This is a genomic window from Rodentibacter genomosp. 1 (assembly GCF_001999285.1).
GTDB lineage: Bacteria > Pseudomonadota > Gammaproteobacteria > Enterobacterales > Pasteurellaceae > Rodentibacter.
The window spans coordinates 1-115,343 of sequence record NZ_MLHN01000002.1 but is presented as its reverse complement, the minus strand read 5'-3'; the positions used below and the strand labels follow the sequence as shown (position 1 = coordinate 115,343).

The 115,343-nt window shown below is 39.4% G+C and carries 125 protein-coding genes, 2 tRNA genes and 4 pseudogenes; 77 read left to right on the top strand and 54 right to left on the bottom strand.

Annotated features, from left to right (window positions below; genetic code table 11):
- Positions 1–25: 25 nt before the first annotated feature.
- The 13 genes from ftnA (BKK54_RS01280) to trpA all read left to right on the top strand — a co-directional run bounded on the left by ftnA (BKK54_RS01280) (position 26) and on the right by trpA (position 11,679).
- Entirely contained in the window at positions 26–514 is a 489-nt protein-coding gene (gene ftnA / locus BKK54_RS01280) for a non-heme ferritin (RefSeq protein WP_077540744.1), read from the top strand.
- Between the two features lie 15 nt (positions 515–529).
- Positions 530–1,030, top strand: coding sequence for a non-heme ferritin (gene ftnA, locus BKK54_RS01275; RefSeq protein WP_077540742.1), 501 nt, complete (start codon positions 530–532; stop codon positions 1,028–1,030).
- A gap of 170 nt (positions 1,031–1,200) precedes the next feature.
- Positions 1,201–2,034 carry a DUF4198 domain-containing protein gene (locus BKK54_RS01270; RefSeq protein WP_077540740.1) on the top strand — a complete coding sequence of 278 codons (834 nt, stop codon included), beginning with the start codon at positions 1,201–1,203 and terminating at the stop codon, positions 2,032–2,034.
- Positions 2,035–2,228: 194 nt separating this feature from the next.
- On the top strand, positions 2,229–2,552 hold the full coding sequence (locus tag BKK54_RS01265; RefSeq protein ID WP_077540738.1) for an HI1450 family dsDNA-mimic protein: 324 nt from the start codon (positions 2,229–2,231) through the stop codon (positions 2,550–2,552).
- Positions 2,553–2,974: 422 nt separating this feature from the next.
- Positions 2,975–3,559, top strand: coding sequence for an FMN-dependent NADH-azoreductase (locus BKK54_RS01260; RefSeq protein WP_077540736.1), 585 nt, complete (start codon positions 2,975–2,977; stop codon positions 3,557–3,559).
- A 147-nt stretch (positions 3,560–3,706) separates the two neighbouring features.
- Positions 3,707–5,254, top strand: a complete 1,548-nt coding sequence (gene trpE, locus BKK54_RS01255) for an anthranilate synthase component I (protein ID WP_077540734.1) — start codon at positions 3,707–3,709, stop codon at positions 5,252–5,254.
- A 10-nt stretch (positions 5,255–5,264) separates the two neighbouring features.
- Positions 5,265–5,846: an aminodeoxychorismate/anthranilate synthase component II gene (locus BKK54_RS01250; RefSeq protein WP_077540732.1), complete on the top strand. Its 582-nt coding sequence runs from the start codon at positions 5,265–5,267 to the stop codon at positions 5,844–5,846.
- 46 nt (positions 5,847–5,892) lie between these two features.
- Complete coding sequence (locus BKK54_RS01245; protein WP_077494646.1) at positions 5,893–6,279, top strand: tautomerase family protein; 387 nt, start codon at positions 5,893–5,895, stop codon at positions 6,277–6,279.
- A 79-nt stretch (positions 6,280–6,358) separates the two neighbouring features.
- The gene (trpD, locus tag BKK54_RS01240) at positions 6,359–7,360 is read left to right on the top strand and encodes an anthranilate phosphoribosyltransferase (RefSeq protein ID WP_077540730.1); all 1,002 of its coding nucleotides are present in this window, start codon (positions 6,359–6,361) and stop codon (positions 7,358–7,360) included.
- 26 nt (positions 7,361–7,386) lie between these two features.
- Positions 7,387–8,835, top strand: coding sequence for a bifunctional indole-3-glycerol-phosphate synthase TrpC/phosphoribosylanthranilate isomerase TrpF (trpCF, locus tag BKK54_RS01235; protein ID WP_077540728.1), 1,449 nt, complete (start codon positions 7,387–7,389; stop codon positions 8,833–8,835).
- Positions 8,836–8,890: 55 nt separating this feature from the next.
- Positions 8,891–9,652 carry an SDR family oxidoreductase gene (locus tag BKK54_RS01230; protein ID WP_077540727.1) on the top strand — a complete coding sequence of 254 codons (762 nt, stop codon included), beginning with the start codon at positions 8,891–8,893 and terminating at the stop codon, positions 9,650–9,652.
- Positions 9,653–9,667: 15 nt separating this feature from the next.
- Positions 9,668–10,867 (top strand): tryptophan synthase subunit beta, encoded by a 1,200-nt coding sequence (gene trpB / locus BKK54_RS01225; protein ID WP_077540725.1) that lies wholly within the window; start codon positions 9,668–9,670, stop codon positions 10,865–10,867.
- Positions 10,864–11,679 (top strand): tryptophan synthase subunit alpha, encoded by an 816-nt coding sequence (gene trpA, locus BKK54_RS01220; RefSeq protein WP_077540723.1) that lies wholly within the window; start codon positions 10,864–10,866, stop codon positions 11,677–11,679. Before trpB ends, trpA begins: the two co-directional genes overlap by 4 nt.
- Before the next feature lie 166 nt (positions 11,680–11,845).
- Here trpA and BKK54_RS01215 read toward each other — a convergent pair whose 3' ends face one another.
- The 4 genes from BKK54_RS01215 to pheS are packed head-to-tail and all read right to left on the bottom strand — an operon-like array spanning position 11,846 to position 16,126.
- Complete coding sequence (locus tag BKK54_RS01215) at positions 11,846–12,343, bottom strand: C40 family peptidase (RefSeq protein WP_432213690.1); 498 nt, start codon at positions 12,341–12,343, stop codon at positions 11,846–11,848.
- Between the two features lie 51 nt (positions 12,344–12,394).
- On the bottom strand, positions 12,395–12,691 hold the full coding sequence (locus BKK54_RS01210) for an integration host factor subunit alpha (protein ID WP_077540721.1): 297 nt from the start codon (positions 12,689–12,691) through the stop codon (positions 12,395–12,397).
- A 5-nt stretch (positions 12,692–12,696) separates the two neighbouring features.
- A complete protein-coding gene (gene pheT, locus BKK54_RS01205) occupies positions 12,697–15,084 on the bottom strand; it encodes a phenylalanine--tRNA ligase subunit beta (RefSeq protein ID WP_077540719.1) in 2,388 nt (795 codons plus the stop codon).
- Positions 15,085–15,136: 52 nt separating this feature from the next.
- Positions 15,137–16,126 (bottom strand): phenylalanine--tRNA ligase subunit alpha, encoded by a 990-nt coding sequence (pheS, locus tag BKK54_RS01200; RefSeq protein WP_077540717.1) that lies wholly within the window; start codon positions 16,124–16,126, stop codon positions 15,137–15,139.
- Positions 16,127–16,333: 207 nt separating this feature from the next.
- Between pheS and BKK54_RS01195 the strand changes: the two are divergent.
- Positions 16,334–17,198, top strand: a pseudogene (locus tag BKK54_RS01195) (fructosamine kinase family protein).
- A 53-nt stretch (positions 17,199–17,251) separates the two neighbouring features.
- On the opposite strand, the gene BKK54_RS01190 reads toward BKK54_RS01195, so the two are convergent.
- The 3 genes from BKK54_RS01190 to BKK54_RS11710 all read right to left on the bottom strand — a co-directional run bounded on the left by BKK54_RS01190 (position 17,252) and on the right by BKK54_RS11710 (position 19,692).
- Positions 17,252–18,115, bottom strand: coding sequence for an OmpA family protein (locus tag BKK54_RS01190; protein WP_077540715.1), 864 nt, complete (start codon positions 18,113–18,115; stop codon positions 17,252–17,254).
- A gap of 212 nt (positions 18,116–18,327) precedes the next feature.
- Complete coding sequence (gene sohB, locus BKK54_RS01185; RefSeq protein WP_077540713.1) at positions 18,328–19,386, bottom strand: protease SohB; 1,059 nt, start codon at positions 19,384–19,386, stop codon at positions 18,328–18,330.
- 132 nt (positions 19,387–19,518) lie between these two features.
- Positions 19,519–19,692: a hypothetical protein gene (locus BKK54_RS11710; protein ID WP_158074607.1), complete on the bottom strand. Its 174-nt coding sequence runs from the start codon at positions 19,690–19,692 to the stop codon at positions 19,519–19,521.
- 85 nt (positions 19,693–19,777) lie between these two features.
- Between BKK54_RS11710 and BKK54_RS01180 the strand changes: the two genes are divergently transcribed.
- The 4 genes and pseudogenes from BKK54_RS01180 (at position 19,778) to BKK54_RS01170 (ending at position 21,203) form a co-directional block, all read left to right on the top strand.
- Positions 19,778–20,080: a type II toxin-antitoxin system HigB family toxin gene (locus tag BKK54_RS01180; RefSeq protein ID WP_077540712.1), complete on the top strand. Its 303-nt coding sequence runs from the start codon at positions 19,778–19,780 to the stop codon at positions 20,078–20,080.
- An 8-nt stretch (positions 20,081–20,088) separates the two neighbouring features.
- Positions 20,089–20,448 carry a helix-turn-helix domain-containing protein gene (locus tag BKK54_RS01175; RefSeq protein WP_077540711.1) on the top strand — a complete coding sequence of 120 codons (360 nt, stop codon included), beginning with the start codon at positions 20,089–20,091 and terminating at the stop codon, positions 20,446–20,448.
- A gap of 204 nt (positions 20,449–20,652) precedes the next feature.
- Positions 20,653–20,802 (top strand): annotated as a pseudogene (locus BKK54_RS11590) (helix-turn-helix domain-containing protein); the annotation flags it as partial.
- A 69-nt stretch (positions 20,803–20,871) separates the two neighbouring features.
- A pseudogene (locus BKK54_RS01170) lies at positions 20,872–21,203 on the top strand (GPW/gp25 family protein).
- Positions 21,204–21,865: 662 nt separating this feature from the next.
- Here the strand turns inward: BKK54_RS01170 and BKK54_RS01165 are convergent.
- Together BKK54_RS01165 and BKK54_RS01160 are read right to left on the bottom strand one after the other, a co-directional pair.
- Complete coding sequence (locus tag BKK54_RS01165; protein ID WP_077540710.1) at positions 21,866–22,873, bottom strand: phage portal protein; 1,008 nt, start codon at positions 22,871–22,873, stop codon at positions 21,866–21,868.
- 9 nt (positions 22,874–22,882) lie between these two features.
- A complete protein-coding gene (locus tag BKK54_RS01160; RefSeq protein WP_077540793.1) occupies positions 22,883–24,655 on the bottom strand; it encodes a terminase large subunit domain-containing protein in 1,773 nt (590 codons plus the stop codon).
- Positions 24,656–24,756: 101 nt separating this feature from the next.
- On the opposite strand from BKK54_RS01160, the gene BKK54_RS11585 reads away from it, so the two are divergent.
- The 16 genes from BKK54_RS11585 to BKK54_RS01080 all read left to right on the top strand — a co-directional run bounded on the left by BKK54_RS11585 (position 24,757) and on the right by BKK54_RS01080 (position 33,095).
- The gene (locus BKK54_RS11585; RefSeq protein ID WP_143541393.1) at positions 24,757–24,930 is read left to right on the top strand and encodes an mRNA interferase; all 174 of its coding nucleotides are present in this window, start codon (positions 24,757–24,759) and stop codon (positions 24,928–24,930) included.
- Between the two features lie 62 nt (positions 24,931–24,992).
- Positions 24,993–25,427: a type II toxin-antitoxin system HicB family antitoxin gene (locus tag BKK54_RS01155; protein ID WP_077540709.1), complete on the top strand. Its 435-nt coding sequence runs from the start codon at positions 24,993–24,995 to the stop codon at positions 25,425–25,427.
- Between the two features lie 25 nt (positions 25,428–25,452).
- Positions 25,453–25,893, top strand: coding sequence for a type II toxin-antitoxin system HicB family antitoxin (locus tag BKK54_RS01150; RefSeq protein ID WP_077540708.1), 441 nt, complete (start codon positions 25,453–25,455; stop codon positions 25,891–25,893).
- A 269-nt stretch (positions 25,894–26,162) separates the two neighbouring features.
- Positions 26,163–26,792 (top strand): BRO family protein, encoded by a 630-nt coding sequence (locus BKK54_RS01145; RefSeq protein WP_077540707.1) that lies wholly within the window; start codon positions 26,163–26,165, stop codon positions 26,790–26,792.
- 186 nt (positions 26,793–26,978) lie between these two features.
- Entirely contained in the window at positions 26,979–27,797 is an 819-nt protein-coding gene (locus BKK54_RS01140; RefSeq protein ID WP_077540706.1) for a GPO family capsid scaffolding protein, read from the top strand.
- Between the two features lie 21 nt (positions 27,798–27,818).
- Complete coding sequence (locus BKK54_RS01135) at positions 27,819–28,874, top strand: phage major capsid protein, P2 family (protein WP_077540705.1); 1,056 nt, start codon at positions 27,819–27,821, stop codon at positions 28,872–28,874.
- A gap of 4 nt (positions 28,875–28,878) precedes the next feature.
- Positions 28,879–29,529, top strand: coding sequence for a phage terminase small subunit (gene gpM / locus BKK54_RS01130; RefSeq protein ID WP_077540704.1), 651 nt, complete (start codon positions 28,879–28,881; stop codon positions 29,527–29,529).
- A gap of 435 nt (positions 29,530–29,964) precedes the next feature.
- Positions 29,965–30,474: a head completion/stabilization protein gene (locus tag BKK54_RS01120; RefSeq protein ID WP_077540701.1), complete on the top strand. Its 510-nt coding sequence runs from the start codon at positions 29,965–29,967 to the stop codon at positions 30,472–30,474.
- Positions 30,474–30,683, top strand: a complete 210-nt coding sequence (locus BKK54_RS01115) for a tail protein X (RefSeq protein WP_077540699.1) — start codon at positions 30,474–30,476, stop codon at positions 30,681–30,683. Before BKK54_RS01120 ends, BKK54_RS01115 begins: the two co-directional genes overlap by 1 nt.
- 2 nt (positions 30,684–30,685) lie before the next feature.
- A complete protein-coding gene (locus BKK54_RS01110) occupies positions 30,686–30,913 on the top strand; it encodes a phage holin (protein WP_077540697.1) in 228 nt (75 codons plus the stop codon).
- Positions 30,894–31,412 (top strand): lysozyme, encoded by a 519-nt coding sequence (locus tag BKK54_RS01105; protein WP_077540695.1) that lies wholly within the window; start codon positions 30,894–30,896, stop codon positions 31,410–31,412. The genes BKK54_RS01110 and BKK54_RS01105 overlap by 20 nt, the downstream gene beginning before the upstream one ends.
- Positions 31,397–31,747: a chemotaxis protein gene (locus BKK54_RS01100; protein WP_077540693.1), complete on the top strand. Its 351-nt coding sequence runs from the start codon at positions 31,397–31,399 to the stop codon at positions 31,745–31,747. Before BKK54_RS01105 ends, BKK54_RS01100 begins: the two co-directional genes overlap by 16 nt.
- Entirely contained in the window at positions 31,662–31,931 is a 270-nt protein-coding gene (lysC, locus tag BKK54_RS01095) for an Rz1-like lysis system protein LysC (RefSeq protein WP_077540691.1), read from the top strand. The genes BKK54_RS01100 and lysC overlap by 86 nt, the downstream gene beginning before the upstream one ends.
- Positions 31,924–32,136, top strand: a complete 213-nt coding sequence (locus tag BKK54_RS01090; protein ID WP_077540689.1) for a TraR/DksA C4-type zinc finger protein — start codon at positions 31,924–31,926, stop codon at positions 32,134–32,136. Before lysC ends, BKK54_RS01090 begins: the two co-directional genes overlap by 8 nt.
- 14 nt (positions 32,137–32,150) lie before the next feature.
- The gene (locus BKK54_RS01085; protein WP_077540687.1) at positions 32,151–32,618 is read left to right on the top strand and encodes a phage tail protein; all 468 of its coding nucleotides are present in this window, start codon (positions 32,151–32,153) and stop codon (positions 32,616–32,618) included.
- Between the two features lie 6 nt (positions 32,619–32,624).
- Positions 32,625–33,095: a phage virion morphogenesis protein gene (locus BKK54_RS01080; RefSeq protein WP_077540685.1), complete on the top strand. Its 471-nt coding sequence runs from the start codon at positions 32,625–32,627 to the stop codon at positions 33,093–33,095.
- Here BKK54_RS01080 and BKK54_RS01075 read toward each other — a convergent pair.
- Positions 33,092–33,304 carry a hypothetical protein gene (locus BKK54_RS01075; RefSeq protein ID WP_143541392.1) on the bottom strand — a complete coding sequence of 71 codons (213 nt, stop codon included), beginning with the start codon at positions 33,302–33,304 and terminating at the stop codon, positions 33,092–33,094. The genes BKK54_RS01080 and BKK54_RS01075 overlap by 4 nt on opposite strands.
- Before the next feature lie 34 nt (positions 33,305–33,338).
- Here BKK54_RS01075 and BKK54_RS01070 point away from each other — a divergent pair, with 34 nt between their 5' ends.
- From BKK54_RS01070 to BKK54_RS00995, 17 genes and pseudogenes are all read left to right on the top strand, one after another.
- Complete coding sequence (locus BKK54_RS01070) at positions 33,339–36,038, top strand: phage tail tape measure protein (protein ID WP_077540681.1); 2,700 nt, start codon at positions 33,339–33,341, stop codon at positions 36,036–36,038.
- An 82-nt stretch (positions 36,039–36,120) separates the two neighbouring features.
- Positions 36,121–36,504, top strand: coding sequence for a type II toxin-antitoxin system RelE/ParE family toxin (locus BKK54_RS01065; protein ID WP_077540679.1), 384 nt, complete (start codon positions 36,121–36,123; stop codon positions 36,502–36,504).
- Positions 36,497–36,799 carry a helix-turn-helix domain-containing protein gene (locus BKK54_RS01060; protein ID WP_077496867.1) on the top strand — a complete coding sequence of 101 codons (303 nt, stop codon included), beginning with the start codon at positions 36,497–36,499 and terminating at the stop codon, positions 36,797–36,799. The genes BKK54_RS01065 and BKK54_RS01060 overlap by 8 nt, the downstream gene beginning before the upstream one ends.
- Positions 36,800–36,936: 137 nt before the next feature.
- Positions 36,937–37,530 carry a phage baseplate assembly protein V gene (locus BKK54_RS01055; protein WP_077540677.1) on the top strand — a complete coding sequence of 198 codons (594 nt, stop codon included), beginning with the start codon at positions 36,937–36,939 and terminating at the stop codon, positions 37,528–37,530.
- Between the two features lie 2 nt (positions 37,531–37,532).
- A complete protein-coding gene (locus BKK54_RS01050; RefSeq protein ID WP_077540791.1) occupies positions 37,533–37,871 on the top strand; it encodes a GPW/gp25 family protein in 339 nt (112 codons plus the stop codon).
- Entirely contained in the window at positions 37,868–38,782 is a 915-nt protein-coding gene (locus BKK54_RS01045; protein ID WP_077540675.1) for a baseplate assembly protein, read from the top strand. The genes BKK54_RS01050 and BKK54_RS01045 overlap by 4 nt, the downstream gene beginning before the upstream one ends.
- Positions 38,772–39,311, top strand: coding sequence for a phage tail protein I (locus BKK54_RS01040; protein ID WP_077540673.1), 540 nt, complete (start codon positions 38,772–38,774; stop codon positions 39,309–39,311). The genes BKK54_RS01045 and BKK54_RS01040 overlap by 11 nt, the downstream gene beginning before the upstream one ends.
- Before the next feature lie 2 nt (positions 39,312–39,313).
- Entirely contained in the window at positions 39,314–41,611 is a 2,298-nt protein-coding gene (locus BKK54_RS11955; RefSeq protein ID WP_143541391.1) for a phage tail protein, read from the top strand.
- A gap of 9 nt (positions 41,612–41,620) precedes the next feature.
- Entirely contained in the window at positions 41,621–42,214 is a 594-nt protein-coding gene (locus BKK54_RS01030) for a phage tail protein (RefSeq protein WP_077540672.1), read from the top strand.
- Positions 42,199–42,669, top strand: a complete 471-nt coding sequence (locus BKK54_RS01025) for an enoyl-CoA hydratase (RefSeq protein WP_077540670.1) — start codon at positions 42,199–42,201, stop codon at positions 42,667–42,669. Before BKK54_RS01030 ends, BKK54_RS01025 begins: the two co-directional genes overlap by 16 nt.
- Before the next feature lie 128 nt (positions 42,670–42,797).
- Positions 42,798–43,982, top strand: coding sequence for a phage tail sheath subtilisin-like domain-containing protein (locus BKK54_RS01020; RefSeq protein ID WP_077540668.1), 1,185 nt, complete (start codon positions 42,798–42,800; stop codon positions 43,980–43,982).
- A 3-nt stretch (positions 43,983–43,985) separates the two neighbouring features.
- Positions 43,986–44,492, top strand: coding sequence for a phage major tail tube protein (locus BKK54_RS01015; protein ID WP_077540666.1), 507 nt, complete (start codon positions 43,986–43,988; stop codon positions 44,490–44,492).
- A gap of 90 nt (positions 44,493–44,582) precedes the next feature.
- On the top strand, positions 44,583–44,879 hold the full coding sequence (locus BKK54_RS01010; RefSeq protein WP_077540664.1) for a phage tail assembly protein: 297 nt from the start codon (positions 44,583–44,585) through the stop codon (positions 44,877–44,879).
- 29 nt (positions 44,880–44,908) lie between these two features.
- On the top strand, positions 44,909–45,028 hold the full coding sequence (locus BKK54_RS01005; protein WP_077540662.1) for a GpE family phage tail protein: 120 nt from the start codon (positions 44,909–44,911) through the stop codon (positions 45,026–45,028).
- 220 nt (positions 45,029–45,248) lie between these two features.
- On the top strand, positions 45,249–45,422 hold the full coding sequence (locus BKK54_RS11810) for a hypothetical protein (RefSeq protein WP_167366608.1): 174 nt from the start codon (positions 45,249–45,251) through the stop codon (positions 45,420–45,422).
- Positions 45,423–45,426: 4 nt separating this feature from the next.
- Entirely contained in the window at positions 45,427–45,864 is a 438-nt protein-coding gene (locus BKK54_RS01000) for a phage tail protein (protein ID WP_077540661.1), read from the top strand.
- Positions 45,864–46,926, top strand: a pseudogene (locus BKK54_RS00995) (contractile injection system protein, VgrG/Pvc8 family). The gene BKK54_RS01000 and the pseudogene BKK54_RS00995 overlap by 1 nt, the downstream one beginning before the upstream one ends.
- On the opposite strand, the gene BKK54_RS00990 reads toward BKK54_RS00995, so the two are convergent.
- From BKK54_RS00990 to BKK54_RS00970, 5 genes are all read right to left on the bottom strand, one after another.
- Positions 46,841–47,662 carry a DUF5677 domain-containing protein gene (locus BKK54_RS00990; protein ID WP_077540660.1) on the bottom strand — a complete coding sequence of 274 codons (822 nt, stop codon included), beginning with the start codon at positions 47,660–47,662 and terminating at the stop codon, positions 46,841–46,843. The pseudogene BKK54_RS00995 and the gene BKK54_RS00990 sit on opposite strands and share 86 nt — an antisense overlap.
- Before the next feature lie 2 nt (positions 47,663–47,664).
- Complete coding sequence (locus BKK54_RS12230; RefSeq protein WP_432213691.1) at positions 47,665–47,769, bottom strand: excalibur calcium-binding domain-containing protein; 105 nt, start codon at positions 47,767–47,769, stop codon at positions 47,665–47,667.
- 133 nt (positions 47,770–47,902) lie between these two features.
- A complete protein-coding gene (locus BKK54_RS00980; RefSeq protein ID WP_077540659.1) occupies positions 47,903–49,066 on the bottom strand; it encodes a hypothetical protein in 1,164 nt (387 codons plus the stop codon).
- A gap of 16 nt (positions 49,067–49,082) precedes the next feature.
- Entirely contained in the window at positions 49,083–49,457 is a 375-nt protein-coding gene (locus tag BKK54_RS00975; protein WP_077540658.1) for a PH domain-containing protein, read from the bottom strand.
- A 26-nt stretch (positions 49,458–49,483) separates the two neighbouring features.
- Complete coding sequence (locus BKK54_RS00970; RefSeq protein WP_077540657.1) at positions 49,484–50,164, bottom strand: XRE family transcriptional regulator; 681 nt, start codon at positions 50,162–50,164, stop codon at positions 49,484–49,486.
- A 118-nt stretch (positions 50,165–50,282) separates the two neighbouring features.
- Between BKK54_RS00970 and BKK54_RS00965 the strand changes: the two genes are divergently transcribed.
- Positions 50,283–50,531: a YdaS family helix-turn-helix protein gene (locus BKK54_RS00965; RefSeq protein WP_077540656.1), complete on the top strand. Its 249-nt coding sequence runs from the start codon at positions 50,283–50,285 to the stop codon at positions 50,529–50,531.
- On the opposite strand, the gene BKK54_RS00960 is transcribed toward BKK54_RS00965, so the two are convergent.
- Positions 50,518–50,847: a hypothetical protein gene (locus tag BKK54_RS00960; protein ID WP_158074606.1), complete on the bottom strand. Its 330-nt coding sequence runs from the start codon at positions 50,845–50,847 to the stop codon at positions 50,518–50,520. The two genes, BKK54_RS00965 and BKK54_RS00960, sit on opposite strands and share 14 nt — an antisense overlap.
- A 37-nt stretch (positions 50,848–50,884) precedes the next feature.
- Between BKK54_RS00960 and BKK54_RS00955 the strand changes: the two genes are divergently transcribed.
- The 10 genes from BKK54_RS00955 to BKK54_RS00910 all read left to right on the top strand — a co-directional run bounded on the left by BKK54_RS00955 (position 50,885) and on the right by BKK54_RS00910 (position 56,516).
- Complete coding sequence (locus tag BKK54_RS00955; RefSeq protein WP_077540654.1) at positions 50,885–51,370, top strand: hypothetical protein; 486 nt, start codon at positions 50,885–50,887, stop codon at positions 51,368–51,370.
- 61 nt (positions 51,371–51,431) lie between these two features.
- Positions 51,432–51,677 carry a hypothetical protein gene (locus BKK54_RS00950; protein WP_077540653.1) on the top strand — a complete coding sequence of 82 codons (246 nt, stop codon included), beginning with the start codon at positions 51,432–51,434 and terminating at the stop codon, positions 51,675–51,677.
- Between the two features lie 91 nt (positions 51,678–51,768).
- The gene (locus tag BKK54_RS00945; RefSeq protein ID WP_077540652.1) at positions 51,769–52,038 is read left to right on the top strand and encodes a hypothetical protein; all 270 of its coding nucleotides are present in this window, start codon (positions 51,769–51,771) and stop codon (positions 52,036–52,038) included.
- A 15-nt stretch (positions 52,039–52,053) separates the two neighbouring features.
- Entirely contained in the window at positions 52,054–52,416 is a 363-nt protein-coding gene (locus tag BKK54_RS00940; RefSeq protein ID WP_077540651.1) for a hypothetical protein, read from the top strand.
- Positions 52,417–52,659 carry a hypothetical protein gene (locus tag BKK54_RS00935; RefSeq protein WP_077540649.1) on the top strand — a complete coding sequence of 81 codons (243 nt, stop codon included), beginning with the start codon at positions 52,417–52,419 and terminating at the stop codon, positions 52,657–52,659. It abuts the gene before it with no gap.
- A 118-nt stretch (positions 52,660–52,777) separates the two neighbouring features.
- Complete coding sequence (locus BKK54_RS00930; protein ID WP_077540647.1) at positions 52,778–53,089, top strand: hypothetical protein; 312 nt, start codon at positions 52,778–52,780, stop codon at positions 53,087–53,089.
- Between the two features lie 9 nt (positions 53,090–53,098).
- Entirely contained in the window at positions 53,099–55,318 is a 2,220-nt protein-coding gene (locus BKK54_RS00925; protein ID WP_077540645.1) for a replication endonuclease, read from the top strand.
- Positions 55,319–55,326: 8 nt separating this feature from the next.
- Entirely contained in the window at positions 55,327–55,698 is a 372-nt protein-coding gene (locus BKK54_RS00920; RefSeq protein WP_077540643.1) for a hypothetical protein, read from the top strand.
- 18 nt (positions 55,699–55,716) lie between these two features.
- Positions 55,717–56,226 carry a MazG-like family protein gene (locus BKK54_RS00915; protein ID WP_077540641.1) on the top strand — a complete coding sequence of 170 codons (510 nt, stop codon included), beginning with the start codon at positions 55,717–55,719 and terminating at the stop codon, positions 56,224–56,226.
- Positions 56,226–56,516: a hypothetical protein gene (locus tag BKK54_RS00910; RefSeq protein WP_077540639.1), complete on the top strand. Its 291-nt coding sequence runs from the start codon at positions 56,226–56,228 to the stop codon at positions 56,514–56,516. The genes BKK54_RS00915 and BKK54_RS00910 overlap by 1 nt, the downstream gene beginning before the upstream one ends.
- Here BKK54_RS00910 and BKK54_RS00905 read toward each other — a convergent pair.
- Both BKK54_RS00905 and BKK54_RS00900 read right to left on the bottom strand, forming a co-directional pair.
- Positions 56,513–57,517, bottom strand: coding sequence for a tyrosine-type recombinase/integrase (locus tag BKK54_RS00905; protein ID WP_077540637.1), 1,005 nt, complete (start codon positions 57,515–57,517; stop codon positions 56,513–56,515). The two genes, BKK54_RS00910 and BKK54_RS00905, sit on opposite strands and share 4 nt — an antisense overlap.
- A 223-nt stretch (positions 57,518–57,740) precedes the next feature.
- Positions 57,741–57,826, bottom strand: a tRNA-Leu gene (locus tag BKK54_RS00900).
- A gap of 292 nt (positions 57,827–58,118) precedes the next feature.
- Here BKK54_RS00900 and BKK54_RS00895 point away from each other — a divergent pair.
- Positions 58,119–58,892, top strand: a complete 774-nt coding sequence (locus tag BKK54_RS00895) for an FNR family transcription factor (RefSeq protein WP_077540635.1) — start codon at positions 58,119–58,121, stop codon at positions 58,890–58,892.
- A gap of 133 nt (positions 58,893–59,025) precedes the next feature.
- Positions 59,026–59,955, top strand: coding sequence for a universal stress protein UspE (gene uspE, locus BKK54_RS00890; protein ID WP_077540633.1), 930 nt, complete (start codon positions 59,026–59,028; stop codon positions 59,953–59,955).
- 276 nt (positions 59,956–60,231) lie between these two features.
- Here uspE and BKK54_RS00885 read toward each other — a convergent pair whose 3' ends face one another.
- From BKK54_RS00885 to BKK54_RS00875, 3 genes are read right to left on the bottom strand one after another with little or no spacing between them, the layout of a single operon-like run.
- Positions 60,232–61,584 (bottom strand): anti-phage deoxyguanosine triphosphatase, encoded by a 1,353-nt coding sequence (locus BKK54_RS00885; protein WP_077540631.1) that lies wholly within the window; start codon positions 61,582–61,584, stop codon positions 60,232–60,234.
- Between the two features lie 5 nt (positions 61,585–61,589).
- A complete protein-coding gene (locus tag BKK54_RS00880) occupies positions 61,590–62,285 on the bottom strand; it encodes a CidB/LrgB family autolysis modulator (RefSeq protein ID WP_143541390.1) in 696 nt (231 codons plus the stop codon).
- A 10-nt stretch (positions 62,286–62,295) separates the two neighbouring features.
- A complete protein-coding gene (locus BKK54_RS00875) occupies positions 62,296–62,721 on the bottom strand; it encodes a CidA/LrgA family protein (protein ID WP_077540627.1) in 426 nt (141 codons plus the stop codon).
- Between the two features lie 226 nt (positions 62,722–62,947).
- Between BKK54_RS00875 and BKK54_RS00870 the strand changes: the two genes are divergently transcribed.
- From BKK54_RS00870 to queF, 5 genes are read left to right on the top strand one after another with little or no spacing between them, the layout of a single operon-like run.
- On the top strand, positions 62,948–63,433 hold the full coding sequence (locus BKK54_RS00870) for a thermonuclease family protein (RefSeq protein ID WP_077540625.1): 486 nt from the start codon (positions 62,948–62,950) through the stop codon (positions 63,431–63,433).
- Positions 63,423–64,622 (top strand): cysteine desulfurase, encoded by a 1,200-nt coding sequence (locus BKK54_RS00865; RefSeq protein WP_077540623.1) that lies wholly within the window; start codon positions 63,423–63,425, stop codon positions 64,620–64,622. Before BKK54_RS00870 ends, BKK54_RS00865 begins: the two co-directional genes overlap by 11 nt.
- Positions 64,619–64,999: a SufE family protein gene (locus tag BKK54_RS00860; protein ID WP_077540621.1), complete on the top strand. Its 381-nt coding sequence runs from the start codon at positions 64,619–64,621 to the stop codon at positions 64,997–64,999. Before BKK54_RS00865 ends, BKK54_RS00860 begins: the two co-directional genes overlap by 4 nt.
- A complete protein-coding gene (locus BKK54_RS00855; protein WP_077540619.1) occupies positions 64,990–65,775 on the top strand; it encodes a Zn-ribbon-containing protein in 786 nt (261 codons plus the stop codon). The genes BKK54_RS00860 and BKK54_RS00855 overlap by 10 nt, the downstream gene beginning before the upstream one ends.
- Positions 65,776–65,787: 12 nt before the next feature.
- The gene (queF, locus tag BKK54_RS00850) at positions 65,788–66,627 is read left to right on the top strand and encodes an NADPH-dependent 7-cyano-7-deazaguanine reductase QueF (protein ID WP_077540616.1); all 840 of its coding nucleotides are present in this window, start codon (positions 65,788–65,790) and stop codon (positions 66,625–66,627) included.
- Positions 66,628–66,712: 85 nt separating this feature from the next.
- Here the strand turns inward: queF and tyrA are convergent, their stop codons facing one another.
- From tyrA to BKK54_RS12115, 15 genes are all read right to left on the bottom strand, one after another.
- Positions 66,713–67,837, bottom strand: coding sequence for a bifunctional chorismate mutase/prephenate dehydrogenase (tyrA, locus tag BKK54_RS00845; RefSeq protein ID WP_077540614.1), 1,125 nt, complete (start codon positions 67,835–67,837; stop codon positions 66,713–66,715).
- Between the two features lie 88 nt (positions 67,838–67,925).
- On the bottom strand, positions 67,926–68,846 hold the full coding sequence (gene truB, locus BKK54_RS00840; RefSeq protein WP_077540612.1) for a tRNA pseudouridine(55) synthase TruB: 921 nt from the start codon (positions 68,844–68,846) through the stop codon (positions 67,926–67,928).
- A complete protein-coding gene (gene rbfA, locus BKK54_RS00835; RefSeq protein ID WP_077540610.1) occupies positions 68,846–69,232 on the bottom strand; it encodes a 30S ribosome-binding factor RbfA in 387 nt (128 codons plus the stop codon). Before rbfA ends, truB begins: the two co-directional genes overlap by 1 nt.
- Before the next feature lie 441 nt (positions 69,233–69,673).
- Entirely contained in the window at positions 69,674–69,811 is a 138-nt protein-coding gene (locus tag BKK54_RS11705; protein WP_158074605.1) for a hypothetical protein, read from the bottom strand.
- 33 nt (positions 69,812–69,844) lie between these two features.
- On the bottom strand, positions 69,845–72,298 hold the full coding sequence (locus BKK54_RS00830) for an AAA family ATPase (RefSeq protein ID WP_077540608.1): 2,454 nt from the start codon (positions 72,296–72,298) through the stop codon (positions 69,845–69,847).
- Between the two features lie 51 nt (positions 72,299–72,349).
- Complete coding sequence (locus tag BKK54_RS00825; RefSeq protein ID WP_077540606.1) at positions 72,350–73,657, bottom strand: hypothetical protein; 1,308 nt, start codon at positions 73,655–73,657, stop codon at positions 72,350–72,352.
- 20 nt (positions 73,658–73,677) lie between these two features.
- Positions 73,678–74,391: a hypothetical protein gene (locus tag BKK54_RS00820; RefSeq protein WP_077540594.1), complete on the bottom strand. Its 714-nt coding sequence runs from the start codon at positions 74,389–74,391 to the stop codon at positions 73,678–73,680.
- A gap of 198 nt (positions 74,392–74,589) precedes the next feature.
- A complete protein-coding gene (locus BKK54_RS00815; protein WP_077540592.1) occupies positions 74,590–76,083 on the bottom strand; it encodes a nicotinate phosphoribosyltransferase in 1,494 nt (497 codons plus the stop codon).
- A 226-nt stretch (positions 76,084–76,309) separates the two neighbouring features.
- Positions 76,310–77,443, bottom strand: a complete 1,134-nt coding sequence (locus BKK54_RS00810) for an HlyD family secretion protein (protein ID WP_077540590.1) — start codon at positions 77,441–77,443, stop codon at positions 76,310–76,312.
- 3 nt (positions 77,444–77,446) lie between these two features.
- Positions 77,447–77,857 (bottom strand): DUF3302 domain-containing protein, encoded by a 411-nt coding sequence (locus tag BKK54_RS00805; RefSeq protein WP_077540588.1) that lies wholly within the window; start codon positions 77,855–77,857, stop codon positions 77,447–77,449.
- A gap of 172 nt (positions 77,858–78,029) precedes the next feature.
- Positions 78,030–80,543 (bottom strand): translation initiation factor IF-2, encoded by a 2,514-nt coding sequence (infB, locus tag BKK54_RS00800; RefSeq protein WP_077540586.1) that lies wholly within the window; start codon positions 80,541–80,543, stop codon positions 78,030–78,032.
- 12 nt (positions 80,544–80,555) lie between these two features.
- Positions 80,556–82,043 carry a transcription termination factor NusA gene (gene nusA, locus BKK54_RS00795; protein ID WP_077540584.1) on the bottom strand — a complete coding sequence of 496 codons (1,488 nt, stop codon included), beginning with the start codon at positions 82,041–82,043 and terminating at the stop codon, positions 80,556–80,558.
- Between the two features lie 18 nt (positions 82,044–82,061).
- Positions 82,062–82,517 (bottom strand): ribosome maturation factor RimP, encoded by a 456-nt coding sequence (gene rimP / locus BKK54_RS00790; RefSeq protein ID WP_077540582.1) that lies wholly within the window; start codon positions 82,515–82,517, stop codon positions 82,062–82,064.
- 181 nt (positions 82,518–82,698) lie between these two features.
- Positions 82,699–82,775 (bottom strand) — tRNA-Met (locus BKK54_RS00785).
- Between the two features lie 97 nt (positions 82,776–82,872).
- The gene (locus BKK54_RS12115; RefSeq protein WP_279626074.1) at positions 82,873–83,007 is read right to left on the bottom strand and encodes a hypothetical protein; all 135 of its coding nucleotides are present in this window, start codon (positions 83,005–83,007) and stop codon (positions 82,873–82,875) included.
- Between the two features lie 196 nt (positions 83,008–83,203).
- Between BKK54_RS12115 and BKK54_RS00780 the strand changes: the two genes are divergently transcribed.
- Positions 83,204–83,764: a DUF1439 domain-containing protein gene (locus BKK54_RS00780; protein ID WP_077540579.1), complete on the top strand. Its 561-nt coding sequence runs from the start codon at positions 83,204–83,206 to the stop codon at positions 83,762–83,764.
- A gap of 6 nt (positions 83,765–83,770) precedes the next feature.
- Here the strand turns inward: BKK54_RS00780 and BKK54_RS00775 are convergent, their stop codons facing one another.
- From BKK54_RS00775 to apbC, 6 genes are all read right to left on the bottom strand, one after another.
- On the bottom strand, positions 83,771–84,607 hold the full coding sequence (locus BKK54_RS00775; RefSeq protein ID WP_077540577.1) for a DUF72 domain-containing protein: 837 nt from the start codon (positions 84,605–84,607) through the stop codon (positions 83,771–83,773).
- A gap of 110 nt (positions 84,608–84,717) precedes the next feature.
- Entirely contained in the window at positions 84,718–86,070 is a 1,353-nt protein-coding gene (gene qseC, locus BKK54_RS00770; RefSeq protein ID WP_077540575.1) for a quorum sensing histidine kinase QseC, read from the bottom strand.
- On the bottom strand, positions 86,060–86,728 hold the full coding sequence (locus BKK54_RS00765; protein ID WP_077540573.1) for a response regulator: 669 nt from the start codon (positions 86,726–86,728) through the stop codon (positions 86,060–86,062). The genes qseC and BKK54_RS00765 overlap by 11 nt, the downstream gene beginning before the upstream one ends.
- A 140-nt stretch (positions 86,729–86,868) precedes the next feature.
- Positions 86,869–87,240, bottom strand: coding sequence for a YgiW/YdeI family stress tolerance OB fold protein (locus tag BKK54_RS00760; RefSeq protein WP_077540571.1), 372 nt, complete (start codon positions 87,238–87,240; stop codon positions 86,869–86,871).
- Positions 87,241–87,840: 600 nt separating this feature from the next.
- Entirely contained in the window at positions 87,841–88,881 is a 1,041-nt protein-coding gene (gene add / locus BKK54_RS00755; protein WP_077540569.1) for an adenosine deaminase, read from the bottom strand.
- 98 nt (positions 88,882–88,979) lie between these two features.
- The gene (gene apbC / locus BKK54_RS00750) at positions 88,980–90,092 is read right to left on the bottom strand and encodes an iron-sulfur cluster carrier protein ApbC (protein ID WP_077540566.1); all 1,113 of its coding nucleotides are present in this window, start codon (positions 90,090–90,092) and stop codon (positions 88,980–88,982) included.
- Between the two features lie 153 nt (positions 90,093–90,245).
- Here apbC and metG point away from each other — a divergent pair, with 153 nt between their 5' ends.
- A complete protein-coding gene (gene metG, locus BKK54_RS00745) occupies positions 90,246–92,294 on the top strand; it encodes a methionine--tRNA ligase (protein WP_077540564.1) in 2,049 nt (682 codons plus the stop codon).
- A gap of 112 nt (positions 92,295–92,406) precedes the next feature.
- On the top strand, positions 92,407–93,267 hold the full coding sequence (tehB, locus tag BKK54_RS00740; protein ID WP_077540562.1) for an SAM-dependent methyltransferase TehB: 861 nt from the start codon (positions 92,407–92,409) through the stop codon (positions 93,265–93,267).
- Positions 93,268–93,338: 71 nt separating this feature from the next.
- Here the strand turns inward: tehB and dapD are convergent, their stop codons facing one another.
- The gene (dapD, locus tag BKK54_RS00735) at positions 93,339–94,166 is read right to left on the bottom strand and encodes a 2,3,4,5-tetrahydropyridine-2,6-dicarboxylate N-succinyltransferase (RefSeq protein WP_077540560.1); all 828 of its coding nucleotides are present in this window, start codon (positions 94,164–94,166) and stop codon (positions 93,339–93,341) included.
- Positions 94,167–94,534: 368 nt separating this feature from the next.
- On the opposite strand from dapD, the gene purR reads away from it, so the two are divergent.
- Positions 94,535–95,551, top strand: a complete 1,017-nt coding sequence (gene purR, locus BKK54_RS00730) for an HTH-type transcriptional repressor PurR (protein ID WP_077540558.1) — start codon at positions 94,535–94,537, stop codon at positions 95,549–95,551.
- A 170-nt stretch (positions 95,552–95,721) separates the two neighbouring features.
- Positions 95,722–98,361, top strand: coding sequence for a phosphoenolpyruvate carboxylase (ppc, locus tag BKK54_RS00725; protein WP_077540556.1), 2,640 nt, complete (start codon positions 95,722–95,724; stop codon positions 98,359–98,361).
- A 234-nt stretch (positions 98,362–98,595) separates the two neighbouring features.
- Here ppc and topA read toward each other — a convergent pair whose 3' ends face one another.
- The gene (gene topA / locus BKK54_RS00720) at positions 98,596–101,202 is read right to left on the bottom strand and encodes a type I DNA topoisomerase (RefSeq protein ID WP_077540554.1); all 2,607 of its coding nucleotides are present in this window, start codon (positions 101,200–101,202) and stop codon (positions 98,596–98,598) included.
- A gap of 97 nt (positions 101,203–101,299) precedes the next feature.
- Between topA and BKK54_RS00715 the strand changes: the two genes are divergently transcribed.
- A complete protein-coding gene (locus BKK54_RS00715) occupies positions 101,300–102,193 on the top strand; it encodes a LysR family transcriptional regulator (RefSeq protein ID WP_077540552.1) in 894 nt (297 codons plus the stop codon).
- 145 nt (positions 102,194–102,338) lie between these two features.
- Here the strand turns inward: BKK54_RS00715 and smrB are convergent, their stop codons facing one another.
- On the bottom strand, positions 102,339–102,842 hold the full coding sequence (gene smrB / locus BKK54_RS00710; RefSeq protein ID WP_077540550.1) for an endonuclease SmrB: 504 nt from the start codon (positions 102,840–102,842) through the stop codon (positions 102,339–102,341).
- 95 nt (positions 102,843–102,937) lie between these two features.
- Between smrB and prmB the strand changes: the two genes are divergently transcribed.
- Positions 102,938–103,882 carry a 50S ribosomal protein L3 N(5)-glutamine methyltransferase gene (prmB, locus tag BKK54_RS00705; RefSeq protein ID WP_077540548.1) on the top strand — a complete coding sequence of 315 codons (945 nt, stop codon included), beginning with the start codon at positions 102,938–102,940 and terminating at the stop codon, positions 103,880–103,882.
- Between the two features lie 113 nt (positions 103,883–103,995).
- Positions 103,996–106,110 carry an extracellular solute-binding protein gene (locus BKK54_RS00700; protein WP_077540546.1) on the top strand — a complete coding sequence of 705 codons (2,115 nt, stop codon included), beginning with the start codon at positions 103,996–103,998 and terminating at the stop codon, positions 106,108–106,110.
- A gap of 156 nt (positions 106,111–106,266) precedes the next feature.
- Here BKK54_RS00700 and BKK54_RS00695 read toward each other — a convergent pair whose 3' ends face one another.
- The 9 genes from BKK54_RS00695 to BKK54_RS12095 form a co-directional block, all read right to left on the bottom strand.
- Positions 106,267–107,310: an MFS transporter gene (locus BKK54_RS00695; protein WP_244153071.1), complete on the bottom strand. Its 1,044-nt coding sequence runs from the start codon at positions 107,308–107,310 to the stop codon at positions 106,267–106,269.
- A 33-nt stretch (positions 107,311–107,343) separates the two neighbouring features.
- The gene (locus BKK54_RS00690; RefSeq protein ID WP_077540544.1) at positions 107,344–108,387 is read right to left on the bottom strand and encodes a UDP-glucose--hexose-1-phosphate uridylyltransferase; all 1,044 of its coding nucleotides are present in this window, start codon (positions 108,385–108,387) and stop codon (positions 107,344–107,346) included.
- 72 nt (positions 108,388–108,459) lie between these two features.
- Positions 108,460–109,248 carry an MFS transporter gene (locus BKK54_RS12110; protein WP_279626073.1) on the bottom strand — a complete coding sequence of 263 codons (789 nt, stop codon included), beginning with the start codon at positions 109,246–109,248 and terminating at the stop codon, positions 108,460–108,462.
- Positions 109,221–109,880 (bottom strand): MFS transporter, encoded by a 660-nt coding sequence (locus BKK54_RS12105; protein ID WP_279626072.1) that lies wholly within the window; start codon positions 109,878–109,880, stop codon positions 109,221–109,223. Before BKK54_RS12105 ends, BKK54_RS12110 begins: the two co-directional genes overlap by 28 nt.
- A gap of 66 nt (positions 109,881–109,946) precedes the next feature.
- Positions 109,947–110,732 (bottom strand): glycerophosphodiester phosphodiesterase family protein, encoded by a 786-nt coding sequence (locus BKK54_RS00680; protein WP_244153069.1) that lies wholly within the window; start codon positions 110,730–110,732, stop codon positions 109,947–109,949.
- Between the two features lie 483 nt (positions 110,733–111,215).
- The gene (locus BKK54_RS00675) at positions 111,216–111,698 is read right to left on the bottom strand and encodes a hypothetical protein (RefSeq protein WP_077540542.1); all 483 of its coding nucleotides are present in this window, start codon (positions 111,696–111,698) and stop codon (positions 111,216–111,218) included.
- Positions 111,699–111,726: 28 nt separating this feature from the next.
- Entirely contained in the window at positions 111,727–112,818 is a 1,092-nt protein-coding gene (locus tag BKK54_RS00670; protein ID WP_077540539.1) for an IS1595 family transposase, read from the bottom strand.
- A 220-nt stretch (positions 112,819–113,038) separates the two neighbouring features.
- Entirely contained in the window at positions 113,039–114,178 is a 1,140-nt protein-coding gene (locus BKK54_RS12100; protein ID WP_208605803.1) for a restriction endonuclease subunit S, read from the bottom strand.
- Between the two features lie 35 nt (positions 114,179–114,213).
- Positions 114,214–115,272: an N-6 DNA methylase gene (locus BKK54_RS12095; RefSeq protein WP_208605802.1), complete on the bottom strand. Its 1,059-nt coding sequence runs from the start codon at positions 115,270–115,272 to the stop codon at positions 114,214–114,216.
- Positions 115,273–115,343 lie beyond the last annotated feature (71 nt).

The following is a 115,343-nucleotide window of genomic DNA, read 5'->3' as shown; positions in this document are numbered from 1 at the left end:
TAATCAATAAGGAAAGGAGTTAGTTATGCTTAGCCAAGCAATTACAGACAAATTGAATGAACAGATTAATCTAGAGTTTTACTCTTCCAATGTTTATTTGCAAATGAGCGCATGGTGTTCGAAACATGGTTATGAAGGTGCTGCTGCCTTTTTACTTCGTCATGCCGATGAAGAACTAGAACATATGCAAAAGTTATTCCAATACGTCAATGAGACTAGTGGTATGCCTCTTTTAGGTAGAATTGAGGCGCCTAAAAATGACTATAAATCTTTGAAGGAAGTATTTGAAATTACACTTGAGCATGAAAAATTAGTCACCTCAAAAATTAATGAGCTGGTTGAAGTGACTTTTGAGAACAAGGACTACTCCACTTTTAATTTTTTACAATGGTATGTTGCTGAACAGCATGAAGAAGAAAAATTATTCAGCGGTATTCTTGATAAATTCAATCTTGTTGGTGAAGATGGTAAAGGTTTATATTTCATTGATCGTGATTTAGCGACATTAGAGTAATACAGGAGAAATAAAATGTTATCAGCAAACGTAGTAAAATTGTTAAATGACCAAATGAATTTAGAGTTTTATTCTTCTAATTTATATCTTCAAATGAGTGCATGGTGTGAGCAACAAGGCTTTGAAGGAACAGCAAAATTTTTATCTGCACATGCGGCTGAAGAAATGCAACATATGCGTAAATTATTCACTTATTTAAATGAAACAGGCGCATTGGCAATCATTTCTGCTATAGAAGCACCATCACACGAATATAAATCATTAAAAGAAGTAATTGAGCTTACTTATGAGCATGAAAAGCTCATTACCAGTAAAATCAATGAGTTAGTAGGACTTACTTTTGAAGAAAAAGATTATTCAGCATTCAATTTCTTACAATGGTATGTAGCTGAACAACATGAAGAAGAAAAACTTTTCAGCAGTATCCTGGATAAATTAAACCTTCTTGGTGAAGATGGTAAAGGCTTATTCCTTATAGATAAAGATTTAGGAAATCTTGCCAGCTCCGTCGCTTAGTCTGTAAAATTCTTCCCAAATACAAAAATGCAGTCATTTTACATTATGTTCTATGATTGCATTTTTGTGATCTATTTCACAAATTTAGAAGAAATTGCTCGATCATCCTGCATTTTTCCTTTATATTCCCTCCCATTTTTAATAATCATTTTCATTTAAAGGAGTAAATAATGAAAAAAAACCTGATCTTAGGATTAGCCTTTTTTATCAGTGCTGTCCAAGCTCACGAAGTCTGGGTTTCCGCACCACAGCAACTAAAAGCAGAAAATATTTTAAAAGCAGAGCTTGCTTATGGAGACTACCCTTATGTTGAAAAAATTCCTGATGCCCGCTTACACATTTTTTCACCAATGGAAATTATCAGCCAAGATGGCGAACATCAGACCTTGATACAAAAAGGTGAAAATTATCAATATCAATCTGAAAAACCTTTAAAATCAGGTTCTTATTGGATTACTGCAACCTATAAACCAACGTTTTGGTCACAAAATTCTGAAGGTTGGAAGATGGATAATATGCAAGGGACACCGAATGCCACTTACTGTGAACAAACTCAAATGTTTGGCAAAAGTCTTTTGACTGTGGGAAATCAACCTTTAAATGCAGAAATGGCAATGACCCGTATAGGATTACCTCTTGAAATCGTTCCATTGAAAGACCCAAGTAAAGTAAAATCAGGCGAGGTCTTCCCTATTCAAGTTTTCTATAATGAAATCCCACTAGCAGGAGAAACTGTGATTGCAACGGCGGATACCGTGATTGTGAAAGATTTAGAAGCCGCAACAGGTCATCGTGAACCTCAAGGCTTTTCCGGTAAAACAGATAGTCAGGGGCGAGTTAATATCATTCCGTTAATCGATGGTATTTGGAAAATTAAAGTCGTTCATAAAACGCCATTTGCCGATCAAAATATTTGTCAGCAATCGGCAAATTATTCAACCTTAATTCTTCCGGTTGGAAAAGGATTGGATAAACTTCCTCCAAAACCGGAACACCATCATTAAGCTTGTAGGGACACATTGCATGTGTTCATTATAAAATCAAATCATTTCAATAGGTTAAAATTCAGACACACGTAGTGTGTCCCAACAGGCTAACTAAAAAACAGATTTGTGTAACAGCTACATAATACAGATAAATTTGACCGCTCTTTTTATTTCAGTATCATACCGCCCATAATTGAAAAAGAGGCAAAATTATGACAACTGAACTTCAAAAACTTGATCCTGATGCCGCAATTGACATTGCTTATGATATTTTCTTGGAAATGGCGGGAGAAAATTTAGATCCGGCGGATATTATACTCTTTAACCTTCAATTTGAAGATCGTGGTGCGGTGGAATTTGTGGAAACCTCAGAAGATTGGGAACAGGAAATCGGGGTATTAATCGATCCGGATGCTTTTGCTGAAGTCTGGATTGGTTTAGTCAATGAGCTGGATGAAATGGATGATATTTTTGCCAAATTCCTCATTTCTCATAATGAAGAAGATCGTGAATTTCACGTTATTTGGAAAAAATAACATTAAACCTAGTTATGAAAAGGTTTTATCGAACTTTCCGTTCCGCAATTATTGCGATTTTGTTATAAATTTTCCTTTATAAATCAATATTCGGAACGTTAAGTCCATTTGCTATTTTAAGAGTCATGTCTTGTTGTTCATTTTGCAGACTTGTACACAGGTATATTGATACCTGAATCTCAGTTCAACACATCGCTTTTTATATTAAGGGATAAAGTTTAAACATCTTTTTTCATTTTTGGATAAGCTTATCAGCATGTATTTCAAATATTTTAGAAAATTAGATTATTACATCAGCTAAATAAAAGCCATTTGGATTTTTTCATAAAAAGAAATAATGTTTTTCCTAGGAACAGCTTTATCTATAAAAAAATAAACACTAGAATCGCAACCCTTATTTTACACAAGTTAAAGGAAATAAAATGAGCAACGTATTGGTGTTAAAGTCAAGCATTCTTGCTGACAATTCTCAGAGTAACAAATTAGTGGATTATACAATCGAAAAACTACAAGGTAACAATATTGTGGTTCGGGATTTAGCCAAAGACCCTCTTCCCCACTTCGATGCTACAGCGGCTATTGCGGTGCGTGGTGAACCTCAAACAGAAGAAGAAAAACAATTTCTTGCACTTTCCGATGAGCTAGTCTCCGAATTAAAAAATGCGGATACTCTTGTCATTGGTGCGCCAATGTATAACTTAAATATTCCCACTCAATTAAAATCTTATTTTGATTTCATTGCTCGTCCACGTGTCACATTCCAATATACGGCAAATGGTCCGGAAGGTTTATTGAAAGGTAAAAAAGCCATCGTATTGTGTGCATTTGGTGGCTTATATGATGATGAAAACCTCGTCACACAATACATGAAAGCTATTTTAGGTTTTGTCGGAATTACTGACGTGCAATTTGTGTATGCACAAGGTATTGGCTTTGGCCCAGAAGCGGTCGAAAAAGCATTACAGTCTGCCAAAGTAAAAATTAATGATATTGTGACCGCACTTTAATCTTTTCTTCAGCCATCTTTCAAGATGGCTTCTTTTTCTCTTATTGATATGCATTTTGTAAAATGAAATAGAATTTTTAAATCTTTTCTTGACTTATTTATTTTGTACTAGTTTAATAGTGCAAAATAAATAAAAAGGATTTAAAAAATGCAAAACAATGCCTTTATTACGGTTACCACACAACCTGTCCCTTATCATCCGGATACCACGGCTATTTTTAACACATTATGTCATCATCCCAACACACTACTACTCGACTCTGCTGAAATCGGTAGTAAAAATAGCTTACAAAGCCTTATATTTATCAATGCGGCAGTTAAAATCACTTGTATCAGTCACAACGTCACATTTAAAGCATTAAATGCAAATGGTAAACAGGTTTTGAAAGAGATTTTTCCTGTTTTAACTGAGCTTAATCCGCTAAGTGCGGTCGATTTTGATGATGAATTTTCTGTTAATTTCCCTCCGCTTGATAATCAATTAGATGAAGACAGTAAATTACAATCAACGACAATTTTTGATGGATTACGGGTGATTTCAAATCTTTACCAACACAGCGATACGGCTATTTTTTTAGGCGGTTTATTCGCTTATGATTTAGTCGCCAATTTCATCCCGATGAATAACATCACTTTAAAAGATGATGATATTTCTTGCCCTGACTACAGTTTTTATCTTGCTGAACATCTTATTACTATCGATCATCAAAGCCAGCAGGCAACGCTAAAAAGTTACTGTTTCTCACAAGAAGAACAAGTCAATGTGGCAAAAACAGCCCTAGCTATCGCACAAAAATTAAAAAATATTAATCACATCTTATCCATCAAATCGACAAGTGATGAGATAAAAACGAATTTTGACGATTCTGAATTTATCCATGTGGTGAAAGCTTTAAAACACCATATTAATATTGGCGATGTCTTCCAAATCGTGCCTTCCCGTCGTTTTTCTCTTGCTTGTCCGAATCCGCTTGCCAGTTATGCTCAACTTAAACAAAATAATCCTAGTCCTTATATGTTCTACATGAACGATGAAGATTTCATTTTGTTTGGCGCCTCACCGGAAAGTGCGCTCAAATATACGCCGAAAAATCGTCAGTTAGAAATTTATCCGATTGCCGGCTCACGCCCACGTGGATTTGATGCGCACGGTAATATTGATCCTGAATTGGATACCCGTTTAGAGTTAGAATTACGATTAGATCACAAAGAGCAAGCAGAACACCTGATGTTAGTGGATTTAGCACGCAACGATATCGCTCGAGTTTGTCAAAGTGGTACTCGTCAAGTGGCAGAATTAATGCAAGTGGATCGTTATTCCCATATTATGCATCTTGTGTCACGAGTAGTGGGTAAACTCCGCCCTGAATTAGATGCCCTTCACGCTTATCAAGCCTGTATGAATATGGGGACACTTACCGGCGCACCGAAAATCAAGGCAATGCAGCTTATTTATCAATATGAACAACAAAAACGCCACAGTTATGGCGGTGCAGTGGGTTATCTCACTTCCGATGGCAGTTTAGATACCTGCATCGTGATTCGTTCAGCCTTTGTTCAAAACTGTATCGCACACGTGCAAGCGGGCTGTGGTGAGGTGTTAGATTCCGATCCGCAAATGGAGGCGGACGAAACCCGACATAAAGCTGCTGCGGTATTAAAAGCAATTCGTCAAATCAATACACAAGCCAAATAAGGGATACGTTATGGCAAATATTCTTTTTTTAGATAACTTTGATTCCTTCACTTATAATCTTGTGGATCAATTTCGTGTCTTAGGACATCAAGTGAAAATTTACCGCAATGATTGTGATTTAGAACAACTCGTTGCAACGGCGATGAGTACACCAGATACTATTCTTGCCCTTTCGCCCGGCCCCGGCACACCGGAAGAAGCGGGTATTTTGTTACCATTAATTGAGCGTTTAAAATCACAAATCCCCATTATTGGAATTTGTTTAGGTCATCAAGCCTTAATCCAAGCATTTGGTGGTAAAGTTGTCCATGCCGGTGAAGTGTTGCATGGTAAAATCTCAAAAATTTCCCATGATGGTGAAGCGATGTTTCAAAATTTGGCTAACCCAATGCCGGTCGCACGCTATCATTCACTCATGGGACAAGATTTACCTCAGGAATTTGTTATCAATGCCCAATACAATGGTATTATTATGGCAATTCGCCACCGAGAGTTGCCTATTTGCTCATTCCAATTCCATCCGGAAAGTATTTTAACCGTGCAAGGATCACAGTTATTACAACAATCCATTGAATGGTTACTCAATCACTAAAAACAATGATAGGCACTAGCCTATCCAACCTAATAAGGAAAACGATATGATTACTGTATTTGGACTTAAATCTAAACTCACACCACGCAGAGAAATGTTAGCTGACGTGATTTATAACAGCCTCTATTTAGGCTTAGACATCCCCAAAGGAAAACACGCGATTCGTTTTTTAGGCTTGGAAAAAGAAGATTTTTACTACCCTTTCGATCGTAGTGATGATTACACCGTTATTGAAATTAACCTAATGGCGGGTCGAATGGAAGGGACAAAAAAACGCCTAATCAAAATGTTATTCAGTGAACTTGAATATAAACTCGGTATCCGTGCGCATGATGTGGAAATTACCATTAAAGAGCAACCGGCTCATTGCTGGGGTTTCCGTGGCATGACAGGCGATGAAGCACGGGATTTGGATTACGATATTTACGTCTAATAGCCATGTGTTATTTACGCCATCATAATAAGATTTCAATCCCAATAGCAGTAAATAGCACTATATTAAGGAACAAACTATGCAACACAACTTCTTATTAGAACAACTTTATGATGGTCATCAATTAAACCAATCAGAAAGTACCGCACTTTTTAATGCGGTCATTCAAGGTCATCTTTCTAATGAACAAATTGCGGCAATGTTGATGGCTCTAAAAGTCCGAGGTGTCACCGTTGAGGAAATTACCGGTGCGGTGGCGGCCTCATTACAAAATGCAAAATCTTTCCCACATCCCGACTACCCTTTTGCCGATATTGTCGGTACCGGAGGCGATGGACAAAATACGATCAATATTTCCACCGCAAGTTGTATTGTTGCCGCAACAATGGGGGTTAAGGTTGCCAAACACGGTAATCGCAGCGTGTCCAGCCAATCCGGAGCAAGTGATGTTTTAACCGCATTAGGCGTCAATGTCAGTATTTCTGCACAATCGGCACGTCAAGCCTTAGATGAAATCGGCATCTGTTTTTTATTTGCACAGCAGTATCATTCCGGCTTTCGCCATGTTGCCCCCGTTCGTGCCGCACTAAAAACCCGCACAATTTTCAATATTCTCGGCCCATTAATCAATCCTGCCCGCCCAAATTACCATTTACTCGGCGTTTATGTGCCTGAACTCGTGAAGACCTATGCGGAAACCGCCGTTAGCTTGGGGCACGAGTACACCTTCGTTGTTCACGGTTCAGGATTAGACGAAGTGGCGTTACACGGTGAAACACAAGTAGCGGAAATTAAAGACGGTAAGATTGAATATTTCACGCTAACACCTGAAGATTTTGGCTTAAAAATGCAATCATTAGAAAGTTTACTCGGTGGCGAACCACAAGAAAATGCCAAATTATTAACCGCACTTTTACAAGGCAAAGGTAAATTGGAACACGCCAATGCCGTTGCTGCCAATACCGCATTATTGCTTAAACTATTCGGCTACCATGATCTCAAACAAAATACCCAAAATGTATTGGAAACCTTAGCCGATGGCAAAGCATTTGAGACCTTGCAAAAATTAACACAATACTAGCCCTGAAACACCCGATAGAAAATAAGATGATTACTCAAGACTTCTCAAAACCCATTGATTCTGCGACCGTACTGCAAAAGATCGTCCTTGATAAAGCCGCATGGGTGAACGCGAAAGAAAAGGAATTTCCACTTAGTGAATTTCAACAAAACATCACAAAATCCGACCGCTCTTTTTATGATGCGCTATCAAAAGGCACTCAGCAAAAGTCTGCTTATATTTTGGAATGTAAAAAAGCCTCGCCTTCAAAAGGATTGATTCGGGCTGAATTTAATTTAGATGAAATCGCCAATGTCTATAAACATTATGCCTCAGCCATTTCTGTGCTGACGGACGAAAAATACTTCCAAGGGGATTTTGAATTTTTGCCTCAAGTGCGAAACATCGTGAGCCAACCGGTGCTTTGCAAAGATTTTATAATCAGCGAATATCAAGTGTATCTTGCCCGTTATTATCAAGCCGATGCTATTTTATTAATGCTTTCCGTGGTGAATGATGAAACTTATTACGTGTTGGCAGATCTTGCTCATTCTTTGGGAATGGGTATATTAACCGAAACCGGTAATGAAGCGGAATTTGAACGTGCTTTATCGTTGGGAGCAAAAATCATCGGTGTGAATAATCGTAATTTGCATGATTTAACCGTGGATTTAAATTGTGTAGTCGAATTAACGGAAAAATATGCAGATCGCATACCAGAGGATGTTCGCATCATCAGCGAATCCGGTATTTATACTCATCAACAAATCCGTCAATTACAAAAAGTTGCACAAGGATTTTTAATCGGCAGTAGTTTAATGGGAAATACTGATTTAAATAATGCGGTTCGTTCGGTGATTTTCGGTGAAAACAAAGTATGTGGCTTGACACGCACCCAAGATGTGAAAACCATTTATGCAAACGGAGCGCTTTATGGCGGATTAATTTTTGCTGAACATTCAAAACGTGCGGTGGGTTTGCGTCAGGCTCAAGAATTAGTCACCGCCGCGCCACTTCGTTTTGTCGGCGTATTTCAAAATCAAGAAGCGGATTTTATCGTTAGAATCGCTCAACAATTGCAGCTTTATGCGGTGCAGTTACATGGTTCGGAAACGCCGGCGTTTATCACTGATCTACGCAGTAAATTACCCGAAACCTGTCAAATTTGGAAAGCTGTATCAATCAACATTGATGAAAAAAGTGCGGTTAATTTTACAGATGATTTAAATGTTGATCGTTATATTTTTGATAGCCAGACCTCAAACCAACAAGGGGGGACAGGTCAAACTTTTGATTGGTCATTAATCCCTGAAAAGCTCAAATACAAAACGATTTTGGCCGGTGGGATTTCACCGGAAAATATTGAACAGGCAATAGCTCAAGGCTGTTTGGGTGTAGATCTGAATTCCGGCGTAGAAAGTGCGCCCGGTATAAAAGATGAGTTGAAAGTGCGGTCAGCTTTTGAGACGATTTTTAATACGATATCATTCTTTTAATTCAATATTGCAAAGATGTCGTATAAACATTCCGAGACTTTACTAGGAGATGATTATGTCTAGAATAGCATTTGTTACCGGTGCAACAGCCGGATTTGGTGCGGCAATTTGTCGTACATTAATTGGCGCAGGTTACCATGTCATTGGTACAGGTCGCCGAACCGAACGATTAACCCTTCTCCACGTAGAACTTGGCGAACAATTTCTTCCTCTTGCTTTTGATATTTCTGATCGTGAAAAAACACAACAAGCGATCCAATCTCTCCCCCTTGAATGGCGTAATATTGATTTACTCGTTAATAATGCCGGTCTCGCCCTCGGTTTAGAAACAGCCGATAAAGCCAATCTTGATGATTGGGAACAAATGATTGATACCAACATTAAAGGTCTTGTGACAATCACCCGTCTTTTACTCCCCCAAATGGTCGAACGCAATACCGGACATATCATCAATCTTGGATCAATTGCAGGCAATTATCCTTACCCTGGCGGTAACGTATATGGCGGCACAAAAGCTTTCGTAAAACAATTTAGTTTAAATTTGCGTGCCGATCTTGCCGGTAAAAATATTCGTGTGACCAATGTAGAACCGGGGCTTTGTGGCGGGACTGAGTTTTCCAATGTTCGCTTTAAAGGTGATGATGAGCGAGCTGAAAAAGTTTATGAAAATGTTCAATATGTTACCGCACAAGATATTGCAAATATCGTCTTGTGGCTGAATCAGCAGCCCGAACATATCAATATTAATCGTATTGAAGTCATGCCTACGGCACAAACTTTCGCGCCTCTCAATGTCGCAAGAAATTCAAACTCATAACGATAAGGAAACACAATGTCAGAAATGTTATTAAATCCGTATTTTGGTGAATTTGGCGGTATGTACGTGCCGGAAATTCTCGTACCGGTGCTTAAACAATTGGAAAAAGCCTTTGTTGAAGCTAAAAGTGATCCGGCATTTCAACGGGAATTTCAAGATTTACTGAAAAATTATGCCGGCAGACCAACCGCACTAACTCTTTGTCGCAATCTGACAAAAAGCACAAAAGCCAAAATTTATCTGAAACGTGAAGATCTTTTACACGGCGGTGCACATAAAACCAACCAAGTCCTCGGTCAAATTTTACTTGCAAAACGGATGGGGAAAACCCGTATTATTGCCGAAACAGGCGCCGGTCAGCATGGTGTAGCAACGGCTCTCGCTTGTGCAATACTTGATATGCCCTGTCGTGTTTATATGGGGGCAAAAGATGTGGAACGCCAATCCCCTAATGTATTCCGTATGCGTTTAATGGGCGCTGAAGTTGTGCCTGTGCAGAAAGGTTCTTGTTCATTAAAAGATGCTTGTTGCGAGGCGATGCGTGATTGGTCGGCAAATTATGAAAATACTCACTACTTACTTGGTACGGCAGCCGGTCCTCACCCTTTTCCAACCATTGTGCGTGAGTTCCAAAAAATGATTGGAGAAGAAACCAAACGCCAAATTCTGGAAAAAGAAGGTCGTTTGCCGGATGCAGTGATTGCCGCAGTGGGAGGCGGTTCTAATGCAATAGGGATGTTTACTGATTTTATAGATGAACCCAAAGTACGTTTGATCGGTGTAGAACCCGCAGGCAAAGGCATTGAAAGCGGTGAACACGGTGCACCGCTAGGGCATGCCAAAGTCGGTATTTATTTCGGAATGAAATCGCCGTTAATGCAAACGAATGACGGGCAGGTTGAAGAATCTTATTCGATTTCGGCGGGATTGGACTTCCCTTCTGTCGGGCCTCAACACGCTTATTTACAAAGTATTGGGCGAGCGGAATATCCCTCTATCACCGATGATGAAGCCTTAAATGCGTTCCAAGCACTCGCCAAACACGAAGGTATTATTCCCGCATTGGAAAGTTCACACGCCCTTGCACAAGCGCTAAAAATGATTCATCAAGAACCCAATAAAGCACAAATTCTTGTGGTGAATTTATCGGGACGGGGGGATAAAGATATTTTTACCGTGGATAAAATCTTAACTGAAAAAGGAATGCAATCATGAACCGTTTTGAAACTAAATTTGCTGAGCTTAAGGTAAAAAATGAGGGAGCATTTGTTCCCTTTGTAACCTTATGTGATCCTACCTTTGATCGTTCTTTTGAGATTATTTGCACGCTTGTTGATAATGGTGCCGATGCCCTTGAATTAGGCTTTCCTTTTTCTGATCCACTTTTAGATGGCCCGGTCATTCAAGCCGCAAATAATAGAGCATTAGAGGCAGGACATAGCACGGAAGACAGCTTTAAATTACTTAAAAAAGTGCGGTCAAAATATCCGGAGATTCCCATTAGTTTACTACTTTGTGCCAATCTTATTTTTGCCAAAGGTCTAGATACATTCTATCAACGCTGTGCAGAAGTAGGTGTTGATGCCGTATTGGTGGCAGATATTCCATTACTGGCGAAAGATGATTACATCAATGCTGCGAAAAAATACGGTATTCAACCTGTTTTTATCTGCCCGCCAAATGCCGATGAAAGAACCATCCAAGGTGTGGCAGAAAACAGTGAAGGCTATACTTATTTGGTTTCTCGTGCCGGTGTGACCAGTGCTGAAAATCAATCACATGCCAAAAATTTGGATGCTTTGGTCGAACAATTGAAAGCACACAATGCACCTCCTATTTTGCAAGGATTCGGTATCGCCGCACCGAATCAGGTAAAAGAAGCCTTGCAATTAGGGGTTGCCGGTGCGATTTCAGGTTCGGCAACCGTAAAAATCATTGAGCGCAATTTAGACAATCATACAAAATGTTTAGCCGAACTCGCCGAATTTGTCCAACAAATGAAAGTGGCGACTAAACAAAATACCTAATCATTTTAAGACATACCAAATAAAAGTGCGGTTAATTTTAACCGCACTTTTTCTTTAGATTGTGTGTGCATCCGCTTAACAACCCATTGAAATGATTTGTTTTTTTATAACAGGCATACACAAATTTGTTTATTGCTGAATGCCCTACAGAAGCTAAGCAATAGCCTTAAATTCTTCTCACTTGCCAAAATGTTTTTGTCCAATATTCTGTTTTCATTGAAGAATAGATCACCCCACCTTTTGTAGAAGCGTGCAAGAATTTATCATTTTTTACATAAATTCCTACATGGTACCCATTTGGACCACGCCCTGTTTTAAAAAAGATTAAATCACCAGTTTGAATATCTTCTTTTCGGACAAGTTTCCCATATTTAGCCTGTTCCTTTGTTGTTCTCGGCAAGGAAATATTAAAACGGTCAAAAAAGGTTTTCTGAACAAATCCTGAGCAATCAACTCCACGACGAGACTGCCCACCTAAAACGTAAGGCGTACCGGCCCATTCATATTGTTGCTCACTTAGCAAGGTCATCGCCATGATCGGATCATCAATTTGCCCTTTATAATTAATATGATAATCTTCAGCTTCCCTTTCCAGATTTCCTGAAGAACAAGCAAACAATGTCATTGTCGTAGCAATAAAAAATAGTCGATTAATGGAAATCATTTTTTATCTCTCAAACAAAAAAGTGCGCTTAAATACCGCACTTTTTCTCTATTACTGACTCAGCTTAGCTTTTTCTACTCTTGCACGCAATTTTTGCCCCGGTTTAAATGCAACAACACGACGAGCTGAAACAGGGATACTTTCCCCTGTTTTTGGATTGCGTCCCGGACGGGAAGCTTTATCACGCAATTCAAAATTACCAAATCCTGATAATTTAACATCGTTACCCGCTTCAAGAGATAAACGAATTTCTTCAAAGAAATTATCCACTAAGCGCTTAGCTTCTAACTTTTGCAATTGATATTTTTCAATTAAAAATTCGGTAATATCAATCTTTGTCAGTGTCATAAAATTTACTCCCTTAATTCCGCGTTAAAACGTTGTTTAACCTCATCTAATATTGCCGAGACCACCTTATTAATTTCATCATCTTCCAAGGTTTTTTCATTGTCTTGGATGATTAAACTAATCGCAAGGCTTTTAGCACCACTTGGCACCCCAATACCTTTATACACATCAAATAAATTCACTTGAATAAGTTTCTCTCCGCCTACCTGTTTGCAGACTTCAATCACATCGCCAGCGGCAATTTCATCAGAAACAACCAGAGCTAAATCACGACGGTTAGCCGGGAATTTTGAAACTTCTTTCGCTTGTACAACAGTCCGATTTGCTATTGCGTTCCATAAAATTTCAAATACCACAACTTTTCCATTTAGCCCTAATTTTTGAGAGATAGATGGATGAATGGTGCCAATAAAACCAATTTCTTTACCGTCTAATTCAATAGCTGCCGATTGTCCCGGGTGTAGTGCATCATACATTTTTGCCACAAAACGTACTTTTTTTCCAATGCCGGTTAAAGAGAGAAGACTTTCTAGATCACCTTTTAAATCGAAGAAATCCACCGCTTCTGATTTCGTGTTCCAACTTTCATTGTTAACCGAACCGCTTATCACTGCACTTAATACGAATTCCTGACGTACGCCAAATTCAGCCTCGGTATCAGGAATGAAACGTAACCCGGTTTCAAATAAACGAACCCGATTTTGTTGACGATTCTGATTGTATAATACCGCACCGAGCAATCCACTTAACAACGAAACCCGCATAGCGGACATTTCAACGGAAATTGGATTTGGCAATTCTAATGCTTCTTGATTAGGGTGTAATAATCCTTGAATTTTAGGATCAACAAAGCTATAGGTAATCGCTTCTTGATAGTCAGCATCGACAAGAGCCGTTTTAATTCGATTTAAATCTAAATCTACTTCTTTGTGTTCACGCATCCGTAAATGAGCAAGTGGGGCATGATTCGGAATGCTGTTATAACCATAAATACGAGCCACTTCCTCAATCAAATCTTCTTCAATTTCAATATCAAAACGCCAACTGGTTGAAGTCACCGTCCATATATCATTCTCATATTGCACATTAAAACCAAGGCGATTAAAAATATCGGTGATCGTATCCGTTTCAATGTGATGCCCGAGTAAAGCATCTAATTTTTCACGACGAAGTTGAATCTTACTCAATCTAGGTAAAAAATCTTCGTTCACAACCTCATTGATTTCGCCTGCTTGACCACCGCAAATTTCAAGTAATAATGCAGTTGCGCGCTCCATAGCTTGACGTGCTAATTCAAAATCAACGCCTCGTTCAAAACGGTGTGAGGCATCAGTGTGTAACCCATATTGTCTTGCTCGACCGGCTATCGCTAATGGCGCAAAAAAGGCGGCTTCCAAAATCACATCTTTGGTTTCGGAAGTGACACCACTTGTTTGACCACCAAAAATCCCTGCCATAGCGAGCGGACCATTTTGATCGGCAATAAGCAATGTGTTGGATTGCAATTTTGCGGTGGAACCATCAAGTAAAAGTAGCTCTTCCCCTTCTTTGGCAAAGCGAACTTGCACCGGCTGTTTTACTTTTGCTGCATCAAAAGCATGCATTGGCTGGCCTAACTCAAGCAAAATATAGTTGGTAATATCGACAATGGGATCAATAGAACGAATACCACAACGACGCAATTTTTCTTGCATCCAAATTGGAGATGAGGCATTGACATTGACATTTTTCACCACACGTAATAAATAACGGGGGCAGGCTTCTTGCTCGGCCACATCAATTTCAACTTTCTCTGAAATGGTTGCCGGAACGACTTCAAAGTGCGGTTGATTTACCGGAAGTTTATTCACCACACCAATTTCACGGGCAATCCCAGCGATACTTAAACAATCTGCACGATTTGGCGTTAAACTAATCTCAATTGTTTGATCTTCTAGATTTAAGTAATCACGTAGATTTTGACCAATAGGCGCATCCAAAGGTAATTCAATAATTCCCTCCGCCTCAACATCAATGCCTAATTCAGAGAACGAACAAAGCATACCTTCTGAAGGTTGACCACGCAATTTTGTTTTCTTAATTTTGAAGTCTCCCGGTAATACCGCTCCTTCAATTGCACAGGCCACTTTCAAACCTTGACGGCAATTTGGTGCACCACACACGATATCTAACAATCGATCCGAACCCACATTGACTTTAGTGACACGCAATTTATCGGCATCGGGATGTTGGGCACATTCTACCACCTCTCCAATCACGACATTGGTAAAATCACCCGCAACTTTTTCTACACTATCCACTTCTAACCCAAGCATTGTTATTTGATCACATAATTGTTCTGTAGAAATGCTTGGATTAACCCATTCTCTTACCCACTGTTCACTAAATTTCATTATTTTTTATCCCTTAAAATTTCGTTGTTTTATCTCATATCTAAAAAGTAGTTTATTTAAATTGTTTCAAAAAACGTAAATCATTTTCAAAGAATGAACGTAAATCTGTGACGTTGTAGCGTAGCATTGTTAAACGTTCAACCCCCATTCCCACGGCAAAACCAGAATATTCATTTGGATCAATGCCAACATTACGTAGTACATTAGGGTGAACCATACCACAACCTAGCACCTCAAGCCATTTACCATTTTTCCCCATCACATCCACTTCAGCAGAAGGTTCTGTAAATGGGAAATAAGACGGGCGGAAACGTACTTGCAAATCCTCTTCAAAGAACGCACGTAAGAAATCATGTAATAGCCCTTTTAACTCAGTAAAATTTGCTTTTTTATCGACATAAAGCAATTCAATTTGATGAAACATTGGTGTATGCGTTTGATCGTAATCATTACGATAAACTCGCCCCGGCACCATAATACGGATAGGCGGCTGCATTTTTTCCATTGTACGAATTTGTACGCCTGAGGTTTGAGTTCGAAGTAATAATTCAGGATTAAACCAAAATGTATCGTGATCTGCTCTTGCGGGGTGATGTTTTGGAATGTTTAAGGCATCAAAGTTATAATAGTCACTTTCAATTTCCGGCCCATTTTCCACAGAAAAACCGAGTTCGGAAAAGAATTGTGTTACACGATTAATGGTGATAGTAACAGGGTGTAACCCGCCTTTTTCTACTTTTCTCCCCGGTAAAGTGACATCTACCCGTTCTTTTTCTAATTTTGCATTAAGCTCTGCTTGCTCCCATTCTGATTTTTTTGCATTCAAAAAATCAAGGGCGATTTGCTTCGCCTCATTAATTTTTGCCCCAAGTGCCGGACGCTCTTCCGCAGCAACATTTCTAAGTTCTTGCATTAATTGAGTAAAATGACCTTTTTTACCAAAATACTCGACACGAATTTCATCCAGTGCCGACAAACTTTTATTCTCGATCTCATCGATCGCCAATTTTGCTTTCTCTACAAGATCTTTTAGATGTTGCATAAATTTCCTCTGGTTAATTTCTATCACTTAAAAACGGCGTTAATAATAATACCAACGAATTAAAAAATCACCTTTTTATTTAGAATCAAGGGATGTTTTATCTATTATCGACGCATTGAATAAAATTTATAAAACTTTGAGCTATATCACAGTAATCTTTAAAAATTCTCTTAGAATGGGGGGAAGTATTAAATCTAGGGGGTTGCTATGTGGAAATCCATTTCTCAGGTATTTGCTGATCAATTTGGTGCTTATTACTCACTTAAGGAAAAGAAACATATCCATTGTGGAGAAATGAATGAAACTTGGATGATTAATGATGGGATTCAGCCTGTTTTTGTCAAAATCAATGAAAAATCCTATCGCTCAATGTTTCGAGCAGAAGCCGATCAACTTGAAATGTTACGAAAAACGACCGCACTTAACCTTCCCATAGTTTACGGGGTAGGATGCTCACAAAACCATAGTTTTTTACTTTTAGAATCACTCAATATCAAACAACAATCTTCACTTACTGAGGAATTTGGTAACCAATTAGCCCAACTACACCAAATCTCTGGCACAAAATGTTACGGATTAGATTTTTGATACTTGGCTTGGTCCGGAATATCAACCGAATAAATGGCACGCCAATTGGGCAACATTTTTTAGTGAGCAACGCATTGGCTGGCAGTTACAATTGTGTAAAGACAAAGGATTAAATTTTGGAAATATTGACCAAATCGTTTACCTTATTTCACAAAAACTGGCAAAACATAATCCAAAGCCCTCTCTTTTACATGGAAATCTATGGGTTGAAAATGTTTGCATCGTAAACAATCAAACATTCACTTATGATCCAGCGTGTTACTGGGGAGATAAAGAGTGTGATCTTGCTTTTACCGAGCTTTTTGAACCCTTCCCTGAAAAATTCTATATCAATTATGACCGCACTTTTGCCATAGATTGGCAAGGATATGAAAAAAGAAAACTAATTTATCAACTTTATTATTTACTCAATTTCAGCCATCGTTTCTTAGGTAATTACATTCATCTTACCCAAACCACACTCACCAAAATCATGGAAAATTAATCTACACATAAAAAATAGCATAACCCTAGGTTATGCTATTTTTCACTCAAAAACTACTTTTGATAAAGTGGTGTTGGACCTTGTGTACCACCGTTCATTTTCCCCACTTCTTGATGTAACTTCAACACAGAACTGGAAGCAGTAATCTCTACACGACGGTTAGGACGTAAACAATCTTTTTCTTCTTGACTAGCATGACGAACCCCCTCACAAGCTTTAACCTGTGGATTCTTACCATAACCAATCGCAGTGATTTGTGCAACGACACCATCTTCAACTAAACGAGCTTTAACACGGTTCGCACGACGTTGGGAAAGCCCCATATTATACGCATCAGATCCTAAACGGTCTGTATAACCTGCAACTTTAACTTCCTTAGCATCTGATGATTTTAAATGAGCTGCGATATTATCAACCACCTCTTGACCGCGTGGTGTTAATACATCTTTATCAAAGTCAAACAAGAAATCGCCACTTAAAGTGTAAGCAAAGTTACCATTACATCCGTTTGGATACCAAAAGAAACTTTGGGCATTGTAGTTCTTATCAAATAAAATTTTGTACTGACAAATTTTATGCACCCCATTTTCACGGTAGTTAAAGGCATAATCCCATTCTTTTACACCATATAATCCCTCTGAGAAATGTGGACGTCCAATCAAATTGTATAACTGTTCTTTATTCATGCCACGTTCAATCATCCGTACGTTATCCCAATTTGGCCATGAACCGAATTGGCTACCATCATGGTTGAAACCCGACTCATCAATTTTTGGCCATACAAGTTGCGGAACTTGAACTCCATCAACATTCTTATATTCCGGTGTACCTTCTGGTGTAATTTTACTTAAGTTGCCACAAGCAGATATAGTTATAACTGCTGTCATTGATAATAAAACTTGGGATAATTTATTCATGTGTTTACCTTCTACAGTTCAAGGTCTCCTCTAATATAATCAAGAAGAGATAAAACTAAACCTTACAAATCTCATGTATAGAAAGTCATCAAAGATTCGTATGTCCGCTAATACTAATAGCAAAAATTCATTTTGTAAATATTAATACTAAGCTAAACTCTCTTATTTACAATGCTATTTATTATGAAGAACGGAAATGTAAACTCAAGAAATTAATGGATAAACTCTCTAGAATTTTTATACATATAACGCTGAATCAAGCTATCTGCTCCTTCTTCCACTTGCTGCCCCAACTTCTGTAGCAACGGTTTCTTTACTTTGTATGTGATACCCACTACCGATTTATCTTTCATCGCTTCAAGTAAAAGATCATCACTAGTCGAAACACCATCAATTAGGGCTAATTCTAGAGCTTGAGTTCCAAACCAATGTTCTCCGGTCGAAACTTGATCAATATCCAAGTGCGGTCGGTTTTGCTGCACAAATTGTTTAAACAATTGATGGGTTTCTTCTAATTCTTGCTGAAATTTTTGTTTTCCTTTCTCCGTATTTTCACCCAGTACCGTCATTGTTCGTTTAAACTCTCCAGCCGTCATCACATCCACATCAACATCGTATTTTTTCAATAATCGATGAATATTTGGCATTTGTGCAACAACACCAATCGACCCAACAATTGCAAAAGGTGCTGCAATAATTTTATCTGCCACACAAGCCATCATATATCCTCCACTCGCAGCAACTTTATCAACAGCTACGGTAAGTTTAATCCCCTTTTGTTTTAAACGCATCAGCTGAGAAGCTGCTAAACCATATCCGTGAACGACCCCTCCAGGGCTTTCTAAACGCAGTAACACTTCATCATCGGGCTTTGCGACATGAAGAATGGCTGAAATCTCTTCACGAAGTGCGGTTGTTTGCGAAGCAGAAATATCCCCCTTAAAATCTAAAACATAAACACAAGGTTTCGGGGGTTCAATCGCTCCACCTTTCTTCAGTCTCGCTTTCAATGACTTCGCTTTTTGCTTTTCTTCCTTTTTTTCAGCCTTTTCCTGCTGTTTCAATTCATCCTCTGATAAATGAAAATGACGTAAATGTTTTACCGTATCTTCAAAATGTTCAGATAGATCCGTAATAACTAACTCACCTTGCACACCAACCTTATGCTGACGAGCAGAAATAATCAATACGACAATCGCTGCAATAAGCAACAAAATTGTCAAAATTTCCAAAATAAAAATACTGTAACCAGTTAAAATATCTGACCACATAACAGTCTCCTCTAAATCATAGGCGGTGTATTGTACTTTAGTCTCACTTCAAGCCCTAACTTTTTTACAGAAAATTTTCTATTTTCAGTCAAAGTAACAGGATTAAATTATCCAAGAAAAAGTACGGCAAAACTACCGCACTTTTATCGGATATTCACTGATAATTGGTGTGAAATCTGTGACGACGCCATCATTATCCGTGCCGGTACCAATCACATATTTGGCATTGATTGAACCATCTTCTTGTGTACTGTAAGCAGCAATCGCTGAATACATTGGGTTTAAGATTTTGTTGAATGTTGCCATAAAAGATTCGTTGTTGTTAATAAAAGGGTTACAAACATCCCAAATTGGGATATGATGTATTCAAAGGTTAAATGAAGGAAACACGATGCGGATTATTTCAATCTCTACACTTGTTGCATATTGGGAAAAGCACCCCGATGCAGAGCAAGCACTCAAAGCGTGGATTGCGGAAGTGAGGAAAGCGAATTGGCAGAATGCACACGAAATTAAGGCGCAATATAAATCTGCTAGTATTTTAAAAAATCGCCGTGTTGTGTTTAATATAAAAGGCAATGATCACCGATTAGTTGTAGCGATTGCCTTTCAGTTTGGTTCGGTGTATATCAAATTTATTAGTATACATACCGAATACGATAAAATCAACGTCAATGAAATTGAGTTAAATTAGGGAATGCTATGTATCAAATTAAACCTATTCGTAATGAACAAGACTATCAAGCCGCTTTAAAAACGGTTGAACCTTTCTTTGATAAAGAAAACTTTTCTCAAGAAGAAGCCGATTTTTTTGATGTAATGCTCACCTTAATTGAACACTATGAAGCGAAGCATTATCCCGTAGATTTGCCTGATCCAATTGAAGCAATTAAATTTAGAATGGAGCAAGAAGGTTTGGCGATTAAAGACTTGGAAAACACGATAGGAAAACCAAATCGAGTTTATGAGGTCTTTAATCGTACACGTCCATTAACGCTCAATATGATCCGTAAAATCCACCAACAAATGGGGATTAGTGCCGATGTGCTGATTCAGGCGTAGATTTAACCGCACTTTGTGCGCAGCTAAATCTATTACAATCAAATATTGAAGGTAATGAAAACAAGATTTTGTGTAGAAGATAAAAGCCAATCTGACTGTCCCCGTTCTATCGATTAATTTGAGCTTAAATTCTTTGTAGAAGCTCAGACTGACAAATCGCAATAATAGAAGCTGAGAGTTTCCCGTGTAGAATATGAATGTCCAATCAATCTCAACAGAAAGGAAACGCTCTGGCTTTATTCTAGCAACCCTCTTATTAAACACAAAACCGGCTTACTTAATCTAGCTGAAAAATTAGGCAATATCTCACAAGTCTGTAAAATTATGGGAATGAGTCGGAATGCCTTTTATCGTTAGTTTACAAAATCACGCCCACATCGCCCAAGGCGAAAGAGCAAGAACCACAAATGCAAAAGTTTAATAATGAATAGATTTACTGGTGAGAGCTTAGCTGACGAAAGCGAGCACACCAAACAATCCATCACCGATATTTTACTCACTACTATTGGCTCGCGTATTCAACGGCGGGAATACGACAGTTTAATTTCAATGTTGATTGATCGACCAATCAACAGCGTTTTGTTGCTACAACTTGCCGCTTGTGCCGTGACGGCGATCAACCGTTGGTGTACAGATTACTCAATTTAAATCACAACCGACGGAACGAGGTATTACCGCAAGTTATTGTCGTGCGTTATCGTAAAAATAATCAAGAAATTCGCAATGAACAACTTTTACTCGGTAGCAAACAATGAGCGAGCTTGTCGAAAGTCATAATCCTGAGTTTTGATTAAAACAGGATGTTGATAGGATCAACCCTGATAATTGACATATATCTTTAAGCAAATTTAAACACTAATTTTATATACAGTAAATAGTTTTGATTTTATTTGCAACTCAATGAAAATAAAGGATTTTTAGGCAACAAAAAAGCCGCTGTAAAAGCGGCTTTCTATGTTTAAATTCTGTTTGGTGCCTAGGGTCATTTTTCCATTTTCAATAAAAACAAGATCTTAACCTATAAAAAATCACGCTAAATTGCACCCAAAATTTTAAAACGATCTAACTTTTTAGTAAAGGATCTAAAAACTGCGTTTTTCTGCGTTGGTTTGCGTTGAAAGATCTAAATAAAAGGATCTAAAAGGCACTATATCTGAAAAGGCTTGAATAAGGATCGCAATTTGCGTTGAAATCCACACATTTAGTGTGCGGGCGTGGCGAAGGTTTGCTTGCGATTTTTCGTGCGTGAAAGTGGTTGAAAATCAGGGAAAAATAAGGTTTTCGCCTTTGTGTTATGGGGTGGTTTGATATAATAAACTGGGGCAGAATTAAATAAATTAGAGAAAAAAACAGCTTTGTTCTGGCAATAAAAAACCCGTGGTAAGCACGGGCATTTTTATTTTAAAAGGATCTGTTTTTATTCAAACAGTTTGTATTCGCTGAAAGTGATGACTTCTTTTCCTACAATCGCATTAATTTCTTTTAACCGCTCTTGTAGCGGAATAATCTCATTGACGAAAAACACTTTAGTCGCTTTTTCTACGTCACCAAAACCACCGGTATTATTCGGAATAATCCCCATCAGTTGCGGCGGCACTCGGTGGGCTGCAAGCACATCATCACGGCTCGTGTTTTTTATATTAAGAAATTCATCTTTTGCCACCGCATCGGAAAGCGGAATGACTTGTAACCCGTCTTTCTTGCCGTTTGGAATATATACAAATAGATTTTTGAAATTACCAGTACCTTTAGTTTGTCGGAGCTGTTCTTTTATTGCTTCCACATCATCTTTATTTTGAGTGGGATCAGTCAAATACATAATCGAACCCGCATGTGCGCCGTTGAGATAATATTTACGGCGGAATAATGTCGCACTCTCATTTAAAAAGGCGGATTGTAATGCCGCCAAATATTCCGGCACGCCATAAATTTCTTGATTCACATCAGGATTAACCAAATTGAAAACCGAACCTTTTGCAAACTCGTGTTCATCAAATCCATTCACCACCTGATAAAATACACCCTGCTCTACACCCACCCGCATATATTTTGCCAGTGGTGCATTTAATGCGATCACCTCACCAAAAGGATTACGTTTAATTTCAACGTAGGCATTACCAAAAACCAAATAATCCTGCACCAATTTTTCTAACTGGGTGCGGGGTAAAAGTGCGGTCGTTTTGCAAGTAGAAAGCAAAATGTTTTTCTTCACGGTGATTGCACTTTGGTGATGGGACGAAGCATTAATAGCCTTGGCGAGATAGCTTAAATTAATCGGTGGATTGTAATATTTTTGATACATCAACACCGGCTCAAAATAATTTAAAATTTCCGAACGGTCTAAAACTGGAATCGGTTCGCCAAAACTAAATGCTTCCGCTTTTGGATGAGAAAGTGCGGTCATTTTTTTGCGTGATTTTTTCATTTATTTGTCCTATTCAAAAGTAAAAATAGTGGCTTGATTGCCGGCAATATCACCGCCAAAGCCGTAAGGTACGTTCAAAATGCAGTTCATAATCGCCCACGATAAATCACCATGGCTTGCCTCTTCCGAACGGTCGGAAACGTAAGTCATTCGGCCCGTGCCGGTTGTGCGTTTTTTCACTGTCATAAAACTGGTGATGATTTCTTTGCCATCAAATTTAAGGCGACGTTTCTGAATGAGATTTTGCGTTTTCAGCACCATTTCATTCTTCAGATCGGCGTTATAATCTAGCCCTTGCGCCATCGGGTAAAATTTTCTCACTTCTTGATACACGCCCGACCCCATTCCCGTTTTATCAATCACAATACGGGTGACGTTATAATCATCACAAAATTGTTTGATTCGATTTGCTTGCGCTTCATAATCCATACCGTGAAAGGTTTGCCAATGCAACACACGATAGTCGCCCCCTTCCACTTTAGGCGGGGCAACAATCGCCAGTGCCGCGCGGTCGCCGGTAAATGCGGGGTCATAACCAAGCCACACCTCACGATTGCCAAAGGGCCGTTTCCATTCGGGTTTATAATCCGTCCACTCTTCCCAGCTATCCACTTGGCATAGTTGTAAATCGGCAAACTTGAAGGCGGAACTATCATCATCGGCAAATTGACACAAAAACAACTGCTCAAATTCTTCCTTACTGTTTTCTGCAATCAAATCATCAATATTGAACAGATTGCACCCGCCTTCCATCGCATCGTAAATGCTGACAATCTGTTTCCATTGGCGATCGGCGCACAATTTCCCACTTTTTAAATTTTCGTGAGAAATATCAATTTCCACTTTTTCTGATTTCGCACGGTTGCGATTAAAGGCTTTACCGGAAAAGAACGCATAAGCGGGGTGTGCAATGGTAGTGGGCGTAGAAAAGTAAGTTTGACGATACATCTTTTGCGCCGCCATACCCGATGCCACTTTACGCATCACATCAAATTTCGGCACCCAAAACACCTCATCAAAATACAAATTGCCGTGATAGGATTGGGCGGTGGCGGAGTTTGTCCCCAAAAAAATCAGCTCCGCCCCATTCGGCAGTTTGATGGTTTCCCCTTTTAAATCCACGTCTGCCGTCTGCTTGGCATAATTAACAATGTAAGAACGGAACTGCAATGCCTGTTTTTTACTGGCCGAAAGGAAAATTTGGTTATGGCCCGTTGTCAGCGCATCAACAAAGGCTTCATGAGCAAAATAATAAGTCGCCCCAATCTGACGACTTTTCAAAATATTGCGGATTCGATGTTCCTTCGCCTTGTGCCACACCCGCTGATAATTAAACATTCCCTCAAGAAAGCCATTAATCAACAATTCCTCTTGTTCTTGGTCTATCGCATTCTGTTCTGTTTTCTTACGTTCGCCTTTATTGCGATTAGCCAGTTTCGGATTCAAATCCACTTCATTGCCGTCGCCAAAGGAATATTTTTTCACTCGTGCCATCCGTTCCATTTGGCGACCGAGTAAATCAATTTCTTTGTAATCTGCCCCACTCTTATTTTCTTTCAGAATAAGCAAATTCAACCGGCTTTCAAGGGTCAGTTCCACTCGCCCGACCGGTGCAAAATCGTCCCATTTCTCACGTTCTTTCCAACTGGAAATTGTCGATGTTGGAATATTTAACTGACGTGATATTTCCGCAATTTTATAACCGCTGAAATACATCACTTGTGCTTGGCGTTTGGTGTCTGCCGTGGTGTCTAAAGTCATGGCTTGGTATTCTTTCTCCATTTTCCCTCTGAAAAAATTTACTTTAAAGTATAAAAAAAAACCTTGCAAAATATACGCAAACGTATAAAATAAACCCATCTTAAACAAACATAGGAGATTAAGTGAAGCCCAGACAATTTCTGAAATACTTGCAAAGTCAAGGGGTGGAAATCCAACAAGGCACAAAGCACTACCGCTTATACCGAAACGGCAAAAACACCCAACTGACCCGAAGCTCAAAAGATATTGCCGAAGCAACCATCAGCAAAATCAAAAAGCAGTTAGAAATTGAATAATCCAAGCCCTCGAAAGGGGGCTTATTGGCACACTTAATCACCCCACAAGGAGAACAACACGAATGCGTTACTACCCTGCGACCCTCGAACAAGTCGAGGAAAACGGCAAGCCCTACTACATCGGCACGCTACAATTCAGCGACAACAGCAATGCTATTGTGCAAGCCGACACGGGAAGCGAAGCCATCACTGAGCTTGAATCCGCTCTTATCGGTGCGGTTGAGTTCGCTTTTAAAGATGATGACCCCTTCCCCGAACCGACATCACCGAAAAAAGGCGACATTCTCGTTTTAATGCCCACGCTCGTTGAAGCCAAAGTGCTGATTCACAACGAACGCATAAAACGTAAACTCAGTAAAACCGAACTGGGCAAACTGGCGGGCTTTACTCCGGCAGAAATGCAACGCCTGCTTAACCCTTGGTACAAAAGCGGCATTGATAAGCTCGACAAGCTCTCTCAAGCCCTTAATCAAATGCTGAAATTAGCGTTGAAATAATCCACCAATCACAAAGGAGTAATTTATGATCTTTACCGTTGGTGTTGAAACACCAAATAACGAAGATACCGCTTACGGCATGATCGTCCCAGCACTCTACGAACTCAAATGGGGCGGTATCAGTGCTGCCGATGAAATCGGTGAGCTTCACGCAATGGTCAGCGAATCCATCCAATTAAGCCTACAAACCATGGCACAAGAAGATTTTGACATCACCTCCATTTTGGATAAAGGCTACCACCATTACCAAAGTGATCCTGAATATGCTCACGTTGATAGCTGGCTACTCGTTGATATTGACATCACACCTTATCTCAAAGCGAAGCACAAAATAGAAATCAATGTACCCGATTATTTGCTACAACGCATTGATCGCCGTATCAACGCAATGAGCATTTATAAAAGCCGTGATGATTTCTTTGCTATAGCTGCTCACCGAGAACTTTACGCCCACTCGGATCAATAGGTGTAGTCTCCCCCTACCCTTGACAATCCACATTGTTAAGGGTAGGATTTGTTCCAAGGTCTCAAAAGCCTTATAACGAACGGTCATTCACCCCGTCAGCGTGATTTTTTTGTATCCGCAAAAAGTGCGGTCAAAAAACAACAATTTTATTCAATGGTCGAGAGTGCGAGGAATACAACACCGTAAGGGAATAACTCCGCTCGATTCGTTACGAGTTTTGAGCTCTCGACCGCCCAATTTTTGGGATTTCCATCAAAAGGAATAACGAAATGACAACTCAGATTTCTACTTTCAATTTCAAATCTTTTCTAGTTCGTATTCAATCATTCAACAATGAACCGTATTTCTGCCTATCCGATGTTTGCGAAGTATTAGGTGTAAATCGTAGAAGTGCTGAATCATTCCGCTTGAATGAGAAGGGGTACAATAAAATTGCAACCCTTACAAACGGTGGAAAACAAGAACTCACCTTTATCAACGAACCCAACCTCTACCGCATTATTTTCCGTTCCAACAAAGCTGAAGCAGTGGAGTTTCAAAACTGGGTATTTGAAGAAGTACTACCGCAAATCCGCAAAACGGGGAAATACCACATCAGCCAAGCAACCTTACCAATGCCAACCCCCACTTACACACAATCTTTTTCCCAACAAGATATTAATAACCTAGTGTGGTTGCTGTTCTCTCATGAAAAAATGCGTTTCTTACTGGAAAATCTATATAAACCACTCGCATTGTTAGATTCACCATTTGCGCCAAAAGTGTATGGCTGTGTCACAGAATACAAACGGATTTATAAAACTGCTAAACCGCGAATTAAAAAATTGTTGGATAGCCTCCAAAGGGACAATCCGGAACAATGGCGACATCTCAACCGTTATCTGAACAACGAAATCTAATTCAAATTTAACCGCTCTTTTGCTAGCACTCAGGAGCGGTTTTTTCTTGCCTGCCATAGTAGAAAGGATAAGTGCGATCGTCTTTCGGGGCGATTTGTGAAACGCAATGCAACAATGGCAAGCACTCGCACGGGCGTGAAAAGTCTTTCAGAATGGGCGCAACATCAACCTTTGAAAGGATAACCCATGCCAAAAAAATCAAAATGGTTTGTCGTTGCAACAGAAGGCGCAACCACAGATGGTCGTGAAATTCAGCGTAAGTGGATTGAGGAAATGGCTGAAAGCTATGATCCGAAAAATACTTACGGCGCACGCATTAACTTAGATCACATCAAATTCACCCTATTTTTTGAAGATATGCCAAATGCGCATTGTTTCGGTGATGTAATTGCGTTGAAAACTCAAAAACGTGAAGACGGTAAATTGCAATTATTAGCCGAAATCATCCCAACGGAAAGTTTGATTAAGCTCAATCAGGCGGGGCAAAAAGTTTATACCTCCGTGGAAATCGACACCAATTTTGCCGACACCGGCAAAGCCTATTTAGTCGGATTAGCAGTAACAGACAATCCGGCAAGCCTTGGCACGGAAATGCTTTCCTTTTCCCACAACGGATTAAATTCACGCAAATTAAAAGCAGATAACCTTTTCACCGCCGCCATTGAAACCGAATTAGAGTTTGTGGAAGAAGCAGAAAAATCTCCATCCATTCTTGAAAAAATCAAAGGATTATTCGCTAAAAAAGAAAAATCCGATGATGAACGTTTTGCCGTGCATGAACAATCCATCGAATTGCTTGCCGAGCAAACCAAAGAAAACTTGGAAAAATTGACCGCACTTTCTGCCGATTTTGAAAAACAAAAAGCGGAATTTGCCACAATGCAAGAAACCCAAGAAGCGATTCAAAGCAAGTTTACCCAACTTGAACAAACGCCATCCGCCGACTATACCGAACGCCCTTTAGTGGCGGGCGAAAAAGCCGAAGCAGACGGACGTTTCTTCTAATCATCACCACAGGAAGCCAAAATGAATAAATTTACCAAAACCAAATTAGCCCATTATTTCGCCGGTGTTGCTGCAGACAATGGTGAATCCGTAGAATTTGTTGCCGCAGGCGGTCAGTTCACCGTTGAGCCAACCATTCAACAAAAACTCGAAAATGCCGTATTGGAAAACTCCGATTTTCTAAAACGCATTAATGTGGTGATGGTCACCGAAATGAAGGGGGCGACCTTGCGTTTAGGCGTATTAGGCCCGATTGCAAGCCGCACCGATACCAACAAAAAAGAACGTGAAACAAGAGACATTCACAGTCTTGAAGAAAACACCTACTCTTGTGAGCAAACCAACTTTGACACCCATTTAAACTATGCCACTTTGGATAGTTGGTCGAAATTTCCTGATTTTGTCGCCCGTATTGGCAATCTCAAAGCCGAACGCATTGCCCATGACCGTATTATGATCGGGTTTAACGGCTCAAGTGTTGCAACCACAACAGACCTTACCGCCAACCCATTATTGCAAGATGTCAATATCGGCTGGTTACATCAAATTGAAACCAAAGCCACAGCCCGTATGATGACGGAAGAAACCAAAGGCAGCGGCAAAATCGAAATCGGCACAGGGAAAACTTACAAAAATCTTGATGCCTTTGTGTTCGCCCTCAAAGAAGACTTTATTCCCGCACAATACCGTGACGACACTAAATTAGTAGCGATTATGGGTAGCGATTTATTAGCGGATAAATACTTCCCATTAATCAACCAAGAAAAACCAAGTGAACAAGTCGCCGGTGATACGGTCATCAGTCAAAAACGGGTGGGCGGTTTACAGGCGGTGTCTGTGCCGTATTTCCCGAAAGGCACGGTGCTGATTACCGCATTGGATAACTTGTCAATCTACGTCCAAGAAGGCAAAGTGCGCCGTCACTTTAAAGACAAGCCGGAACGCAACCGAGTAGAAGACTATTTATCTTCAAATGAAGCGTACGTGGTCGAAAACTATGAAGCAGTGGCACTGGCGAAAAACATCCGGATTGTTGATGCACCGGCGACTGAAACCACTAACGGCACAACGGAATAAGCCAATGCGCCCAACTAAACGTCATTTTCTGGAAACCTCTGCCGCTTTAGCTAATGCGGCAGAAACCGAAGATTTAAGCCAATTTAGCGAATACGACAAAATGCTCCGCTTGCTTGCCCGCCATAAAAAGGATTTGAAACAAATCCAATCCACGGTGCGCAAAGCAGAATTTAAAAAACGTATTTTGCCGGATTATCTGCCTTGGCTTGAAGGGGCATTATCTGCCGGCACGGGCAAACAAGATAATGTGGTGATGACGTGGTGTGTCTGGGCGATTGACTGCGCAGAATATCACCTTGCCTTAACCATTGCCGACTATGCCGTTTTTCACGATTTGCGACTGCCTGACCCCTTCAGCCGAACCTTAGGCACACTTATCGCCGAAGAATTTGCCGATGCAGCCAAAGCGGCACAAGCGGCAAATCAACCTTTTAACGTGGCATATTTGGAACAGGCAAACCGCATTACCACCGATTGCGATATGCCGGACGAAAGCCGTGCAAGATTATTGCGTGAATTGGGATTGCTTACTGCAGTAAAAAATCCCGAACAAGCCTTGCAATACCTTGAATCAGCCCTCGGTTTAGATCAAAAAATCGGCGTAAAAGGTGAAATCAAAAAATTAAGAAAACAGCTTGAAAAGGCTGAATCTTAATTTAAAGGAATTTAGACAAGATTCTTTTTAAACATTTGGAAACCATTGACCAATTCAACAAGGTCAAATACATAAAAATCATCATTGAAAGAAAATGAATTTGTTGCGTGTTAATTGAATATCCAAATATCTCAAATGTTTTTGTATCACCTCGTGCGATAAATTCAAGTAAAGCAATACAAAAGCTACCTAAATAATTAATAGCAACAATTAATCTCTCTTTCAACGTGGAAAATCCTATGAATAAAAAATCTTACGACAGTTTAATTCTTAAATTGTATTTAGCAAGCGCATTTATTGTGCTTTACGGAATGATTTTCCGATAACCCAAGCAAACCACGCAGCCGCGGGGCGGATTCAAAGTGCGGTCAAATTTTCTTAAATTTACACCGCATTTGATGAATCCCCACCCCGCGTTTTTTATAGGTAAACACAATGTCAGACGGTGCAATTTCCATCAAACTCGCCCCCGATTATGAAATGGGTGTGGTACAAAAACAGGTCGAAACCTACCCTAACACCGATGATTTCATCAGCAATGAACCTTTCTTCCCTGATTTGTCGATGTCGCAATGCCGTAATCAAATGCGACTTGACGGCACTGTCACTGAATTTCGCCTAAAAGATGCCTTGATTGAGGCAATGGCGTCCGTTAATGAAGAATTAACCGAATTTCAACAGGAAAATGCGAAATACGCTCATTTGAAAAATATTCCTGCGCCGGTTATCAATGAAGAAAGCATCTTAGTGCAACGTTATCAACGTGCCGTGATTTGCCTTGCCGTTGCCAATTTATACGAACGCTATGCCAGCTACGACAGCACCCATGAGGGCGAAAAGAAAATGGAACAGCTTAAAGAGATCATCGACCAACTCCGCCGAGATGCCCGTTTTGCTATTAGCGATATGTTGAAACGCCGAAGAATAGATGTGGAGCTGATCTGATGAAAGTTCTCGCACAACAAAATGACAATCTCGATGCCATTGTTTATCGGCACTTAGGCAAAAGCCAAGGCTATTTAGAAATCGCATGCGAACTGAATCCGCATTTAATGCACTTGCCAATAATCCCTATCGGCACAGAAGTGAATTTGCCCGATCCTGACGCCGAAAAAATCAGCGTGGCACAAGATACGCTGCAACTTTGGAGCTAAAAATGAAAGATATTCAAAGCCACGCACCTTATGTATCAAGCGGATTTACCGCATTTATGGGATTTATCAGCAATATGTTCAGCAATGTTACGCTTGCCGATGTCGGCGTTATCGTCGGGATTATCGTCACCATCGCTACATGGGTGGTGAATTGGTATTACAAGAAAAAAGATTTTGAATTAAGAAAATTAGAAGTAGAAGGAAAACTCCATGATAAGAAAAAGCGCTAAATGGGCGTGTGGTATCGCCGCCATTGTTGGTTTAACCGTGGCTTTACACGGCAATGAGATCCGCACCTCGGAAAAAGGATTATTGCTCATTGGCAATGCCGAAGGCTGCCAACGAAAGCCCTATCACTGCCCTGCTGATGTCCTAACCTTTGGCATTGGCACAACGGAAGCCGTAGAAAAAATTATTCCCAACAAAATTTACACTGACAAAGAAATCGCCAATGCTTTTGCCAAAGGCGTACAACAAGCGGAAAAATGCGTCAACACTTATGCCAACGGGCAAGCCATGCCCCAAGGGGCATTTGATGCCTTAACCTCGATCACCTTCAATGTTGGATGTGGCAAACTCAAAAACAGCACGCTTTTTAAAATGGCAAGAAAAGGTTACAGCAAAGCTATGTGCGGTCAGTTTGAACGTTGGATTTATGCAAATGGAAAACCGCTAAAAGGTTTAATTGAACGCCGACAACAGGAGAAAGCCCTATGTTTAACTTCTTAAGTTCAAAAGAAAAATGGGTGTTATTAGTTGGCCCGTTGCTGCTCTTACTGCTCATCTTGTTTCAAGGTTGGCAAGCCAATCACTGGCACGCTGAAATGGTGAAAGAAGAACAGCTCAAAGCCAAATGGCAAGCCTCTTACATGGCATTAAATGAACACGTGCAACAGTTTGCCGAACAGCAAAAGCAACTGACCCAAGCCGTTAATGCCCTAAAACATCAACAAACCCAACAAACACAGGATCTAAAAAATGCACTTAAACAACATCAAACTTGGGCTGACAGCCCTATTCCTGACAGTGTGCGTGGCGTGCTCAACCGCCCCGCAAATCATTAAACAGCCGATACTCTGCCCACAAACGGCAGAGTGCGGTCAATTTTCGCCACAAATTCGCACCAACGGCGAACTGGCGGAAGCCTACCAACAGGCACAGCACCATTTAAATTTATGCGTGGTTGAAAATCACAGCCTGAAAAAATGTATTGATGATTTTAATCAAAAGGAAAAAGCCAATGACTGATCAATTTGACCGTGCACAACAACTTGAAGAAATGGCACGTGAAATCGCCCTGAAAAAACACCGCACGTTTAAGGCAGTCAGCCGACTTTACTGTGAAGATTGCGATGCCCCCATTCCCGAAAAACGCCGCCAAACCATTCAGGGTGTCACCCGTTGTGTGATATGCCAAGAACAGGAAGAAAAACGGCAACGGAATTATAGATAAGGGAATGTTAGAAAATGAAAAAGCCCAACCAACTGCGCAAAATCCTTGAGCAAAGTTTGCCCGACTTTGTTGATAATCCCGACCGCTTACAGCTTTACACGGACGGCGGGCAAATTATCGCTACCGGTAGCCACTCATTCAGTTTTGAATATCGCTATACACTGAACATCATTGTGACCGATTATGCCGGTGACATTGCTTCATTGGTTGTACCGATGATTGCCTATCTACGCACCAATCAACCGGAAATCTTTGAAAATCCCCAACTGCGTGAAAATGCCTTTAAGTTTCAAGTGGATTACAACAATAACGACACCGCAGACATCAGTTTTGAAATCAAACTCACCGAGCGTGTGATCTCAAAAAAAGACGGCGACAGCGTGCAACTGAATTATGCCAAAGAACCGGTGCTTGATGATCCTCGCATTGTGAAAGTGTATTTGCAGGATTGGGATAATTTGATTTTTGAGGGTGAGGCATAGGGAAAAATGACTGATGGTATCCAACAAGTCAAAGTCGCTTTTGCGGAACTGTTAAAAAATATCAGCAAGCCACGAAGACGCTTGCTTTATCAACAAATTGGCAGAGAACTGGCAAGAAATCAGCGAAGAAGAATCAAAGCCCAACAAAATCCCGATGGTTCTACTTATGAACCCCGTAAACCCAGAAAACACTTTGGCAAGAAAAAAGGACGAATCAAACGTCAATTAATGTTTAGAAAACTCGCTATGCCGGCTCACATGAAATTACGTTACGGACAAGATGAAATTTCGTTAGGTTTTTATGGGGGTGATGCAGTTATCGCTTCAGTTCACCAATACGGATTACAGAGTAGCCCATCTGAAAATAAGGAGTTCAAGGTGAAATATGCCCAGCGTGAATTGCTAGGCTTTAATGATGAAGATATTGAGATGATCGAAAGATTTGTAATTAAAGCAATATCAGAAATCAATGTTTAGTTACGGGAAAACAATCCCAAAACAGCACCAACAATCGCAACAAATGGAGTGACAAAAATGGCACTAATTAATCCAGCCCCAATGAATGACACAAAACAGATTGAAAACCAACTAATATGTGGCAACGCACTATAAGTTTGATAAACCAAAGTCGGGAAAACAATAAAAATCCCGATGAATAAAATCCAATCTATTGAACGTTCCATCATAATCCCCTATCAGTTTACTTTCTAGGTGAATAATATGAGTAAAGATTTAAAAATTCAAGTGTTATTGTCCGCAATGGATAAATTAAGTGCTCCATTCAAAAACGCTCAAAAAGCCACACAACAATTATCAAGTGTGCTAAATGAAAATAAGACAAAGTTAAGAACACTGTCACGAGAATATAATAAAAACGAATCACAAATAAAAAAATATCGTGACACATTAAATCCATTGAAATCAAAATTAGCTGAAAATACACAAGCACTAAGTAAATCTTATGCTGAAGTCCGTCGTATGAAATCAGCATTGAAAAATATGTCTAATCCAACAGCAGGATTTACTAAAAAATTAGATGATGCTAAAAAAAATTTAGAGAAGCTAAAAAAAGAGCAAACGGAAAATATTGCAAAATTAAAAGAAGCACGTAATCAATTTCAACGCAATGGCGTTAGCGCAAGCATACTAGGACAGCGCCAAAGAGAATTGCAAGCCCAGATAAAAGGCTCTAATAAAGAAATCGACCAACAGCGCACGAAATTAGAAAAATTAAATGAAAAAACACGCCGCCAAAATACCTATCGACAACGTGTAGATAGTCTGCGAACCAAAGCAGAACAATACGCAAATATTGGTGGTCGAGCAATGGCAACCCACACTATGATGAAAGATAAAATTGCACAACCGGTTAGCGCATTTGCACAAGCCGAAGTTGCAGCAACCAATCTAAAAGTAGCCATGATGGATAAAGACGGCAAAGTGCCGGAAGCCTTTGAGAAAGTCAATAAGCTAGCAACTCAGCTAGGAGATAAATTACCGGGGACAACAGCAGATTTCCAAGATTTAATGACAATGCTCGTTCGCCAAGGGATGAGTGTCGAAACTATTTTAGGTGGGACTGGCGAAGCAGCTGCTTATCTTTCCGTTCAACTTGAAATGCCGCCAAGACAAGCGGCAGAGTTTGCCGCCAAAATGCAAGATGCTACACGCACCACCGAAAAAGATATGATGGACTTAATGGATGTAATCCAAAAAGGATTTTATGCCGGTGTGGATCCAACAAATATGTTGGGTGCCTTTAAAAATCTTGGTTCAGCTATGGATTTAATCAAGGTTAAAGGCTTAGAAGGTGCAAAAACCTTTGCGCCATTTGTTGCGATGTTTGACCAAGCCGGTATGGATGGTTCATCTCAAGGAAATGCAATGCGAAAAGTGCTAAAAAAAGGCATGGATACAGCAAAGATACAAAAAGCACTTAAAGATTTAAAAGGAGACAAATTACTCCCTAAAAATTTCAATCTTAATTTTACTAATGGTAAAGGTGAGTTTGGAGGATTTGATAATTTATTCAAGCAACTAGACAAATTAAAGACTTTAACCACTGAAGCAAGGGAAGCCGTGATTAAAGAAATCTTCGGCAATGATGCAGAAGTAAACATGGTGCTTTCTACCCTTATTGAAAAAGGCAAAGACGGTTATGAAGAATTTGCCGAAAAAATGGAAAAACAAGCCTCTTTGCGTAAACGTGTTGATGAACAATTAAAAACACTGACAAATATTTGGGAAGCTACAACCGGTACATTCACCAACTTACTTGCTGAGATCGGTACAACCATTGCACCACAATTAAAACAACTATCAGAAGAATTGGGGGAAATAGCCGAAAAAATCAAAGATTGGGTAAAAGCAAATCCGGAACTTACCGGCACATTAATGAAAATTGCCGCTGTTCTAACCGCAGTGATTGGTATCACCGGTGCATTGGCTTCCGCATTTAGCTTTTTATTATTCCCGATTGGACGAATCGCATTATTTATCGGTTCATTAGCAAAAACAATGATTACTGCAATTCCAACTATTTTATCTTTCAGTGCTGCTTTGCTTACTAATCCTTTGACTTGGATTGTCGTAGGGATTGTTGCGGTTATTGCGGCAATTGTACTATTAGTAAAAAATTGGGATATTGTAAAAGAAAGTTTAAGCAATGGTTGGAATTGGCTCTGTGAACAAGCTAAGCAAATTTGGAATAATATTACTCAAACGATTAGCGAAAAAGTAGAAGAATTAAAAACCAAGGTTGGGACTATTACTGATTCTATTGGCAATTATTTTAATGAGAAATGGAACAGCTTAGTTGATACTGCTAAAAATTTTGGTGCAAATATGATGAATAAAGTCAAAGATGGCGTAATGGAAACCTTTGAAAAAATAAAAGGTTCAATTCAAAGCACAATTGATTGGTTTAAAGAAAAACTTGGTTTTTCCACAGAAGCAGAAAAGCAAATCGAACAAAGTAAACAAAATGTTGCCAACCTTGAAAACAACACAAACCAAGTGCCAAATGTCAACAAATGGTCGGGCGGTTATGCCGGCAATGGTGGAAAATATGAACCCAAAGGGATTTTTCACGGCGGCGAATATGTGATGACAAAAGAGGCGACCTCACGCCTTGGCATTCACACCCTAAACGCCCTCAATTATGGCAAACAAGCCTTGATTGCAGGTGGGTTGGGTGTGAGCGTTGCCACTGCCGCACCGGTGCAAGTAGATCACCGACCGCCCATTTCTGTTCGCCCCGTTACGGCTCAAGTTGCACAGCCGATGAATGTAAACATCACTATCAATGCGGCAAAAGGTATGGATGAACGAATGATTGCACAGCAAGTCGCAAAAGAATTTCAGCGTATCCAAAACCAACAACAAGCACGCACACGAAATAGTTTACGTGATCGGGTTTAACCAAAGGGCGAAAGCCCTTTTTTATTGAATTGGGCTTATTAATTTGTTAATATACTCTTAAAGATGACAGAATGAACCACTAATGAGAATTTTTAAAACCAAAGCCTTTGATAAATTCGCACAAAAAAACCATATTTTAGATAACGAGCTACCCAAAGCGATCATGCGGGCAGAACAAGGTTTAATTGATGCCGATTTAGGAGGAAATATTATTAAGCAACGTCTCGCAAGGGAAGGTCAAGGGCGCAGTGGTGGTTTCCGTTCTTTTATCTTTTATCGTATTAATGAAAATAACTATTTTGTTGCCGGAATTAGTAAAAATGTGCGTGATAATATTTCACCGCAAGAACTTACCGCACTGAAAGAATTAGCCAAAGTTTATGCAACATTTACACCGCAGCAAATAGAATTACAAATCCAAAACGGGTTACTTATTGAAGTGTTACCGGAGGTAAAAAATGAGTGAATTATTAGCGATGATCCATGAAAATGCGGCAGATTTACACGAAGCCGGATTAATGGACAAAAAAACCATGAAAAAATTTGATGAATTATGTATAACGCCTGTGCCAACATTTACACCGGACGAAATCAAAGCTATTCGAGAAAAAGAGCGTGTTTCACAAACAGTCTTTGCTCATTATCTTAACGTGAGTAAAAATATGATTTCCGAATGGGAAAGAGGGGTAAAAAAACCTACCGGCACAGCGTTAAAACTTTTAACATTAGTCCAACATAAAGGCATTGAAATCCTTGCCTAACTGCTACAATTCCTGATACTGAGCAAGCTAACCAGGCTTGCTTTTTTGTTACCCCAAAATTCACACTTCCCCACCCTCGCATTTATCCCCTATCTCGCCAACAATAACGCTATTTATTACAACCGAAAAAAGGCTTTATGTCCGCCGAATTCAACCGCCGATTAGATAACCTGATTCGTTTTGGCACCATTGCCGAAGTAGATTATGCGACAGCCCGTGTGAGGGTAAAGAGCGGTCAAATTCTGACAGATTTTTTACCTTTTATTACGCTCCGTGCCGGCACGACAAAAACGTGGTCGCCGCCGACTGTGAACGAGCAATGTGTGATTTTAGCGGCAAGCGGTGAATTTACCACCGCTTGTGTGCTGGTTGGGCTTTACACGCAAAACAGCCCAAGCCATTCACCCGATTTGCACGTCATTCAATTTGCCGACGGCGCAACCATTGAATACAACCAAGCAAGCGGGCGCTTAAATGTTGCCGGCATTAAATCCGCCTTTATCAATGCCAGTGAACAAATAGATATTTTCTGCCCTACGGTGAATATCAAAGGCAATGTCAATATTAACGGTTCACTTTCAACTAGCGGTACAAGCACCACAAAAGGCAATATCAGTACACAAGGCAGCGTAACGGCAAGCGGTGATATTAAAGGCGGCGCAATCAGCCTACAAAATCACGTACACATCGCCCAAGGCGAAAGAGCAAGAACCACAAACGCAAAAGTTTAATGATGAATAGATTCACAGGCGAACGCTTAACTGATGAAAGTTCGCACATCAAACAATCCATCGCCGATATTTTACTCACGCCCATTGGCTCGCGTATTCAACGGCGGGAATATGGCAGTTTAATTCCAATGTTGATTGACCGACCGATTAACACCGTTTTATTACTGCAGCTTGCCGCTTGTGCCGTGACCGCGATCAACCGTTGGGAACCAAGGGTACAAATCACCCAATTTAAACCACAACTGACAGAACGTGGCATTACCGCAAGTTATGTGGTGCGTTATCGCAAAAATAATCAAGAAATTCGCAATGAACAACTCTTACTCGGTGGCAAACAATGAGCGAACTTGTCGATTTATCCAAACTTGATGCACCCAAAGTGCTTGAAGACTTAAATTTTGAAACCCTGTTGGCAGAACGCAAAGCTGAATTTATCGCTTTATTTCCGCAAGAAGAACGCCCATTTTGGCAAGCTCGGTTAAGTATTGAAAGTGAACCCATTACTAAATTACTGCAAGAAGTGGTTTATTTACAGTTGCTTGAACGCTCCCGTATTAATCAGGCAGCACAAGCCACGATGTTGGCGTATGCCACGGGTTCGGATCTTGATGTCATTGCCGCCAACTTCAATGTACAACGACAAATCATTCAAGCAGAAGACAACAGCGTAACACCAAAAATACCGGCTATTTTAGAAGATGACACCTCGCTACGTTTGCGTACTCAACTAGCTTTTGAGGGGCTTTCTGTTGCTGGTCCTCGTTCCGCTTATGTCTTTCACGCCCTTTCCGCACACCCCGAAATCGCCGATGTGTCTGTCATTTCCCCAGAACCGGCACAAGTAACCGTCACCATTTTAAGCCGAATCGGGCAAGGCACGGCAAGTGAACAAGTATTAAATGCCGTGCGTAAAAAACTCAATGATGAAAATATCCGCCCTATTGGTGATCGTGTGACTGTGCAAAGTGCGGTGATCCACGCTTATAGCATCCGAGCCAAATTACATTTATACCGTGGGCCGGAATATGAACCAATCAAAGCCGAGGCATTTAAAAAACTCACTGCCTACACGGAAGAAAAACGAAGACTTGGGCGTGATATTAGCCTTTCCGGTATTTATGCCGCTTTGCATTTAGAAGGCGTGCAACGTGTGGAGTTATTAAGTCCCACAACCGACATAGTGCTGCCAAGTTCAAAATCTGCTTATTGCACCAACATTAATCTCGAGGTAGTGAGCAGTGATGATTACTAGTCACTTATTGCCGATTGGCTCAACCCCACTGGAAAAACGGGCGGCGGAAATTCTCAAAAGTGCGGTTGAAAATCCCATTATTATTGCGGATTTAATCAACCCTGATCGCTGCCCTGTTGAATTGCTCCCCTATCTTGCGTGGACATTTTCCGTGGATAAATGGGACGAACACTGGACAGAAAACGTCAAGCGAACAGCGATTAAACAATCGTATTTTGTACATAAACACAAAGGCACGATTGCCGCCGTCAAACGGGTGATTGAACCCATCGGCTATTTAGTTGAGCTGAAAGAATGGTTTAACACTCAACAGCAAGGAATCCCCGGCACATTTAGCCTAACCGTGGAAGTGCCGGAAAGTGGCCTAAGTGAACAAACCTACAATGAATTAGTGCGACTGGTGAATGATGTCAAACCTGTCTCACGCCACTTAACCCAACTTGCTATCGCCATTTCGCCAACAGGTGCACTGAACACCTTTATCGGACAACAAGAAGGCGAGATCATTACTATCTACCCACAAGGATAACTATGGCTTCACAATATTTTGCAATTTTAACCGATTATGGCACGACTGCTTTTGCCAAAGCCTTAAGCAGTAAACAGCCGTTACAACTCACCACCTTTGCCGTGGGTGATGGTAACGGACGAGCGGTCACCCCAACAGCAAACCGTACTGCACTTGTGCGTGAAAAACACCGTGCGCCGGTCAGCGCCGTTTCCCTTGATCCTCGTAACAATAAACAAGTTATCGTGGAATTAACGATTCCTGAAAATATAGGCGGTTTCTATATTCGAGAAATGGGCGTATTTGATAACCACAATAAACTCATTGCTTATGCCAACTGCCCTGAAAGTTTTAAACCGCTTGAAAGTAGTGGCAGCGGCAAAATTCAAGTGTTGCGGATGATCTTAAAAGTCGCCTCATCAAATGCGGTCACATTAAGTGTTGATCACAGCGTGATTTTTGTCACCCGCCAACAACTTACGCCGAAAACGATCACCGCCACAACACAAAACGGCTTTGATGAAAGCGGGCATAGCCACGAGATTGCCAAAGCCAACACCACCCAAATGGGGATAACCCAACATACCAATAATTACAACGGCGACAGCGAAACGCTTTCACTTTCGCAAAAAGGGGCAAAAGCAATCAAAGCCTTGATTGATAGCGTGACTCGTAACTTGAGTCACTATATCCCCAACAGCAAAAAATCATCCTCTGTTGGGAGCAATTCAGCTGACACGGTGGCAACATCAGCTGCCGCTAAAACCGCTTATGATAAAGGCGTAACGGCTTTAAATAAGGCGAATGACGCCAATAACAATGCCAATGGACGTGTGAGTAAATCAGGCGATACGATGACGGGCGACCTTTCTATTAAAAGTGGCGATTATTCAAAGTTAAAGCTCTATAACCTTGACGGCAAAGAATTTCGTTTTGAGTCAACTCCAGATAGCCACGACAGTATTGGGAAAGCAAGCTATCGTAGTGCTGATGATGCAACCGAGTATTACGCGCAACTTTTCCCACAAAAGAGCGGCACGCTTGCACTTACGAATGAAGTTATCCTGAACACGGGCAATCAGTCAATCAACGGCATTTTAAAAGCCGAAAGCGTAAACGGTGCATGGGCTGCTTATGAATTTGGTGCAAAACAAGATATCTGGCATTTAGAGGTTCATCCGGATAGCCACACAGCAGGCAATCGCCGATTTAATATGAAATGGATGCCTAATAGTGGCACGCAGGTTTATTTGTCATTCCCACATATTGGCGATAATGGTGATACGGTCGCCTATCAAAGTTGGGTCAATGCCGAACTTCAAAAAGTGCGGTCTGTTGCAAATAGTGCAAACACAAATGCTAATAGTCGCGCATCAAAACGAGCTTTAACAAATGATGATTTAAATAATATTACGGCATCCGGCATTTACGGGCAATCTTTAGATCCTAATTCGACATCGGGTCGACATTATCCGATTCAGCAAGCGGGAAAGCTGATAGTGACTGAAAGCTCCGGCTTTGGCGCACAGCAGCTTTACATCACTTATCACGATAATCACATTTATGCTAGAGGTAAAAATCACGCAGGTTGGAATAACTGGAAGCGTATTGATGGCTTGGATAAAGTCAACAAAAGTGGCGATACGATGACAGGTGATTTATCTATCCGTAATGGCGATTATTCAAAATTAAAACTTTACAACTCAAGCGGTAAAGAGTTTAGGTTTGAATCTACGCCTGATAGCCACAGCAATATTGGGAAAGCGAGCTATCGTAGCCCGGATGGGACAACGGAGTATTACGCACAGTATTTCCCGAAAAAAAGCGGTACGGTGGCATTGGTTGAAGATCTTAATGGCGTTCATTATTCCAACCATGCTTACGTTGAAACCACGATTAACAATAGTGACTACGGTGGGGCGAATTTTAAGCGCCGTGGCAGTGCCGGCAACTGGGACAGCCGCATTGAACCTCTACCGGACAAACGTTGGAAATTCTGGACGCAAAACTCACACGAAATTTATTTACCGGCGAAAGGTGGCACGGTAGCGTTGTTGGAAGATTTTACTCAAAACCTATCCGGTAACGGTTGGTGCAAACTGCCGAACGGTTTAATTATGCAATGGGGTAAAGCAAATGGCGGTTGGGTCAATTTCCCGATTGCTTTTCCGAATAGCTGCTTTTCCGTTGTGGGGACGCAAGGTGAGGGAAGAAATTACGAGCCATATATCATCACCAATATTAGCAACACCAAGTTTTATCACAAAGGAAAATTTGAGGGAGATGCCCAAAATGCGCACTGGATTGCGATTGGACGATAAGGAGGATTTATGTATTTTTTTGACGAAACGATCAATGCTTTTTTAGTTGAGGGTATCCACAACATTCCGGCAAACGCTATCAACGTGTCAGAGGCAGAATATGATGAACTTATCGCTAAACGTGATGCAGGTTGCGAGCTTTATATTTTAGACGGCAAAGTGAAAGCGACCCCGCCCCGCCCGTCAGATGGATATGATTGGGACGGTAAAAACTGGGAGATTTCAGCGGAAAAACTGACCGCACTTTTAACCGACCGAAAAACAGCGTTATTGCAACACATTGCGGATAAAACCTACCAATTAAAAGCACAGTATTTGCAGGGCTATTCCCAAGCTGAAATTGATAGTTTTTATCGGCAGGAACGTGAGGCACGAGGCGAATTACCGTTAATGTTGTTGACCGAACTATTCGAGGGGCGGGACGATTTAGCTAATATTGAGCAACTCAAGGAAAAAGTTATCGAAAAAGCGGATTTGTTTGCAATCATTATGGGAAAAACCTTTGCCGTTAAGCAGAATTTTGAAACCCATATTGAACAAGCCCAAACCTTAGAAGAACTGGAAAATATTAGTAAGGAGATTGACCAATGGCAATCTATTTAGCCCTTTACAAAGGCAAAGCAAAAAATCGCTTTGAACGCTTGCAAGACAGTATTATTCGTTTTTTCACAAAAGGTGAATATTCGCACTGTGAATTGGTCGTTGAGCGACAAGAACAATGGGGGCAATACGATTACCGCCCTGTTTATGATTGTTACAGTTCAAGCCCACGTGACGGTGGCGTGCGTTGTAAGCGAATCAATGTAGCCGACCGCACCAAGTGGGACTTAATCCCGCTAGATAACATCACCGAGCCCCAAATCAACGCCTATTTTGACCGCACTTCGGGCGCAAAATACGATTGGTGGGGCGTGTTGGGGATTGTGTTTGGGATTAAACAAAAACGCTCAAAATATTTTTGTTCGGAATGGTGTTTTAATGCCATCAAAGGCAGCGAAGAAGGCTGGCGATTTAGCCCGAATCAGTTGGCTGTCATATACCAACCAAGTAGGACGTGATAAAAGTGCGGTCAATTTTGACCGCACTTTGTTAATTGATTGCTCACACTTTCCCCCGCTCGCACTCCCCTACGTACTCACGCAAAATAGCCCTATCTTTTAATCAGCAGAAACCATAGGGCTAAATTATGTCTGAAGAATATCTCCACGGTGTCAAAGTCACTGAAATTTCCGAAGCTTTGCGCACCTTGACGACATCATCCACTGCCGTCATTGGTTTGGTTGCGACAGCACCTGACGCAGACAATGACACCTTCCCACTGAATAAACCAACCTTGCTCACCGGCATTACACCGTCAATCATTGCCAAAGCAGGCAAAACCGGTACGCTTTCCCGTGCATTAGACGGCATTTTAGATATTGTCAATTGTAAAGTCGTTGTGATCCGTGTTGCAGAAAATGCCGATGAATCACAAATGAAATCCAACGTGATCGGCGGTGTCGATGACGAAGGCAATTACACCGGCTTGAAAGCGTTTTTAGTTTCTGCCGCCGTTTGTGGAGTTAAACCCCGCATTTTCTGTGTGCCGAAATATGATTCGCAAGATGTCACCACTGAATTAATTAGCGTAGCGCAAAAACTCAATGGCTTTGTGTATGCCTCTTGCTACGGGTGCAACACGAAAGAACAAGCTGTGACTTATCGCCGTCAATTTTCACAACGTGAGCTAATGTTGATTTTTGGTGATTTCCTTTCTTTCAATCCTCACACCAAACAAACGGAAGTGGATTATGCCGTGGTGCGTGCTGCTGCAATGCGTGCATTCCAAGATAAAGAATTTGGTTGGCATACGTCTATTTCAAACAAGGGTTTAAACGGTGTCACCGGTGTGACAAAACCGTTGTCATTCGACATCAACGACAGTGCGACTGATGTCAATTATTTGAACGAACAAGGCATTACCGCTTGTATCAATTACAACGGTTACAAATTCTGGGGCTTGCGTACCTGTTCTGCCGACAAGTTATTTATCTACGAAAACTACACCCGCACCGCACAAGTGCTGAAAGACACGATTGCCCAATCATTCGATTGGGCGGTAGGTAAAGACATTTCCGTCAATCTTGTAAAAGAGATTGTGGAAGCCATCAATGCGAAATGGCGTGAATTTGTGGCGAAAGGTTATTTGGTTGGTGGCAAAGCCTTTATCAATCCTGAATTAAACACCGCAGCAACCTTAAAAGATGCGAAATTGCTTGTCTCTTATGATTACTGCCCTGTGCCACCGTTAGAACAGCTTGGCTTTAACCAATATATCAGCGATGAATATTTGGTTGAATTTGCTGCCAACATCGCAAAAGTAGGAGCGTAACAAATGGCTTTACCCCGTAAATTAAAACTGATGAATTTCTTGGCTGACGGCAATTCCTATCGTGGTCAAGTCACCGAAATCACCCAACCTAAACTCGCTTTAAAACTGGAAGAATACCGTGCAGGCGGTATGTTCGGACCGGTAAAAGTCAATCTCGGTGTTGAAGCCCTTGAGGCGCAATTCAAAATGGGCGGTTATATGACCGAGCTTTTGAAACAATTTGGCGGAGCGATTGACGGCACACCGCTACGCTTTGCCGGTGCATATCAACAAGACGACACCGAAGAAGTCACCAGTATTGAACTTGTGATGCGTGGTCGTTTCGGTGAAATCGACAACGGCACCAGTAAATCAGGCGACGACACCGAACAAAGCTACACCGTGCCTTTGACTTATTACAAAATCATCGAAAACGGCAAAGATATTATCGAAATTGATCTGCTCAATTCCGTGTTTATCATGGACGGTAAAGACCGCTTAGCGGAACACCGTGCAGCCATAGGTATTTAATTTCACACACCTTGCCCCGAAAGGGGCATTTTTAGAAATCTCCCCCTCCCCCCTCTTTATGAAAGAGGGGGAATATTAAAGGATAAAACTATGAAAAATGAAACCTCAAAAATTATTACACTTAGCGCACCAATTATGCGTGGCGATAAACACATCACCGACATCACCGTGATTAAACCCACCGTGCCGGCATTAAAGGGGTTGAAAATGTTTGACGTGTTGAAAATGGATGTGGATGCCTTGCAAGTGTTATTGCCACGCGTTACCCAACCGGTGCTACACAAAGCGGACTTTTCCACAATGGAAGTGGCTGACTTCACAGAACTTGCTGCGGCGGCTGTCGGTTTTTTAGGGAAGAACTCGGAAACGGAAAATCCGACCGAGTAATCTTAATCGCTGCCACGGTGGAAGATGCCATGGCCGATATTGCTCTGATTTTCCACTGGCAACCGCAAGCCTTTGACGAGATGACATTTAGCGAGCTTATGCAATGGCGAGAAAAAGCGAGAGAACGCAATGAGACAGAAGGTGATTGATTATTTAATGGCAAAACCCCGTTATGTGATTTGGCGCATTTTGTTGGCCGCACTTCTCTGCTTTTGGCTGATTGTTATCTTTGGCATTGCTTTTTCACTCATCAAGTCATTTCAATAGGTTAAAATTCGGACACACGCAGTGTGTCCCTACAAAAAACAAATTATGCAACTGCAACATAATATTGGAATTTTTTGACCGCACTTTTTATGGAATTCAAAAATGAAATCTGTATTTATTTTTCTTTTCTATTTTCTTTCTATTATTACCGTGTCAGGTTTTGCTGCGTTCCTGATGTATCACCGAATTGAAGGTTGGGGTTGGCTCGTTTTTATTGATGTTTTGCTGGTTAGCATGACAATTCGGACTGCTGATAAACCTCAATCTGAAGGATAACATCATGCTCCAAAACTCCGCCCTTGCTGCCCTTGGCGTGTTTGTGTTTACCCGTCAAACCGTGCCTTTTCAGAGCTTAGACCGTCAATCATCGTGGCGACATCCCACCAATTCCGTTGTGGGGCAAATGCCAAAAACCCAGTTTACTGGCAAAGATTCGGAAACCGTTACTATTAGCGGTCGATTAATCCCTGAAATCACAGGTGGTACATTAAGCCTTGCCATGTTGGAATTAATGGCGGAAAGCGGTGCAGCATTTCCTTTGATTGAAGGGGCAAATTTTATGTTGATGGGGTTCTTTGTGATCGAATCTATCCAAGAAACCCGCACAGAATTGTTCGGCGATGGCACGGCACGTGCGATTGATTTTACCCTTAATTTAAAACGTACTGATGATCCACTATTGATTGAGCTTGCGCAAAATGTGATGGGAGCAATTTAATGTTTGAGTTTGCCACCAATCACCGCACACCTAAATTTTCTGTGGTTGTGATCACGCAAGATAAACAGAAAAACGACATCACGCAAACTGTTGCCGACCGTTTAATGAGTATGCAGATTGAGGACAATCGGGGCTTTGAAGCGGATATGCTTGATTTGCAGCTTTCCGACCACGACGGCAAACTCGCCCTTCCCCCTCGTAACGCCGCCATTCAAGTGGCGATAGGTTGGCGAGCAAAAAGAGCGGTCATTTCACAATATCAAACTCGGTGCATTGATTGACCAAATCGCCAAAGAAAATAAATTGGAAAGCCAATGTGCCAAAGAATATACCGAACAAACCATTTCACACCTCGACCAAACCAACGAAAGCGACATTAATTTACTGACACGTCTTGCAGAAGAATATGGCGCAATGGCAACAGTGAAGAATGGCGTGTTGCTGTTTATGCCATTGGGCGCAGCCAAAACCGCCACAGACAAACCCATTCCAGCGGTTCAAATCACTAAATCGGAAGGCGACAGCTACAATTTCAGCATTGCCGAAAGCGACAACTACAAAGCCGTGCGTGCCTATTGGCACAATACGGACACCGGCAAACGGGGGGAGATCACCGTTGATACCAACACTAAAATCGTGAAAAAACAGCGAATGACAAAAGGCAGAACGCTGAAAAACGGCACAGTGAAAGGCAGACACTTGAGCAAGCGGAAATACAACACCGTAGAACAGCAAGAGCCGGTTACAAGCAATAGCGATCAAATCAAAACCCTTCGCCACACTTACGCCACGGAAGCCTCCGCAATCAATGCGGCAAAATCCGCTTTTGATAAACTCAAGCGTGGTGTAGCAAGTTTTAGCATCACCCTTGCCTACGGCATACCGGATTTAATGCCGGAAACACCGGTGCAACTTTCAGGCTTTAAACAAGAAATTGACGGGGCGGATTGGTTGATTACGAAGGTTTCGCACAATATCAGCGACAATGGCTATACTTCGCAAGTGGAGTGTGAGTTGAAGGTTGAGGCGGAAGAAGTGGCGGTGAGGAAAGAGGAAAAGTAGCACAAAAAAGTTGGGTAATTACGTTTAATTTGAAAATTGATAAAAATCTATTAAATAAACTTATTGATTGTATAAAAATGAAGTTTGTTAGTGAAAGATATTCCTTTTGCATAATAAGGTTACCAATCGGATTTAACACTGTCTGTTTATTTTTATGATGCAATTGAATGACTTGTGCTAAATTACAATGAGTATGCTTTGACAAAAGAAATACGGAATTATATATCGTTTGATCATCTATTTTATTTGAGTATTCCTTTGCCTTCGGTGTTAATTTAAAATCTTTTTCCTTTTCAAGATCATTAAGTTTTTTGGATAAATTATCTATCTTCTCACTAATTTCATTAAGTTTTCGTTCTTTTTCATCTGATGAATACATTCCTTCTACATTCTTTAAAATTTTTTCTTTTTCTTTATAGTCAGAATATGTAACTCTATCCATTCCAAATTGCTCATTTGTACACATTTCTTCCAATTTCAAAAAGCATTCAACCAAAGATCGTAATAGAATAGGAACAGATAAGAAATTCTTATTTTCAAAATTGGAGAAAACTTCCTTAACCAACATCAAGATATGGAAGAAAAAAACAATCTTGTCAATTCTATCTTCCTTTTTCACCAAATCTAAGTTAGATGAGAATTCATCTAACCATTCCTTATATGTATTAAATTGTTCTTTTGCTAATTCTATCAGTTCATCTTCTGTTTTGATTAACTTTAACTTATTTTCACACATTATTATCTCCTACAAACATTCTCACAAGGCACGCCATCGCCATCCTGATCTAATCTATCCATCCCACATTGCTTTAAGTAAAATTTTGCTTGGGCGCAAGACTTCATTTGTTTGCAATAGGGAATCGAATCCTCACAACTAAATTGCTCTGTATCCGCTTTCTTCCCCTTGGCAAGTACAGGGGAAGAAATCAGAAAAAGTGCGGTTAAAATGGGAGTGAGTTTTTTCAGTTTTGATTCCTTAATCAAATACTTTTGGTTGTTTTTCCAATTTCTCTATCGTCAAAAATGCAACGCCACCTAAGCTAGGATGAACAGTTAGTTTGAGAGTCAATCCATCAACTAATTTAGTTTCTTCAATACTTTCTTTATTTTTCGATTTCTTCATTTTTTTGCCGACAATATCCATCATTGATGTAACCGTCTTAAATGATTTGTCCGGATTAGGGGTAGCAAGCATGGCTGCCGCAATTCCCCCTGTTGATTGCATAACAATATTTGCATCATTCACAAAAGCAAACTGAACGGCAACTTGTACTATATGCTCTTTATCTTTGCCTATCGCATATACTCTGACAAAATCACTAATCGTTGTGGAATATTCCTGATTCCCATTTGCCAGTTCCCGACTATCATTTTGGAAAAGAGACAGATCAAAGGCTTGTTTTAATTTGACCTGTATGTTTGTGAAATCAACATCAAGCGGAAGTTTCACCACTTCATAAGGCTGTTCAATTTTTCCAGTCAGTAAGCCAGTGAGAATTTGTTTGCGATACTCTTCCCGATTAAACGCATCTGCCCGTTTTGAGCGAGAATAGCCCAAGATGTTATATTCATCGTCTTTATCGAAAGAGACATAATCATCAAAAGATTTCATTGCGCTATATGTTTGCAGAACTTTTAGCGCATTTTCACGGGTAATTTTGCCTTTGATTGCTGCATTTTTGCCGTATGGCTTGCCATTTTGTTTTATTGGTTCAAGCGTTAAATCAACACTATCCACATTTAAGTGTGCAAAAATTTCAAAAATATTCGCAATAAATTTTCTTTCCAAGTCATTGCGAATGTCTTTTTGATCTAAATCCTCAAATACAGATTCTTTTAAGGTTAATTTGAGTGGGTTTTCAGACTTAACAACAATCGTTTTATCTTCAATATCATAATCATGACGAAAGAGATCAATCGCATTATTTAAAATCACACGACCGCTTTCTGTTTTTGTAAATGGAATATTGAAGAATTTCTCAGGTGTAACGGCTTTGATTGTTTCTTCTTGTGCTACATTAGGTGTTGACTGAGCCGTTTGAGGAGCTGCCTCAGCAACATTATTTTGATTTTGTGAAGTATTATCATCACAACCCACAACCGCCATTGCACATAATGTTAAAGCAAATAGTTTTTTCATAAAAACACTCCGCCTGCTATTGACTTAAAATGCATTCTGCGATTAGTTTATCGAACCGTCTTACATCAATTTTTTTATCAAGCTGTAGCTTGATATGTCCAGCCCTTGTCCAAAGTTCAATTTCTGCCGTAAAATCTAACAATCGCCCTGCATTTTCACTAGACCACATATTAATGCTGCTATAAGGAAGGGAATAAATCTCAACTTTTTTTCCAGTAAAACCTTGAGCATCCCGAACAATTAAACGGCGATTTGTAAAAATCGCAATATCCCTTAACGCACGATATGCCTGAACAACATACTCCCCAGTCACCAATAAGTTTTGTACATCTTCCGGTGCTTCACATTCTTGGTGGAAAATCCAAACCAAATTCGCTTTTAATTCACTCATAATATATTCTCCTGTTTACTAATAAATCACCACTTACGCATTTCCATCGGTAAACTAAACACTACTCTTCCGTGAATAAATAGTCCCTCATCGTCCGTAATTTCCCATTTTTCATAAGCAGGGTTATCGGAAATGACAAGTAATTTATGCCCGACCTTTTGTAAGCGTTTAATAAAAATTTGTTCGCCATAGGTGAATACATATAAACCGTCAAAGGAAAAAGAACGTTCTGATATATCCACATAAAGAATATCGCCACTTGATAAGGTGGGATACATACTATCGCCACACACAGTAATAATTTTGAGGGTATTACTATTACTGCGTCCAAATTTCTCACGAAAGAAATCAATATCAAATTCTTGCGCAAGCAAGCCTTGTTCTGTGCCGGTTAAAAACACTCCGTTGCCGGCACTGGCTTCAACTTCTAAAATTTCAACCCGCACTGTATTTTGATTAATCGGTTCTTGCATATTCACCACTCTTATAACGGATTGCGAGTCAGGCTCCCCTTCCCCTGTTTTCAACCAGTGCGCATTTACTCCTAGAGCAGCAGCAATTTCTAGAATATTTTTTGGATTAAGAGTTTCTCCCCTAATTATTTTCGATATTGCCTGTTGAGAAACCCCCACTTTTTTAGAAAAAGCATTCACAGAAAGGCGTTGCTCATACAATTTATCTTGAAGTCTTGTTGCTAAATCAGACATAAAAATCTCCTATTGGTAAAAATATAACTTTGGTTACAAAAAAACAATTGAATAATAGTTGAATTATTTCAACTTTAGTTGCAATATTTATTTCAACCAAAGTTGAAAAAGGTAACTTATGAAGGGTATTGACAAAGCAATAAGCCTCTGTGGAAGAAAAGCGGATATGGCAAGAATCTGCGCAGTCAGTCAAACATCTGTGGTGAAATGGATAAACGGTGGAAAAATGGACGTGAAATATATTCCGCCCATTCTGCAAGCCACCAATTTTGAAGTGAACCCAACAGAATTGCGACCGGATGTGGATTGGGCGGTGATTTATGAAGGGTTGAAAAAGGTTTTTGAGAAGAAAGCTAAAGCGCTTTAATCCAACGAACAAAACGCTCAATTTCGTTTTTGATGTAATGGCGTTCTTTATAAGTAAACAGTGCCATCAGTAAACCAATAAACCAACGAAGGTGACCTTGCGTAAACGCATAGTTTTCTATTGTTAGCGTAGGATTATCACTCAATAAGATAAAAGTGAGGGTGGAGATGGCGGCAAAGAGAGACCAATTAATGATGAAATTTAATAATCGTTTGAACATAGCGTATATCGCAGCGTTAGTTGTTTTTCTTTCAGGTGTGTTAGTACACATTTTGGCATAACAGGAGGCATTATGGCAAACAACGTTGATGAACAATTGAGAAAGGTTTTTGAGTAAAAGAAAAGGGGTGTGTATGTGTGATCTAGAAAAAAACTCGGCACAAGCCGAGCTTCTCGTGAAAATAGCGCATGAGGCTATAAATAAGGCGAAAAATGATGTCGCCATTCTTGCGGTACTTGACGCGGCAATAGAAGCTGAATCTCCGATGATGGAAACTGTGGAAGTGCGCGATATGTCTTCAGCAGAGAAAGTGCGGTTCCAAACTGACGGTGTTTCATTAGCTCGCACAGGACATGCTTTAGCTGCTGCTCGAACAAGCGTTGAGCTTCGTTCACTCGCGGAAATAAGTGATGAAATTGATCAGTTGCTACTTTTAACTGATGAGCAGGATTTTGACACACTTGCATTACGCAAGTTGAAGCGAGCATTGCTAAGAAAGCATTTGGAGCAAGTTCGCGACGAAATTCTAATGATTCATACAGCGATCCAAGCAGAATTGAAGCATGGCTATTGTGAATGTAGTCGTTATTTGGGGCTTCCACTTCGTCTTCGTTATTAAACATGGGTGACTCCTGTTTTTTATATTGATAAATGGTTTTGAGTATAACAAAGGTGTGTGAATGAATGTAGATCATAAATGTACGAACTGCGGAAGCAATAATATTCGGGTTCGGACTTCCGAAAAAATCGGGTTGTTGGTGATTGATGTGATTGCTTATTGCAACAATTGCGGGACGGAGTTGAAAGTCACCAGCCAAATCACGCGGGTGAGAACACCAACTTATAACGAACGCCCTGAAGCGTTAATGGCGAATAAGCCGTTAAGACAGATTGATGAACGTCAGTTAGAAATCGACACCGATTAATCTTTAATTTTCCCTTTAATTTTTAACCCTTGTCGTTTGATAAAAATCAATCGACAGGATTTTTGCAACCAAAATTTAGGAGTTTGAGCAAATGGCAAGCAAAAAATATACCTACGACAGCCGAAATACATGTAAACCTGAACGAGTGAATGTGTGGCAGTTAAATAAAACGGTAAAAGCATTGGAGCTGAAAGTGAAGGTGTTGGAACGCCATGTGGCACACCAAGTTGGGTTAAACGCCCAACAGGTTTTACTGAATGAATCGCTGCACGACCGTGTAGCGGAACTAGAAACAGCAAAATGGCACAACCCTGTGAAACGTTGGTTTAAGAAATGGGTTGATGTCGTTACGGGGAAATAAGCGAGGGGGTGTACGGTGTACGTTTTAGAAACAGAAAGTGCAGCAGAAAAATTTTGTAGAGAACATCAAGTGGCAGTACCACAGCTCACCAGTATTGATGAGTCTTTGCATTATTTAAAAGGTGAGAGCCGTTACCGTGTTGAACGGAGTTTTGACCGTTTACAACAAGGTTTTCGCGAATTTTTATTAACAATCGCCGAAGTGGATTTGAGCGATTTAAAAAGCCGTCATTATAGCGGTTACAAACTACACCACTATACCCAACAAGGGCAACTCAAGATAGCCAGAGCCTTTCGCAAAGTGCGGTTACTTTCAAAGGCATTTCCGCAAAGTATTACCGAGCGGGAATTTTTGCGAATAGACAGAAGAGGTAAATAAATGGCAACCATTATTTTAAGTCGTGGCGCTCTCGCCTTTGCCGCCAAAGATTTATACAAAAAAATGGACGAGGCGCAAGAAAAGCTGTTTGCCTACTTTTACCACTTGGACAAAGGCGATGATGAATCCGCCAATGTTGCCTTTCAAGAATTTTTAGATAAAGGCGATGAGGCGGTTAAGGCGAAGCGTGAGTTATTAAAAAAACGGGCAGATTGGGCAATGTGGAGAGCGAATAGAAGATGATTGATGTAATTGTGGGATTCATTGTAGCGGTGTTGGGCTTAATGCTTTTGGCTGCGGTGTTGAATGTCGTGTTGGGATTGTTAGCGGATTGGCTTAGTCAATATTTTTAGGAGGAAAAATGGCAGAAACAAATATTTGTATCGCATTAGATTGTGGGGCGACGTTAGAAATTATGCCAATTGGCACTCGCTTTCAGGTGTTGGAAATTTTGGGCGATCAAGATAGTTGGCATGGCAAACAAAAAACCCGTGCCATTGGTGGTTTGCATAGCACGGTTTGGGGTGCGATTGAAGAAGTCCGCCGTTATGACTTGGCGCAATATGAAGTGTTGAGTTTGGAAGATTTACTTAGTGCGGTGAATTCGACCAACGCCAAAATTAAAGAATACTTTGAATTGCATAGTGAATATTTAGCCAATACGGCGATGTAAAAGGATTCAATGATGAACTGGGTAGCTGAACGTGATCTTAATCTTGCCAAGCGCGAACAGGCAATGGCAGAAGCACGGGCGTTAATGGTGGAGAGTGCGGTCAAAATCAACCGCACTTTAGACAATGCGCAGGCAACAAGCGCACAAATGGCGTTATTTGCTGCTGCTCCGCATCAATTTGATTATGTCGAAAAACTGCTTGCTGTTCTGCCTCGCAAACGTCAACGAGAGCATTTTCGTAATGTTTGGTTGCGCGCTTTCGAGTCTGTCGCTGATGATGGCTCTATTGGGTTTAAATTCGGCAACAAACAATCAGCTTATGCCAACAGTTATTTGCGTGAGATTTTAACCAAACGATTACAAGCAGTTTTTCAACATTATCACATTAGCCTTGATTGGCTAGCGGAACGGGATACTCACTCTCGTGCAGTTGCACTTTCAAAGGGTAAACACATTCCTCAGTTGCCCTTTTATTTGTTGGCTGAACACCAGTTAAAAGAAATGGCATACAAACTGGCTATGTTGTTTTCCCGTTTGCAATCTGATTTTGTCAATGAGCAAGCAGAACGCAAGGCAAAAGGGGAAATCACTGTTGATGATTTTGGCGATCTTGTGCATGAGATGTATCGATTGTGCGGTGAAGTCTGTGCGGATATTGGTTTTCCGTTTAAAAACTGGCACGCGTTTCTTGAGAACCCTTTTTTAGATGTGAACAAAATTGACATTGATTTGCAAAAATCCGTCTGTGAAAAACATTGGTTTCGCCGGCTAAAAACGGCACAAAAACGATTAAAAGAGCATGTGGAAATTGGTTGTGGTGCAGTTTCGGCAAAAGTCAGCCCTTATGTTTCGCAAAGTGCGTTGAGTGATTACCGTGCACAACGTGCGGAAACCATGGCATTTCTTGAACAGATGGTGCTTGAGAATCTTGAAGATGCAACGGAACAAATGCCGTTGATTGATATGTGGAAACGTTCTTCGGGCAATCCCGCCATTCGTTTTAACGAGATGATGAACCGCTTGCGTGGCATTGATGAATGGGCAGAGGAAAACCACTATGTTTCGTTGTTTTTAACCTTGACTGCACCCTCTTCTTTCCATGCAGTGCATAGCAATGGGACAAATAATAAGAAATGGCAAGGGGCAAGCCCACGAGATACCCAACGTTATTTAAACAAAGTGTGGGCACAGTTGCGTGCGCAATTTGCCAAACGAGATATTGGCTTTTTCGGTTTTCGTGGTGTAGAGCCGCACCATGACGGCACACCACACTGGCATTTACTGATTTATGTCGCACCGGAACACAAAGAAACGGTGATTAAGTTATTCAAGAAAAAAGCATTGGAGCTTGATGGAGAAGAATTTGGGGCGAAAAAACACCGTTGTAAGGTGGATGAAATCGATCCTGAAAAAGGTTCTGCCATTGGCTACATTGCGAAATATATCGCAAAAAATATCTATGCCGGCAAACAGGCAAACGAAAAATCAGATGAAGTGGAAGATTTAACCTTGCGTGAAAACGTGATGCGTGTGAGTGCATGGGCGAATCTTTGGGGCATTCGTCAATTTCAATTCTACGGCACACCGCCAATTTCGACATGGCGTGAGTTACGCAAGATTGATGATGCCATGGCATCTTATGCCGATGATGATGTATTAGACACCGGACGTGCGGTGGCTGATGTGGGCTGTTTTGGCAGTTATTTGAATGTGCAAGGCGGGGCAATGGTGAAACGTTGCGATCAGCCGATTTGCATTGAGTATGAAGAAACCGAGCCGAATAAATACGGCGAAACCAGAAAGAAAATTGTGGGGGTGAAAAACAGATTTAGTTTAAAAACCATTATCACCAAAGTGAAAAATTGGGTGATTAAGAAAGGCGGTGTGGTTTCCACGTCTGCCGATTCGGAGTCCACCGAAACAAACAAGGCGCAGCGCGCCGCTTGGACTTGGACTTGGACTTGGACTTGGACTTGGACTTGTGTCAGTAACTGTAACCGTTCAAAAATCGAACAACAGGCTAATGAATTGATGTTGCCTATCGGTTTTCCATTAAAACCACGTCAAATTGATATGTTGATGAAATATGGGCGGTTACGGCTTAATGACTATCGGTGGATTTGTTGTGAAAACGACCATGTTTATTTAGAAGAAGTGAAAATTCCGTTGGCTCAAGCCTTTGGTTGGGGCGAGAGTTTAGGGGATTTTAGGTTAATTAATGAAAAGTGAGGTGAATTATGTCTTTATCTAAACAAGAATCTGCATGTATAAAAGCAAATGAACTTGAATATAAATTCTTAGAGCATTTGAAATACCATTATCAGCTACCGTTTCCACTAGAAGAATGGAATGATCCTAAAAACAAAATAACTTATGGTATTCGCCTTGCTCTAGGTCAATATTACCAAAAAGGTGCTTGTTCCGCAGGAATAAGATTTTCTGATTTTGTTCAGTGTTTGAGTAGCGATTTTTGCGGAGGAAGCCTTAAAACCGCAAGAGTATTGGGCTATTTACCTGAATATCGTAGAACATTAGCCAAAAAATACAAAATTCAGCGTGGATATGCTAATCCATCAGAATACAGCAGAAGTAGTCTTGTATTTGAATAATAATGGAGAAACGTAACAATGGTAGATTTACAACAACTTATTAAAAACATTGAGCTATGGGCGGAAGATAGAAATTTAATTGAAGGATCTACTCCACAAAAACAATTTATTAAATTGATGGAAGAATTTGGTGAGCTTTGTTCCGGTGTGTCTAAAAACAAACCTGATGTAGTGAAAGATAGTATTGGGGATTGTTTTGTGGTGATGGTGATTTTGGCGAGACAGTTCAACCGAAATGATTTGCTTGATGATATGGGATACATTGAACATCACCCACCATTTAACGGCAAAATTGAAGAAAGTTTGATTGATACTAGCGCATCTATTCATTCATTTCTTTACGCTCAACAAATCAAAGAGCATGAAAATGTGATGAAGTTTTTTGCATTTAGTGTGCTAGGTTTAGTTGAAGTTACGGATTATTTCCATCTTAATTTTGATGATTGCGTACAGTCTGCATGGGAAGAAATCAAAGACCGTAAGGGAAAAATGATTGACGGGGTGTTTGTGAAAGAGGGGGATTTGTGATGGTAACAAATGAACAAGTGATGGAAAAATTAGTGGAGCTTGAGGGCTTGTTGGCCCGTCAAGCTATTCATGAAAATAGTAAGGAATTGTGGGATATTAATCAGGTGGCTGAATACTTTGGTTATACGGTAAGGCATATGCGTGAAGTGGCGGCTGATCCTTTTTTTCCTCGTCCGGTTCAAGTTCCATCACAACGTGACTTAAACCAACCCACAAACCAAGTGCGCTATTTTGTTGGCGAGATTGTGCAATATGCGAAACATCGCCAACAACGCAGAAAGATGTTTTAGTCTAGCAGTTTCACCACATCTTCCATTTTCGGGGCATAGTAGGTATTCAATAAAATCTTGATGTCTCTATGCCCTGAAATTTTTGCCAAAGTCATCACATCCACTTTTTCAGATAAGCGGCTCAATGCCTCTCTCCGTGTATCGTGAAAATGTAAATCTGCCTCTGCAAGCCCTGCTCTTTCTTTTAATATTCTGAAATTCGCATCAAGGGATCTCGCATTTAATTGAAAAATTAAGTCACAATCTTGCGTTTTGATTAAAGCAAGATGTTTGATAATTTCTATTGCTTTAGAAGATAACGGAACATTGCGAGGATGGCCATTTTTACTTGTAGGGATATGCAAAATTCGATTTTGTGCATTCAAATGTTCCCATTTTGCACCACAAATTTCACCGGCACGCATAGCGGTTTCAATGGCAAAAAGCATTGCCGCTGCCGCTCTGCTTTGTTTGGTTATGGGGGCGTGTGATAAATCATAACCGGAAACAAACACAAGGCGTTCAATTTCTTGATCCGAATAGCGGCGAGAGCGTTCTTTTGGTGTTTTGGGTTTTCGCACGTTTTTGAGTGGGTTTTCTTTTAAAAATTTCCATTCACCACATGACATTGTCATGATGTGTGATAGCGTGTTCCATTCCCTTAAAACACTGGCAACACTGACTTTTGCTAATCGTTCGTCGCGCCATAAAATGAAGTCATTTTCTGATAAATCTTGTAGTAATACTCTGCCAAGAGGCATATCCATGAGACGAATAAGGCGTAGTCGCTCTTCGCGATAACTCTTTTTATGCCGGCTCACCTCTTTAATGTATTTGTCGATAACCTCGGCAAATGTCATGTAGGGAATGCCTGTGTTGTAGCTACCGTTTTTGATTTTTGTTTCAATTTCATCCGCCCATGCGATAGCTTCTGCTTTGGTACGGAATTGTTCAGACTTTGACACGCCTTTTCGACGAATTTGTACCCGCCATTTGCCATTTCTTTTTGTTATTGATGCCATATTTTTTCCTTTAAATTCTTGGGTGCAATACCGGACACATTCGGTGCAAATATTGCAGAATGAGGATCATTCCTGATCATTGATACATATCTTTAGCAAATTTAAACACTGATTTTATATACAGTAAATAGTTTTGATTTTATTTGCAACTCAATGAAAATAAAGGATTTTTAGGCAACAAAAAAGCCGCTGTAAAAGCGGCTTTCTATGTTTAAATTCTGTTTGGTGCCTAGGGTCGGACTCGAACCGACACGGTTATTCACCGGCGGATTTTGAATCCGCTGCGTCTACCAATTTCGCCACCCAGGCTTGGGAACGAGAGGGATTATACGCATATCTAGATTTGTAGCAAGTAAAAAATTCGAGATTTTACTTATTTGATTTAAAATTAAACAAACCCAAATTATTAATTAATAAATCCTTTAAGAAAATAAATATCGCCAAACAAATGCGGTAATTAAAATACACAACACAACAAAAATTTGAATCAATCTTTTCCTTGTTAATTTTTCTGCAGCCATCTTCTTAAAATGCCTATTTAGTGTTAAAATCTTGAGTTAGATCAATTTTACACTATCTTTAAAAAATATCTGAGGATTAAATGAAAAACTTCGTTTCAGAAACTAAGGTTGGGCGCCGAATTCAGTCAGGTGGTTGTGCGATTCACTGTCAGGATTGTAGTATTAGCCAGCTTTGTATTCCTTTCACATTAAATGAACACGAACTTGATCAACTCGACAACATCATTGAACGTAAAAAACCTATCCAAAAATCGCAGGTATTATTTAAAGCAGGTGATCCTCTTAATTCTATTTATGCAATCCGTTCCGGCACTATTAAAAGCTATACAATCAGTGAAGCCGGTGAAGAACAAATTACCTCATTTCATTTACCCGGGGATCTTGTGGGCTTTGATGCAATCAATAATATGCAACATCCAAGCTTTGCTCAAGCCTTAGAAACCGCGATGGTGTGTGAAATTCCTTTTGATATTTTAGATGACCTTTCAGGCAAAATGCCTAAACTTCGTCAACAAATTATTCGCTTAATGAGTAGCGAAATAAAAAGTGATCAAGAAATGATTTTATTACTTTCAAAAATGAATGCGGAAGAACGTCTCGCTGCTTTTATTCATAACCTTTCAAGACGCTACTCCGCCCGAGGGTTCTCTGCGAGAGAGTTTCGTTTAACAATGACTCGTGGTGATATTGGTAATTATCTTGGTTTAACAGTTGAAACAATCAGCCGTCTCTTAGGACGCTTCCAAAAACTAGGCGTACTTTCAGTGCAGGGTAAATACATTACGATCAATGATATTAATGCCTTAATTGAACTAACAGGTTCAAACAAAACAAAAATTACGATGACAGAATAAAACGGGGCGTGATATTTTTTCACGCCTTTTCGTTATTTATAGAAAAGTTGTATCAGATCAGTTTTTCAGTGATCTTTTCTTGTCATGTTACAAATTCTTTTTTATGCTATGAACAATGATCACGGAGGTTGTTATGAAATTTAAAAATATCTTAGTTGTTCTCAATCCTGATAATGAAAAACAATATGCCCTCGCACGTGCAGTTCGTCTTGTAAAAGAACAAGAAAATGTTGAGAAAGTAAAAATTACAACATTATTAGCGGTTTATGATTTATCTTATGAAATGTCTGCTTTGCTCTCTTCTGAGGAAAGAGAGGAAATGCATAAAACGGCGATTGAACAACATCGTCAAGCTGTTCAGTTTTATCTTGATAAATATGCAGATCCACAAATTGAGTTTGAATCTCATATCGTTTGGAACAGTAATGAAGCTGAGGGGATCCGTGAAGAAGTCGAGAAAAACCAATATGATTTAGTCGTGAAATATACAAAAGATGAGGAAAGTTTAACCTCCCTCATTTTCACACCTGTTGATTGGCAATTGTTACGTAAATGCCCTATCCCTGTTTTAATTGTTCGTGATGGGAATTGGAAGCATCAACGTCGTATTTTAATTGCAGTAAATGTCTCCGGTGAACAAGATTATCAAGATGAATTTAATCAAGAGCTTGTCGCTACAGGTATGTCGCTTGCAGAAAATTTAAATCGTGGCAATGTACATCTTGTCACCGCCTACCCTGTTACGCCAATCAATATGGCGATTGATTTACCGGAATTTAACACTTCAGGCTACGAAAATGGTATTCGGGGGCAACACTTAATTAATATGAAAACCTTACGTCAAAAATTTAGTATTGATGAAGATCATACCCATGTACGAGAAGGTTTCCCCGAAGATGTGATTCCTGAGGTAGCAAAAGAAATTGAGGCAGAGCTTGTGATTCTTGGTACAGTAGGTAGAACCGGTTTATCTGCCGCATTGTTAGGTAACACCGCTGAACACGTGATTAGTAAGCTTAACTGTAATTTACTTGCTATCAAACCATCTAAAAAAGAGGATTAAATTGAATTAAAAAAGAGCGGTCATCAAAACATAAGTTTTATTGACCGCCCTTTTTTATAAAAATTTTCTCTATTTAAAACGACAACTCAACTAAACTTACCTAAAATTATCTAGTAAAGCGTGAACTAACTCACGAAGTTTTGGTCTGACAAATTGCTAGTGCACTGCGAATGCAGTTTTCTCAGTTTCTTATTTTAAGACCTCCACCGCTATTCAAATGAGTAGCGGTTTTTTTTCGAAGAGGTTTAAAATTCAACCGAATAAACTAAGGACGTATTATAACTGCTGATAAACCCTCATCGCATGAGCATCCGACATACTCGCAATATAATCACAAATCACACGTTTTTTCTGGTTGTCCGGAGCATTTTGCCACTCTTCAGCTGTATGACGCGGCAAAAGACGAATAGGATCGGATTCAAAAATTTGAAACATTTCCGTCAACATTCTTTGCCCTTTGTATTCAATTCTCTGCGTATCAACACCACGAATAACATATTTCCAAACGAATTTTTTGAATACGTCAAGCGCCATCACCACCGATTTTGGGAATTCTGCGTTATAACGTAACAAAGGCTCATCAAAATTCTCGGTGAGTGTCCAACGTACATTGGTAATAAAAAAGTTCACCAATGCCCCAATGGCATTTTTTCGCTCAAAATGTTTGTCAGAAAAAAGCCCTTGACTAATGCTTTGGAGATTTTTTTGTAACCATGGATAAGGAATTTGCTCTAATGCCATATGCGCTTCCTGCCATTGATGTTGATTCACCATTTTAGTCACAATGGCGTCTTCTAAATCATGCACCGCATAAGCAATATCATCCGCCAATTCCATAATGCTACAATCAAGAGATTTAAAACTGGTTTTTAAAAACTCGGCAGAATTTGACCGCTCTTGTTGTACTGAAGTGAATAAAGTGCGGTCATTTTCAGAAAGGTTTTGTAACAACCAATGAAACATCGCTAAATCATCACGAAAAATACCTTTCCCCGGTTTCCAATCGCTGATTTTAATAAAACGGGCATCTCGATGAATTAAATGAGGCAAATTGGCATATTGCGGTGAAGCCATATCCAAAATCGTAGGATATTTAATCACGCCTAGAAGTGTGCGACGTGTTAAATTCATCCCCGCATTTTCCGTGTAAGGTTCCAGTTTCGTCAGAATCCTAAATGTTTGTGCATTCCCTTCAAACCCACCATTTTGATGCATCATAAAATTTAAAGCGACTTCCCCACCATGCCCAAAAGGTGGATGGCCAATATCATGGGAAAAGCAAAGGCTTTCGATTAAATCATTGCTGGGTAACAAGCCTTTAAGTTGTTTTTGTAGTGCCGTTTGTTCCCAATTTAATTGTTCGGATAAATGATTAAATGCCTCAACATATTTCAGTTGTGCGACCAAACTACTTCCAATTTGAGCCACTTCTAGAGAGTGTGTTAAACGGGTTCGATAAAAGTCATTTTCGCCAATAGCGTGAATTTGTGTTTTCGCTTGCAAACAACGAAAAGCGGCAGAATGTAAAATTCTCCCACGATCTCGACGAAATGGCGGGCGATGATCTTTTTCTCTTGGCGGATCAGGAATAAAGCGTTCGATCCAACTGGCTGATAAGGTATTTTTCATAAGGTTTACACAAACAGATAAATCATTTTAAACACCAATGGTGCAAGAATAGCGCTGATAATGCCACAAAGAACCAAAGAAATCGAACTGTAACTCCCCGCTTTTGGATTAATTTCCATACAGCTTACTGTACCCAATGCGTGAGAAATCGACCCGACCGATAAACCTATCGCCTCTTGGTGACGTAGCCCTATTTTTTTCAAAATCAAATAACCAAAAATTGAACCTTGCAACCCTGCCAGTACAACGCCTACTGCGGTAACCGCAGGAATCCCCCCTAAATGGGCTGACACCTCCATCGCAATGGGTGTAGTAATGGATTTGGGCAACACAGTAGCCACCATATCCGGTGTAGCACCTAAAATTAATGCGAGAATTGCACCGGTAAACATTGAGAAGACAGAAGCAAGGACAACAACAGAAAAAATAATACGCCACTGTTTGGCAATTTGTCTTAATTGTTCATAGAGCGGTAAGGCAAGTGCCACAATACTCAGGCTCAATAAATGATTAATGGGAGTATTGCCTTGCATATAGTCATCATAAGGAATTTTCCCCATCACTAAAATTACAACCAAAATCAGCACGGTAAGAATAAATGAGTTGAAAATAATAGATTTCCAACGCTTATTAATTTGGAGGGCAAGCCAAAATCCGAAAATCGTTAATAAACTATAAAGATAAATGCTGTAATTCATAATATCACTCTATTTAATGACTTTGTTTTTCTTCTTGCACCTTGCGTTTGGCTAAAACTTTTTTGCGTTTATGGCGAAAGGATTGGCGTTCAAACATCATATTCGCCACAATACCGATAAAAACGAGCGTAGCACAAGTGCTGACAACATTAGGGATAATCAAAATATTCATTTGCGCCCACAATAAGTCAGAATACTTAATAATCCCTACACTCACAGGGACAAACAGCACTGCCATGAAACGAATCAACAAACTTGCACTCAAATAAACCCATTCCAAAGCAATGATTTTTGTCGTCAAACCAATAAAAAGTAGCAATAATCCCCAAATACTACCGGGTACGCCAACAGGGATAAAATGCGCAACTTGATTGCCGAGATAAAGCATAATGTAAAGAATCAATAAGGAACGAACCAAAAGAAACAGCTTGTATAACATCTTTTTCCTTTTCAACTTTTTCAATAAAATTTAAAAAATATTTTACGCCTATTTTTCCGCCCTTTACTACTCTTTTTCTTGAAAAATACAAGAATTTATGCGTTTGATCAAAAATCATAACACTGGTTCATTAGGGTTGTAATTTGCTACAATGCTGATTCATTTTCCAAAGTAGAAAATTTTCAATAATTCACCGAAATAAAACCATTTATCGTTCACTAACCCAATGATTAAAAATATCTTTTTAATTTTATTTGTTTTTTTAACCGCACTTTCAGCCCATTCCCGCCCTTCCAACACTTGTCTTGTGATAGGAATCAGTGATGGCGATACGATCACCTGCCTGATGATAGGAAATAAACCGCTCAAAGTGCGTTTAGAAGAAATTGATGCACCGGAAAGGAATCAACCTTTTGGCAAGAAATCCAAACAGCAGCTTTCAAAGCTGATTTATAAACGGAGGGTCACCTTAAAAATAAGCGGCCAAGATCGCTATAAACGTACACTGGCAACGGTTTATTACAACGGTAAAAACATTAATCTTGAGATGGTGAAATCCGGTATGGCTTGGGCATATCGTCAATATCTTCGCCGGCCCATTTATTTATACGCTCAACAAAAAGCGCAATCACAACGATTAGGCTTATGGGCTGAACGTTCCCCCATTCCTCCCCATGAATGGCGCAAACAGGAGAAAAAGTATGGCTTTTGATTATCAATCATTTAAAGAACATTTTCCTTATTTTAAAAACCCTAATGCCACCGTGTATTTAGATAATGCCGCTACGGCATTAAAACCTCAGGTATTAATTGAACGCACCGCTGAATTTTATGCCTCAGCCGGTTCGGTGCATCGTAGCCAATATGATGCGAAGCAAACCGCCCAATATGAACAAGCCCGCACACGAGTGAAACAGCTGATTAATGCGGAAGATGAAAAAGCGGTGATTTGGACGTCCGGCACAACCCATTCGATTAATTTAGTGGCGAACGGGTTATTACCCCATTTGAAAACCGGCGATGAAATTCTGATCAGTCAAGCAGATCACCATGCGAATTTTGTCACTTGGCATGAAACTGCCAAAAAGTGCGGTGCAAAAATTCGGATTTTGCCTCTTTTGGATAATTGGCTTATTGACGAAACCGCACTAAAAAATACGCTCAATGAACGCATAAAACTGGTGGCATTAAACTTTGTTTCAAACATCACCGGCACGGAACAGCCCGTTAAACGCTTAATTCAAATGATCCGACAACATAGCAATGCCCTTGTTTTAGTGGATGCTGCCCAAGCAATCAGCCATATTAAGATTGATCTGCAAGATCTTGATGCGGATTTTCTCGTCTTTTCCGCCCATAAAATTTACGGCCCAAATGGAATCGGGGTTTTAAGCGGAAAATTGACCGCACTTTCATCACTCCAACCACTTTTTTTCGGTGGCAAAATGGTCGATCGTGTGTCATCAGAAAATATCACCTTTGCCGAATTACCCTATCGCCTTGAAGCCGGCACACCAAATATCGCTGGCGTAATTGGCTTTAATGCCGTATTAGATTGGTTACAACAATGGGATTTTGAATCAGCAGAACAACACGTGCTGGCATTGGCAGAATTGGTAAAAGTGCGGTTAAAAAATTATATAAATTGTCGATTATTCAATTCTCCACAACCAAGTAGCATTGTGTGTTTTGTCTTTGATGGGATTGATAGCTCAGATCTTTCCACCTTGCTCAGTGAACAAAATATTGCTTTGCGGGTGGGGGAACATTGCGCTCAACCCTATTTAGCAAGGATCGGAGAGCGAACCACCTTACGCCTCTCTTTTGCCCCTTACAATACGCCTGAGGATGTGGCACAATTCTTCGCTGCACTGGATAAAGCTTTGGAGCTTTTACAATGATCGACCAATTAAAACTTGCCAAAAACTGGGAAGAACGTTACCGCCTGATTATTCAAGCTGGCAAAAATTTGCCTCGCCCAAGTGATGATGAACTTGCCAATATGCAACCAATTACGGGTTGTGAAGCACAAATGTGGTTTCAAATTCTCCCTCAAAATGACCGCACTTTTCAATTCAGCGCCTTCAGTGAAGCACGCATTATGAACGGTTTACTTTGGCTTTTACTGGAAGAAATCAATGGTAAAAATGGTGAGGAATTAAGCAAATTTGATCTCACCGCTTTTTTTACCGAACTCGGCATTGCACAACGACTAAGTGAAACCCGCTTAAACGGCTTAAACCAAATTAGAGAACAATTAAAACAACAATGTACTTAATCGAAACTTTCTTCAAATTGACCGCACTTGAAAATGACATTGCGGAACAAAGCCGTTTGCTGAATACGCTCATTGATCAATGGCGTTATAACGGTCAGATTATCGGGCGTGAAATTCCGCTCTATTTAGCGGAGGAAAACGGGCAACAAGGCTTTGCTATGCGTGTCATTTGCCCTGAACAAGACAGCCTTTTCCCCAAAAATAATAATGTAGAGGTCAATCACGCATTAGAAAAGGCCAAAAAGTACGGTCTGATTTTTGAGGGTTTTCAATTGATTGGTGATGATCTCAATAGCGATCAAACCGCCTTGAATTCTTATCCTACGTGGCAAATACTTTATACGACCCATTTACAAAGTTGCTCGCCTCTTCATAGTGGCGAGAATTTTTCTCCCATTCCTCTTTATAAACAACTGAAAACCCAACCGGACTTGAGCCAAGATGTGATTAAATGGCAAGAAAACTGGCAAGCCTGCGATCAACTTCAAATGAATGGCGTAATTTTAGAACATCAAGCCTTAAAAGAAATCACTGATCATCAAAGCAGATTGGCAAAACATGGTCGCTATTTAGCCCAAGAAATCGAAAAAATAAGTCATATTCCTACCTACTATTATCTTTATCGTGTGGGTGGTGAATCCCTTGAAAAGGAGCAACATCGACAATGCCCCGAATGTGGTGGTAACTGGGCATTAAGCGAACCTATTTTTGAGGTATTTCATTTTAAATGTGATCAATGCCGATTGATCTCAAATATTTCGTGGAATTTTTTATAGCAAGGAAAAACAATGAACAAGCAAAATTACGGGCTAGACGCCCTTAAACTCGGACAAAAAACCGATTATGCCAATGAATATGACCGCACGTTATTGCAGCCCGTTCCTAGAGCATTGAACCGTGATGATTTAGGCATCACCAAAGCCCAACCCTTTACAATAGGTGCTGATATTTGGACAGCTTATGAAATTTCATGGCTGAATGAAAAAGGTGTGCCACAGGTGGCGATTGCGGATATTTATTTGGATCATCAAAGCAAAAATTTAATTGAATCTAAAAGTTTTAAACTCTATTTAAACAGCTTTAACCAAACCAAATTTGCCGATTTTAGTCAGGTGGCACACATTATGCAGCAAGATTTAGCAGAATGTGCCCAAGGCGAAGTGAAAGTGCGGTTAAATCCGCTTGCGTTTTATCAAACACAACAAATTGATAGGTTACAAGGTGAATGTATTGATGAGCAAGACATTGAAATTACTGACTATCAATTTAATACCGGTTGGCTAGAAAATTGCGTATCTGATGAAGTGGTAGAAGAATATTTAGTCAGTCATTTATTAAAATCAAATTGTTTAATCACCAATCAGCCTGATTGGGGCTCCCTTCAAATTCACTATATTGGCAAAAAAATTGATCGGGAAAAATTATTACGTTACGTTGTCTCTTTCCGTCAGCACAACGAATTTCACGAGCAATGTGTGGAGCGTATTTTTTGCGATTTAATGCACTATGCCAAACCGGAAAAACTCACGGTTTATGCTCGCTATACCCGCCGTGGCGGCTTGGATATAAATCCCTTCCGTTCTAACTTTGAGCCTCTACCTGAAAATTTACGGTTAGCCAGACAGTAAGGATTATTATAATCGAATATATCCATTATTTTTAAATAGGAAAAGAACTGACAATTGTGCGGTTATTCTCAACCGCACTTTCTATTTACCCTTGTTTTAAATCATTTGCTTGTTGCAGCAATTGATGGCTTTCTTTTAAAAATTGTTCGGAATAGTCGCCGAACCATTCCCGTACTTGATGAAAGGCATCAATGAATCCCTTGCGATCATGGTTTTCAAAAAATGCTAATGCTTCTTCATAAGTTTGTTTTAAACTTTCAATCACCTCTAGGTTTTCCGCTTTATCCATAATAATATCTGCATAAAGCTCGGCATCTTGTGCAAACAAACGCCCGATCATCGCCAATTCTAAACGATAAATTGGGGAAGAAAGCGCCAATAAATTAGCAAGATTTACCGGTTGCTTGGAAAGGTGCAAGCCATTGGCAAAAGTCGAAAAATGACGTAAGGCTTGCACATAAGTCATATTATGATCGTGCTCAATAGCATCAGTTTGATGAATTTTAGCGCCCCAAATTTGAATTTGTTCAAGCAACCATTCATAGCGTTCAGGAAAACGCCCATCACAGCGGACGACCACTTGTTTTGCCATACTGGCAATATCCGGGCCAAACATCGGATGCAATCCCACCACGGCCCCTTGGTGTATTTCCAACATTTTCGCCAAAGGCTCACGTTTCACGGAAGTGAGATCCGCCAGTAGCATATTTTCTGTTAAATAAGGTTTTAAGCGTTCAATGGTTTCAAGTGTATTGGAAATGGGGACGGAAATAATTACCGCATCTGCATTAGCAAGAATTCTCTCGGCTACATCCCAATCATCACGTTCTAAAACAGAAATCGGATAACCGGAAGCTCTCAAATAACGGGCAAATAATCCGCCCAATTTTCCATAACCGCCTACAATCACAATTTTTTGAATGTTGGGATTCACGGTTTTAAAACCAAACCGGTTTTCATTGGTATAAGATTCCCGCATAAAACGGCGTAGCACATCTTCGATTAAATCCGGTGAAATCCCGGCTTTCTCCGCTTCCAAACGGCGTGCTTTTAACATAGCAATTTCACGATCGGGTGCATAGATAGGGAGACCGTGTTGATGTTTGACTTTGCCCACCTGTGAAACCAGTTTGAGGCGTTTAGAAAAAAGTTGAATGAGTTCGCGATCGAGCGAATCAATTTCGGAACGTAAATCATTAAGCGCTTCCATAATCCACCTGTAATATTTTATTTACACCATTTGTAAGAAATTAATTACAGGTGAGATTACTGGAATTTAGTCGGAAAGGCAACTGAAATTATAGAGTTTGTGTGATTAATCGTTGCGGATGAATGATATGCCCTTCAATACGAGCAACACCCAAAAACAAATTCTCCGCTGAAAACAACCGCACTTGCCCTTGCCATTGTTGCTCGTTAGCAAATTTTACACGCTGACCAAAACCAATGGTACGGCTTTGTGACTCATTCAAATGCAACGCTGGTAATCTGCTCACTGCCGTGTCTGTTGGTAATAAATGTTGATCAAGTAACGCCAAATTTTGCTTTTCCGCAAGATATTGTAATTCTTCCCAACTCATCATCGCTTCAATGGGATAATCCGCCACGGCAAGTCGGCGTAACATAGTGACGTGTGCGCCACAGCCTAACACTTCCCCTAAATCATCTACCAAAGTGCGAATATAAGTGCCTTTAGAGCAATGTACTTCCAAGGTTAAATAAGGGGCTTGATATTCAATAAAGTTGAGTTCAAAGATGGTGATTGGGCGGGCTTCACGCTCTACGGTAATACCTTGACGGGCATATTCATACAAAGGTTTACCTTGATGTTTTAAGGCTGAAAACATGGTCGGCACTTGCAAAATATCGCCCCGAAATTGCTCAAGTGCGGTCAAAATTTGCGGCGTTTCTACCCCCACCGCACGAGTTTCCACAATCTGCCCATCAGCATCGGAAGTATCGGTGCGCTCCCCCAATTTCGCGGTCACTAAATACCGTTTATCCGCATCCAATAAAAATTGCGAAAACTTCGTTGCCTCACCCAAACAAATCGGCAACATTCCTGTTGCCAAGGGATCTAACGCCCCCGTATGCCCTGCTTTATTGGCTTGGAAAAGGCGCTTGACTTTTTGCATAATCTCATTGGAAGACATTCCCTGCGGTTTATCCAACAAAAACACGCCATCAATATCCCGTCCCCGTTTGCGTGGTCTGGACATTATTGCTCGTCCTCAACATGTTTGCGTTCATCTTCACGCACCACGTTCGTCACCAAATTGGACATTCTCATCCCTTCCACGAGGGATTGATCGTAGATAAAACGAATTTCCGGCACAATGCGTAAACGCATCGCTTTACCAAGCAAAGTGCGAATATAAGGTGCGGCTTTTTCCAACCCTTTCATCCCTTGTTCAATTGCCGTTTCATCGTGATCGAACAAGAAAGTGACAAAAATTTTGGCATACGCCAAATCACTCGACACCTCCACATCGGATACGGTTACCATACCAACACGGGGATCTTTCACCTCACGCTGTAAAATCACCGCAATTTCTTTCTGGATTTCTTGCGCAACACGGTCGCTACGTTTAAATTCTCGAGCCATTTTCTTTTCCTATTGTCAAAATTCTTTTTTAAGGCGAGGGATTATAGCAAAATTTATCGTCCAAAAGTGAAAAGTGCGGTCTGTTTCGAGGGAATTTTTCGGCCTTATGTCGCAAATGTACAATTTAATGAAATGGTAGGGACAGACTGCGTGTGTCCGTTATAAAATCAAATCATTAAGCGGACACACGCAGTGTGTCCCTACCGGTCACGTTATTTAATATTGGGAGGATATTAGTTTAATTTAGCGATATTGGTAAAATAAATTTGCTGTGCCTATGGAATCTACATTCCATTGAAAGTCCCGATTTGTGTGTTTGCAACCTAATATCGGGATTTTTTGAAAGCAATAAAAAGAGGGAATTGCCCCTCTTTATTTTGGATAATCTATCAAATTAGATATAAATATCCCCTAAATAATATCTAACTAACGTTTAAAATACTATTTAAGCGTATTTTCTTCTAAACTTTTTCTTACACTAAAATTTTGATCCTTTCCTAATTGCTCAATAACATCGCGAAGTAAATTTGGACTTTCAGCTAACTTCCGTCTTACAAAAACATCTCTGCTTTTTACCATTTTAAGCTGTTCTTCAGGGGAAAAAGCGGATTTTCACTGAGTTTTTGTACTATTATTTCCTGTGTTTGATTGACGGATAGCCTCAATATCCTTTTGTCTTAAAATAGCCCTCGCTTTTTCGCATAAATTTTTATTATTGCGTAGATTATCAAAGACCTCTGCTTCTCTTGTAAGCCCTAAAGCATACCACGACCGAAAAGTCATAGGACTAGACTCAGGATGCTCAGCTATTTTAGCCAAAATAATTTGAGCCTCTTCACAAAGATTTTCATTCCTAGCTAACGATGCTCGAACTCTACTATCATTGCTTTCAGCTAGAATAATCTGTGCTTTTTCATATAAGTTTTTATGAGCAGATAGTAGCTCTTTTATATAATTATATCTATCCTTCGCTAGAATGAGCTGGACATCTTCAGATAGATCATCTCTTCTAGCTAACGATTCTCGAACTCTACTATAATTGCTTTCAGCTAGAATAATCTGTGCTTTTTCGTATAAGTTTTTATGAGCAGATAGTAGTTCTTTTACATCATCGTTGCTATCCTTCGCTAGAATGAGCTGGACATCTTCAGATAGATCATCTCTTCTAGCAATCATTTCTCGAACGCTGTCTATTTTATGTGTTGCAAATTTTAATTTTTCATTTTCCGATAGATATTTATTAACCAATACATTTTCTCTAATTTGCTCATACTCATAATTATCCTCTTTATACAGCTCAATCACCAATTCAGCTGAAACATTTCTATGCTCCACAATAATATCCCGAATTTCCTTATTAAAACGTGGCTCCTCATCTTTAATTGAAATCTGTTCATCAAGCACTTTTTTCGGACAATTAGAATTTCTAAATGCGGCTTTTTTCACCTCAACATTTTCATCTTTTACTAATTTTTCCAAAATATCTTCGGTTACTTCAGGATCTTCCGCTACTTTTAAGCGGTCAAGATAGTTGGTGCTATTTGCCAATTTATTCATTTCCGCAATGCTTAATCCGTCAGAGTGAGAAGCCGGGGTGAGGTAAAGTTCCTCAAATTTTTTCTCATACTCACCCACTTTCTCTCTCAAGGTTTTACGCAGTGGCACAGTGCGGTTAATCGCTTCAATTAATGTAGTTTGGTTAAGGTGTCCGGCATTGGCAAGAAATGCTTGTTTCACACCGTCATACACCGCATTTTCAATATCTGCACCGGAATAATCTCGGCATTGGCGAGCAGTTTCTTCTAAATCCAAGGAATCGACTTTTTGTTTCGCTTTATTGAGATGAATTTCTAGAATTTTTTTACGTTCCGTATAGTTTGGAAAACCCACATAAAAAATTTCATCAAAACGTCCTTTACGGAGCAATTCCGGTGGTAAAGCAGTGATGTCGTTAGCAGTGGCGATAATAAATACAGGCTGTGTTTTTTCTTGCATCCAGGTTAAAAAATAGCCCAAAAGACGAGAACTGACTTCCGAGGCATTATTGCCTGACATTCCAACAAAGGCTTTTTCCAACTCATCCACCCAAAGCACACAGGGGCTGATACTTTCTGCCATGGCGAGGGCTTTACGCATATTAGTTTCGCTTTCACCCACATATTTGCCCAGTAGTGAGCCGATATCCAATCGAACTAAAGGTTGTTGAAACAAAGCGGCAGCGGCTTTGGCAGTGAGTGATTTACCACAACCTGGCATTCCGGCAATCAATGCACCTTTCGGTGCTTTTACGCCAAAGGCTTTTGCTTTTTCTAAATTTCCGACAATATAGGCTTGCTCTTGCAACCATTTTTTGAGATTTTCTAAGCCACCAATATCGCCGATCTGATTATCCACTTTCACCATTTCCAACACACCACTTTTGGCGATAATTTGCTCTTTTTGTTGGCGAATTTCATTGAGCATTTTGTCTAGATCGCTTTCATTAAAACCATTAAAACGTTGTTTGATCAGCGTCAGCACTTTTTTGATTTCTAACTCATTCAAGCCGGAAAGTGCGGTGATAAATTTACTTTGTTTTTCTGCTTCAATATTGAGATCATCCATAATGGCTTTGATGTCGCTTTCTTTTGGCAAAGGCATTTCCAAAAGTGTGATAAAAGGTTCAATATCAGCAGGAATATAGACTTCCGAAGATTGTAAAATCACGGCACATTCGCCGGTGTAATGGCGTTCAATTTTTTCGATAAGATATTGCAAACGTGCTACGGTAACCGGGTTATTTTCTAAGGCAAGTTTGGCATTTTTGATGAAAAAGAGGTTTTGTTCTAAATCTTCATCCAAAAGATCATTTAAGGTTTGTTCAATGCGTCCGTGATTTTCTTTAATTTGGGATTTGTTGGAAAAATCGATTTTTCCTTGCGCGAGGTTAATCTCGTGGACATTAAAACCAAGTTCTTTTGCCACTTCCTCCACGAGATTTTCTGCCCGAGCCGTTTCAGCCGTGTGAAGATAAAATGTGGAATACCCTGCTTTAATCAATTCAATAAGTTGTTGGTTTAGTTTCATTTTTGATCCTTTTTATAAATATGTAATTAACGGTATTTGATGAAAATCGATTTACAACAAAGAAGAAAAAAAATCTTTTACTTTACTTACCCCAGATGATACAAATTTACCCACTCTCTTCACTCCCTCACTTACTGTAGAAACCACCGTTTTAGCCGTATCTTTAACAACATCAATGGCACCATACGTGATTTTTTTAACTGTCTTTGCGACAGGTTTAACCACTTTATCGGCAACGAATTTCCCCACTTTTTCGCCAACATAGCCGCCTATCGTAGCGCTAATTACTGTAGCGATCGGACCAACTTTAGTGACAGAACCAATTACTGCGCCAATTTTTGTTCCAATCATCCTACCTTTAGTTTTTAACCAGTTTTCACAGGTTTTTTCAACTTTGGTAATCACCTTTGATACAACAAATTTTGCTTTTTCTGCTGCAACATCAACGGTTTTGAGAATGCCTTGTTCAACCTTATCGAGAATACGGGTATCGTTCCAGCCTTCACCCACACTCAATACTAAATCCGTCACACGATCCAATTTTTGGCGGGTTATCTCTATTACATTTTCAATTTTATTAAGTGTGTCAAAACCAGCTTTAATCCACCCTTTTTTAGCAGAGACCACCACCCCACCCGACATGGCTACTTGAACACCTTTATTTTCAGCCGTTTCAATAGAAGAACGTAAAATATGGAGCAATTCTTCGCTTTGGCTACGGTTTTCTTTGCCTTTAACCGCATTGTATAGCCGTTCGCCTATGGTTCTCACACCATACGCCATTAAATGTAAATTTGCGTTGATTTTTGCCTTAGTCGTGATATTTCGGGCGATATCCAAAGGCGTTGTACTTTCGCTTTTTGGCGTTAAAGGAATAGCTTGCCCTAAATACATTTCCGTACTGGCAAGGTTGGCATTTTCCAATCCCTCATCTATTGCTTTCAATGTATCAGTAGGATCAAAACCATTTTGGTTCGCAATATCTGTCAGTTTTGTGTTTAAAACATTGGCAAGAGTCTTACCTTTATTGAGGGCTTTTTCAACGTCAATCTGATTTTTAACCAAGGAATCAATGGTAGAAATAATCACATTTGCCGTATCAATTTTCTCTTGTTCATTTTCCCAAATATCAGGATAAAAGTTAAAACGTCCAATCAACCATTCGTCAATAGGTTGATGACGGCCATTTTCAAGATAGTCGCTAACGAAATCGTTGATGGTTCGCATCGCTTTTTCGCCACTTTCTTGATCGGCAAAAAGGGCATTTTCTGCTTGCTCAATAAGTTCACTTTGATATTCATCCGTTTTAAGTCGTTCAAATTGTGCCTCAATAATATTAGGGTCTAATCCATTGTTCATGGTGTTTTCCTCTTAATCAATTATAAAAAACGAAACCATTGACTATTTGTAAATTTTGTTTGCTCAGTGTGAATTCTAAGTGCTTCTTTTACTTCCCTATTTCCTTCTTTAGCTAAAACCAACCGCACTTCTTCAGAAAGATTCGGATTACCGGCAAGCCCTATTCTTGTACCGCTACTTTGCAATAAAAGTATTTGTGCGTTTGGTGAAACATTTGGATTCATTGAGAGCGTTTTTCGTACCCAACGCTCTTCATCTTGAGCTAAAAGCAACTGCACATTTTCGGGAAGATTATTCTTCTCAGCAAGTGTTCTTTTTGCCAAACAGCTATGACCTTTTGCCAAAACTAATTGAGTTGCTTCGCCAAGCGCCGGATTGTCAGCAAGTATCTCAATTATATCGTCATACTCATCTTCCGCCAAAATTAGTTGGGCTTGTACCGAGAGATAAGGATTTGCTGCAAGGATTTCTCGTACACGCCAAGTATTGGATTTTGCCAAAAGCATTTGAGTTTCAACAGAAAGTTCCTCGCGCAACATTTTTCTTAGCGGGCTATCGGCATTTTCCAGCTCTTCACCACAATATTCATTATCGCGTTCCTCAATCTCCAATAATCTTTTTATCTGCTGTTCCGCTTCACTTTTATCTTTGGAGTCTGTCGGTTGCTCCGCTAAATTTGAAGGGATTTGTTGATTGATATTTTCAGGATTTGAATTAACGGTAAGTCTACGCATAGATTTTCTCCTCTGTGATAATTAAATCACACCGGAGTATAAAGCATTTCTCATAATGCACTGCGACAGGTTGTGTCGTGAGAAAAATTTTTTTATTTTATGAAAGAAAGGTAGCCCGAGTCAGAGGTTAGGTAAAGGAGCGGTAAACGTGATAATAGTTAACCGCTCTTTTGGTTATAATACCCTAAAAGCAACTTATTAATTTGATGGTGGGTTATAATCGGCAAATAAATTTTGTCTAATTTGATCAAAACCAGTTCGACGTAGCAGTTTGCCGTCTTCAAAGAGTAGTTCTAATAAATCATCACTAAAGTCATCTTTTGCGGTTAGTCCATCAAGATAGGTATCATAAGAAAGGACTTTAACCCGGCCTTTTTGGGATTTTTTTAGACCTTTATCGGTTTTAGGGTTTTTAAAGATCGCTTTTTCTTCACCATTAATCGTGATAGAGGTGGCTTTAATAGCAAATCCTAATGTATCACGTGTATTACGCTGATAAGTTTGTGCACCAACACCAAACACAATATTACTTGAGGCAAAGCCTTTGGTTTTTAGCCCCTCTAAAATCTTCACCATTTTTTCATAAGTTACGCCATCGCCATAAATAGCACCAATATGGGGATCAAGAACTTTATAACCTTTCTGATTAACTGTGCCACCAAAAATATCCCATAAGCACTCAATCAGCCCTTTACGTTCATGTTCAGTATTTGCCGTAGGATCGCCACAAATAATCGCAAAAAAATCACCGCTATCAGGCCGAATAACTAAACGGGCATTTTCAGGTCTTGTCATAATTTCCTGCTTCAATAAAGGTAAATTAATCGTAATGTTATGCCAAAAATCAGTGGTATCCGACACAATTGACAACATACTATTCGGGAATTTTGCCATTAAATAACGAAATGTAGGCAATTCATCAATACCATGTGAGCTCATCACTGAGTGTTCTGAAGCCGGTATTGAAGTGCCAATTAAATCCTTAGAGCCATAGTAGGCTTCAATGAAAGCGATCGCCGGAATCGTATCTGTACCTAAAAAAGAGGTTAAATGAGCCGCCCCCGAAGTTTCCGCCGATTCTAAAGAACTCATACCTCTCATTGAAAAATCGTGAGATTGAAATGGCACGTGATCTTGGTTATCACAGGTTTCATTTGCAAACTTAGCTAATAGTGTTCGACAGGCAAAAGCAATGGAAGCTGAGGTCATCGGCTGCCAAAGGGATACATTAATAAGTGTTTCTAAATAGTTTGTCAGCCAAAAGAAATCGGGATGGGTATTCTCAATCGTCATCACGGGAACTTTAATTGCTACGGTTTTTCCTTCAGGAATGGCTTTAATCCGAATGGGTAAGTAACCTAGTTCGTGTAGTTGTTTAATGTGTTCCCCTTTATCATCTAACTGCAACGTTTTTTTAATAAAATCTGAATATTCGGAAACAATTTCATCTTTATCCCGAGAAAAGAAGTTGTCATTAAAATAATGAATTAAATATTTAGTAATAAATGCTTGGAAACCAAAGGAGACTACTCTTATTAAATAAGGGGCATGTTTGTTGCTACGGGGTGTAAATGTACTATAAAGAATTTGTGAACCTTCAGGATACATTATTCGGTGAGAGGTTTTGTAAAAATCACATAATAATGAAGGTATGGCACTCGCACGACTACACTTATTTAATAGATTATCCATAAAAATTTACTACCTTATTACAAATTAATATCAATGTATCTTTTAAAGCTATCAGACTCATTTCTGAGCCAGAATTTTAACAAGCAACTAAACATATTCGGGCTAAGATACCAAAATAACAAGAGCTTGCCTAGGTATAACAAATTCTAAATTTAGATGAAATAAAACGATTCTATCCCATAGAGAATAGAACCGTTTTTAGTATTCAGCAGAATATTTATCTATTTTAGTGATCCAAATAGAGGTAATTTTTCCAACTATTCATTCTCAATAAAATTTTACGCATCATAGCGAGATGGTGAGCGTGTTCGGTGTAAACTGCCGCTTCTGCGGTTGCACCAAAAGGAAGTTGATATTCCTCCATCTCTTCAGTGAGTTCAAGTAATACAAGAGGCATGGCTTGTTCATCAATGAATTTACGGGTATATGTTGTGCCGTTTGCTTGTACTTCACTTTCACCGATAGCCGGTAAAATTGCTTTCACTTTGGCAGAGAAAACTTTTCCAGGAATAGCAGGAAAGGCTAATTCTGCCTCATCACCGGCTTTTAAACGTAATAGAGAATTTTGACGAAATGCTGCAACAAACTGACGTTTTTGTTCACCAATAAAGGTCATCACCGGGCGAATAGCTAAACGTCCTGCCATCATACCTTCTTGTAAAAATTGCTGTGAAATATAACCGTCAGACGGTGCACGCACAATCGTTGATTCCAAATCGAATTCAGCACGTTCAAGGGCGGCACGTTTGGCTGCAACGGTGGTATTTTCCCCCTTAATGTTAGAATCTAGCAATTTCTCTGCTTTTTCAAGCTCGGCAATGCGGGTTTCATAGGTCGCTTTTGCACTCAAGGCTTCGCGGATTTTAATTTCCGCCTCTAGGTGGCTCACTCCTTGTGTCACCACGAGTTTTTTGTAACGTTCTGCTTCTTTTTGTTTTTGGTACATCGTCAATTTTGCTTCTTCTAAGCGGGCTTTAGCGGCATTCACATCAAGTTGCAATGTTGTTGCCGTTTGAATTGCACTCGCCAGTTCCGCTTTTTTCGCATCGACATCGGCTTGATAAGGTGTAGGATCAATACGAAATAGCACCTCACCTTTTTTGATCCGTTGGTTCGGTGTAAATTGATTGACTTCAATCACACGACCACGAACCTGTGGCACAATGGGTGTGGAAACATAATATTGTGTCGCTAATTTGGTATGTGGATGGTTATAATTCATAAATAATAACATTGAAACCAGCAATACTACTCCACCTAAAATAGCCGTTGGAACCGACCATTTGTTTAAAGGAATTTTAAAGAGTTTAAAAATTCCCACACAAAGCGAAGCATAAATAATTAAAATCATTAACTCCATAACCTACACCTCGGTTTTATTTTGCTTATTTTCTAATTGGTTTAATTTTTGTGTCAAAATATTCAATTCTTGACGTAATGTTGCCAATTCCACTTCTAATTTTAGATTTTGCTTTTCCAATTCAGGGAACTGTTGCGTGATATGTTCTACGCTTGAAAAAAGTGCCTGTTCTTTTTGACGATTGCCATTTCCCCAGCCGTTTTCCTTATGCCATAAGGTTGCCCAAATCCAAAGGAAAGGCCAAATTACGTGTAGGGTAAATAAACTCACCCATCCGGCATAATGAATCGCCTCTAGGTGGGGATGATTCCGTTTTTTGGCTATTTCATAGGGGATATCGTGAATGGCAATGACTGCATAAAAAATAACAATACTTGCAAATAATAGAAAAAATAATGCTAAATAATCCAGCATTTTAATACTCCAAAAGATAACTGCTTTTACATTTTTGAATATGAACAGGCTATACAAATATAGCGACAACTAAACTCGATATAAAAAAGTGCGGTCAAATTTTCTAGTGTTTTTAAAATCTAGGAGAATCTCACCGCAACTTTTAACATTTCGACAGGTTACAACTTAATAATTAAATTGAACGTTTAACCTCCACCACTTCGAATACCTCGATTTGGTCGCCCACTTTAACATCGTTGTAGTTTTTCACACCGATACCACACTCCATATTGCTACGCACTTCTGCCACGTCATCTTTGAAACGACGGAGGGATTCCAATTCGCCTTCAAAAATCACGACGTTGTCACGTAACACACGGATTGGGTTATTACGCTTAACAATCCCTTCTGTCACCATACAACCGGCAATCGCACCGAACTTCGGATGACGGAACACATCACGCACTTCTGCCAAGCCGATGATTTCTTGTTTGAATTCAGGCTGTAACATACCGCTCATTGCCGCTTTGATTTCGTTAAGCAGTTCATAAATGATTGAATAATAACGTAAATCAATATTTTCACTTTCAATCACACGACGGGCCGAAGCATCAGCACGAACGTTGAAACCAACCATAATCGCATTGGACGCTGCGGCTAATGTCGCATCGGTTTCTGTAATACCGCCTACGCCCGAACCGACTACTTTCACTTTTACTTCGTCCGTTGAAAGTTCGTGTAAGGCTTGAACAATCGCTTCCACAGAACCCTGCACGTCTGCTTTGACGATCACGTTTAATTCTGCTACATCACCTTCCGTCATATTGCTAAACATATTCTCAAGTTTCGCTTTTTGCTGACGGGCAAGTTTGACTTCACGGAATTTACCTTGGCGATATAATGCTACCTCACGCGCTTTTTTCTCATCACGCACGACTGTTGCTTCATCACCTGCCGCCGGCACACCGGAAAGCCCAAGCACTTCTACCGGAATAGATGGGCCGGCTTCGTCAATTTCTTTACCATTTTCATCACGCATCGCTCTTACACGACCATACTCGAAACCACAAAGTACGATGTCGCCTTTACGTAAAGTCCCGGATTGAACTAAGATTGTTGCCACAGGGCCACGGCCTTTATCAAGGTAAGATTCAATCACTACACCACTTGCCATGCCTTCTTTCACAGCGGTTAATTCAAGCACTTCGGATTGAAGAAGAATCGCATCAAGTAACTCATCAATACCAAGTCCCTGTTTTGCAGAAACCGGCACAAATTGAACTTCGCCACCGAATTTTTCTGAAATCACTTCATACTGGAGCAATTCTTGCTCAACACGATCAGGATTGGCTTCCGGTTTATCAATTTTGTTTACCGCAACCACTAATGGCGCACCTGCGGCTTTTGCGTGTTGAATCGCTTCAATGGTTTGAGGCATCACCCCATCATCAGCGGCCACCACAAGAACCACAATATCCGTTGCTTTCGCACCACGAGCACGCATAGAGGTAAAGGCGGCGTGTCCCGGTGTATCAAGGAAAGTAATCATCTTGCCATCATCCATTTCTACATGGTACGCACCAATGTGTTGGGTAATTCCCCCCGCTTCTCCGGCGGCAACTTTCGCTTTACGAATATAGTCAAGTAAGGATGTTTTACCATGGTCAACGTGACCCATAATCGTGACTACCGGTGCACGGGTGACTTTTTCCGCATTCACATCACGATCGCCAAGTACCGCCTCTTCAAGTTCATTTTCATTGCGAAGAATCACTTTGTGCCCCAGTTCTTCCGCCACTAATTGTGCAGTTTCTTGATCAAGCACTTGGTTAATTGTCACCATTTCGCCCATTTTCATCATCATTTTGATGATTTCAGTCGCTTTAACTGCCATTTTATTGGCAAGTTCTGCAACGGTAATGGTTTCACCAATCACCACATCGGCTTTAGCAACTTGAACCGGTTTTGTGAAAGCCTGCTGTAATGCAGCCCCTTTCTTAGCATTTTTACCTTTACCGAATTTACCCTCTTTTTGGTTTTTACGGTTAGATTCACGCTCATTTCGACTATTCTTGCTATTATCATCATCACGACCGCCTTTTTTCGCTTTTGCGACTTTATTTTTTCCACGGCCACGGCTTTCATTACGGCGTTCTTCTTCATCTTCCGCTTCAAGGGCATATTTAGAGCTTAAATTATAGTCAGAATAATCTTCTGAAGATGATTCGTGATCCTCATCATCTATCTCAGCATAACGTTTTGCTTCTTCCGCCGCTTTACGGGCTTGCTCTTCTGCTTTTTGACGGGCAACTTCTTCCGCTTTACGGCGAAGTTCGGCTTCTTCCGCTTTACGTTTTTCTTTTTCCACATCTACAGATTTAGGTTTGGAATCGACCGCACTTTGGGCTGCATTTGCCGTTTTTTCTTTCTCGGCTTTCGCTTTTTCCGCTTCTAAGCGTGCTTTTTCTTCTGCGGCTTTCTTTTCTGCTGCTTTTTTAGCCTCTAATTCTTGCTGAGCTTTTAATTTTGCGGCTTCTTCCGCTTTTTGTGCCGCATCGGTTTTTACCGTTCTTTTTTTACGCACTTCTACTTGAACAGCCTTACTCTTACCCGTGGTAGTTGTTCCACTCACTGTTGTTTTCGTTCTGCGTTGAATACTTAATTTTTTCGGTGCTTCACTATCCGATTTTTTTACTTCATCTGTCATGATTAATTCTCCTTACTCTTCGCTGAACCAACAAATATTACGTGCAGCCATGATCAAATCTGCAGCTTGTTCAGAAGTTAACTCTTCAATATCCGCTAAATCATCAACCCCTTGCTCAGCGAGCTCTTCAAGGGTCGTAATGTGTTTTTCCGCTAGCTTAAATGCGATGTGGCGGTTCATTCCCTCTAAGTTGAGTAGCGCTTCTTCAATATTCGCTTTTTTCAATGCTTCTTCCTCAGCGACTGCTGCGGCTGTAATCGCATTTTTTGCTCGGGTTTGAAGTTCTTCAATAAGATCTTCGTCTTCTAAGCCATCAATAGCGGTTAATTCACTCACCGGTACATAAGCAATTTCTTCTAAGTTGGTAAACCCTTCTTCTACAAGGATTTGTGCAAATTCCTCATCAAGTTCCAAGGTATTCATAAATAAATTCAAGGCCTTATTATCTTCTGCTTGATGTTTTGCATTAAGTTCATCACTACTCATAACATTGAGTGACCAACCGGTCAATTGGGTAGCTAAACGAACATTTTGGCCATTACGCCCTATTGCTTGTGCAAGGTTTGCTTCATCTACCGCTATATCCATTGAATGATTATCTTCATCTACAATAATTGACGTAACATCCGCCGGTGCCATCGCATTAATCACAAATTGAGCCGGATTGTCATCCCAAAGCACAATATCAACACGTTCACCGCCTAATTCATTGGTAATCGCTTGAACTCGAGCGCCACGCATACCAACGCAGGCTCCAACAGGATCAATACGTTTATCATTGGATTTCACGGCAATTTTTGCTCGAGAACCCGGATCACGTGCTGCCCCACGAATTTCGATCATTTCCTCACCAATTTCCGGTACTTCAATACGGAATAATTCCACAAGCATTTCCGGTTTTGCACGTGTTACAAACAATTGTGATGTTTTATTTTCCGGAATGACTTTATAAAGCACACCACGAACTCGATCGCCCGGTCGGAAATTTTCACGAGGAAGCATATCTTCACGAGCCATTACCGCTTCTGCTTTATGACCTAAATCTAAAATAATGTTATCGCGACTGACTTTCTTCACCGTACCGGTCACAATTTTTCCTTCCTCGGAACGGAACTGTTCAATCACTTTTGCCCGCTCAGCTTCTCGGATCTTGGCACTAATCACTTGACGTGCTGTTTGCATCGCAATGCGGTCAAAAATGATGGATTCAATTTGATCTTCGACATAGTCCCCTAATTGAATATTTGGATCATCAAACTGTGCCGCTTCTAAAGTCATTTCTTTTGTTGGTACTTTAACTTCATCCACCACTAACCAACGGCGGAAAGTATCAAATTCCCCTGTCTTTGGATTAATTGAAACACGAATATCCGTTTCATATTCATATTTTTTCTTCGTTGAAAGAGCTAATGCACTTTCTAAAGCTTCAAAAATTTTCTCACGTGGTAGTAATTTTTCATTAGAAACCGCCTCCGCTGCTAATAAAATTTCTTTACTCATTTTTTATTTTCCTCCTTTTTAGAATTTTGAAACAACATTCGCTTTTTGAATGTTACCAAATACAAAAACCTGCTCTTGACCATCAACAGTCAATATCAACATATCATTTTCAATTCGTTCCAATTTACCTTGCCATTTTCGGCGATCCATCACAGGAATACGCAAGTGGATTGCAATATCTTGACTGATATAGCGTTCATATTGTTCCAAAGTAAACAAGGGACGATCTAAGCCGGGTGAAGACACCTCAAGATTGTATTTATCTGTGATTGGATCTTCGACATCCAAAATTGCACTAACTTGACGACTGACATCTGCGCAATCATCAACGGTTACGCCCCCTTCTTTATCAATAAATAAACGTACCGTCATAAAACGACCGGCACGCTGACATTCAATTCCCCAAAGCTCACAGCCGAGGTCTTCGACTGCCCCTTCAAGCATCTCTTTTAAATTTTGTTCTAATGTAGCCATTTCTACTCCTATTTACAGGTGAGATAATTCACCGTCACTGTGGTATGTGTGAACGAGGCACACTACATCATTAAATTTTAGGCGTAAAAAAAGGGTTAGGTTCATTGAACCTAAGCCCAGTTTTTAAATTTCTCGTACAAAAAAACCCCAAATTTGGGGTTCTTTTTACTGAACTTGTTATTGGTTGCGGGGGCCGGATTTGAACCGACGGCCTTCGGGTTATGAGCCCGACGAGCTACCAAGCTGCTCCACCCCGCGTCCGAAAGATGTGGCGTATTATAGTGAGCTATCTTGAAAGATCAAGCATTTTCTTACAAATCTTCAAAAATCCTAAAATATTAACCGCACTTTAATATTAAAAACCAAACCCTGTACCAAGTCCGATCCCCATTTCAACACCGTTACCACCGCCACCGACACCAATGCCTCCTCCAACAGAGCAAGCAATAACAAAGATAGAAAATATTAAAACTAAGAAAATTCTTTTCATTATTTTTCCTTTAATATAACAGTTCAAACAAACGGTAAATTCCAACAAGATTTTTTATATTTGCATAAAATTCGGCATTTATGCCGGAATTCATCCTAACCTCACGCCAAGTGATTTATTCTATGGTATAGTGCCACGATGTAAAGACCTCAAGTTTTACACTTTTGTTCAAATCCTTTCAATTTACAGGTGTTTTATGAAAAATCTTACCACTTGTTTAACGTTATTATTGGGACTTTCCATTTTATCAACTACACAGGCTTCTCCTTTTAAAATTAGCGAAGATCAAGTTAATCAATATCTTGCTGAAAAAAGTTCAATCGCGGATAAATTCAGTTTTCCAGGATTATTTTCACTTGATTATCAGTTAAAAGATCTCACAACTAAAATCGGACGAGACATCGAAAAACGTGTTGAAATAAACGGCACAGCCGAAGGATTATTCAAACTGGGAAATAAACAATTTCCGGCTAAATTAAATCTGACATTTGATACGATACCCTACTATGAACCGGAAAAAGGCGCAGTTTATCTACGAAATTTACGAATCCTACGTTGGTCTGGTGAACCTAATGAATATATGGAACAATTACAAATCGCTATGCCATTTTTAAGTGAAAGTATTTCCGCATTACTTTCTTCCATCCCAATTTATACCCTTGATGAAACTAATATTCGGGATGTTTTAATCAAAAAATTTGCCAAGGGAATTAAAATTGAGCCGGGTGTTTTGGAACTTGAGACCAATATCCTATAAAACTTTTCAAAACAAATCCCATTGTTGATGAGGAATCTCATCAACTTGGGTTTTCATTTCAAAGCCAAAAGGTATCAGTAAATTCTTGAGCATCACAATATTATAAAAAGAATGACTTTGCGTAGTATTTTGGAAATAAATAAACAATTTTTCGAACCGCTCTTTTTGTTGAACAATCAAATTTGCAATTTCGGTAAGTTCATCTTCGGTATAACGATAGTTATGCCGTGCCTGAGCTGAGTTTTCACGCCACCAGTTTGCATTACGACCATGTAGGCGTAAATAACCCGTACTTTGATTGATTTTTAATTGAAAGGTCGGCAATCCGATATTGGGTGGATAATCAACATTTCCCCAAATTAAATGGGGTTGCCGGCAAAATGCCTCAAATACCGCCTCACAATGCCAACTAGGATGACGGAATTCAACTGCCATTGGATAATCCATAAACCATTGGGTCAATTCCGCTAAATAACGGCGATTTGGGGTGTTTCTCTCAAAACGATGAGGAAATTGTAAAAATAAAGTGCCAAGTGCTTGTTGTTGAATCAGCGGTTGTAAAGCGTTTAGAAATAGTTTGGCATTTTCCCCTGTTGCCGTACGATTGTGGCTAAAATCTTGATGCAATTTAATTGAAAATTTCAATTTACCATCAGATTTTTCCAGCATGCCTTTCAGTGCTTTTTCCCCGATTGGGGCGTGAAAACTACTATTAATTTCTACGGTGTCATAATGGCGGCAATAGTGAGTTAAAAAATCCTCTTTTGCCGTGCCTAAAGGATAAACCGTGCCGAGGAGATCGCTATCAGCGTAACCGCCTGTACCAATGTAAATATGAGACATTTAATATCCTAGATAAGAACTTAGGCACTTATTGTAAGAGAGAAGATGAAATTTTAAAACGGTTAAAGATAGATGAACAGTTGCCCTATACCAACTACCTCAAATATTTACTAGAATTCAATGATCACCCTAAAACCACTGATTTTTCCAAAATCTATCACATTTTCTAACCGCACTTTGTAGTGATGAAGTTCTGCAATACGAAATACAATGGATAAACCTAAACCGCTTCCTTTTTCATTTTGCCCTGCCGGACGATAAAAACGTTGCCCTAACCGGGCTAAATCGTTTTCATTCACTCCACCGCCATTATCCTCCACAATAATTTTGTCTTTAGATAAAATGATTTTCACCAAAGCCCCTGATTTTGCATACTTAACGGCATTATCAATAAGATTTCTCAACATCAGCGAAGCCAAAATAGGTTGTCCGTTCTTTTCGAAAGGAATGGAATTTTCCTCAAAAGATAACTCAATATGTCGTTTTTGTGCATTAATATAAAGTTCACTAATTAATGAAGGAATGATTTCTTGCCATTTAATAGGGTGTAATTCATCAAGCTCTTTCAAATTATCCAAACGGGATAAGGTCAAAAGTTGCTCAATTAACTGACTCGCACGATCAATCCCCGCTGTTAAATGACTTAATGCTTGATCCCGAATGGTTTTGTCATCACCGGCAAGCTGGGCTACTTCGGTTTGAATACGTAATGCAGCTAATGGGCTACGTAATTCATGGGCTGCATCGGAAGTAAAGCGACGCTCTCTTTTTAACGTCACTGAAGTGCGGTCAAAAAATTGATTTAAATTTTTCACCAACGGCAAAATCTCTGTCGGGACATTTGAGGTCTCAAGAAGTGACACATCACCCGGTTTTCTTCGTAATAGTTCACGGCTTAATTGGCTAATCGGTTTTAATGCTTGATGAATTAAATAGAAAACCACCGTCAATAAAATAGGTAAACTCCCAAACCAAATAGCGGTTTGCCCAAACACCATTTTATTCACTAATTCTTCACGATATTCTATTTCTTGTCCGACTGCAATTCGCAACTCCCCTTGTGCAACTGGTAACCAATAAATACGCCATTTATCATCATCGTTTTCAATATAGGCGGAAGTAAATCCCTCCTTATTGCTAAAGATAAAATTATCTCCGTTATCACCATCACTTAATAGCCGCTCCCCTGTTTTGGAAAATATCGCAAAAGCAAGGGCATCGTCATCGTATTTCCGTTTTAACGGTTTAAATCCACCACGATTAAAGTTTGTATGATCAAGCAAAATATTTTGTAAATCGGAAGTAGCGAGACGTTCTGCAAATAAAATTTGCTGCGCATCAAAAACATCATAAGCTTCCTTTTTAGCCATAAACCACGCCACGGCTGTTGAAATGAGCCAAACCAACAACGCAGTAAAAAATAATCCGCTCATTAAGCGGAATTTCAAACTTTTATTTGACATCACCTTGTCCTAATGCATAGCCCACTCCGTGAACAGTACGGATAAACTGTTTACCCAATTTTTGGCGTAAATTGTAAATATGAACATCTAATGCTGCGCTACTAATTTCTTCTTCCCACGTTGATAATTTTTCTTCAATCATTGAACGGGAAAGGACACGATCTTTGTTAAACATAAAAAGTTCCAATAACTTATATTCCCGTGTTGTGAGAGAAAGTGGTTCTCCGTTAAACCGAACCGTTCGTTGATGGGGATCGAGTGCCACATTCAAGTGTGTTAGAACAGGCGTGGTATGTCCATAGCTACGGCGAATTAACGCTTGCAAACGTGCAACAACCTCAGCCAATGCAAAAGGTTTACAAAGATAATCATCCGCCCCTTTTTGTAGCCCTTTTATGCGTTCATCTAAGGTATCTCTAGCCGTCAAAATAAGAACAGGAACAGACTGATGATCCCTCCGCCATTGTTGCAGAATATCTAACCCGTCCATCTTGGGTAAAGTAAGATCCAACACGACGGCATCATAAGGAGCAGAATCCAGTGCATTTAAGCCGGTTTTGCCATCCGTGAACCAATCCACAATAAATCCGGATTTTGATAGCCCGATTTGCAACCCATTGCCGATTAACGCATCATCTTCAATTAATAAAATTCGCATAAATTTATTCACAAACTCGTTCACTCGAGTGTTCACCTCTCACGAGGCCGTTGGCAAAGCCAACGTTCAAAAAACATTGTTTTTTGTGACCGCACTTTTAAAACAAAATGGTGAGTAAGATACTCACCATTTTCTCATTATTAATTTGCTTTTTCTACGCTGAACACTTCAACTTCCGCTTTTTCAAAAGCTTCATTATCCAGTTTACCCGTGATACGAATTTTATCTTGTGGGCCAACATTTAAACCGTTCCATACGCGATTTTTAATTTCTACTTTAATACGTGCTGTACCATCAGTGAAAAGATATTCATCATCATCAATCTGTTGGGAAATATTCCCTACTAATGTCACAATACTATTATCTCTTGCAGAAAGCGCTTGTTTCACGCTAATTACCTGTACCGCACCTTGTTGAAATCCGCCTTGTGCAGTGTTGGCATTACCACTGAAACCTGCAAATGCAGTCGAAGTTGCAATGGTTAAAAGAGCTGCTAATGTTAATTTTTTCATAAAGTTTTCCTCTTAGATTATGGTTAAATAACTCATCGTTTAAAACATCTCTGCTTTGTTGAGATATATTAAATAACATAAATCTTAAGAAAAAGTTAAGAAAGGGGGACTTTTTTCAAAAGGCTTTTATACTCATAATTAAACTTTTATGGCTAAGCGACATTTGGTGTCATTAGGCATTCTTAATTTCTTCTAAGTTATCAGAAATGATATCTAACAATGGTTTCCATAATTCAAAAATATAGCTTGCAAGCGCACCACTAGGAATTTTACTTAGAATTTTGGCGTCCCATTTTTCACAATCATCTTCAAGCCATTTCCCGACTAATTTCTTCTATCTCCGCAAGATGTTTAATTTTATCATTTTCATATTGCACCATTAATCATGAGCCAGCTCTTGTTGTACCGAGCAAGAAGTTTGATTTCAGCCTGATGTTCTACACCTGATTGATTAGATAATCCCCTTCAAGTTAGCGATTATTGTAAAATAGTACGAATATCACATTGAATCCCAAGGTCTTTCTTTTTGTCTGTGCTTCTGCTGCCGTAATTCCCCCTGTTTTGGAATAAGATTTGATTGTAAATAGTTTGTTTGAGACATCATCTCCCCACTTCAGAAGAATTTATCCGTTTTTCAATATGGCTTTTCAACTCATATTTTTCTTCATCACTAAGAAAAGCGGCACGGATGGCGTTTTCAAGCAATTGTTTGGCTTCATTTTCATTTAATTGGTATTCTCGTGCCAATAAATTAAATTCTTGCTGAATATTCGTTTGAGAAACGGTCATATTGTCGGTATTTAATGTGGCAATAATTCCTTTCACAAGGAATGCTCTAAGCGGATAATGCTTTAAGTGATCGATAGCTTTGGTTTGTAAATTACTGCAAGGACACATTTCCACAGCAATTTGACGATCGGCTAAAGATTGCATCACTAATTCAGATTCTGCCGCACGAATACCATGTCCGATACGGCTTGCACCAAGATTAATCGCTTGTTGAACATTCTCCGCCCCCGCTGCTTCACCGGCGTGAATGGTAAAAGGTACATCAAGAGATTTCGCAAGCTCGAATTCTTTTGCAAAATTTATGGTAGGATAACCAGATTCAGGGCCGGCTAAATCCACTGCAACCACTCCCGCTTTTCCTGTTGAAAGATATTTTTTTGCCATTCGTAAGGTTTCTAAATTCCCTTCTTGCGAGCCTATACCACGCAGACAGCAGAGAATTAAATTGGCTTTAAATAATCGACTTCCCCTTAATCCTTCTTCTAAACCGGCTAAAGCCGCTTCCACCACCTGTGATTGGGTTAAACCTTTTTGTGTGTGAAGTTGTGGAGCAAAACGAATTTCAACATAAGCTAGCCCTTGTTGATCTAAACGTTTTAATAAATTAGAAACCGCAGAGGTGATCGCCTCCGGACTTTGCAGTAAAGAAACGGGAATCGCAAAACAGTTAAGATATTGATTAAGATCGGTGCAATCTTGGGGTGCGGAAACAAAAGAAAGAAGCTGTTCAACATTTTGGGCGGGTAAAGCGATATTCTGTTTTTCCGCCCATTCAATCATCCATTGTGGGGAAAGTGAGCCATCTAGGTGGAGATGTAAATCAATCAGGCTGTATTTGGCAAAATTTTTCATTGTTCTACTCATTATTTAGAAAAAAATTGCACGGCATTTTAATCTCAAAATGGAAGGAGAACAAGAAAGGGCTGTCAATCCAGCCCTTTCTTTACTTTTTACTTCACTTCTCTAAATAAAATCTCACTTGGAATCACCGAACCTTGCCAATAGAGTTCTGTGGAAATTTTTTCTGCTAGTTGTAGAAAGGCTTGAGTGATTTCACTTTCCGGTGCAGAAACAACGGTTGGATTACCGGCATCTAAATCTTCACGAATCCGAATATGTAATGGTAACTGTGCCAACACTTTCACCTCGTATTTTTCAGCCATTTTTTCCGCACCGCCCGTGCCAAAAATGGCTTCGAGATGACCGCACTTACTGCAAATATGCATTGACATATTTTCCACAATACCTAGTACCGGCACAGAGACCCGTTCAAACATAGAGACCCCTTTTACGGCATCAAGTAATGCGATATCTTGAGGCGTTGTGACCACTACAGCGCCGGTTACCGGAATTTGTTGTGACAGGGTAAGTTGAATATCGCCGGTACCTGGTGGCATATCTATCACCAAATAATCTAAGCTATCCCATAAGGTTTCGTTCAATAATTGGCTCAATGCGCTACTTGCCATCGGGCCTCGCCAAATAGTTGCACTATTTTCATCCATTAAAAAACCGATGGAGTTCGCTGATAAACCATGGGCTTTAATCGGTGTAATATGTTGATTGTCCGGCGATGTTGGGCGTTGATGTGGTGCGCCGAGCATATGAGGCACAGAAGGTCCATAAATATCCGCATCTAAAATCCCTACTCGTGCTCCTTGAGCTTGCAGTGCGAGAGCAAGATTAACAGAAACACTGGATTTTCCTACTCCCCCCTTGCCTGATGTCACCGCAATGATGTTTTTCACGCCCTTAACAGCAGGTTGATTATTCGCACGTTTTAAGGTAGCAATTTGATAATTCACGTCCCATTTGATTGCTTTGCAATCTGCTACTTCTAACAGTTCATCAGAGATTGCTTGCTTAAGTTGCGCCACACCGCTATTCCAAGCAAAAGGGAATTGTAATGCAATACGTAATGTGTCTCCCCCTTTTTCTACTTTTTTTAGGGTATTCAGTGCGATAAGATCTTTTTGTAAGCTAGGATGTTGAAATTGTTGGAAAATTTGTTGAATTTGAATTTTCTGTTCAGCAGTTAGATTGTCGGAAAAATAGGCTGTCATAATATATCCTGTTAAAAATACTAAGGTGAGTAAATTAGTCGGGATATTTAATCACGGAAAGTGCGGTCTGTTAAGCTAAAGTTTTTCAAGCTAGAAAAAATACCCTTTCTCAGGTAAGATAGCGACAATTTTGTGTAATAAAAGAGAATAAAAATGACATCTCCATCCCGTAAAATTTTAGTCACCTGCGCTCTGCCTTATGCCAATGGTGCAATCCATTTAGGCCACATGTTAGAACATATTCAAGCGGATATTTGGGTGCGTTTTCAACGTATGCGTGGTAACAAAATTTATTTTGTGTGTGCCGATGATGCCCATGGTACACCAATCATGTTAAATGCTGATAAATTAGGTATCACACCGGAAGAATTAATCGAGAAGGCGAAAGCGGATCATATTCGTGATTTTGCCAGTTTTAATATTAGTTTCGATAATTACCACTCCACACACAGCGAAGAAAATAAACAAATCACGGCTGAAATTTATAACAAGTTAAAATCAAAGGGTTTCATCAAAAGCAAAGTGATTGCGCAACTTTATGATCCTGAGAAAAATATGTTTTTGCCGGATCGCTTTGTCAAAGGCACTTGCCCTAAATGTAAAGCGGAAGATCAATATGGCGATAACTGTGAAGTCTGTGCTTCCACTTATAGCCCGATGGATTTAATTAATCCACGTTCTGCCGTATCCGGTGCGACACCTGTTATCAAAGAGTCCGAACACTTTTTCTTTGATTTGCCGGCATTTGAAAATATGTTGCAAGACTGGACACGTTCCGGTTCACTTCAACCTGAAATCGCCAACAAAATGCAAGAATGGTTTGAAAGCGGTTTGCAACAATGGGATATTTCCCGTGATGCACCTTACTTTGGTTTTGAAATTCCAGGGGAAAAAGGCAAATTTTTCTATGTCTGGTTAGATGCGCCGATTGGTTATATGGCATCATTCAAAAATCTTTGTGATCGTGAAAGCATTGATTTCAATGCGTTTTGGGCAGAAAACAGCGAGACGGAACTTTATCATTTTATTGGGAAAGATATCGTCTATTTCCATAGTCTATTTTGGCCCGCTATGTTAGAAGGCAGTGGCTACCGTAAACCGACTAATGTTTTTGCTCACGGCTATGTAACGGTGGACGGAGCGAAAATGTCAAAATCCCGTGGCACATTTATTCAAGCCAGTACCTATTTAAATCACATTGACCCTGAATGTTTACGTTATTACTATGCGGCGAAACTGAATAACCGCATTGAAGATCTTGATTTCAATCTTGATGATTTTGTGCAACGTGTGAACACGGATATCGTTAATAAACTGGTGAATTTAGCCTCTCGCAATGCAAGCTTTATCACAAAACGCTTTAACGGAAAATTAGCCGATAAATTAGAAGATGAAGCGTTATTTTTAGAATTTATCGCTCAAGCAGAACAAATCGCCAACTATTATGAAACCCGAGAATTTAACAAAGCGATTCGTGAAATTATGACATTGGCAGATAAAGCCAATAAATATATTGACGATAAAGCCCCATGGGTGATCGCAAAAGAGGAAGGTAAAGAAGCTGAACTCCAAGCGGTTTGCTCAATGGGCATTGAATTATTCCGTGTCTTGATGACTTACTTAAAACCGGTATTACCAAAACTGGCTGAACGCTCAGAAGGTTTCTTACAAAGTGAATTGCGTTGGGATAACCTTCACCAACCTTTGCTTGGGCATACCCTTTCACCGTTCAAAGCCCTTTTCTCCCGTTTAGAGAAAAAACAAATTGACGCAGTGGTGGAAGAAACGAAGAAATTGTTTGCGGAATCAAATAAGTCTGCGGAAAAAACTGCAACAAAATCGACCGCACTTTCTAATGTAGAACCCATTGCCGACACCATCAGCATTGATGATTTTGCCAAACTGGATCTGCGTGTGGCGAAAGTATTAAAATGCGAAGCGGTGCCGGAGTCCAACAAACTTTTACGTTTTAAATTAGATCTTGGCGACCATACCCGCCAGGTATTCTCAGGCATTAAAGCCGCGTATAACAAACCGGAAGAATTAGAAGGTCGGTTCGTGATTATGGTGGCAAATCTTGCGCCACGCAAAATGAAATTCGGCGTATCGGAAGGAATGATTCTTTCCGCTGGCAGTGGTGGCAGTGATTTATTCTTGCTTTCTGCAGATAGTGGTGTCACAGCCGGTATGCAGGTGAAATAATCAATTGAGTATTTATTCAGGCGGCTTCGGTCGCCTTTTTTATTTTTCCATTGAAAATTTAAAACATATAACCTACTATCAAGCTCAACTATTTAACCTATTGGAGATCACAATGAAAAATGAATTAATCTGCTATAAACAAATGCCTATTTGGACAAAGGATAAACTTCCCCAAATGTTTCAAGAAAAACACAATACCAAAGTCGGCACTTGGGGAAAAATCAGCGTGTTAAAAGGTCAGCTCAAATTTTATGAATTAACAAAAGAAAACAATATTATTGCCGAACATATCTTTACACCTGAAACAGATACACCATTCGTTGAACCTCAAGCTTGGCATCGAGTAGAAGCCTTAACCGACGATTTGGAATGTACCCTTGGGTTTTATTGTAAAAAAGAAGATTATTTCAGCAAAAAATACAATATGACGGCAACCCATTCCGAAGTGAAAAGTGCGATCAATATCATCAAACCTTGTAAAACTTTAGATCTTGGCTGTGGTCAAGGGCGAAATTCTCTTTTCTTGAGTTTGCTTGGTTTTGATGTCACGTCTTGGGATCATAATGAAAACAGTTTGGCATTTTTAAATGAAGTGAAAGAAAAAGAAAATCTGACAATTTCCACCGCTCTTTACGATATCAATACCGCCAATATTCAGGAAAACTATGATTTCATTCTTTCTACTGTCGTATTTATGTTTTTAAACCAAGAACGCATACCCGCAATTATCAAAAATATGCAGGAACATACCAATACAGGCGGATACAATTTAATTGTTGCAGCTATGTCCACAGATGACGTGCCTTGTCCTATGCCTTTCTCTTTTACCTTCAAAGAAAATGAATTGAAAAATTATTACCAAGGCTGGGAGTTGATTAAATACAATGAAGAAATGGGTGAATTGCACAAAACCGATGAAAATGGCAATCGCATTAAAATGAAATTTGTGACAATGTTAGCTAGAAAGCAATAATCATCTGATTATAAAAGAAAAAACCGCATTTTGTGATAACAAAGTGCGGTTTTTTTTGCGAGAATTTTTAATTATTCTTCAATAGAACGTAATAATTCGTTAATACCAACTTTACCTAAGGTTTTTGCATCCACTTTTTTCACGATCACAGCACAGTAAAGGTTGTATTTACCACATTTTGATGGAAGGCTACCTGACACCACCACCGAGCCTGCCGGTACACGACCGTAATGAATTTCACCGGTTTCACGATCATAAATTTTGGTAGATTGACCAATGAATACGCCCATTGAAATCACACAGCCATCTTCAACAATCACCCCTTCAACCACTTCGGAGCGTGCACCGATAAAACAGTTATCACCAATAATGGTCGGATTAGCTTGCAATGGCTCTAATACGCCACCGATGCCCACGCCGCCGGATAAGTGAACATTTTTACCGATTTGCGCACAAGACCCCACCGTTGCCCAAGTATCTACCATTGTACCTTCGCCCACATAAGCACCGATATTGACATAAGATGGCATTAAAACACAGTTTTTAGAAATATATGCCCCTTTGCGTACAGTGGCAGACGGTACCACACGGAATCCTTCTTGTTGGAAACGTGCTTCCGTATAGTCAGCGAATTTTAATGCGACTTTGTCATAATATTTTGTTTCCGCACCATCAATCATTTCATTATCGTTAATACGGAATGAAAGCAATACCGCTTTTTTTAACCATTGGTGAGTAACCCACTCACCATCAATTTTTTCTGCCACACGATATTTGCCGCTATCTAACCCTTCGATCACTTCCTCGATCGCTGCACGGGTTTCTGCATCTACGGTTTTTGGCGTGATATCCGCACGTTTTTCAAAGGCAGATTCAATAATTGCTTGTAAATTTGACATTCTACTTCCTATTTAGTTAATGAATAAAACGGCGTTAGTTGTACCATATTTTTAATATTCAAGCAAAAAACACCGAAAAAAATCACCGCACTTTGTCAATCCAAAGTACGGTGATGAGAAAGCTATCCTATTGGCTTAATTAAAAGATAGCCAGTGCTAAGCCAACAAGAAAAGACATACTTAACACTGCTGCAACAACGGCATAACCTAAATCACTCATATTTTCTCCTTAAATTGATGTTAAATCCTCGCCATTCTAACAAGAAAAAGAAAAAAAACGACCTTTTTTTAAAAAATTTTTGTTATCCACTTAACTATTCCTAAACAATCCCTATAATGGGAAAAATTTTTTTAAGGAAAATCAACCTATGGCAACGATTAAAGATGTGGCAAAGATGGCTGGGGTATCCACAACCACGGTTTCCCATGTAATTAATAAAACCCGATTTGTTGCAAAAGAAACGGAAGAAGCCGTTCAGCATGCGATTAAAACCTTAAAATATTCCCCAAGTGCTGTGGCAAGAAGCTTAAAAGTCAACACGACTAAGTCAGTAGGCATGATCGTCACCACCAGTGAAGCGCCTTACTTTGCTGAAATTATCCATGCAGTAGAAGAACATTGCTATCGTCAAGGTTATTCACTTTTTTTGTGTAACACGCAAAATGATCCTGAAAAAATTAAAAATCACTTAGAAATGTTAGCAAAAAAACGGGTGGATGGCTTACTTGTGATGTGTTCCGAATATACTCAAACCTCCCTCAATTTACTTGCTAATTTCTCTACTGTCCCAATGGTTGTTATGGATTGGGGACCAAATGGCGACACCGATATCATTGATGATAACAGCTTCAGCGGTGGTTATTTAGCGACAAAATATTTGATTGATTGTGGTCATAAAAAAATTGGGATTATCGCCGGTGAACTCAGTAAAACTACAGCCAAAACCCGCTATGAAGGTTTTGAAAAAGCCATGAAAGAAGCCGATCTACGGATCAATAAAAACTGGGTCATGGAAGGCTATTTTGAACCTGAAGACGGTTATGAATGCATGAATAAAATCCTCGCTCAAGCAGACTTACCCACCGCCGTGTTCTGCTGTAATGATGTCATGGCATTAGGCGCCATTTCCGCAATTACAGAAAAAGGATTGCATGTCCCCGATGATATTTCAGTGATAGGTTATGACAACATTCATTCATCACGTTTCTATGCGCCGCCATTAACCACTATTCACCAATCTAAATCTCGATTAGGTGCACAAGCCGTGAATTTATTATTTGAACGTATTGCACAAAAAGACAAAGACGATTTATCACACCCCCAAAGCCGAATTGATATTCATCCGGAACTAGTGGTCAGAAAATCCGTTAAAACTATTTCATAAAATTCACTAAAAATGACCGCACTTTAAACATATAGAAAGTGCGGTTCTTTTTTGGAATATTTAATTTTCTTGTTTTTTATCAATCTTTTTTCTTATAGGGTTTGACCGAACACCTATTTTTAGTTATATCTACCGCAGTTTTATTTTTTTACCTTATTTTAGGAGTTTTTATGACACAAGAGTATGCAACTCTACGCAATAACATCAATATGTTAGGGCGTTTTCTCGGAGAAACCATTAACGATGCACAAGGTGCCGATATTCTTGAACTTATCGAAAATATCCGCAAACTATCTCGTGATTCTCGTGCAGGAGATGACAATGCACGCCAAGCACTGCTCGACACGCTCGCGAATATTTCAACGGATAATATCATCCCCGTAGCACGAGCATTCAGCCAATTTTTGAACCTAACCAATATTGCGGAACAATATCAAACTATCTCTCGTGAACATTCACAAAAAGCCCCTTCAGAACGCTCTTTACACGCCCTATTCACGCGTTTAAAGGCGGAAAATGCCTCAAAAGAGGACGTCTATAAAACCATTGAAAAACTATTAATTGAACTCGTCTTAACGGCACACCCGACAGAAACAACACGCCGTTCACTCATCCATAAACATGTTGAAATCAATAAATGCTTAAGCAAATTAGAACACGGTGATCTCACTCCAAAAGAACGAAGCGTGATTGAACGTCTGCTCCTTCGTTTAATCGCCGAAGCTTGGCATACCAATGAAATCCGCACAGTTCGTCCTACCCCGTTTGACGAAGCGAAATGGGGTTTTGCGATGTTAGAAAACAGCCTTTGGCAAGCCGTACCGGAATTTCTACGTCAATTAAATGAAAATGCACGTGAATTCTTAGGTTATGATTTGCCGGTGGGGTTAAAACCCGTTCGCATTTCTTCTTGGATGGGCGGAGACCGTGATGGCAACCCATTTGTTACCGCTAAAATTACTCAAAAAGTGCTGAATTTTGCCCGTTGGAAAGCAGCGGATTTATTCCTTCAAGATATCAGCAAACTTGCCGATGAACTTTCTATGGTGAAATGTACTGATGAATTTCGAGCAAAATATGGCGATCATTTAGAGCCTTATCGTGCCGTGGTAAAAGAATTACGTACAAAACTCACCACGACCCTCGCCTACTTTGATGATCTCCTTGCGGATCGTCTGCCTCGTGTCACAGAAAATGACATTATTTTAGAGGATAACCAACTTTGGGAACCACTTTACGATTGTTATCAATCTCTTATGGCATGCGGTATGCGTATTATTGCAAACGGCTCATTGCTTGATATTTTACATCGTATCCGTTGCTTTGGCGTCACCTTGTCACAAATGGATATTCGTCAAGAAAGTACACGTCATACCAATGCCATTGCGGAAATCACAGGTTATATCGGTTTAGGTGATTATTCCCAATGGACAGAAGAAGACAAACAAGCTTTCCTTATTCGAGAATTAAGTTCACGTCGCCCGTTAATTCCACAAAATTGGACACCATCAGCAGAAACACAAGAGATTCTTGATACCTGTCGAGTAGTTGCCTCACAAAAACAAGGGGTCATTGCCTGTTACGTTATTTCTATGGCTCAAAATGCCTCTGATGTACTCGCTGTTCATTTGTTATTGAAAGAAGCAGGCGTTCCTTATCATATTCCTGTTGTCCCCCTCTTTGAAACGCTAGATGACTTAAATGCAGCCGAAGATGTAATGACTCAGCTTTTCAACATTGGTTGGTATCGAGGCGTAATTAACAACCGCCAAATGGTGATGATAGGCTATTCTGATTCCGCAAAAGATGCCGGTATGATGGCTGCCTCATGGGCACAATATCGTGCACAAGAAGCTCTCGTGAATTTAACTGAAAAACTAGGGATTGAACTCACCTTATTCCACGGACGTGGCGGCACAATCGGTCGAGGTGGCGCGCCGGCTCATGCTGCTCTACTTTCTCAACCACCACGCTCATTGAAAAATGGCTTGCGTGTCACAGAACAAGGTGAAATGATCCGCTTTAAACTCGGTTTACCGGCTGTCGCAGTGGAAACCTTCGACCTTTACGCGAGTGCAATTTTAGAAGCCAACCTTTTACCCCCACCAGAGCCCAAAGCAGAATGGCGTGCCATCATGGATGAACTTTCCACGATTTCTTGTAAAATCTACCGTGACGTGGTGCGTGGTGATAAAGACTTTGTGCCTTACTTCCGCAGTGCGACACCGGAACAAGAACTCTCTAAATTACCCCTAGGTTCACGCCCGGCAAAACGTAATCCAAACGGGGGGGTAGAAAGTCTTCGAGCCATTCCTTGGATTTTCGCTTGGATGCAAAATCGACTCATGTTACCGGCATGGCTAGGCGCCGGTGCAGCAGTACGTCAAGTGATTGAAAGTGGAAAAGGTGATGTGATTGAAGAAATGTGTCAAACATGGCCATTTTTCTCTACCCGAATCGGTATGCTAGAAATGGTATTCAGCAAAGCAGACCTTTGGCTTTCACAACAATATGATCAACGTTTGGTGAAAAAAGAGCTTTGGTATTTAGGCGAAAATCTACGCCAACAATTGAAAGCAGATATTCAAACGGTACTTTCCCTCTCTCACCGTAATGAATTAATGTCTGATTTGCCATGGATTGCCGAGTCTATTGCGCTACGCAATATCTACACAGATCCACTTAATCTTCTCCAAGTGGAGCTACTCCACCGTTTCCGTGAAAATCCGGATCAAGCAAATCCTGATGTAGAACAGGCATTGATGATCACTATTACCGGTATCGCTGCCGGAATGCGTAACACAGGTTAGGTAATAAATAAATGAAATAAAGTGCGGTCAAAGCTGAGATAAATTTCGGTATTATATAGCAAATGCACAAAAGTAGAAATTTCAATGATATATAGTAGAGACACATTGCATGTGTTCATTATAGAATCAAATCATTTCATCGGACACACTCAGTGTGTCCCTACATGTCGTTGAAATTTATAATACCCGCTAAAAACAAAAAGTGCGGTTAAAATTAACCGTACTTTTTATCTTCTATTTTTTTCGTTCAATCCATTTTCCATCAATAAAATCAACAATCCATTTTGTTGCCTTGCCGTCTTTTTCTGAAGTCACATACTGTTTTTTCTCTTTACGGCTAAAACGGATAATGGCTTCATTCCCTTCCGGATCTTTTTGTGGCGCATCAGCAAGATAAGCCAATTTTTCCGGCAGACGATCCCGATATAATGCTAACTCAGCGACTTTTGCCGGGCGTGTTTCTCGGGATTTAGGGAAATTATGGGCTGACATAAAGACCCCACTTGCCCCATCACGTAATACAAAATAAGCATCGGATTTTTCACATTTCAATTCAGGGAAATGTACCGGTTCTTCTTTTGGTGGTGCAACTTCTCCATTTTTTAAAATTTTGCGTGTATTATCACACTTTGTGCAAGCCATATATTTGCCGAAACGACCTAATTTTAGGTGCATATCCGAACCACATTTATCACACTCAACAACAGGCCCATCATAACCTTTAATTTTGAAAGAACCTTCTTCAATCAAATAGCCGTCACAATTTGGATTATTACCACAAATATGGATTTTACGTTCAGTATCAATAACATAGCTATCCATTGCAGTATCACATTTTGGACAACGTTTACGCTCCATCAATGCTTTTGTTTCGGAAGATTCATCTAATACGTTTAATAATTCTGCTTCTGGAATTAAATTAATCGTCGTTTTGCAACGCTCTTTAGGTGGTAAAGCATAGCCTGTACAGCCCAAGAATACCCCAGTGCTTGCCGTACGAATAGCCATATTTCTGCCACAAGTCGGACATTGAATATCCGTTTCAACCAAGCTATTCGGACGCATGCCGCCTTCCAGTTCGTCTAACTCTGCTTTTGATAACTGATTAGAAAAATCTTTAAAAAATTGATTTAATTCCGTTTTCCAATTTACGGAGCCTGAAGCGATTTGGTCAAGCACATTTTCCATATTGGCTGTGAAGTCATAATTCATCAAATCACCAAAAGATTCATTGAGGCGATCCGTGACAATTTCCCCCATTTTCTCGGCATAAAAACGGCGGTTTTCTGTTCTTACATAACCACGTTCTTGAATTGTAGAAATGATCGCCGCATAAGTAGAAGGACGACCGATTCCCCGTTTTTCTAATTCTTTTACTAATGCTGCTTCAGTAAAACGGGCTGGCGGTTTAGTAAAATGTTGGCTTGGTTGCACTTCTTTTAAATTTAATTTTTCGGCAACCGCCACTTCAGGCAACTCTTGATCTTCAGGATTTTTCCCCATTTGCGGTAAGACTTTCGTCCAACCATCAAAACGTAAAATTCTCCCTTTGGCTTTTAACGTATAATCACCCGCAGTAACAGTAAGCGTGCTACTATCATATTGTGCCGGTGGCATTTGACAGGCTAAAAATTGACGCCAAATTAAATCATAAAGACGCACAGCATCTTTATCCATTCCTTCTAAATGTTCCGGTAACGTGTTGACATCTGATGGACGAATAGCTTCATGGGCTTCTTGCGCATTTTCTTTACTGGAATAAAAATTCGGTTTTGTCGGTAAATATTGTGCACCAAAACGATTTTCAATATAACTCCGAGCCATATTGAGCGCATCTTGACTCAAATTAGTCGAGTCCGTACGCATATAAGTGATATAGCCTGCTTCATAAAGACGTTGTGCAAGCATCATGGTTTTTTTCACACCAAAGCTCAAACGGGTACTGGCTGTTTGTTGTAATGTTGATGTGATAAAAGGAGCTCTCGGGCGTGAACTGGTCGGTTTAGTTTCTAAATCTGTGACAACGTAATCAGAAACTTTCAAAAAATCGACCGCACTTTGAGCCTCTCTCTGATTTTTAGGATCAAATGTTTTTCCTTGATAGTCTGTCACATCCAAACGGATATTTTCTTTGCCTAAAGTTTGGGTGAGAACGCCTACTTCCCAATATTCTTCCGGTTGAAATGCCTTAATTTCACGCTCACGTTCCACTAATAATTTGACTGCAACAGATTGTACACGTCCGGCAGATAAACCTCGTGCAACCTTTTTCCAGAGTAGCGGTGATACCATAAAGCCCACCACTCGGTCTAAAAAACGGCGTGTTTGTTGAGCATTCACCCGATCCATATTCAATTGTTCAGGTTTTTCAAAGGCTTGTTTAATCGCATTTTTAGTGATTTCATTAAATACTACACGGCTAAAACGATCATCATCACCGCCAATGACTTCACGTAAATGCCATGCAATGGCTTCCCCTTCTCTATCCAAATCGGTGGCAAGATAAACATGGTCAGCTTTTTTAGCGAGATTTTTTAATTCTGCTACGACTTTTTCTTTCCCCGGCAAAATTTGATAATTGGCTTTCCACTCGTGGTAGGGATCAATCCCCATGCGTTTAACTAAAGCGCTACGTTCTTTTTCTGCTTTTATGTTTGCTTTCTCTTCCGCACTCATCCCTTTTGTGGAAATAGGCTTAGCTTTTTCGCCGCTACTTGTCCCCACTGTGGGTAAATCACGAATATGTCCAACACTAGATTTCACCACATATTGGCTGCCTAAATATTTATTAATGGTCTTCGCTTTTGCCGGTGACTCGACTATCACCAAAGATTTACTCATTTTATTACCCAATTTTTGCTAGCATTTTGTAAAATTGGCGGTATAGTGCAAACTTACGGTAGCAAAATCAAGTTTTTTTTGAAATAAAGGGATATAAATGGACAAACTCAATGCGATTTCCATTTTTTGTAAGGTCATTGAAACCCAGAGTTTTACTCAAGCAGCATTACAACAAAATATTTCTGTCGCAATGGCAAGTAAATTGGTTTCTCAACTTGAAGAACATCTCAAAACCCGTTTGTTACAGCGTACCACAAGAAAAATTATGCCCACCGAAGCCGGTATGATGTATTACCAACGTTGCCAAGGGATTTTACAGGATTTAGATGAAGCAGATGCCAGTATTAGCAATATGACCACAAGTTTGCAAGGCAATCTTCTTATTTCTGTACCACGTGATTTTGGCTTGTTATTTATTTCCCCTAACCTACCTATGTTTATTGCGGCACATCCTAATTTACATATTGAAGTAGAATTTAATGATAAAAAGATCGATCTCCTTGCTGAAGGCTACGACCTTGCTTTACGCATTGGCTATATGCAAGATAGTTCTTTAGTGGCCCGTAAAATTAGCACCTCTACTATTCACTTTGCCGCCTCTCCCCGTTATCTTGATCAATACGGTGTTCCAAAAACACCTAATGATTTAGAACAGCATGAAGGGCTACTTTATAAAAGTACATTAAATCAGGTGAACTGGCAAAGCGTACGGCCAAATCAAACACAACGTTTTAAAATCAAATCAAAAGTTGTGAGCAATAATGGATTAGCCCTATTGGATATGGCAAAAGCAGGACTTGGGATTGTGAATTTACCCCGCTTTATTCTCGGTGATGCCTTTGAAAGTGGCGAATTAGTGGAAATTTTACCGGAATACAAACAGCAAGAATTGGAAATTCACGTGGTGTACCCAAACCGCCGACACTTACCGGCAAAAGTACGGGCATTTATTGAGTTTTTGGCGAGTTTAGGGCTGTGTTCAGAAACCTAGGATAAATGGCGTGTTAAGCGGACACACGCAGTGTGTCCCTATGGTTCAAGTTATTTTTATATTTGCTTTTAGCGAATAATACCGAAAAACGCAATCAAAATTGACCGCACTTTTTCATCAGTTTGAAACATTTTTTCGTGGTGAATTACACCTCAATTAAAATCAAAATTGCCGCCTCACCGCCCCATTCTCTCGGAGCTTGATGCAACGCACGTACTTTGGGATGTTGAACAAGCCAACGGGGAATTTGTTTTTTCAACGTAAAACTCCCGTAACCGGTCATAATGCTCGCACAATCTACACGTTCATTTTCGCAGGCAAGCAATAAAGCCGCTAATTCCATTTTTGCCTGTTCACGGGTTAAACCGTGTAAATCTAAAAATAATTCGGGAGAAAAATCCCCTCGGCGTAATCGTTTCAGTAAATGAGAATCCTCACCTTCACGAAGGTACTTTACCATACCATCATTTTCATTAAGCAGAGGTTCATATTCATCGGAAAAATAAAATAAGGTATCCTCTTTTTCACGAATATCACGCAAATGGGATTTTTTTTGACCGCTCTTTTGACGCAGAGCGATAAAAGTATCTTGTTTAATGGGCTTAATACCTTTCGTTTCAGCACGAAATAACTCAAATTCGTCTTTCATTTTTTCTCACTCATTTCAAATTTTGCGTATCATATCATAGTTATAAACCGCCTTATGTGGTATAACTACGCAAATTTTTTTATAAGGAAAATATGATGGAAACCACATATAACCAAGAATTAGTGGCAACAATTTTAGAAGATAATGTTGCTCATGAACTTTATACCATTCAAGATTTTCTCCGTTGGACATATAGCGTATTTAACCGTTCTGATATTTACTATGGGCAGGGATATGATAATGCTTGGGATGAAAGCCTTCAGCTCGTGCTTGCCGGTTTACAATTACCTATTGATCTACCGACCGAATTATTCCACAGCCGTTTAACCCCCTCAGAAAAAGAAAGCCTCGTCCAACTGGTTTTAACCCGTATCGAACAACGTGTACCGGTTGCCTACCTAACAAACAGTGCGTGGTTTTGTGGCCATGAGTTTTATGTGGATGAACGCACGATTATTCCTCGTTCGCCAATTAGCGCACTCATTCAGGATCACTTTGACGGATTAGTGAAACAATCGCCACAACACATTCTTGATCTTTGTACCGGTAGTGCTTGTATTGCAATTGCCTGTGCGTATGCTTTCCCTGAAGCGGAAGTAGATGCCGTGGATTTATCCGCTGATGCCTTAAATGTTGCAGAAATCAATATTGCCCGTCACCAATTGGAACACCGTGTCTTCCCTATTCAATCAAATTTATTTGAGAATATTCTTGGTCAAAAATACGATCTTATTGTGACAAATCCACCTTATGTAGATGAAGACGATCTTGCTGATATGCCGGAAGAATTTCACTTTGAACCTGAACTCGCTTTGGGATCAGGTAAAGACGGTTTAGACATCACCAAACAAATTCTAAAACAAGCACCTGATTATTTAACGGAAAACGGCCTATTGATTTGTGAGGTGGGAAATAGCATGGTAAGCCTAATTGAACAATATCCTGATGTGCCATTTAAATGGGTTGATCTTAAAAATGGTGGGCTGGGTGTTTTTGCGATTAATCGAGAAGATTTAGTGAGATATCACAATATTTTTTGATATTTGATAAAAGTGCGGTCGTTTTTTGAAATTAAAAAACGTACGGCATAGGAGCGTCCCTAATAAGATTTATTGAGAATAAATATCTCACTTATATTTTCTAGGATAATTTTATGATCGTGACAATAAAAGATCTTGCAAAAGAGGCGGGAGTCTCTTTGGGAACAGTTTCTAATGTTCTCAATGGGAAAAATGGGGTAAGTTTAGATAAAATAGAAAAAGTTCAACGAGCGATTGATAAATTAGGTTATCAGCGAAATATACAGGCGGTAAATTTAAAGCGTGGTATCAGTAATAAAATTGCGATTATTTTACCTAATATTATCGAGATGAAATATAGTTATTTATATGAAAACTTAAATTTAAACTTTCAAGAAGATAATTTTATTTTAGAGCTTTATCTTTCTTACAATAAAAAAGAAAAAGAAAGAGAAATAATTAAAAGAATCAAAGAGGAAAATTATCTTTTTGTTATTTCAGATTCTTGTGTAGATAATGCGAAAGAATATGGAAATCTATTAGAAAAGTGTTTATTTATTTATCGGAATATTGATGGTGGCAAGAATATTATTCGGTTCGACTATACTTCAGTAATTGATCATTACATTCAACACTGGGTGAGAGAAGATATAAAACAGGGAATTATTATTAAAGATGAATTTTCTGATTTTTCACAAGAAGATTATGCCTATTTGATGACAAAAGCAATACAGGAAAATATTAAACTAGAGTTTATCGAACAACATAAAAACAGTCATTTACTTGCTTTTGAACTCGCTCAATCAGAAAACCACTCAATGCTATTTACCACTTCGTTTGAAACGGCAAAGTTAATTCATAATGCGTACTATTTTTCAAATAAACCTTTCCCTAAAATTTATACGTTTTATCGAAATAATTTTAATAATGATACTCGCTTTAGGTTATATGGGCTAGACTACGGCTATATAAGTAAAAAAATATTAGCCTATATTAGAAAGGAAAATACAGCCATTGAACCTTTTCATTTTAGTTTTTTAGATTTTCTTCCACAAAATAGAGATCAAAATAAAAATAATATAATCAAAATTCTAGCCGTTAACACTCCCTCTATTGACGCATTAAAGAAACTTATTCCACACTTTACCAAATTAACAAATATTCAAGTACATATTGATACCTGTACGTTTGCAGATATGCCTAATGAGTTAGGAAAAAATACTCGGACAAATCAGTATGATATGGTAAGAATTGATATGGAGAGCTTGCCTTATTTTGCACAATCTTATTTATTGCCATTAGATTTTTTAACAATTGAGACATTAGAAGCTCATTTCTCAGCCAGTATTATTCAAAAATTTTGTCAATTTCAACAAAAAATCTATGCTGTTCCTTTTGATCCAAGTATTCAAATGCTTTTTTATCGCAAAGATATATTTGAAGATGCGAAAATTAAACGCTTGTTTTATGAAAAATATAATAAAGAATTAACATTACCAACAAATTTTGAACAATTTAATCTTTTATTACACTTTTTTCAATCGGGAGTTGTCGACTATCCTGAAATTAAAAAAGGTTCAGCATTAATTATTGATGATGAAGGCACACTCGCTAGCGAATTTTTTGTTAGATACTATGCTAATTTCCCTTCTATTTTTAAGAATGGAAACATTTTATTTAACCGGAAAGCCGTAGAAGAGAGCTTAAGCCAACTAAAAACCTTATATGAAAATGCTATTCGACTCGAAAAAAGCTGGTGGAAAGATGAGTCTGAACTCTTTCAACAAGGAGAAATTCCATTACTTCTTGTTTATATGAATCACTTTTCGCCTATTTCCAATCATAACTCGCTCTACCCTGTTGGATTTACTTCTGTTCCGAATCAGCGTCCATTATTGGGAGGAGGATCTTTGGCTATTTTAAAACAAACGCCAAATCAGACCGCTTGCGAATGGTTTATTAGTTGGTTTTTACAACATATTATTCAAGAACAATATAGCCAGCTAGGTGGTGTATCGGCAAGAAATGATTTAATGGATAATCAAAGTATTACGCAATCTCTACCTTGGTTAGCTTTAGCAAAACAGACGAAATTCTACGGCATTAGAGAAAATGTATTGGGTGATCAGGCTATTCACTTACGCCAGATCGAAACCATTATTGGTAAAGCAGTAAAAGATTATTTATTAAAGGATCGATCAGAAGTCGCTACCGCTGAATTTATACAGCAACAAATAGATCTTCTTTAACCATCTAATGGATTTAACATCTTTCTTTGAAAAATAGCAAAAAGATGACCGCACTTACGGAGGCTATCAGGGTTGGATACCACCAAAACGTTGCCCATTGTGTTGCAATTTCCGGCAATTTATCGTGAGTGAGCGTGTGGTTGTAAATCAATCCAATCAGAGAGAGATGAGTATTCCCAGACCATTTGAAAAAATATGGCGTAAACTTTGGGCTTGTGTGCGTATATGATTTTGTGCTTTGCTGTTCACATACATATCGCCAACGGTGAAAAAAAACGTCCAGCAAATGCCTTGCAGAACTAAACTGGTCAGAATATAGAGTAAAGGTTCTGTGGATATTGCGGACATCGCAAGCAGTAAAGAGCGCACTGCCCAAGCGATGATACCAATTAACATAATCGGTTTAAATCCCCACCGCTTAATCATTAAACTAAGAAAAAGCATTATCAGTACTTCCGATACCACACCAATTTGCATCATATTTGCTGCATTTAGCTGGAAATCTTTAAGATAAACAGGCATATAGGCGCTGTAAGCTGTTTTGCTGATCATCACTAAAAGGGTTATCATCATAAAAAGACTGAAATAACGATCTTTAAATAGCTGAAAGGCATCTAAACAAAATAAGGTTCGCCAGTTGAGAGAGGTTGTGATGGGCGGTGTATTGGGCAGACTAAAACAATAAATCCCATAAATAATCGACGCAAATGTGGCAATTTTAAAGACGACAACGTGATTAAAAATTTCGTAATAACCCATTGCTAAACCTGAGAGAATAAAACCGATATTCCCCACAACCCGAATAAACGGAAAAAGGCGGCTGTCTTCCAAATGTCGAAAAGCAATGCTGTTGGAAAGGGCAAGAGTCGGATAATAGAGTAAACCTACAGTGAAAATCAGCACGAAAAAAACAGTATGATATTGATGAGAAATTGCAAGTGCGACCTGATAAAGCACTAGACTATTCAGTAAATGTAACGTACCAAGTACTTTTTCTGCGGCAAAAAAGCGATCTGCAATCATTCCGATAAACAATGGGGAAATAATAGTAGCTAAGCCAAGTAGTGTGTAGGTTGTGCCAATACTATTTCTCATATCGTAACCCGATAATACTGCCCCCATCATCATACTCCAAGAACCCTGTACAAAATATTGCAGTAACATCATTGTCATCAATCTAATCGTAAGCATTTTTTGCATAGTACTTTATTACCCCACAGGTAGAACAAGAAATTATGCTGATTTATAATGGATATCGCTGACATTCATTAAACGTTCTGCCGCTTGTTCCGGTGTTAAATCCCGTTGTGTTTCTGCCAACATTTCATAGCCGACCATAAATTTACGCACTGTTGCAGAGCGTAATAATGGCGGATAAAAAGTGGCGTGTAATTGCCAATGATCGAGATTTTCACCATTTTGAAAAAATGGTGCATAATGCCACCCCATTGAGTAAGGAAAAGGGCATTCAAACAGATTATCGTAGCGAGTCGTAAGCTGTTTTAGAGCAAAAGCGAGATCCGTTTTTTCATTTTCAGTCAATTCTTGCATTCGGCGAATATGGCGTTTTGGCAATAACATCGTTTCATAAGGCCAAGCCGCCCAATAAGGTACAACGGCTAACCAATATTCTGTTTCCACCACGTTTCTTCTTCCCTCTTTACATTCGGCATTCACATAATCCAACAGTAAATTTGAGCCGTATTTTTGCATATAGTGATGTAAGTTTTTATCTTTACAGGCAATCTCGTTCGGTAAAAATGAATTTGCCCAAATTTGACCGTGTGGGTGAGGTTGCGAACAGCCCATCATTTCCCCTTTATTTTCAAATACTTGAACCCATAGATAGTGTTTGCCTAATGCTTCAATTTGAGTATTCCAAGTATCAATAATCCCTCGAATTTGTGTGATGGTAAGTTCTGGCAAGGTTTTATTATGATCGGGAGAATAGCAAATAACCTTCGCTAAACCTTGTACGCCCATTATTTGAAACAGAGGGTTATCAGATTGAGAGGGATTAGGGGTATCCGGCATCAATGCAGCAAAATCATTGTCGAAAACAAAAGTGCCTTGATAGTCCGGATTTTTTTCACCCGAAATACGATTATTATTGGGGCAAAGTAAACAATTAGGATCGTAAGCAGGTAAATCATTATTAGGTAACTTATCGACTTGTCCACTCCAAGGACGTTTAGCGCGATGCGGCGAAACTAAAATCCATTCATTTTTTAAAGGGTTGTAACGTCTATGAGGGTGATCGGTGAGATTGAATTTCATTGTGTATCCTTTTTACAAAAAGTGCGGTAGAAATCACCGCTTGTTTTATACAAGCGGTGAGATATTGAGCAATTATTCTTCAAGTTTAGCTACTTTTAACCCGAGTTCTTTCGCTTTTTGAATAGTTCGGATTTTACGTTCCTCAATGATTGCCACCAGGAAAAGCAATATGACAGCAATAATACAAGCAACATTAAAGACGATGAAGACATCTGTCCAACCGTGTAAATGATGACCGAAAACAGTTAAACCATCACGTTTTGGATCGGCAATTAAAGCAAGCCCGACTTTTGCTGTGGAATCGCCAAATAAGTACCCGAATGTTCCCGCTATACCATTTGCAACACTTACGCCTCTTTTTGGTGCAAGATTGATAATCGAAATAGGAATAAGAGTAAGTGTACCGAAAATCATTGCCCCTAAGCTAAATAAAGCAATGTTTACGGCCATAACACTCGTCCCATCACGGTAAAAATCAATCACAAAAAATACAATGGCTAAACAGACTGTACCCACAGCAGCGGTTCGTCCTTTAAAGAAATCGGCAATTGTGCCCCAGAAAAGGCTACCGATAAATGCCCCTGCCTCAAACCACAAAATTGTATTTACGGCATCATAGTTATTGAAATGTAATGTCTCACGCACATAGAGCGGTGCCCAGTTATCGATCCCAATGCGTAAAATATAGCCAAATACGTTGGCACAGCAAAGTACCCAAACCCAAGGGTTAGAAAGCAGATATTTTTTGAAGATTTCCCATTTTGTCATTGTTTCTGCCGCAGTATTTTCCTCTTCAATAGGCTCTTCAAAAATTTCCTCACTGCGATTCCAGCCTAATTCTTCTGGATCATCTTCCCCCAATAGAGCCCGATAATACCGATAATTAAGGCAATTACAGCAGGAAAAATAAACATACCGGCAATATTTCCGCCAAAGAATGTATTTGCCCCCCATAAGGCTATAGCACCTGCAATTGCGCCCCCTACATTGTGTGAGCTGTTCCATAGCCCCATTGCAGTTGCACGTTTGGTTCTCGGTACCCAGCGGTAAATCGTACTATAAGAAGCCGGGCCACCAGCTGATTGGAATACGCCGTTTAATCCCCAAAGCACGATAAACACACCAACGACCGAGCCAAAGAAACTTAATACTAATCCCATAGCCATCACAACAATAGACGAGGCAATGAGTAATGCTGAAATGATCTTTTTGGTATTCCTACCATCAATAAAATACCCCAGCACAGTTTTACCGATACCGTACACAATAGAAAATGCCAAACCAATGTAGCCTAATTCTAGAGTAGAAATGCCGTATTCTTCTTTTAAAAACGGCTGTGCCGCTTTAAAGTTATTACGGATCAAATACATACACATATAAGCTAAAAACACTACCATAAAGGCTTTTAAGAACTGTTTAAACCATTGGCGACGTTGCTCTGCCGTAGTTAAACCAATGGGTGGAATTTTTTTAATATCAAAGAAACTCAACATACGATGCTCCTATATAAGTCAATTATTGGTTAATGAATATTTCGCAACCTTTAACATGTTTAATATTCAAACAAGCATTACGTAAATCAATAAATCGGATTGGAAAACATTTGCTCCTGAATTGAGATAGCTTTTCCAAAGCGAATAGTCAAAACGCTCCGCAGCTCCGTCTGCATCATTTAGAGTGTTTATCCATAGGCGAACTTTATGCTTATCGGCAAGTGCGACAAGTTCGGGAGTAATGTCAGACATAAAGGTGTGCATAATCTTGAAATTTTCCCCCCACATTTGTTGGAATTTATGAAAATCGGCAACAGGGTTTCCACCTTTGGTGATCGCAAGGTTAATCGGCAGGGGTAAAATGCCTGTTTTATCCGTAACAGCTTTGAGTTTTTCAGCATTGTTGTTATAGGCTAACAAGTTGTCAGTACCAAATTCTTTGACTAACGTTGATAGCTTTTCAACATCAATTTCTTTTAAATCCAAATCAAGAAAGACCCGATCTTTTGCTACTTCAAGTGCTTCTTTTAACGTGGGGACGCGATGAATTTGCCCATCAAAACCATCGGTTAATTTCAATTGTTTAATTTGTTCTAATGTCAATTTAGAGACGAGCACTTTGCCCGCAAATTTGCCCTCTTTTTCAGCCAAATAAGGAAAAACCTCCTGTACATTCGTTGTTCTATCCAACGTTTCGTCGTGAACAAGAACATAATGTCCATCAGCAGTTAAACGTGGATCAACTTCAATAATACCTACACCACGGTTAATCGAAAGGTTGATCGCTGCAATGGAATTTTCCGGAAAAATTCGGCTCTCAACACCTGCTTGAGCACGATGCGCCACCGTCATCGGTGAGAAGGGATAAGTTTCAAAATTCTCAAGAATTTTCTTTGTTGCATTATCTGCAAAACTTGTAGACGAAAGAGCTAATAATAAACTTGTCGCTAAGGTTCTAGCATAGGGAATGTTGACCGCTCTTTTTTATTGGAAAATTAAAAATTATATTATTAAATCATAAATATTTACTCCCCCCATCGTTCTAACATATTTATCTCTATACTTTTTATCATTTTGTAAAATTTTGTGATCTTTCTCTCATTATTGAAAATTTACATTTTGAAACGTTTCATTATTGATTTATTATTGAATTTGAAACGTTTCAAATGTATAAAATTTTTTATAGGAGAATCACTATGAAATATGAATTTCCGGTATTATGTAGCAGTTGCACAAAGACCGAAAATTTAAACAAAACCATACAAAAATGCCCTTATTTCGATAAGGGCATTATTTTTAATAAATGTATTTTACAGAATTCTACTTATTTTTCCATTACTCACTTTTCCGTTTTCTTCTAAACAGTCTTTCTCGTTGCTCCTCTAGCAACATGTGTTCCATCATTGTAGGATAAGCCTGTTCGCAGAGAGTAACGTATTCAGGTTGGGTGAGGTGTTCTCTAATTTTAGTCGGGCAACGTAGATAGATTTTATCTTCTGCAAAACTACTAATAATAGAAAGCATCTGATAAGGCTTCCCATCTTCAGTTTCATAGACTTCATCGGTAAATTGCATTTCAAATATCGCCACGACTACCTGATTATTAGCGATTTCATAGGCTCCATAAAATATCAATGGATTACGGGGTAAAGTACTGACTTCTTTCGCAAGGTCTCGCAAATTGTGATAGAACAACAGATAGGCATCATCTTTTACATTTGAATACATCTGAGCCAGTTCTCGCATAAAAGTTTTGAAGGTTTCATAGTCCATCTTTTTTAAATCCACATTAAGTGGCGTGTGTGTCATAGTTTCCATCATTGTTCCTTATGTTGTTTTAAATTATTTAGGCTACGGCTAAATATTGGTTATCGTTTGAGGCTTCCAAACATAAACTTTCCAATCCGAATTTTGCCGCAGGTTTCTTATTTCCCTGCCAGTAGCCAGTTAAATCTCGTGAAGGTCTAGCTTTCAAACAGCGTTTTAGTACGTTGTCGAATTTGTCTTTATCTGACTGGTAACGAAAATCCTCACGCCATGCGGTTTCATTCGCATAGTGCATCATGTAATTATTTCCCATCTTATGATACACACTCATAATCATTCTTCTAAATCTTGCAAAGAAGGATTCTGCTAGGTTGTTGGTGGTGCCGTCAATCGAGCAATATTCTTGCGAATGATTTACGCGACATAAGTCATAGTGAAATGCCAAGCCATCATAAGCAGGATTTTCATCAGCACAAATTGTAGATTTTTGTGCGACTAAGCGATGTGTTAAAGCAAACATATCATCAGCATTTTCCTCTTTAACTAACGCAACGAGTGTGCGGTCGGCTCCTTTTATTATTTCCTGATTTGCAGCTTGTTGACGGAAAACCATAACACAGGATTTGTCTTTACGTTGGTGGCATCTCTTACGTCTATCAATTCGCTTATGTTTAAAATTTTTTGGGCGAAGGTAGTTATTCACATAACAACCATCAATATGAATAATGCCCGTGAGTGGTGTGTAATCTTGCGTTTTTTCAACTGCTTCACGGAATTTATGTAGTAATGCCCATGACGTTTTATATTGCACGCCAATATGACGAGATAAGTTAAGAGCAGAAATCCCTTTACTATTGATAGTGAAATAATAAACCGATAACAGTAGCTTTTTTAGGGAAAGTTTAGTGTGCTGAAAAATCGTACCACTTTTTACAGAAAAACGATGTTGGCAATGCTTGCACTGCCATTGCTTACGAGAAGAAATAAAATAGGCTTTATGCTCAATCTGGCAACGAGGACATTGAACAGTATGAAAACAATGAGAATTTCCCCAACGAGCATTTTTAAGAAGAATAAGTATTTCGGTATCAGATAAATCGTAAATAGCGAACGCAGAGAGGTTGCGAAGTGCAGAAAGTAAAAGCGGTGATGTTTTTTTGTTATTTTTCATTTTTTTCGTTCAACGTGCATAATCAACTTTCAACTTATTGTTTTGTAGCCAATAAATCATGTTTCTCTTGCTAAATTGGTTGAACGAATTAAATATGAAAAAAAGCAAACGAGAAGATTTGCTCAAAAGTGGGTGGCATTTTAGATCAAAGTTTGATCGATTTGCAAGAAGAAAAAAGCAACCTCTTTCGAGATTGCTTATGTGTATAGAAAGTTATTCTTTATAAGATAGATAAAATATCATTATTCATTTTATATTTTATTTGTTTTAACTCATCCATTGCTTTCTTATATTTTTCCATATGTGATATAACATAGGAATTTTGAATATCGATAGGGATATATTCAATAAGATATTCGGATAAAGATATCTTATCTATTGTTAATTTTGATGTTCCATCAGCTAGGTTAGATACGATAGTTTCTCTTGAAAAGTAAATATTATAAAATTCCATATTTATAGGATACTTTTCATTATTCTTTGATGTTAGGATATAGCAAAGGTTGCTTGCAATAAATTTTCCATTAATATAATGAGTTCTACCTAACGATCCACCTGCTTTTGCTGCATAAACAATAGCTTCACAATCATGAGTATATTCATCATGTTTTTTCCATTCTTCCGATGCGGTTATAAAATCAAATTCACCACTATCATTAGCATCACTACTAGCTAAATTACCATCATTAACATAAAAAAGATCACTTAATTTAAGTAGTGGATAGGTGCTGTTTCGTTCATTTTGGTATCCATTTGGATTCAATATATTTTTTTCATATATTTTTCTTTTTTCGCATAATCCTTTTGTTTCCTTGAAATCACTTATATGATCTAAAATTTCACTCTCAATATCATTCCAACGGTTATTCTTATCTATTCTACCTTTATGTTGGATACTTACAAATCCATCATCAGCTAAGTTATAAAATAAGACATTATCATTTTCATGATGTGGTGTTTTTGTAAAGCCAAAGATAGATGTATTAACAGTTCTCTTTTGTTCTGAAAAAAGATTCATTGGCATTTTTATTACAAAATCAAGTTTTGCTATCTTTAGAATATCTTTTAATAATCCATCCTTATTCTTATTTAAAGTTGGGGTAGGCATTATTATAATAAGTTTTCCGTTTTGTTCGATAAACTTTAAAGCTTGTAATGTAAATTTTATTGATTGATTTTTCTCATAAGGAGGGTTAATAATACATTTAGTAGGCTTTAAACTTTTAATATAATCAAAAAGCACAGAATCATAATTATTCGCGACTTGGCTATTATTATCTAACAAACTAGATCTGAATAATAAATTAGATCTACCATCGCCATGTAAAAACATATTTGAGCAAGCAAGCGAAAATAACACAGAGTCAAGTTCAAATCCTATAAGTTGCTTTTCTTTTATATTTTATCATCATTATCTTGGGCTAAGTTAATTAGCTTTTCCATTGCTTCCATTAAGAAGCCACCTGTTCCCATACAAGTATCAATTATTACATCATCAACATTCAGTCTAGCTAATTTTATCATTAGTTCTTTAATATGATCTGGGGTGAGAATAATATTTTTACTTTCTGCACTTCCAGCTCTTGAAAGAAAAATTTTATAAGCTTTTCCTAAAAGATCTTGTTTTTCATCTAATAGATATGATGCATATATTTTACTTTCTATTTTCTTAATTATATTCTTATACTCTGTTAATCCAAAATCAATATTTTTAATAAAAGAAAACTTATCCTCCCAACTGTATTCCTTAGATAAAGAATTTATTTTTGATTCTAATTGTATGTTTATAGCTTTAACAATCGCAGCATTTAAGTGATGAGCTTGTAATAGAGTTACCTTTATTTTAGCACATTCTTCTTTTGATGGTTTTTGTATCGATTTATATGTATTTCTAAATGTGGGATTAGTTAGAGCAATCATTAATCCAGAAAAGAATAAACTTCTTTCTGTTTCTCTAATGTTTCCAGCGTGGAATGTTTCATTTAAGGACTTAATTACTGTAATAAGCTCATCATCAGTTATAACCTCACCATATTTATGTTTTATAAATTTTTTATGAAGTGAATCTATACTTATTAAAGAATCTTTTACTTTTAATGTGAATATTTCATTCTTATTATAAAGCTTATAAAAATAAGTTACTTTTAACTGTTCTATTGATTGACCTGAAATTGCAATGCCAATAATATCTACATCAATGTTGTTTTCCAGCATATAGAACTTAACTTCATTTTCTGCATCAGAGTGTTTCGTAGATTTAGCTTCAACGACAATGCAATATTCATCTAAATCTTTAAAAAAATCAGGATAACCTACTTCCCCAGTATTATTCTTGGATTTAAATCCATATTCATTTGGAATTGCAGATTTTTCAATAAAATTTTCTTTAGAATAAAATTCTCTAAATATATTTTCAGTGATAGATTCGCTTACTTTTGTACTGCTTCTAGACATTAACAACCTCCCAAAATAAATTTGCAAGGTTGATATTTAGATAATAAGCTATTTGTAGGCTTGTAGGCTTG

Bases quoted from the DNA above. Each gene is read 5' to 3' on its own strand.
- ftnA (WP_077540744.1), top strand. From the start codon at position 26: ATGCTTAGCCAAGCAATTACAGACAAATTGAATGAACAGATTAATCTA.
- ftnA (WP_077540742.1), top strand. From the start codon at position 530: ATGTTATCAGCAAACGTAGTAAAATTGTTAAATGACCAAATGAATTTA.
- BKK54_RS01270 (WP_077540740.1), top strand. From the start codon at position 1,201: ATGAAAAAAAACCTGATCTTAGGATTAGCCTTTTTTATCAGTGCTGTC.
- BKK54_RS01265 (WP_077540738.1), top strand. From the start codon at position 2,229: ATGACAACTGAACTTCAAAAACTTGATCCTGATGCCGCAATTGACATT.
- BKK54_RS01260 (WP_077540736.1), top strand. From the start codon at position 2,975: ATGAGCAACGTATTGGTGTTAAAGTCAAGCATTCTTGCTGACAATTCT.
- trpE (WP_077540734.1), top strand. From the start codon at position 3,707: ATGCAAAACAATGCCTTTATTACGGTTACCACACAACCTGTCCCTTAT.
- BKK54_RS01250 (WP_077540732.1), top strand. From the start codon at position 5,265: ATGGCAAATATTCTTTTTTTAGATAACTTTGATTCCTTCACTTATAAT.
- BKK54_RS01245 (WP_077494646.1), top strand. From the start codon at position 5,893: ATGATTACTGTATTTGGACTTAAATCTAAACTCACACCACGCAGAGAA.
- trpD (WP_077540730.1), top strand. From the start codon at position 6,359: ATGCAACACAACTTCTTATTAGAACAACTTTATGATGGTCATCAATTA.
- trpCF (WP_077540728.1), top strand. From the start codon at position 7,387: ATGATTACTCAAGACTTCTCAAAACCCATTGATTCTGCGACCGTACTG.
- BKK54_RS01230 (WP_077540727.1), top strand. From the start codon at position 8,891: ATGTCTAGAATAGCATTTGTTACCGGTGCAACAGCCGGATTTGGTGCG.
- trpB (WP_077540725.1), top strand. From the start codon at position 9,668: ATGTCAGAAATGTTATTAAATCCGTATTTTGGTGAATTTGGCGGTATG.
- trpA (WP_077540723.1), top strand. From the start codon at position 10,864: ATGAACCGTTTTGAAACTAAATTTGCTGAGCTTAAGGTAAAAAATGAG.
- BKK54_RS01215 (WP_432213690.1), bottom strand. From the start codon at position 12,343: ATGATTTCCATTAATCGACTATTTTTTATTGCTACGACAATGACATTG.
- BKK54_RS01210 (WP_077540721.1), bottom strand. From the start codon at position 12,691: ATGACACTGACAAAGATTGATATTACCGAATTTTTAATTGAAAAATAT.
- pheT (WP_077540719.1), bottom strand. From the start codon at position 15,084: ATGAAATTTAGTGAACAGTGGGTAAGAGAATGGGTTAATCCAAGCATT.
- pheS (WP_077540717.1), bottom strand. From the start codon at position 16,126: ATGCAACATCTAAAAGATCTTGTAGAGAAAGCAAAATTGGCGATCGAT.
- BKK54_RS01190 (WP_077540715.1), bottom strand. From the start codon at position 18,115: ATGAATAAATTATCCCAAGTTTTATTATCAATGACAGCAGTTATAACT.
- sohB (WP_077540713.1), bottom strand. From the start codon at position 19,386: ATGTGGTCAGATATTTTAACTGGTTACAGTATTTTTATTTTGGAAATT.
- BKK54_RS11710 (WP_158074607.1), bottom strand. From the start codon at position 19,692: ATGGCAACATTCAACAAAATCTTAAACCCAATGTATTCAGCGATTGCT.
- BKK54_RS01180 (WP_077540712.1), top strand. From the start codon at position 19,778: ATGCGGATTATTTCAATCTCTACACTTGTTGCATATTGGGAAAAGCAC.
- BKK54_RS01175 (WP_077540711.1), top strand. From the start codon at position 20,089: ATGTATCAAATTAAACCTATTCGTAATGAACAAGACTATCAAGCCGCT.
- BKK54_RS01165 (WP_077540710.1), bottom strand. From the start codon at position 22,873: ATGAAAAAATCACGCAAAAAAATGACCGCACTTTCTCATCCAAAAGCG.
- BKK54_RS01160 (WP_077540793.1), bottom strand. From the start codon at position 24,655: ATGGAGAAAGAATACCAAGCCATGACTTTAGACACCACGGCAGACACC.
- BKK54_RS01155 (WP_077540709.1), top strand. From the start codon at position 24,993: ATGCGTTACTACCCTGCGACCCTCGAACAAGTCGAGGAAAACGGCAAG.
- BKK54_RS01150 (WP_077540708.1), top strand. From the start codon at position 25,453: ATGATCTTTACCGTTGGTGTTGAAACACCAAATAACGAAGATACCGCT.
- BKK54_RS01145 (WP_077540707.1), top strand. From the start codon at position 26,163: ATGACAACTCAGATTTCTACTTTCAATTTCAAATCTTTTCTAGTTCGT.
- BKK54_RS01140 (WP_077540706.1), top strand. From the start codon at position 26,979: ATGCCAAAAAAATCAAAATGGTTTGTCGTTGCAACAGAAGGCGCAACC.
- BKK54_RS01135 (WP_077540705.1), top strand. From the start codon at position 27,819: ATGAATAAATTTACCAAAACCAAATTAGCCCATTATTTCGCCGGTGTT.
- gpM (WP_077540704.1), top strand. From the start codon at position 28,879: ATGCGCCCAACTAAACGTCATTTTCTGGAAACCTCTGCCGCTTTAGCT.
- BKK54_RS01120 (WP_077540701.1), top strand. From the start codon at position 29,965: ATGTCAGACGGTGCAATTTCCATCAAACTCGCCCCCGATTATGAAATG.
- BKK54_RS01115 (WP_077540699.1), top strand. From the start codon at position 30,474: ATGAAAGTTCTCGCACAACAAAATGACAATCTCGATGCCATTGTTTAT.
- BKK54_RS01110 (WP_077540697.1), top strand. From the start codon at position 30,686: ATGAAAGATATTCAAAGCCACGCACCTTATGTATCAAGCGGATTTACC.
- BKK54_RS01105 (WP_077540695.1), top strand. From the start codon at position 30,894: ATGATAAGAAAAAGCGCTAAATGGGCGTGTGGTATCGCCGCCATTGTT.
- BKK54_RS01100 (WP_077540693.1), top strand. From the start codon at position 31,397: ATGTTTAACTTCTTAAGTTCAAAAGAAAAATGGGTGTTATTAGTTGGC.
- lysC (WP_077540691.1), top strand. From the start codon at position 31,662: ATGCACTTAAACAACATCAAACTTGGGCTGACAGCCCTATTCCTGACA.
- BKK54_RS01090 (WP_077540689.1), top strand. From the start codon at position 31,924: ATGACTGATCAATTTGACCGTGCACAACAACTTGAAGAAATGGCACGT.
- BKK54_RS01085 (WP_077540687.1), top strand. From the start codon at position 32,151: ATGAAAAAGCCCAACCAACTGCGCAAAATCCTTGAGCAAAGTTTGCCC.
- BKK54_RS01080 (WP_077540685.1), top strand. From the start codon at position 32,625: ATGACTGATGGTATCCAACAAGTCAAAGTCGCTTTTGCGGAACTGTTA.
- BKK54_RS01075 (WP_143541392.1), bottom strand. From the start codon at position 33,304: ATGATGGAACGTTCAATAGATTGGATTTTATTCATCGGGATTTTTATT.
- BKK54_RS01070 (WP_077540681.1), top strand. From the start codon at position 33,339: ATGAGTAAAGATTTAAAAATTCAAGTGTTATTGTCCGCAATGGATAAA.
- BKK54_RS01065 (WP_077540679.1), top strand. From the start codon at position 36,121: ATGAGAATTTTTAAAACCAAAGCCTTTGATAAATTCGCACAAAAAAAC.
- BKK54_RS01060 (WP_077496867.1), top strand. From the start codon at position 36,497: ATGAGTGAATTATTAGCGATGATCCATGAAAATGCGGCAGATTTACAC.
- BKK54_RS01055 (WP_077540677.1), top strand. From the start codon at position 36,937: ATGTCCGCCGAATTCAACCGCCGATTAGATAACCTGATTCGTTTTGGC.
- BKK54_RS01050 (WP_077540791.1), top strand. From the start codon at position 37,533: ATGAATAGATTCACAGGCGAACGCTTAACTGATGAAAGTTCGCACATC.
- BKK54_RS01045 (WP_077540675.1), top strand. From the start codon at position 37,868: ATGAGCGAACTTGTCGATTTATCCAAACTTGATGCACCCAAAGTGCTT.
- BKK54_RS01040 (WP_077540673.1), top strand. From the start codon at position 38,772: ATGATTACTAGTCACTTATTGCCGATTGGCTCAACCCCACTGGAAAAA.
- BKK54_RS11955 (WP_143541391.1), top strand. From the start codon at position 39,314: ATGGCTTCACAATATTTTGCAATTTTAACCGATTATGGCACGACTGCT.
- BKK54_RS01030 (WP_077540672.1), top strand. From the start codon at position 41,621: ATGTATTTTTTTGACGAAACGATCAATGCTTTTTTAGTTGAGGGTATC.
- BKK54_RS01025 (WP_077540670.1), top strand. From the start codon at position 42,199: ATGGCAATCTATTTAGCCCTTTACAAAGGCAAAGCAAAAAATCGCTTT.
- BKK54_RS01020 (WP_077540668.1), top strand. From the start codon at position 42,798: ATGTCTGAAGAATATCTCCACGGTGTCAAAGTCACTGAAATTTCCGAA.
- BKK54_RS01015 (WP_077540666.1), top strand. From the start codon at position 43,986: ATGGCTTTACCCCGTAAATTAAAACTGATGAATTTCTTGGCTGACGGC.
- BKK54_RS01010 (WP_077540664.1), top strand. From the start codon at position 44,583: ATGAAAAATGAAACCTCAAAAATTATTACACTTAGCGCACCAATTATG.
- BKK54_RS01005 (WP_077540662.1), top strand. From the start codon at position 44,909: ATGGCCGATATTGCTCTGATTTTCCACTGGCAACCGCAAGCCTTTGAC.
- BKK54_RS11810 (WP_167366608.1), top strand. From the start codon at position 45,249: ATGAAATCTGTATTTATTTTTCTTTTCTATTTTCTTTCTATTATTACC.
- BKK54_RS01000 (WP_077540661.1), top strand. From the start codon at position 45,427: ATGCTCCAAAACTCCGCCCTTGCTGCCCTTGGCGTGTTTGTGTTTACC.
- BKK54_RS00990 (WP_077540660.1), bottom strand. From the start codon at position 47,662: ATGTGTGAAAATAAGTTAAAGTTAATCAAAACAGAAGATGAACTGATA.
- BKK54_RS12230 (WP_432213691.1), bottom strand. From the start codon at position 47,769: ATGAAGTCTTGCGCCCAAGCAAAATTTTACTTAAAGCAATGTGGGATG.
- BKK54_RS00980 (WP_077540659.1), bottom strand. From the start codon at position 49,066: ATGAAAAAACTATTTGCTTTAACATTATGTGCAATGGCGGTTGTGGGT.
- BKK54_RS00975 (WP_077540658.1), bottom strand. From the start codon at position 49,457: ATGAGTGAATTAAAAGCGAATTTGGTTTGGATTTTCCACCAAGAATGT.
- BKK54_RS00970 (WP_077540657.1), bottom strand. From the start codon at position 50,164: ATGTCTGATTTAGCAACAAGACTTCAAGATAAATTGTATGAGCAACGC.
- BKK54_RS00965 (WP_077540656.1), top strand. From the start codon at position 50,283: ATGAAGGGTATTGACAAAGCAATAAGCCTCTGTGGAAGAAAAGCGGAT.
- BKK54_RS00955 (WP_077540654.1), top strand. From the start codon at position 50,885: ATGTGTGATCTAGAAAAAAACTCGGCACAAGCCGAGCTTCTCGTGAAA.
- BKK54_RS00950 (WP_077540653.1), top strand. From the start codon at position 51,432: ATGAATGTAGATCATAAATGTACGAACTGCGGAAGCAATAATATTCGG.
- BKK54_RS00945 (WP_077540652.1), top strand. From the start codon at position 51,769: ATGGCAAGCAAAAAATATACCTACGACAGCCGAAATACATGTAAACCT.
- BKK54_RS00935 (WP_077540649.1), top strand. From the start codon at position 52,417: ATGGCAACCATTATTTTAAGTCGTGGCGCTCTCGCCTTTGCCGCCAAA.
- BKK54_RS00930 (WP_077540647.1), top strand. From the start codon at position 52,778: ATGGCAGAAACAAATATTTGTATCGCATTAGATTGTGGGGCGACGTTA.
- BKK54_RS00925 (WP_077540645.1), top strand. From the start codon at position 53,099: ATGATGAACTGGGTAGCTGAACGTGATCTTAATCTTGCCAAGCGCGAA.
- BKK54_RS00920 (WP_077540643.1), top strand. From the start codon at position 55,327: ATGTCTTTATCTAAACAAGAATCTGCATGTATAAAAGCAAATGAACTT.
- BKK54_RS00915 (WP_077540641.1), top strand. From the start codon at position 55,717: ATGGTAGATTTACAACAACTTATTAAAAACATTGAGCTATGGGCGGAA.
- BKK54_RS00910 (WP_077540639.1), top strand. From the start codon at position 56,226: ATGGTAACAAATGAACAAGTGATGGAAAAATTAGTGGAGCTTGAGGGC.
- BKK54_RS00905 (WP_077540637.1), bottom strand. From the start codon at position 57,517: ATGGCATCAATAACAAAAAGAAATGGCAAATGGCGGGTACAAATTCGT.
- BKK54_RS00895 (WP_077540635.1), top strand. From the start codon at position 58,119: ATGAAAAACTTCGTTTCAGAAACTAAGGTTGGGCGCCGAATTCAGTCA.
- uspE (WP_077540633.1), top strand. From the start codon at position 59,026: ATGAAATTTAAAAATATCTTAGTTGTTCTCAATCCTGATAATGAAAAA.
- BKK54_RS00885 (WP_077540631.1), bottom strand. From the start codon at position 61,584: ATGAAAAATACCTTATCAGCCAGTTGGATCGAACGCTTTATTCCTGAT.
- BKK54_RS00875 (WP_077540627.1), bottom strand. From the start codon at position 62,721: ATGTTATACAAGCTGTTTCTTTTGGTTCGTTCCTTATTGATTCTTTAC.
- BKK54_RS00870 (WP_077540625.1), top strand. From the start codon at position 62,948: ATGATTAAAAATATCTTTTTAATTTTATTTGTTTTTTTAACCGCACTT.
- BKK54_RS00865 (WP_077540623.1), top strand. From the start codon at position 63,423: ATGGCTTTTGATTATCAATCATTTAAAGAACATTTTCCTTATTTTAAA.
- BKK54_RS00860 (WP_077540621.1), top strand. From the start codon at position 64,619: ATGATCGACCAATTAAAACTTGCCAAAAACTGGGAAGAACGTTACCGC.
- BKK54_RS00855 (WP_077540619.1), top strand. From the start codon at position 64,990: ATGTACTTAATCGAAACTTTCTTCAAATTGACCGCACTTGAAAATGAC.
- queF (WP_077540616.1), top strand. From the start codon at position 65,788: ATGAACAAGCAAAATTACGGGCTAGACGCCCTTAAACTCGGACAAAAA.
- tyrA (WP_077540614.1), bottom strand. From the start codon at position 67,837: ATGGAAGCGCTTAATGATTTACGTTCCGAAATTGATTCGCTCGATCGC.
- truB (WP_077540612.1), bottom strand. From the start codon at position 68,846: ATGTCCAGACCACGCAAACGGGGACGGGATATTGATGGCGTGTTTTTG.
- rbfA (WP_077540610.1), bottom strand. From the start codon at position 69,232: ATGGCTCGAGAATTTAAACGTAGCGACCGTGTTGCGCAAGAAATCCAG.
- BKK54_RS11705 (WP_158074605.1), bottom strand. From the start codon at position 69,811: ATGGTAAAAAGCAGAGATGTTTTTGTAAGACGGAAGTTAGCTGAAAGT.
- BKK54_RS00830 (WP_077540608.1), bottom strand. From the start codon at position 72,298: ATGAAACTAAACCAACAACTTATTGAATTGATTAAAGCAGGGTATTCC.
- BKK54_RS00825 (WP_077540606.1), bottom strand. From the start codon at position 73,657: ATGAACAATGGATTAGACCCTAATATTATTGAGGCACAATTTGAACGA.
- BKK54_RS00820 (WP_077540594.1), bottom strand. From the start codon at position 74,391: ATGCGTAGACTTACCGTTAATTCAAATCCTGAAAATATCAATCAACAA.
- BKK54_RS00815 (WP_077540592.1), bottom strand. From the start codon at position 76,083: ATGGATAATCTATTAAATAAGTGTAGTCGTGCGAGTGCCATACCTTCA.
- BKK54_RS00810 (WP_077540590.1), bottom strand. From the start codon at position 77,443: ATGGAGTTAATGATTTTAATTATTTATGCTTCGCTTTGTGTGGGAATT.
- BKK54_RS00805 (WP_077540588.1), bottom strand. From the start codon at position 77,857: ATGCTGGATTATTTAGCATTATTTTTTCTATTATTTGCAAGTATTGTT.
- infB (WP_077540586.1), bottom strand. From the start codon at position 80,543: ATGACAGATGAAGTAAAAAAATCGGATAGTGAAGCACCGAAAAAATTA.
- nusA (WP_077540584.1), bottom strand. From the start codon at position 82,043: ATGAGTAAAGAAATTTTATTAGCAGCGGAGGCGGTTTCTAATGAAAAA.
- rimP (WP_077540582.1), bottom strand. From the start codon at position 82,517: ATGGCTACATTAGAACAAAATTTAAAAGAGATGCTTGAAGGGGCAGTC.
- BKK54_RS12115 (WP_279626074.1), bottom strand. From the start codon at position 83,007: ATGAAAAGAATTTTCTTAGTTTTAATATTTTCTATCTTTGTTATTGCT.
- BKK54_RS00780 (WP_077540579.1), top strand. From the start codon at position 83,204: ATGAAAAATCTTACCACTTGTTTAACGTTATTATTGGGACTTTCCATT.
- BKK54_RS00775 (WP_077540577.1), bottom strand. From the start codon at position 84,607: ATGTCTCATATTTACATTGGTACAGGCGGTTACGCTGATAGCGATCTC.
- qseC (WP_077540575.1), bottom strand. From the start codon at position 86,070: ATGTCAAATAAAAGTTTGAAATTCCGCTTAATGAGCGGATTATTTTTT.
- BKK54_RS00765 (WP_077540573.1), bottom strand. From the start codon at position 86,728: ATGCGAATTTTATTAATTGAAGATGATGCGTTAATCGGCAATGGGTTG.
- BKK54_RS00760 (WP_077540571.1), bottom strand. From the start codon at position 87,240: ATGAAAAAATTAACATTAGCAGCTCTTTTAACCATTGCAACTTCGACT.
- add (WP_077540569.1), bottom strand. From the start codon at position 88,881: ATGAAAAATTTTGCCAAATACAGCCTGATTGATTTACATCTCCACCTA.
- apbC (WP_077540566.1), bottom strand. From the start codon at position 90,092: ATGACAGCCTATTTTTCCGACAATCTAACTGCTGAACAGAAAATTCAA.
- metG (WP_077540564.1), top strand. From the start codon at position 90,246: ATGACATCTCCATCCCGTAAAATTTTAGTCACCTGCGCTCTGCCTTAT.
- tehB (WP_077540562.1), top strand. From the start codon at position 92,407: ATGAAAAATGAATTAATCTGCTATAAACAAATGCCTATTTGGACAAAG.
- dapD (WP_077540560.1), bottom strand. From the start codon at position 94,166: ATGTCAAATTTACAAGCAATTATTGAATCTGCCTTTGAAAAACGTGCG.
- purR (WP_077540558.1), top strand. From the start codon at position 94,535: ATGGCAACGATTAAAGATGTGGCAAAGATGGCTGGGGTATCCACAACC.
- ppc (WP_077540556.1), top strand. From the start codon at position 95,722: ATGACACAAGAGTATGCAACTCTACGCAATAACATCAATATGTTAGGG.
- topA (WP_077540554.1), bottom strand. From the start codon at position 101,202: ATGAGTAAATCTTTGGTGATAGTCGAGTCACCGGCAAAAGCGAAGACC.
- BKK54_RS00715 (WP_077540552.1), top strand. From the start codon at position 101,300: ATGGACAAACTCAATGCGATTTCCATTTTTTGTAAGGTCATTGAAACC.
- smrB (WP_077540550.1), bottom strand. From the start codon at position 102,842: ATGAAAGACGAATTTGAGTTATTTCGTGCTGAAACGAAAGGTATTAAG.
- prmB (WP_077540548.1), top strand. From the start codon at position 102,938: ATGGAAACCACATATAACCAAGAATTAGTGGCAACAATTTTAGAAGAT.
- BKK54_RS00700 (WP_077540546.1), top strand. From the start codon at position 103,996: ATGATCGTGACAATAAAAGATCTTGCAAAAGAGGCGGGAGTCTCTTTG.
- BKK54_RS00695 (WP_244153071.1), bottom strand. From the start codon at position 107,310: ATGCAAAAAATGCTTACGATTAGATTGATGACAATGATGTTACTGCAA.
- BKK54_RS00690 (WP_077540544.1), bottom strand. From the start codon at position 108,387: ATGAAATTCAATCTCACCGATCACCCTCATAGACGTTACAACCCTTTA.
- BKK54_RS12105 (WP_279626072.1), bottom strand. From the start codon at position 109,880: ATGTTGAGTTTCTTTGATATTAAAAAAATTCCACCCATTGGTTTAACT.
- BKK54_RS00680 (WP_244153069.1), bottom strand. From the start codon at position 110,732: ATGACGGTGGCGCATCGTGCTCAAGCAGGTGTTGAGAGCCGAATTTTT.
- BKK54_RS00675 (WP_077540542.1), bottom strand. From the start codon at position 111,698: ATGGAAACTATGACACACACGCCACTTAATGTGGATTTAAAAAAGATG.
- BKK54_RS00670 (WP_077540539.1), bottom strand. From the start codon at position 112,818: ATGAAAAATAACAAAAAAACATCACCGCTTTTACTTTCTGCACTTCGC.
- BKK54_RS12095 (WP_208605802.1), bottom strand. From the start codon at position 115,272: ATGTCTAGAAGCAGTACAAAAGTAAGCGAATCTATCACTGAAAATATA.